Consider the following 113,326-nt stretch of genomic DNA (forward strand, 5'->3'; position numbering starts at 1 on the left):
CGCGCGTCAACCCGGCTCATTCGTTCCCCGCTGCACCACCCACGCCAACGGCAACGTCACCAACAACACCCCCGCCAATACCGTCACGGCCACCGGTACGCCCAGCGTATCCCCCACCCCGCCAAACACCACCGGCGCCAGCGCACCGCCACCAATCGTGCCGGTGTAGAACACCGCAAATGCCTGCTCCCGCTTACCTCCACCCGCCAGGTCAGGCACGGCGCCGTACAACACCGACGACGTGCCATTGAGCACCAGTCCCAGCAGCGGCAACATCACCATCAGCGCGGTCAGCGGCACATACACCGCAGCGACGATCAGCAAGGCCGTGCTGCTTTCCGTCAGCCACACCGCCCTCATCATGCCGATGCGCGCGCCCAGGTAGCCGCACAATAACTTGCCGAACGCGCCACCAATAAACAGCAGGGTCAGGGCCAGGCCAATACCGGCAGTGCCCGCCCCTTTGGCTTGCAGCAAAAACGGCAGGAAGGTGAGAAAACCCATGCGCACGGCGCTGTCGAGAGTGCCAGTGAGGATCAATGCGCGCAGACCGCTGACAGAGCCGACTCCGGTAGAGGACTTGGTTTTTTGGGTCGCCACCGAGGCGTCCGGCTGGCTGGGAATCAACCACCACAACAGCCCCGCCGCCGCCAACCCCAACAACCCGAGAAGCGTAGCACTGGCGCGCCAACTGATGACCGTGAGCAACAAGCCGACCAGACCGGGAACCAGGGTCTTGCCAATGTCACCGGCGAAGTTGTACTGGGACAAAGCCTGCTTGATGCCGCCACCGTCCTCGTAAGCATCGCTGATCATCGAGGATGCCAGCGGGTGTTGCGTGCTTGCCCCCAAGCCGCCCAGCAAAAGCGCCAGCAGTAACATCACCAGTCCAGTGGCTTGACCCACCACTAGATAAGCCGCACCGGCGAGCGCGGTTCCGCCAACCAGCAGCGGTACACGGCCCCAGCGTTTTGCCGCGCGGCTGGCCATAAGCTGGAATACGGCCATCATTCCTGAATAGGCCCCGCGCAGAAGTCCAACCTGGGCGTAGGACAGCGCGAACTGCGTCTGCCAGATCGGCAGCAGCACGTAGATGACGTCGGTAAGGCCATCATGCACGGCGTGGGCGCTGCAGCCAGCGATCAGCGTGCGGCGACGGGTTGACGAGGCGGGGGCGGGCACGGCGACTGTGTCGTTCATGGTGTCGGGATCAGTTCAGGTTTAGGGGGCTTCCAGCCGGTCAGGGCGATCAGCAAGGTCAGTATTTGGAAGGTGATAATCAGCACCACACACCCGGCCCAGCCCCAGCGCTCCCAGATCAACGCCGGGACAATCGCACCACAACTGCCACCCAGGTAATAGCACGTGAGGTACACGCCCACGGCGCCGGCCTTGTTGTCGCGGGCGGTAGCGGCGGTGAAGGCGTTGGCCGCCGCCTGGGCGAGAAACACACCGGTGGAACTGAGGGCCAAGCCCACCACGATGCACCACAACGAGGGCACCAGTGTCAGCGCTGAGCCGCTGATGCCGAGCACCGCGGCCACGCTCAGCAGTTCAGCGTGAGGTCGGGATTTGCTGAGGCGTCCGGCGATAGGAATCACGATGAGTGCCAGCAAGAACACCATGTAAAGCGTGCCCAACGCCGCAGGCCCGAGGTTGAATGGCGGTAATCCCAGGTACAAACCTGCGTAGGTAAACGCTGCAACTTGAGAGAACAACACGCAAAAACCGACAGCGTAGGCTGCCAGCAAGGGCTTGCGAAAAACGGCCGAGAATGAGGACTGAACCCTCACCGAGCGCACACGACTGACAGGCAACAGGAATTGAATAAACCCACCCACCATCAGGCTCAGCACTGCCAGCAATTCAAAGGCTCCGCGCCAGCCTACGTATTCAGTCATCACCCCTGTGACAAAGCGCCCGGCGAACCCACCCAGCACCGTACCCGCCACATACAGGCTGGTGACCTCCGTTACCGTGCCGCCGCTCCAGCGGTCGCCGATATAGGCCACGCTGGTGGCAAACACCACCGGGATCAACATGCCTTCGACAAATCGCCACACCAGCACTTCGGCAAAGCTGTCGGCATAGGCGGTCATCAAGGCCGGCACCGCCAGCAGCAAGGCCGCCACGCTGATCACCGTGCGTTGCTCGAAACGCCCGGTCAGCCGGCTGACAAACGGCGCAGTGATCGCCACGGCCAGCGTCGTTACGGTGATGCTCCACCCCGCTGCCTTGGCGCTGATGTGAAACTGCGCGGCAAACGTCTGGAGAATGCTCTGGGTGGCATACAGGTTGAGAAACGCCGCGCAGCCACACAGGAACAGGGCAAGACGGGCACAATGCAGGCGCGGTTTCATGAAACCTCTCGTTTTATTTTGTGAGGTCTTTATAGAATGGCCGGCGGGTCCTGAACCAATACCGATTTCGGACCGATCAATACCCAAGGACCAGGATGCTCGACCTACGCAAGCTGCGTTACTTTCTGACGGTCGCTGAAGAACTGCACTTCGGCCGCGCCGCCATTCGCCTGCACCTGGCACAGCCGCCGCTGACGCGGCAGATCTCGGCGCTGGAAACGGAGTTGGGCTTCAAGCTGTTTGATCGCACCAGCCGCAGCGTCACCCTCACCGCCCAGGGCCGATCGTTCCTGCCCTACGCACGCAGCGTGCTGGAGCAGGTGGAATTGGCGCAGGTCATCGCCGGGAAGCTGGCGGCGGGCACTGCGGGGCAACTGGCACTGGGGTATGTCAGCTCGATCGCCCTGTCGGATTTGTTCAGCCAGGCGATCCAGGCATTTTCCCAGCGGTTTCCCGATGTGCAGTTGACCCTGGTGGAATGCGCCTCCGGCAGCCTGGGCGCGCACGTTGCGGACGGGCGGCTGGATATCGGGCTCAGTCGCCTGCTGCCACAGGGCGAAGAGGTGCATGCGCTGTCCCTGGGCGAAGAGCGCTTGGTGGCCGCCGTTTCCAGCGACAGCCCGCTGGCCCGTCAACCCAGCGTCAACCTGGCGCAGCTGAGTGCCTACCCGTTGATTTTATTCCCAGCCGATTATGGCTCGGGGCTCAACCAGTCCATCGAACAGCTTTACCGCCACCACGGCCAGCCATTACGCCCAGGCCCGACCGGGCGTCAGATCACATCGATCATTGCGCTGGTGGCGGCCGGGCAAGGGGTGGCGTTGGTGCCGGCGTGTACGCAGAGCCTGATGAATAAAGGCGTGACGTACCGGCCGTTGGTGGAGGGGGATGCGTGTGCGCAATTGTTGGTGCTGACCCGGGCTGAAACAAAAAGTGTGCTAGTTGATGAGTTCCTCGCCGTCATTGCACAGATCGATGAATAGGTACTGCACGACCCGGAAGAAAAAAGCCGTTTGGGGTTCCTGGCGTCGGCAGCGCTGAAAGTGCTTCAGCAGGAACATTGATTAAGCCTATCCCTACAGGAATAAGAATATTCGCCTATCACTATGGGATACGCCTACCCCAAAAACAGGACAACCCAGAATGCTCCCGCGCGGACAAAAAACGTCGAGGCTGGTCTTTAGAAAAGTCCTGGGGCTGGTGCTGATCATTCCACTGCTGGCCCCACTGATACCCTTGCCCCCCATAGGTCTCGGACGCCTTGTATCAATAGCGACCGTTGCCGGGTCCATCTATGGCGCGTGGTACGCAAGGCAGCATGCCAGTCGAGGTCTGACAATCGGCGCGACCATCATCGCTCTACTCAACCTTGGCTCACTGGTCGCATTGTCGACGCCCTCGATAGTCTGGTTTATCTTCCAGGTCTCCTGGGTCTATGGGTCGGGCAATTGGATTCACTGGCGTTTTTAGCCGCGTGGAACTCCATCGCAAGAAACAGGGTTCCCCCACGGTTTACAACACGGACAGTGACGCCATACAGCGTCAAGGATCAGGCCCATGCCCTACGAATACAAACTCATGCCCTCCCCCGTCGGCCAACTGACCCTGGTGGCGCGCAACGGCAAACTCGGCGCCATCCTGTGGGAAACCGAGCGCGCCAACCGTGTGCGTTTGGGTGAATTGCGCGAGGCCAATGACAGCCCGGTGCTGCTGGAAACCGAACGCCAGTTGCAGGAATACTTCGCCGGTACGCGCAACCAGTTCGAGCTGGAGTTGGACTTTTCCGGCACCGACTTCCAGAAGCGGGTCTGGCAGGCACTGCTGACGATTCCTTTCGGCGAGACCCGCAGTTACAGCCAGATCGCACAGCAGATCGGCAACCCGAAAGCCGTGCGCGCGGTGGGCGCCGCCAATGGGCGTAACCCGATATCGATCATTGCACCGTGCCACCGGGTAATCGGCGCGTCGGGTGGGTTGACCGGGTTTGCCGGGGGGCTGGAAGCCAAGCAGTATTTGCTCGCACTGGAGGGCACGGGCCAAGCGGAGTTGGCCTTCTGAGGTAGCCGACGACAAAAACGTACAACTTTGTTCACCCAGCCAAATGTAAAAAGAAATTTCAAAGATTCCCTGCGGTCCATTATTTCATCACCTCTTCCAAAGGAAAAACGGTCATGAAGTTCTCCGCAGTCTCCCAATCCCTGTCCCGTTGGGCAGGCAGCCCACGCACGTTCTACGCGGCGGTGGCGTTGATCCTGGCGTGGAGCCTGAGCGGGCCGTATTTCCACTACAACGACACGTGGCAGCTGATCATCAATACCTCGACCACCATCATCACCTTCCTGATGGTGTTCCTGATCCAGAACACGCAGAACCGCGACAACGACATCCTGCATATCAAGATTGATGAGCTGCTGCGCGTGTCCAAGGATGCACAGAATGCCGTGCTGAGCCTGGACGGGCTCGACCGTAAAGAACTCGAGAAACTGCGCAAGGAATACCGCAGCATCGGTGCGACGGGGAGCGTCAGCCTCAACAGCAGTTGCGGCGAGCACGCCGACGATGCTGCGCAGATCAAGACCGATTTGAACCAGGCATGAAAAAACGGCGGTTGGAGAAGCACCAACCGCCGTTTTTCAGTTCAGGTGACAGGCTCAACCGTCGCCTTGATGACCCTTGCCGTAGGTCGATGCCAATGCACGGGCTTTCTGCAGACGCTCTTCCAACTTGGGCAGCGTCTCATCCACCAGGGCTTTTATTTCTGGCACATCCGACGCTGCACCTTCCTTTTTGAACAGGGCGATGGCGTCCTCGTTTTCCTTGACCTGTTGCGCCGTGTAGGCCGCATCAAAGGAGTCGCCGTCCTTGAGTTCGGGCATCAGGGTTTCGGCTTTGTCGACGATCTTCTCGCGCGGCGCGACAGGCAGGTCGAGCTTCTTGGCGATGGCCGCCAGGTGCTGGTTGGCCAGGGTGCGCTCGTTGATCACCTCGATGGTGTAGTCCTTGATTTCCTGGGACGAGGTCTTAGCGTGGGCCATGCGACTGGTTTCGATATCGGCCATGCCTTTGGCCGAAGCCTGCTCGATGAATTCAGCAGGCGACTGGGCGAAAGCATTGCTGGCGCCGAGGCCCAGCAGCATCGCGAAACTGGCGGTGCGTAACCGGATAGCCATGCGGCTCATGATGGGTTCCTCCAGGGTAAAAATAGGTGCGGGGGAACACACCCCGCCCTCAATTCGAATTTTCAGGGCGGCAAAGGTTTAGAAAAAACTCGCCAGTGCGACGAACGGTCATCATCAAATCAGGCGGGTTTGCTGCCAAACAGGCCTGGCAATGCATGCGCTAGAGCGTTGATGGCGAAACCGATAAACATCACGCCGCAGAGTCTGGTAATCAGGATTTCATGGCGTTGATACACCGTGCGCACCCGTTGGGCACCGACCACACCGATCAGGATCGCGTAGGCCAGCAGCCCGCCGACAAAGCTCAGGAAGATCAGCGACGGTAGCATCGACCAAGTCAGCAACTCGGCACGGCTGGACAGCAACGCCGTGAATGTCGCCACCGCCACCGGGTACGCCTTGGGGTTGGTCAGGCCGAACACGATGCCATGCCAGAACGGATGCCGTGCAGCCCCTTGAGGCGCATCGCTGCTGCGGCGCTGGGTTCGGATCGCGCGCCAGCCAAGCCAGAACAAATACAGGCCACTGAGCACACCAAGCACATCAAACGCACTGCTGCCCACTTCCCGCGCGCCAACGATGGCGATCAGCGCTGTCGAGCACCACACCACGTCTCCCAGCAGGTGCCCGCACAGGAACCCTGCGCCGGCACGCCGGCCACGGGCGGCGCCGATGCCGAACACGGCCAACACCCCCGGCCCCGGCGTAATACCGTAGATAAAACCTGAAGCAAGCACGGCGAGCAGCAAGGATGGGGTCATGGGCGTGACTCAGACAGAGGGTTGAACAGTGAAGGGATTCTGCACGTTCCCGTGCTACGGGTAAAACTTCATTCCGGCATAGGGATTGGCGCGACACGCTTGCAACCGCGAGGCCAGGTCGCCGACATGGGCTTCGAGCTTGTGGCCGTCCGGGTCGAGAAAATAGAACGAGGCACCTTCACTGCGGTTGTCGCGCCACTCCTGCACATCGCCCGCACGCAGGCGTGCCACCAGTGCGCTGAAATCATCTGCAGCCACTGTGAACGCGTAATGGGTGTAGTCGGCCGCCGGCTGCGCAGTGCGCAATGGATCGAGCGACAAACATAACCACAGGCCCGGCAGCGAGAGGTAGGCGCCGGCGTCCCAGGTGGCGTCAAGTTGAAGTTGCAACAGTTGATGATAGAAGCGGACGCTGCGATCCAAATCGGTGACAGCGAGGGTGAGGTGGTTGAAGCCAGAAAGCATGGTGTTGTTTTCCTGTCAGCGGTGGCCTTTGGACAATACACCCTGCACCTGCCCAATTAACCACTGCAACCCCGAATCCCCTCCCCGGCGTGCATGCCACGCCAATTCAAACGCAAACGATGGAATATGAAAGGGCGGCGGTACGGCCAGCAAGTGCTGGTGATCAATATTCAGCAAGCCACGTGTCGAGACGGTGAGGATCAGGTCGGTGCCTTGGATCAACTGCGGCGCTACGCCCCAGTGCGGCAGGCTGATTGCTACGTGTCGACGTTCACGAATCGCCGTCAGTGCCCGCTCGATTTCCGGTGTGCCGCTGCCACGCATTTCCAACAAGACATGGGGCCGTGACAGGTAGGTGGACAGATCCAATGTGCCACTTGGCGACAGGCTGTTGCGGTCCACCAAGCAGATGTAGTGCTCGTCGAACAACGGCGTAGTACGCAGTTCTGCGGGCATGTCGGGGAAGACCCCCGCCGCCAGGTCAAGGTCGCCATTGAGCACACCTTCCACCATGCCTTCACGGCTGGCCTGGATAATTTGCAGATCGATACCTGGCGCTTCACCGCGCAGCATCCGCACCAGGTCGGGTAGGAAAATCGCCGCACTGTAGTCAGACATCGCCACACGAAACCTGCGTTTGGCCGACGCCGGGTCAAAGCGATTTGGCGCCAACAGGGCCTGCACCTGCGCCAGGGCCTCAGCCAGTGGCGCGGCCAACTCCAGCGCGCGAGCCGTCGGCACCAGGCTACCGCCCTGGCGCATCAGCAGCGGGTCACCCAGCAGGTCACGCAAACGCGCCAGCGCATGGCTGACCGCCGGCTGGCTCAGGTGCAAACGCTCGGCGGCACGGGTGACGTGTTGCTCGGTGAGCAAGGCGTCGAGGATCACCAGCAGGTTGAGGTCGATGCGGCGCAGATCATTCATCAGCTGCATGCTCGGCATAAGAACTTGGAATTTAAATTTGCGCGACGAATAGCCTAGAGTCCAGCAAAACCTCTGGGAGAGTGGACATGACGACGTTGCATTGGGTGGGCCTGTTGGCGCTGGCGGTCGTCGCCGGGGCGGTGGTGCCGTTTCAAAGTGCGATCAACGCCAACCTCGGGCGCGGGCTCGGCCATCCGTTGTGGGCCACCCTGGCGTCACTGCTGGTGAGCATCATCGTGTTGCTGCCAGTGATTCTGGCCATGCGCTTGCCATTGCCAAGCCTGGCGTTTATCAGCCAGACGCCGTTGTGGATGTGGGCCGGCGGCGCGTTTGGCGTGTGCTTTATTTCCCTGGCGTTGATGCTGCTCCCCAAACTGGGCGCGTCGGGGTTTATCGCGCTGGCCATGGCCGGGCAGATTCTGGCCTCGTTGGTGCTGGATCACTTCGGCCTGTTCGGCCTGGTGGAGCGCCAACTGACAACGCCCCGTGTACTGGGGGCGTTGTTGTTGATGGGCGGGGTGGCGTTGATTCAGTTCAGCGCCACACCGGTCAGAGCGTTGGCCACCGCTGGCTGATCAGCCTTTATCGAGCGTACGCAGTTTTTGCGGCAGGCCCCACAGCAGCAGCGCCGCCGCCAACAGCGCGCACACGCCGATCACATACAGCGCCGGGGTGGTGCTGCCGGTGAGGTCCTTGATGCGTCCCACCATCACCGGGCTGACAATGCCACCGAACTGTCCGAGGGTATTGATCACCGCAATACCGCCCGCGGCGCCTGCCCCGGCGCCGGCCAGCAACTTGGGTGGCAGGGTCCAGAAGGTCGGGATCGAGGCGATGATGCCCGCGCCCAGCATGCCCAGGGCAATAATCAGAAAGGTCGTGTGGTCGGCGAAAATGCCGGCACTGAAGAAGCCCACTGCCCCCAGCACCACCAGGCCGCAGACAAACTTGCGCCGCTCGCCGGTGGCATCCGACAGCCGCCCGATCACCACCATGCTGATCGCGCCGCACACATAAGGAATCGCCGTGAGCAGGCCGATCATCACCGGGCTCTGGGTACCGGCGCTGCGGATCAATTGCGGCGCCCAGAAGTTGAGGCCGTAGGACGCCACCTGGATCAGGAAGTAGATGAAGCCGAGCATCAGGAACCCAGGAATGCGGATTGCTGACAGCAGCGAGCCCCCGTGCTGGTTCGGCTCATGCTTGGCGATGCGACTGGCCAGCAAGGTTTTCTCCGCGGGTGTCAGCCAATGGGCATCTTCGATGCGGTCCTTGAGCAGCGTCAGCACCAGGAAGCCCAGGCCGATGCACGGCAAGCCGCCGAGCAGGAACAGCCAATGCCAGCCGCGCATCTGCAAGACGCCGTCGAGGTGGTCCAGCACCAAGCCGGAGAACGGTGCGCCCACCAGGCCGGCAAAGGCCGACGCCAGGAACAGCATCGACGTGATGCGCCCACGGAAGTGCTGCGGGAACCACAACGTCAGGTAATACAGCACGCCGGGCGCAAAACCTGCCTCCATTGCGCCGATCAGGAAGCGCAGCACATAGAACTGCCATTCTGCCGTGACAAACACCATGGCCGCCGTCGCCAGCCCCCACGACATCATGATCCGCGCAATCCAGCGCCGCGCGCCGACCTTGTACAGCATCATGTTGCTTGGCACTTCGAAGATCACGTATCCCACCACGAACAACCCGGCGCCCAGGCCATAGGCGGTGTCGCTCAGGCTAAGGTCCGCTTGCAACTGGAACTTGGCAAAGCTGATGTTGATACGGTCAAAAAACGCGAACAGGTAGCACACCATGATCAGTGGCATCAGGCGCCAGGCGACCTTGCTGACCAGGGCTTTTTCGGCATCGATTTCAGCAGCCGGGCGCGCGCCGGCCTCCAACGTATTAGTGCTCATGGTTTCTCTCCAGCGGGCTGCTCACAGGCGCCCGATTGTTTTTGTTGTCTGGTGCGGTGCTACAGCGTGGCGATGTAGGCCGGCGGCGGATGCAGGTCGCCATTGCGCCCGGCCTTGGCCACCTGGCCAGGCAGTTCATGGCCCAACAGGGCAGGCAGACGGCGGGACATGTGCAGCAGGTGCGGCAGGTCGATGCCGGTGTGAATCCCGACCTCTTCGCACAGGTTGACCAAATCTTCAGTGCAGATATTGCCCGACGCCCCCGGTGCGAACGGGCAGCCGCCCAAACCGCCGAGCGCCGCGTCAAATCGACGGGCACCGGCCTCATAAGCGGCCAGCACGTTGCATAAACCCAGGCCGCGGGTGTTGTGAAAATGCAGGGTCAGGTCGCTGGCGGATACGCGCTGCAACACGCGCTTGACCAGGCGTTCCACTTGGCGTGGATTGGCCATGCCCGTGGTGTCGGCCAGGCTGACGCCCTGGATGCCCAGTTCAAGGTAAGCGTCAACGAATTGCAGCACGCGGTCTTCATCGATCTTGCCTTCAAACGGGCAACCGAACGTGGTGGCGATGCTGCCGTTGAGCCTCACAGGGTGGTCGGCGGCAACGCTGACGATCTCGCCAAACGCCGCCAACGACGCTTCACAGCGCATGCGCATATTGGCCAGGTTGTGGGTCTGGCTGGCGGACATCACCAGGTTCAGCTCATCGGCACGGGATTCGATGGCACGCAGGGCGCCCTTGAGATTGGGGATCAGTGCGACATAGATAACACCCGGCTTGCGTTGGATGCCCTGGAACACTTGCTCGCCATCACGCAATGCCGGAATGGCCTTGGGCGAGACGAACGAACCGGCTTCGATCCGTGAAAAACCGGCCAGGGAAAGCTGGTCGATCAAGGCGATCTTGTCCGCCGTTGCGACCCAGGTCGGCTCGATTTGCAGGCCGTCACGCGGGGACACTTCCTGCACGATCAGCGGGTCTGAATAGTCGGTGATCATTGCACCACTCCCGAGGTTTTCAGGCGTTGGATATCGGCGCCGGCCAGGCCCAGGCTGCCAAGAATTTCGTCGGTGTGTTGCCCCAGGGACGGGCCCTGCCAGTTCACGCCGCCAGGGGTGTCCGAGAGTTTGGGCACGATGCCGGGCATCTTCACCGACACACCGCCAGGCAACTCGGCATTGAGCAACATGTCACGCGCCTGGTAGTGCGGGTCACTGACGATATCCGCGACGGAGTAGATGCGCCCCGCCGGTACCTCTGCGGCTTCAAGCGCGCCGAGCACGTGATCGATGGGCAGGCTGCTGGTCCAGTGGGTGATCGCGGCGTCGAGCAGACCGCTTTGCGCGGCGCGCCCATCGTTGTGGGCAAACTCGGGCGCTTCGGCCAGGTCGGCGCGGCCAATGGTGTGCATCAGGCGTTTGTAGATCGGGTCGCTGTTGCCGGCGATCACCACATAGGCTCCGTCGGCTGTCAGGTAGGTGTTGGAGGGCGCAATGCCCGGCAAGGCGCCGCCGCTGCGTTCGCGCACATGGCCGAGCATGTCGTATTCCGGCACCAGGCTTTCCATCAGGTTGAACACGCTCTCGGCCAGCGACACATCGACAATCTGCCCGTCGCCCTGCCCCGTCTTGACCCGCAGCAGCGACATCAGCGCGCCGATCACACCGTGCAACGACGCCAGGGAATCCCCCAGGCTCACGCCGACCCGCGCCGGTGGCGAGTTGGGGTTGCCAGTGGTGTAGCGGATACCGCCCATGGCCTCGCCGATGGCACCAAAGCCAGGACGGTCGCGATACGGGCCGGTCTGGCCGTAACCGGAGATGCGCACCAACGTCAGCTTGGGGTTGAGAGCGTGCAGCACGTCCCAGCCGAGGCCGAGTTTTTCCAGGCCGCCGGGGCGCAGGTTTTCAATCAGCACGTCGGCGTCACCGAGCAATTGCTTGATCAGGTCCAGGCCTTCGGGCGACTTGAGATCCAGCGCCAGGGACTTTTTGTTACGCGATTGCAGGTACCACCACAGCGACGTGCCTTCGTGCAGCTTTCGCCATTTGCGAAGCGGGTCACCTTGGCCCATGGCCTCGATCTTGATCACCTCGGCGCCAAACTCGCCCATCAACCGGGCGGCGAACGGCGCGGCAATCAGGGTGCCGATCTCGATCACCTTGATACCGCTCAAAGGAGCCGTCATGGGGTGTACCTCTTATTCTTGGAATGTGACGCCAAGACTAGAGGGCAGGTGCAGGATAAATCCAACCGTCAGTTGGCAAGGAGCGTTCGCCAAACGCGAACACATTTGTACGAATCGGCTGACGGTCGATGAGTCCCTTGCGTGCTGCGGCGATTAAAGATCGCCATCGCCGGCAAGCCGGGCGCCTACAGGGGACCGCTGAGGTAGTCGAACAGCAGACGACTGACCGGGGACAACTGCGTCTTATCGCGCACCACCAGGATCAGACTACGGTCCGACCAGTCGTCCGTCAGCGGTACGGCATGCAGGCCCAGTGCGCGACCAAACAACTCGTAGGCCTTTTGTGGCAGGATCCCAATGCCCATGTTGGCCTGGACCATCCGGCACATGGCGTCGAACCCCGGCACATGAATGCGCAGGCGCAGCATCTTGCCCGCCTCGCGCGCGGCCGCATGGGTGCGCATATTGATGGAGCTGGCGGCGTGCAGGCCGACGTAATCGCTGTCGAGGGTTTCACTGAACGCCAGGGTTTCACGCTCTGCCAACGGGTGATCCGCCGGCATCAGCACCACCAGTTTGTCGCGTCGATACGTCACGCTGGGCAGGCCTTTGATGTCGGTGTCACTGGAACAAATCCCAAGGTCCGCCACGCCATCCAACACACCTTGAACCACACCTTTGCTGGGACGTTCTTCCAGGTCGGTTTTCACTTCGGGGTGCAGTTCGGAAAAGCCCCGCAGGTCTTCCGGAAGAAACTGAATAATTGCCGAAAGATTGGCCAGCATTCGCACATAGCCGCGCACACCATGGCTGTGTTCGCCCAGTTCCAGGCCCATCTTCTCGACGTTGAACAGCATCTGCCGCGCATGGTGCAGCAGGGTTTCACCGGCTGCCGTCAGGTCCATGCCCTTGGCGCGGCGCACGAACAGGCTGACGCCCAGCACCTGCTCCAGCTCCATCAAGCGCTTGCTGGCAGCCGACACTGCAATGGCCTCACGGTTGGCAGCACGGGTGAGCGTGCCTTCCTCGAACACCGCCACAAACAACTGCAGCGTGATCAGGTCCAAGCGACGCACCAGACTCTTGTGCAACATCAGCGCCGCTCGCTGGCCAGCCGATTGATCTCGGCCTGCTCCACCACCGGCTGCGGCGCACCCTGGCTGGCAGCCTGCAACATCGCCCGGCCTACGGTCTCGGTGCTCACCACCCAGCCTGGTTTCAGCCGCCGCACAAACGACAGCAATGGCCCGAGTACCGAATAAAACGACTGATACAACGGCGTCTTCGACCGCACGCCATGCAACGGCTGGATCACCCCAGGCCGAAACAGATACACCGCCTTGAACGGCAGGCGCAGCAAGGCATTCTCGGTCTTGCCCTTGACCCGCGCCCACATCGATTTACCCGCCTCGGAACTGTCCGTCCCGGCGCCTGAGACGTAGATAAAAGTCATCTGCGGATTAAGCCGCGCCAGGGTACTGGCAGCGACCAGCGTCAGGTCATAGGTGAGGTGGGTGTACTTGACTTCATTCATCCCCGCCGATGAAACACCGAGGCAAAAGAAACACGCGTCAAAGCCTTGCAACAGGTTTTCCAGAGGCTGGAAATCCAGCATATCGCCGTGCAACACCTGGTGCAGCTTGCCGTGCTCCTGGGTCAAGGGCGTGCGGCCAACGGCGACGACTTCCTGAACGTCAGCGGCCAACAGGCACTCACGCAGGACACCCTGGCCGACCATGCCGGTGGCGCCGAATAACAGAACTCTCATAGGGGGGACCTCAGCGGCAAGCCGCAAGCTTCAAGCTCAAGTTGAACGCATCCAGCTTGTAGCTTACCGCTTGCAGCTTAAGGCTGCCCCTATCAAAACGCGTTGCGAAAGATCTCCTCGATCTGCCGCTGATCCGCCCGCCGAGGGTTGGTCAGGCCGCAGGCATCTTTCAGCGCGTTGGTCGCCAGTAAAGGAATGTCCTGCAACTTGGCGCCCAGTTCGCGCAATCCGGCGGGGATTTCGACGTCGTGGGCCAGGCTGCGAATGGCGGTGATGGCGGCCTGGGCACCCTCTTCGTCGGTGATGCCCTTGATATCGGCGCCCAGCGCACGGCCCACATCGCTCAGGCGTTTGGCGCAGACGCTGGCGTTGAAGCTTTGCACATGGGGCAGCAACACTGCGTTGCACACGCCGTGGGGCAGGTCGTAGAAACCGCCCAGTTGGTGGGCCATGGCGTGCACGAAGCCCAGGGACGCATTGTTGAAGGCCATGCCGGCGAGGAACTGCGCGTAGGCCATGTTTTCCCGGGCGGCCTTGTCGCTGCCGTCGCGGACCGCCAGGCGCAGGTTCGCGCTGATCAGTTCGATGGCCTTGATGGCGCAGGCGTCGGTGATCGGATTGGCGGCGGTGGACACGTAGGCTTCGATGGCATGGGTCAACGCGTCCATGCCGGTGGCGGCTGTCAGGCCCTTGGGCATGCCGACCATCAGCGCCGGGTCGTTGACCGACAGCAGCGGCGTGACGTTGCGGTCGACGATGGCCATTTTCACGTGGCGGGTGTCGTCGGTGATGATGCAGAAGCGAGTCATCTCGCTGGCGGTGCCGGCGGTGGTGTTGATGGCCACCAGCGGCAGTTGCGGTTTGCTCGATTGGTCGACGCCTTCGTAGTCGCCGATATGCCCGCCGTTGGTGGCGCACAGGGCGATGCCCTTGGCGCAGTCATGGGGCGAACCGCCGCCCAGGGACACCACAAAATCGCAGGCGCTCTGCTGCAGTAGCGCCAGGCCGTTCTCGACGTTTTCCACGTTGGGGTTGGGCTTGGCGCCGTCGTAGATCACCGAGTCAATGTCCTGCATCGCCAGTTTCTCGGCGATCATGCTCGCGACGCCCGCCTTGGCCAGGCCGGCGTCGGTGACGATCAGTGCTTTGCGAAAGCCATAGTTGCGGATGGCGGTCATCGCTTCGTCGAGGCAGTCGGTGCCCATGATATTGACGGCGGGGATAAAAAAGGTGCTGCTCATGGCGAATCCTCAGAGGCTTTATGCCTACAGCATCAACCTGCGCCAGCCGCCGTATCTTGATCAGGATCAACGCCAACCCGTGATAAAGTCACCGTCCAGCCGATTTCGAGTAGACCCGCCGCAATGAAGGATTTCCAGGATAGTGACGCCCACCTTGAAGACTGGAGCGCCCTGCGCGCTGCCCACGACTTCAGCGGGATTCTGATCGGCAACGGCGCAAGCCGCACGATTTGGGAAGACTTCGCCTACGACTCACTGTTCGAAAACGCCCGCACCGTCGAAGAAAAGCCCCTGAGCCAATCCGAGCTCAGCGTGTTCGACGCCTTGCAAACCCGCAGCTTCGAGCAGGCGCTGGGCGCGTTGAAGACCACCAGCCGGGTCAACAAGGCCCTGGCGGTCAGCTCGGCGGCGCCGCGCAATCGTTACTACGCGATCAAGGAAGCGTTGATCAACACCATCCACGCCGTGCATATCCCGTGGCGCCTGGTGCAACCGTCGACGCTGGCGACGATCAACAGCGAGCTGGCGAACTACCCCACGGTGTTCACCACCAATTACGATTTGCTGAACTACTGGGCGATCCTGCACGCCCCCGGCATCGACGATTTGTTCCGCAGCGCCGACGCCAGCTTCGACCTGCGCAATACCCGTACCGACGCCACGCGCATCTTGTACTTGCACGGCGGCCTGCACCTGGTGCGTAACCTCGACGGTACCGCGCGCAAGTTGCCGACCACTGACAGCACCTTGCTCAGCAGTTTCGCGATCAACAACACTATCAAGACCCTGGACGACGTACCGCTGTTTGTCAGCGAGGGCAAGGTGGAAGAGAAGCTCAAGACTATCCGCAGTTCGGATTACCTGTCGTTCTGCTATGAGCAGTTGCTGAGCCATGAGGGGGCGTTGTGCCTGTTCGGGCACGAACTGGGACCGCAGGATAAACACCTGGTGGACGCGATTCGCCAAGCCAATGTGACGACGCTGGCGATCTCGGTTTCGGGGCGCAGCGATGGGTTTATTCGTCAGCAGAAGCGGCGGTATTCGGAGTTGTTTGAGGGGGCTGGGGTGGCGCTGAAGTTCTTCGCGGCGCGTACGCACCCATTGGGCAATCCAGCGCTGTCAGTGCCTGTCGAACGCTGATTTTATGGGCGACGTCGATCCAATGTGGGAGCTGGCTTGCCTGCGATACAGGCACCTCGGTCTGTCAGCTGAACCGAGGTGATGCTATCGCAGGCAAGCCAGCTCCTACATTGAGTGTGTTCGCAACACACGCGCGACATCATTCTTCCGAGCTGTGCACCACAACCAGCAATTGCGCCTGCACCGGCCCCACCGAGCGCAACCGATGAGGCTTCTGCGCATTGAAGTGCAGCGCATCGCCCCGCTCCAGGATCACGCGCTCGTTCATGAAGTCCACTTCCACCTGGCCTTCATGCACGAACAGAAACTCTTCGCCCAGGTGCTCCTTGAAGGTCTTGTCGGTGAACTCCGCCGGCGGGTAGATGATGAACGGCAGCAGGCTGCGTTCGCTGACCTGATGGGCCAGCACCGCATAACCCGGTGAGGTGTCCGGCCGCTCATGGCTGCGCACCAGGCTGTAGCTGTCGAGGCTGACGCTGTCTTCGCTGAACAACTCCTCGACCTTCACGTTCAACGCCTTGGCCAGTTTGAGCGCGGCGGCAATCGACGGCGTGTTGAGCCCGCGCTCGACCTTGGACAGGTAACTCTTGGTCATCCCGGACTTTTCGGCCAGGGCCTCCAAGGTGACGCCAAGTTTTTTTCTCAATAATTTCAAACGGATAGACATGCGCTGCGGTTAATCCATGCAGTAAGCGATGAGCTGTGCTTGCCAATGACACAAAGTGTCATATAGCATCATTAGTGTCATTTGCAGCTACCGAGGGCACCCGATATGGCCAAGACATTAGCACTCCCGAAAGACCAACTGGTCAAGCAAGCACTGACCCAGATGCAAAACACCCTGGCGGATAATACGTGGACCGACCGGCAAAAGCTGGCGTTGACTTGCCGCATCCTCTTCGAAAACGGTCACGACTCCGGCCTGGCCGGGCAGATCACCGCGCGCGGGCCGGAACAGGGCACCTATTACACGCAGCAACTGGGCCTGGGTTTTGATGAGATCACCGCCAGCAACCTGTTGCTGGTGAACGAGGATCTTGAAGTGCTGGAGGGCCATGGCATCCCCAACCCGGCCAACCGTTTCCACAGCTGGGTATACCGTGGGCGGCCGGATGTGAATTGCATCATCCACACCCACCCCACGCACATCGCCGCGCTGTCGATGCTGGAAGTGCCGCTGCAGGTGTCCCATATGGACCTCTGCCCGCTGTACGAAGACTGCGCCTTCCTGGAGGCCTGGCCGGGTGTGCCGGTGGGCAATGAAGAAGGTGAAATCATCACCACGGCACTGGGCGACAAACGCGCGATCCTGCTCTCGCACCACGGCCAGCTGTCCACCGGGGCGAGCATCGAGGAAGCCTGTGTGATCGCGCAGTTGATCGAGCGCGCGGCCAAGTTGCAGTTGCTCGCGATGGCAGCCGGCACCATCAAGCCAATCCTGCCGGAACTGGGGCGCGAGGCCCATGACTGGATCTCACGGCCCAAGCGCCATGGCGCCGCGTTCAACTACTACGCCCGGCAGAACCTGCGTCAACACGCCGATTGCCTGAACTGACTAGCCCTTTTCTGACCGGAGACTTCCCATGTCCAGCCCAACCATTCACGGCATCATCGGCTACACCATCACCCCGTTCAGCGCCGACGGCCAACGCGTTGACCTCGACGCCCTCGGCCGCTCCATCGACCGCCTGATTGACGGCGGCGTACACGCCATCGCGCCACTGGGCAGCACCGGTGAAGGTGCGTACTTGAGCGACGCCGAGTGGGATGAAGTCAGCGCCTTCAGCCTGGCGAAAATCGCCCGGCGCGTACCGACCATCGTCAGCGTCTCGGACCTGACCACCGCCAAAGCCGTGCGCCGCGCCCGTTACGCCGAGGCCAATGGCGCCGATGCGGTGATGGTGCTGCCGGCGTCCTACTGGAAACTCAGCGAAGCGGAGATCCTCGCCCACTACGCCGCGATCGGCGACAGCATCGGCGTGCCGATCATGCTCTACAACAACCCGGCCACCAGCGGCACGGACATGTCGGTGGATTTGATCCTGCGCATCCTCAAGCAGGTGGCCAACGTGACCATGGTCAAGGAAAGCACCGGGGATATCCAACGCATGCACCAGTTGCATCGCCACAGCGATGTGCCGTTCTACAACGGTTGCAACCCGCTGGCGCTGGAAGCCTTCGCGGCAGGCGCCAAGGGCTGGTGCACGGCAGCACCGAACCTGATCCCAGAGCTGAACCTGGCGTTGTATGAGGCGGTCTTGGCCAATGATCTGACCAAGGCGCGAGAGCTGTTTTACCGCCAGTTGCCCTTGCTGGAATTCATCCTCAAGGGTGGCTTGCCCGCGACGATCAAGGCCGGGCTGCGTCTGACCGGTCTGGAAGTGGGTGATCCACGTTTGCCAGTGTTCCCGTTGGGTGACGTGGGGATCGAACAACTGAAAGCACTACTGCGCTAACCCACGATCCCCTGTGGGAGCGGGCTTGCCCGCGAATGCAGTGTGCCAGCACCGGATAAATCGACTGACACACCGCTTTCGCGAGCAAGCCCGCTCCCACATTTTTTGCGGTGTACATCCGTAAAATAGAGACAAATGACAATGGTTCTCGATACCATTCACGACTTTCTCCAAGTCGTGCTTCGTCAAGAAGGATATCCATGTCTCGTCCCAAGCCCGACCCGTTGTCGGCCGATGCCTTTCGCGGGTTCTATACAGATATCCTGTATTTCCTGCGCAAACGCACGGACAACGCCAGCGACGCGGCGGACATGACCCAGGATGTCTTTACTCAGTGGCTGGACTACCGCGACCGGGCCAAGGTCGAGCAGCCACGGGCGTTTCTGTTCCAGATGGCGCGCAACCTGCTGCGTGATCACTGGCGCAAACAGAAGGTACGGCAGACCGCCCACTTTGACCCCGCCGAAATGGACGCCGAGCCGGTCACCGACGAGCAAAACGATCCCATGGCCGCCGCTCAACGCTTGCAACGCCTGGAACAGTTGAAAGAAGTCCTTGCTGAACTCTCGCCCCGCAGGCGAGAAGCCCTTATGCTGCACCGCTTCGAAGGCTTGAGCCAGGCGCAGATCGCCGAGCGCATGGGCATTTCGACCAGCATGGTGGAAAAGCACATCGCGTTTGCCCTGCTGCACTGCAAGCGACGCCTTCAACACGAACCCGGCACGGAGCAGCCAGAATGAACCGCCTGAGCGACACCGACGCCCTGGACATCGAAGACCGTGACGCCATTGATGCCCAAGCCGCCAGTTGGTTTGCCCGCAACCGCAATGACGCGGGGCGCGCCGACCGCAAGGCTTTTGCTGCCTGGCAAGCCGAGCCCGCCCATGCCCGCGCCTATGCCGAATTCGAACAACTGTGGGCAGACCTCGCCCAGTTGCAGCAACTGAACAAACCCGTGGCGCTGCCCCAGCGCAAACCGTCGGTATGGCGCCCTGCCCTGGCCGTGGCCGCCGCCCTGCTGTGCGCGGTGCTGGCCACTCATATAGGCGCGCCGCGCGAGCTTTATCACACTCAGGTAGCGGCCCATGCCAAAGGCATGCGCACCCTGGACCTGCCCGATGGCAGCACCTTATACGTGAATGCCAACACCCGCGTGCGGGTCGATTTCAGCGCGTACCAGCGCATCGTGCACCTGGACAAGGGCCAGGTGTACATCGAAGTGGCCGCCGACAAGGAGCGGCCGCTGTTCGTGCAAGCAGGCGAAGCCCGTGTGCGCGTGGTCGGCACTGGCTTCGATGTACGCCGCAGCCAGCAACAACTGGTGGTCACCGTCGCCCATGGGCAGGTCGCCTTCGAGCCGGATGCAAAAAGCCCCGTGAGCCTGTTGGGTGCACAGCAACGCGCGATCTACAGCTATGCCAAGGGCACGTTGCAGCAGCAAACCCTCACCGCTGAAGAAGTCGCCGACTGGCGCAGTGGACACTTGTCGTTTCGCAACCGCGAACTGGCCAGCCTGATCGATGAATTGAGCCTGTACCGCCCCCAGGCACCGCTGCAGGTCAGCAGCGCCGTGGCCCACCTGAAGGTCTCGGGCAATCTGGATGTGAATGATCCCGACGCCCTGCTCAACGCCTTGCCCGCCCTGTTGCCGGTAAAAACCGTGGCGTCGGCCGATGGCATCATGAGGATCGAACCGAGCAAATAATCCGACTGAATTCTTATTTGAGAATATTTTGCATTCGCAGGTGTGGATTTTTTTCCCTACCCCGTCTTCCTCCGGTCTGTACCTGATACGCACACCTTTTTGGCCATTTGGCCGCACCGGGGGATTTCATGTTTCGCGCGCCTTGCCACGCTTCGCACCTGTTTCTTCGACCGACGCTCATTGCCACTTGCCTGGCGTTCAGCCTCACTGCCCAAGCCGAGACATTCAAGCTGCCCGCCCAGGCACTGGCCACGTCCCTGAGCCAGGTGGCGCAACAGGCACAGATCCAACTGCTGTTCGACGAAGAGCTGCTCAAGAACGTGCATGCCCCTGCGCTCAATGGTGACTTCACACCAGAAGTGGCGATTCGTACCCTGCTGAAAAACGGCGAGTTCACCCTGATCAAGGTTGGCAGCACCTATGTGGTAAGACCCGAAGAGGCCAAGACCACCAATAGCGGCGTTGTTCAACTGGATGCACTGAGCGTGATCGGCACCGGTAACCAGGTCGACTCCATCTCCGTGGGCCGCTCCACCCTGAGCCAAGCGGACATCGACCGCTACCAGCCCGATAACATTCCTTCGCTGTTGCAGACCCTGCCCGGGGTATCGATGGGCGGCTCACCCAAGCCGGGCGGCCAGACCATGAACATCCGCGGCATGGGCGATGCAGAAGATGTGCCGATGACCGTGGATGGCGCGGCCAAAAGCGGTTTCGAGCGTTATCAACAAGGCACCATCTTCATTGAGCCCGAGTTGATCAAAAGCATTGAGGTGGAGAAAGGCCCTTACTCGCCATTTACCGGTAACGGCGGTTTTGGCGGCACGGTCAACATGATCACCAAGGACGCACCCGACCTGCTCAAGAACGGGCAAAATGCCGGGGCGATGGTCAAATACGGCTACGCCAGCAACACCCACGAGCAGGTCTACACCGGCGCCGTGTATGGCCGCACCGACGACGGCCGCATGGATGGCCTGGTCTACCTGACCAAGCGCGACGGCGACGACCTCAAGCTGGCCGACACTCCGCCCGACCCGCGCAACCAATACCCGATCAACCCCAAACGCTTGCCCAACAGCGCGCAGGATGTCGAAGGCCAACTGTTCAAGTTCAACGCGTATTTCACCGACGAACACAGCATGGGCCTGTCTTACTCACGCGCCCAAAGCCAACGTATGACGCCGTTCTCGGCAAAGTCCTATCCATCACCCCCGACACAATCGGCCATCGACCGCTACGGCTACGCCACGGCCGTATCACGCTTCTTGGCCGACCGCGACACGGTGGACACCACCTGGTCGAGCAAGTACGAATACCACCCACTGAACAACCCGCTGATCGACCTGAAGCTGAGCTACTCGGAGTCCAATACCGACCAGACCGATGAGCGCGCCGAGAATGCCGTCATTAGCCTGGCTACCGGTGGACGCAAGATGGATACCTCCTACAAAGACCGCATCCTCGAACTGCGCAATACCAGCCTGCTGACCACCGGCGCGTTGGAACACGCGGTGACCACGGGCGTGCAGATCCGCAAGCACAAGCGTGAAACCGAAAGCTGGATGCCGGGTGCAACCTACAACACCGCCAGATACAACTATGGACACTTCCAGCCGTATTTCATGCCCCACGGCAAGGTCGATAGCAACGCGTTCTACATCCAGGACGCGATTACCCTGGGCGACGTGACCATCACGCCGTCCCTGCGTTACGACCACGTGCGCAACCGCGGCGAAGCCAACGATGCGCCGTACTACAGCAACCCGGACCCAAAAGTGGGCCACGACTACAGCGACCGTACCTACACCGGTTGGTCGCCACGCCTCGCTGCGTTCTGGAACGTGACCCCGGATGTGGCGTTCTTCGCCAGTTGGAACCGCACGTGGCGTGCGCCGGTGATCGATGAACAGTACGAAGTCCAGGGCGCTATCAGCACCCGCAGCGCCACCAGCCTGAACCTCGACCCTGAGCGCATTACGGCGATTACCGCGGGCAACGTCACCAACTTCTCGGGGCTCTTCACCCGTGAAGACAACTTGCAGTTACGCACCACGTTGTTTCACAACCGCATCGAAGACGAAATCATGAAGGCCACCGGCATTGGCTGCGAACGGCAACTGACAGTACCGGGCAGTATCGATTCGGTATGCAGTGACGCGGCATCCAGGACCAACTATCGCAATGTGGGTGGCATGACCATCAAGGGCTTCGAGCTGGAAAGCTACTACGACTCGACCTACCTGTTCGGTTCCCTGACTTACTCCTGGGCCACAGGCAAGCGCGACAACCCCTACACCAATCCCTGGGCGACCAACCTGCACGTATGGGCGCGGGATATCCCACCGGCAAAATGGGTGGTGGTGCTGGGTACCAAGATCCCGAGCTGGGACGCGCAGGTGGGCTGGCAGGGCCAGTTCGTACGCAAGACCGATCGCGTGCCCACCGATGTTTACGCGGGCGGTTTGAACTCCAGCATCGGCGACTTTATCTACGACCAGACGGAAAACGCCAGCTACGACACACAAGGCCTGTTCGCCAATTGGAAACCCCAGCAGGCCGGTCTCAAGGGCACCGAGATCAACTTCACCGTCGACAACCTCTTCAACCGCTTCTACCAACCTGCACTCAGCGGTGAAGGTGTCTACAGCCAAGGCCGCAACGCCAAGATCAGCATCACGCGCTTCTTCTGAAAAATCTGTACGGATAAATCCGCACCCAGCTGTAGGCCCGCAATCGGCGGGGGATGTGGCTAGATGGGCTTCCCTTGAAGCCCTCTAGATTTCGGTTCTTCCCCATGAGCTCGCGCGAAAACACCGGTATGGCCCTCGGCCTGCTGGGCGTCGTCATCTTCAGCCTGACCCTGCCCTTCACCCGTATCGTGGTGCAGGAAATCCACCCGTTGCTGAACGGCCTGGGCCGTGCGCTGTTCGCGGCGATTCCGGCAGCGGCGCTGTTACTGTGGCGCCGCGAGCGCTGGCCCACCTGGCGCCAGGTGCGCGGGCTGTGCCTGGTGATCGCGGGGGTGATTCTCGGCTTCCCGGTGCTGTCGGCCTGGGCCATGCAAACGTTGCCGGCGTCCCATGGCGCGCTGGTCAACGGCCTGCAACCGCTGTGCGTGGCGCTGTATGCGGCGTGGCTGTCCCATGAGCGGCCGTCAAAAGCCTTCTGGGCCTGCGCGGCGCTGGGCAGTGCGTTGGTGTTGAGCTATGCGCTGATCACCGGGGCCGGCAGCATCCAGGCAGGTGACTTGCTAATGCTGGGTGCGATTGCCGTCGGCGGCCTGGGCTATGCCGAAGGGGGTCGCCTGGCCAAGGAAATGGGCGGCTGGCAGGTGATCTGCTGGGCGTTGGTGCTGTCAACGCCGGTGCTGATCGGCCCGGTGTGGTACCTGGCGGCGCAGCATCAGGGCGCGGTGTCGATGCGTGCGTGGTGGGCGTTTGGCTATGTGTCGCTGTTCTCGCAGTTCCTGGGCTTCTTTGCCTGGTACGCCGGGTTGGCCATGGGCGGGATCGCGCGGGTCAGCCAGATCCAGCTGTTGCAGATCTTCTTCACCATCGCGTTTTCGGCGTTGTTCTTTGGTGAACACATCGAGCCGATCACCTGGCTGTTTGCGTGTGGGGTGATCGTGACGGTGATGCTGGGGCGCAAGACGACGGTGCAGCCAGCCCCCATCATCAAGGCTGGCTCAGTCTGATGTGGGAGCTGGCTTGCCTGCGATGGCGGTGGTGACTGACACACCGCTATCGCAGGCAAGCCAGCTCCCACAGAGGACCGTGTTCACTTCAATTCAGGTAGCCATCCGCGCGCAGCAGGGTTTCCAGGCAGTGTTCGGTGATGTGGTAGAACGCTTTCAGCTCCTGGATTTTCTCCAGCAACTGCGCGTTGTCCAACGGCTCGGCGCGCTTCACGGCAAGAATCATCTTGTTCTTGTTGGTGTGCTCCAGCGAGATGAATTCGAACACCTTGGTTTCATAGCCACAGGCTTCGAGGAACAGCGCACGCAAACTGTCGGTGACCATTTCCGCCTGCTGGCCCAGGTGCAGGCCGTATTGCAGCATGGGCTTGAGCAGCACCGGGCTCTGGATTTGCAGGCGGATCTGCTTGTGGCAGCAAGGCGAGCACATGATGATCGATGCGCCGGAGCGGATGCCGGTGTGGATGGCGTAGTCAGTGGCAACGTCGCAGGCATGCAGGGCGATCATCACGTCCAGCTCGCTGGGCGCCACGCTGCGCACATCGCCACACTTGAACACCAGCCCAGGGTGTTCCAGGCGCGCGGCGGCGGTGTTGCACAGGGTCACCATGTCTTCACGCAATTCGACGCCCGTCACCTCGCCCTCGGCCTTGAGGGTGTTGCGCAGGTAGTCGTGAATCGCAAACGTCAGGTAGCCCTTGCCCGAGCCGAAGTCGGCAACGCGCACCGGCTGGTCCAGCTTCAAGGGGGACGAGGTCAGCGCGTGGCTGAACACTTCGATGAACTTGTTGATCTGCTTCCACTTGCGCGACATCGACGGGATCAGCGCCTGCTTGGCGTCGGTGACGCCCAGGTCGGCGAGGAACGGCCGGCTGAGGTCAAGGAAGCGGTTCTTCTCGCGGTTATGCTCGGCCGACGGCGCTTCGCGCAATTGCTGCGGTTTACTTTTGAACAGTGAGCTTTTGTTTTTCTTGCTGTATTCCAACTGGGCTTCGTCGGTCAGTGACAGCAGGTGAGCGTTCTTGAACCGCGCCGGCAGCAGCTCGGCAATCGCCGCAACAGCGTCGGCCACTGGCAAATTCTTGGTGATATCGCGGGTCTTGTAGCGGTAGACAAAGGACAGGCACGCCTGCTCCTTGACCGTTACCGGCTTGATGATCAGCCGCTGCAGGTCAGCCTCGTCACCGACGTATTTGGCCAGCACCAGCTTGATAAAGGCATTCTGCGCGAGGCTTGCACTGAGCAGTTCAATGAACTGGGCGTGATGATCCGGTTGAGCAGTGACAGACATGAACAAAAACGCCTCGGGCAGGGAATGCCGGGCATTTTAGGGGGGATGGGGCGTCAGGGCACGGAGTTATTTGATCAACGGTCAATCAGCAGCCCCCTCAAATGTGAACACTGGATGATGTGGTGTCCACAAAGGGGCTGGGTGTTGCCTGGATTATTCGAGTACGACCAAGCGATTCGGTAGTTCATTACGGGTTTGGGTCACCGGCACATGCACCTTGAGCAACTCGCCACAGGCTTCAATGCAGCTGATAAACCCCGCCAGTGTCTCGCCCTGCTTCACCTGCTGGGTAAACGCCGTGACGATCGAATCCCAACTGCTGTCATCCAGATGCTTGGAGATGCCGTCATCCACCAGGATCTCCACGTACCGCTCGGCCTCGCTGACAAAAATCAGCACGCCGGTGCTGCCCAGCGTGTGGTGCAGGTTCTGCTCCAGGAATTGACGGCGCGCCAGGTTCGACGCGCGCCAATGCCGTACCGAGCGCGGGATCAGGCGGGTGGTGACCTTGGGCAAACGGAACACCAGGCACAACACGATGAACGTCGCCCATTGCGCCAGCAGCAAGGTGTACATGGTCAGGTAGCCCGACAGGTAATGCACCACACCCGGCACCACCAGCGCGATCAGGCTGGCCCACAGCAGCGGGATGTAGGCGTAGTCATCGGCGCGGGCGGCCAGTACGGTCACCAGTTCCGCGTCGGTGGTTTTTTCCACCCGGGCGATCGCCTCCGCGACTTGGCGCTGCTCGTGTTCAGTCAGTAATGCCATGGTTGTAATTGCTCTCTAATTATTGTCATCACCAGCCGCCTGAAGCTCCACCGCCGCCGAAGCCGCCACCGCCGCCCCGGAAACCACCGCCACCTCCCCCGCCGCCACCGCCGCGTCCGCTGCTGCTGAGAATCGCCAGCAGGATCGCGCCCACCGGCAGCCCCAGACGATTGCACAGCCACAACACGCCGATCAGCAGGATAAACAAGCCGATGGAAAACCCCGGATTATCCTTGGCAAAGTTGGCGTCCGCCACATGCGCCGGCACGGCCAGTGGTTCGCCGCCCACCACTTGCACCATCGCCGCCACACCGTCGCTGATGCCCTGGCTGAAATTGCCGGCCTTGAACTTGGGTGCAATCACCTGGTTGATGATCACCCACGACTGCGCATCGGTGAGCACCCCTTCCAGGCCATAGCCGACTTCGATGCGCAATTTGCGCTCATCGCGCGCGACGATCAACAGCGCACCGTTGTCCTTGCCCTTCTGGCCGATGCCCCACTGGCGGCCCAACTGATAACCGAAGTCCTCAATGGGCACGCCCTGCAGGTCAGGCACAGTGACCACCACGATCTGGTCACCGGAGGTCTGCTTCAGCGCCTGCAACTGCTGTGTCAGTTGCTGGCGCGTGGTGGGGTCGATCATCTCGGCGGTATCCACCACCCGCCCGGTCAGCGCCGGGAAGGTCAGCGCCGCCTGGGCCATGCCCACGCAGGCCAACAGCCACAGCGCCAGGCCTATCCGTAATAAACGCATCGACACCTCAGTGCAGCTTTATTTGAACTTCACTTGCGGCGCTTTATCGGCGTCGGCACTGGTGGCCTCAAACGTGGCGCGGATCGGCAGGTCGCTGTACATCACGCTGTGCCACAGGCGGCCCGGGAAGGTGCGGATTTCGGTGTTGTAGGCCTGCACCGCCTGGATAAAGTCGCGGCGCGCCACGGCGATACGGTTTTCGGTGCCTTCAAGCTGGGATTGCAGGGCCAGGAAGTTCTGGTTGGCTTTCAGGTCCGGGTAGCGCTCGGACACCACCATCAAACGGCTGAGTGCGCCGCTCAAGCCATCCTGGGCTTGCTGGAACTGCTTGAGTTTTTCCGGATTGTCGAGGGTGCTGGCATCCACCTGGATCGAGGTGGCCTTGGCCCGCGCTTCGATGACGGCGGTCAGGGTGTCCTGTTCATGGGCGGCATAGCCCTTCACCACTTCCACCAGGTTGGGGATCAGGTCGGCCCGGCGCTGGTACTGGTTCTGCACCTGGCCCCAGGCGGCCTTGGCCTGTTCGTCCAGGGTCGGGATGTTGTTGATGCCACAACCGCTCAGCACCGTGCCGATCAATAGCAAAACCGCGGCTTTCAAGCCCCAGCGGTAACCTTGTGCTGCTTGCATGGTGTTTCTCCTGCCCAATCTTGATGGAATGTGACGACTCACCCTATACACCACGCGCTTGGGGCATAATCCGCCACCACTGGCATGCATTGAGCCAATCAGCTACAAAGATGCCCAGCGCGAAAAAGAGTTCAGAGTGTGCTGCATTTATCTGAACAACACCCGAACAACAATAGACGCTCCCCACATTTTGGCCGCCAGCGTTCCCTGGATGCTGTGCAGTGAGCCGAAAAAGGATATTCATGAAAAAGCTGTGTTTGCTCGGCCTTGTTGCCACTCTGGCCAGTCACCCCGTATGGGCAGAAACAAAGCCTGCTGCGCTTAAAGACAAGGACGCCTTCGTCAGCGACCTGCTCAAGCAGATGACCCTGGATGAAAAGATCGGCCAATTGCGCCTGATCAGCATCGGCCCCGAGATGCCCCGCGAGCTGATCCGCAAGGAAATCGCCGCCGGCCGCATCGGCGGCACGTTCAACTCCATCACCCGCCCGGAAAACCGTCCGATGCAGGACGCGGCCATGCGCAGCCGCTTGAAGATCCCGATGTTCTTCGCCTACGACGTGATCCACGGCCACCGCACGATTTTCCCGATCAGCCTGGCCCTGGCGTCCAGCTGGGACATGGAAGCCATCGGCCGCTCCGGGCGCATCGCCGCCCAGGAAGCCGCCGCCGACAGCCTCGACATCACCTTCGCGCCGATGGTCGACATCTCCCGTGACCCACGCTGGGGCCGCACCTCCGAAGGGTTCGGTGAGGACACCTACCTGGTCTCGCGTATCGCCGAAGTAATGGTCAAGGCCTTCCAGGGCGTAAGCCCCGCGAATGCCGACAGCATCATGGCCAGCGTCAAGCACTTCGCCCTGTATGGCGCGGTGGAAGGCGGCCGTGACTACAACGTGGTCGACATGAGCCCGGTCAAGATGTACCAGGACTACCTGCCGCCATACCACGCGGCGATCAAGGCCGGCTCCGGCGGCGTGATGGTGGCGCTGAACTCGATCAACGGCGTGCCCGCCACCGCCAACACCTGGCTGATGAACGACCTGCTGCGCAAGGACTGGGGCTTCAAGGGCCTGGCCGTGAGCGACCATGGCGCGATCTTCGAGCTGATCAAGCACGGCGTGGCCAAGGACGGGCGTGAAGCCGCCAAGCTGGCGATCAAGGCCGGCATCGACATGAGCATGAACGACTCGCTCTACGGCAAGGAGCTGCCGGGGCTGCTCAAGTCCGGTGAAATCGAGCAGAGCGACATCGACAACGCCGTGCGCGAAGTGCTCGGCGCCAAGTACGACATGGGCCTGTTCAAGGACCCGTACCTGCGCATCGGCAAGGCTGAGGACGACCCGGCCGACACCTACGCCGAAAGCCGCCTGCACCGCGCCGATGCGCGCGACATCGCGCGCCGCAGCCTGGTATTGCTGAAAAACCAGAACAACACCCTGCCACTGAAAAAATCCGCCACCATCGCCCTGGTCGGCCCGCTGGCCAAGGCGCCGATCGACATCATGGGCAGTTGGGCCGCCGCCGGTAAGCCGGAGCAGTCAGTCACCCTGCTCGACGGTTTGAACGCGGTGATCGGCGAGAAGGGCAAGATCATCTATGCCCGTGGCGCCAACATCACCAACGACAAGGCCGTGGTCGACTACCTGAACTTCCTCAACTTCGATGCACCGGAAGTGGTGGATGACACCCGCCCTGCCCAAGTGATGATCGACGAGGCGGTCAAGGCTGCCAAGGATGCCGACGTGGTGGTCGCCGCCGTGGGCGAGTCCCGTGGCATGTCCCACGAATCTTCCAGCCGCACCGACCTGAACATCCCGCAGAGCCAGCGTGACCTGATCAAGGCCCTGAAAGCCACCGGCAAGCCGCTGGTATTGGTGCTGATGAATGGCCGTCCCCTGTCGATTCTCGAAGAGACCCAACAGGCCGATGCGATCCTGGAAACCTGGTTCGCCGGCACCGAAGGCGGCAATGCCATCGCCGACGTGCTGTTTGGTGACTACAACCCTTCAGGCAAGCTGCCGATCACCTTCCCACGTTCGGTGGGGCAGATTCCGACCTACTACAACCACCTGACCATCGGCCGGCCGTTCACGCCGGGCAAGCCGGGCAACTACACCTCGCAGTACTTCGATGACACCACCGGCCCCCTGTTTCCGTTCGGGTATGGCTTGAGCTACACCACGTTCGGCCTGTCGGACATGGCGCTGTCGTCCACCACACTGAACAAGACCGGTAAGCTCGACGCCAGTGTCACCGTGACCAACACCGGCAAGGTGGACGGCGAAACCGTGGTGCAGTTGTATATCCAGGACGTGGCCGGTTCGATGATCCGCCCGATCAAGGAGCTGAAGAATTTCCAGAAGGTCATGCTCAAAGCCGGTGAAGAGCGCACCCTGCACTTCACCATTACCGAGGAAGACTTGAAGTTCTACAACACCCAACTCAAGTTCGCCGCGGAACCGGGTGAGTTCAATGTGCAGATCGGACTGGACTCCCAGGACGTGCAGCAACAAACCTTCGAACTGCTCTGAGCTAAAGCTGTAAACACAGTCCATGTGGGAGCTGGCTGGCCTGCGATAGCGGTGGAAAATTCACCACTGCTCTCGCAGCATAGGTATCAACACAACGTTGCCCCCCAACACCAACCACGATGCGAAGCGAGCCGCTCTTGCTCTTGCTCTTGCTCTTGATCCTGCTTTTGATCTCAGGCGCCCCGTCAAACACGCTGGCCGGAATTCGACAGGGATTTGGGGGGTAAACCGGCAGGGATGCCGGTTTAGCCGCCCCGCGCCATGGATGGCGCGTGGCGGCGGCCCCCCAAATACCTGTCGGATTACGGGCACACCGAGCCTAGGCGAGGTGCCGAGTGTTGGGGCAAGAGCGTTTTGCTTACTTTTGCGCTTTTCAAAAGTGAGCCGCCGTAAGGGCGGAACCATTAGCAGACGTTACCTAAATAACGGATATGTACCTGGTCTGATCCAACATTCTGGTCGGCTGTCAGGCCGCCTTCGCGAGCAAGCCCGCTCCCACATTTGGATCGCGGGGCAACAGTTGTAGAGTGGTCGGCTGTCAGGCCGCTTTCGCAGGCAAGCCAGCTCCCACATTTGGATCGCGGGGCGACAGTTAGTTTGTGGTCGGCTTTCAGGCCGCTTTCGCAGGCAAGCCAGCTCCCACATTTTTGGATCGCGGGGGGACAGTTAGATTGTGGTCGGTTGTGAGGCCGCTTTCGCAGGCAAGCCAACTCCCACATTGGATTAGCGGCGCTCTCGCTAACCCCGTCGGTCGAGCAAATTCACCACCAACCGATCAATCCACCCCCACACCCGCTGCTTCACCCGCCGCCACAACGGCCGCGACTTCCAAGCCTCCAGGCTCACCGCCTGGCTCTGCTCGAAATCCCGCTCGAAACTGCCCTCCACCGCCCGCGTCAGCTCAGGGTCCAGCGCTTCCAGGTTGGCTTCCAGGTTAAAGCGCAAATTCCAGTGGTCGAAGTTGCACGAGCCGATGCTCACCCAGTCGTCCACCAGCACCATTTTCAAGTGCAGAAAGCACGGCTGGTATTCAAAGATCTGCACACCCGCGCGCAGCAAGCGCGGGTAATAACGGTGCCCGGCATACCGCACGGACGGGTGATCGGTACGCGGGCCGGTAAGCAGCAAGCGCACATCGACGCCGCGCCCGGCGGCACGGCGCAAGGCACGGCGCACGCTCCAGGTCGGCAGGAAGTACGGAGTAGCCAGCCAGATACGCTGCTGGCTGCTGTTCAAGGCGCGGATCAGCGATTGCAGGATATCCCGGTGCTGGCGGGCATCGGCATAGGCCACGCGACCCAGGCCTGGGCCGGTGGCCGGCACCTTGGGTAAACGCGGCAAACCGAAATGAGTGGCGGGCTTCCACTCACGGCGCGCGGCATTGGCGTGCCATTGGCGGTCGAACAGCGCCTGCCAATCCAGCACCAACGGGCCACTGATCTGCACCATCACTTCATGCCAGTCGGCGGTGTCTTGCCCCGGCGTCCAGAACTCATCTGTTACACCCGTGCCGCCGACCACTGCGATTTCCTGGTCGATCAGCAACAGCTTGCGATGGTCGCGATACAAGTTGCGCATCCAGCGGCGCCAACTCAGGCGATTGTAGAACCGCAACTCCACGCCGGCGTCGGTCAGGCGTTTGCGCAGCCCGAGGGTAAACGCCAGGCTGCCGTAATCATCGAACAGGCAACGCACCCGCACACCCCGCTCGGCGGCCTGTACCAGGGCCTTCACCATGGCTTCGGCGCAGGCGCCGGCCTCGACCAGGTACAACTCCAGGTCAACCTGGTGTTCCGCCCGGGCAATGCCCACCAGCATCTGCGGGAAAAAGTTCGGCCCGTCGATCAACAACTCGAAACGGTTGGCGCTGCGCCACGGGAACACCGCGCCGCTCACGTCAGCGCGCCGTAAAAATCAGCACCGCACCCACCGGCACCGACAGGCTGATCGACTTGAGCCCCGCCGCCTTACGCAGCGCCGCCACACCCGGCGCCAGGTCAAAGTCCTCGGCATGCACCACCAGCGGTTCTAGGGTTACCACTTGGAAACGCCGGTCATCCAGGCGTGTCGCCAGCAGTTCGGCGCTGTAGGTCTGGGTCTTGCCGTGCAGGGTCACGGATACTGGCAGGCGCAACTCCAACTGCGCGCCAGGCGCCAGGTCGTTGATAGGTTGCAGATTGATCTGCGCGTTGATCAGCGCATTGGGGAACGTCTTGATCTCGAACAGTTGATTGCGCATACGCTCATCGCGAAGCGGTATGCCGCTGTTGACCGACTCCAGCTCCACCTCCAGTTGCGCCGCGCCCTTGCTGTCGACCTTGCCGTGCAGCACCAGGAAGCGATGGACTTCAGCGATCTCGGTGTTTTTGGTGGTGACGAACGACAGGCGCGAGGACTCGTTGTCCAGGTACCAATCGGCGTGGGCAGGCACAGCGGCGCAGGTCAACAGTGTGAAAGCCAGTGGTTTGACATTGAACATAAAGACTCATGAGGCAAAAAACCTGCACGAACCTTAACTGCGCCGTGTGCCGGGCGCAATGGAATGGGTCGGTGGCGTGTCAAGGATTGAGGCGACAACCCTGGCGGTCGCCTAGCCACCGTGCACTGTGCGTACGCCCCAACCCGCTCGCCGTCACTTCACTGCGCTCCGGGTTGTCGCTGAACGCGCTGGTCGGCACGTACTGCTTCACATACCCCCGGCAATATTCGGCCGGGTTGTTCGCCACGTACCGGCACGAGCAGTACTCCTTGGCGGTGTAGGCCGCGATGATGTCGGGGAAGGCTTGCAAGTTGACGCGCTCATGCCAGATCCACCCCAGCAGGGCGAGCAACAGCAGCAGAAACAGGCTGGTAAACGGACGACGACGGATCATGGCTGCACCGCCGCCAGCACGCGTTTGAGCAGTTCGTTATGGCGATAGCTGCCGTCGCGGTCATCGCCGTAGCGCACGATCACCAAGTGTTCGTCGGGCATCACATAAAGCGCCTGGCCCCAGTGGCCGAGGGCGGCGAAGGTGTCGGCGGGGGCATCGGGCCAGGGACGTGATGCGCCTTGATTGAGCCACCAATGGCCACCGGGGACGGCTTCGTCCTGGCCGGTTTTGTATTTATCGAACGGCTGGCGATTGAAGGCGATCCAGTCTTTGGGCAGCAGTTGTTGATCACCCCAGCGACCATTGCGCGCCATCAGCAGGCCGACACGCGCCAGGTCGCGGGCAGTGAGGTAGGCGTAGGAAGACGCGACGAAGGTTTCATCGGCGTCGGTCTCCCAGGTGGCATTACGAATGCCCAAGGGTTTGAACAGCGCATCCCACGGGTAACTCATATAAGCCTTGTGGCCGAGCATGCCTTTGAGGGCAGCGGACAACAGGTTGGTGTCGCCGCTGGAGTAGCGAAAGACCTGGCCCGGGGCGCTGGCCGCCGCGGTGTCTGCGGCAAAGTCGGCCATATCGGCGCGGCCGCGGGTGTAGAGCATTGCCACCACCGAGGATTTCAACGGCGCGTATTCGTAGTCTTCCTGCCAGTCGAGGCCCGAGGCCCAGTGCAGCAAGTCGGCCATGGTCACGTTGGGGTGCTGCTTCATCGGTGGATAGAAACGCGCCACCGGGTCGCTGAGTTTGAAACGGTTATCGCCGTAGGCCACGCCCAATACGGTGGCCATCAGGCTTTTACTGATGGACCAGGTGAGGTGCGGCGTGCTGGCGGTGGTGGGCGCTGCATAGCGTTCGTAGATGACCTCACCCTCACGGATCACCAGCAACGCGTCGGTGCGAATGCCTTGGCGGGTGGCGTCGTCGCGCGCCGGGAACGCGTAGGCGTCCAACGCATCGACAGCAGGGCCCGTGAGCGTTGTGCCCTTGGCCCATTCCTTATCGGGCCAGGTTTCGGCGTGAGCGGCAACGGTGACAAACAGCAGGGCAACACACAACAGGCCTCTGACCATGGACGCAAACTCAAGGGGGCATTCAAGCCCGCGAGCCTAGCCGAGGGTGATGACAGATTTACGACAGGGATGGCTGTCATCCAAGCGTCACCATAACTTCATGGAGATGACACCGAGGCTACATAGCCTGACTTTGGACAACAAAGTCGACCGGCCGAAATCGTGGCCGGCACTCGGAGACTCGCCATGACTCAGATCGCCCGCATCAGCGACACCGGCAATGAACGCCGTCTGCAAGCCGAACGCCTGGTTGGCGCGCAGGCGTTGCAGGAAGCCCAGGCCCTGCGGTTCAACGTGTTCAGCGGCGAGTTCAACGCCAAGCTGAAAGGCGCTGAGCTGGGCCTGGACATGGATGACTATGATGTTCACTGCAGCCACATCGGCGTGCGGGATTTGAACAGCGGTCGACTCGTCGCCACCACCCGTTTGCTCGACCACCAGGCGGCCAGCACCCTGGGCCGGTTCTACAGCGAAGAAGAATTCAGCCTGCATGGCCTGCTGCACTTGCAGGGCCCGATCCTGGAGATCGGCCGCACGTGCGTCGACCCGGCCTACCGCAACGGCGGCACCATCGCCGTGTTGTGGGGCGAATTGGCCGAAGTGCTCAACCAGGGCGGCTACAGCTACCTGATGGGCTGCGCAAGCATCCCGATGCACGACGGCGGCATCCAGGCCCACGCGATCATGCAGCGCCTGCGCGAACGCTACCTGTGCAACGAACACCTGCGCGCCGAACCGAAAAAACCACTGCCGGCGCTGGACCTGCCGTCCAACGTGATTGCCGAAATGCCGCCGCTGCTCAAGGCCTACATGCGCCTGGGTGCGAAGATCTGCGGCGAACCGTGCTGGGATGAAGATTTCCAGGTGGCCGACGTATTCATCCTGCTCAAGCGCGATGATTTGTGCCCGCGTTATGCCCGCCACTTCAAGGCGGCCATGTAATGAGCCGCTTGCGCGTGTACGGGCGCATTGCCCGGGTACTGTTGGTGGTGGCGCTGGGCCTGAGCATGGCCAGTGTGTTTGGTGTGTTCGAGCGCCTGGGCATCGCCAACTCGATGGTGCGGCGCCAGCGTTGGTCACGCTTCTTCATGGCGCGACTGACCCACGCCCTGCCCTTTCGCGTGACGGTGCACGGTGAGTTGCCGCAAACCCCGATGCTGTGGGTGAGCAATCACGTGTCGTGGACCGACATACCGCTGCTGGGCATGGTCACACCGCTGTCGTTCCTGTCCAAGGCCGAAGTGCGCACCTGGCCGGTGGCGGGCTGGTTGGCGGCCAAGGCCGGTAGCCTGTTCATTCGCCGGGGATCGGGTGACAGCCAGCTGATCCGCAAACAGATGACGCGCCATTTGGAGCAACAGCACCCGCTGCTGATGTTCCCGGAAGGCACCACCACCGACGGGCGCAGCCTGCGCACCTTCCACGGTCGCTTGCTGGCCAGTGCGATCGATGCGCAGGTGTCGCTGCAGCCGGTGGCGATCCGTTATCTGCGTGACGGCCAAGTAGACCCGCTGGCGCCTTTTATTGGCGACGATGATTTGCTCTCGCACCTGATGCGCTTGTTCGCCAACGACCAGGGCGATGTGGAAATCCACGTGCTCACGCCGATTGCCTGCGCCGGGCAAGAACGCGCGGCGCTGGCGTATCAGGCGCAGCAGGCGGTGCAGAGGGCGTTGTTTGGGCCGTTGCCGGAAGCAGAAGAAGTTGATGCACGGCCGGCATTCGCCGCTTGAATTAAGTGAACACCGATCAAAATGTGGGAGCTGGCTTGCCTGCGATAACGGTGGGTCAGCAATACATGTATCAACTGGCAGGCTGCAATCGCAGGCAAGCCAGCTCCCACATTCAGACCTCGGTAGTCAGTTGAGCTTGGGCAAATTTTTGCAGTTCTGGATAGAACAGCCGGAAGTCTTCGCTTAGCGGCTCATAAAGTTGACGCAACTCCTGCATCGCAAACCCCAACGCCTCCGGCTGTGTCAGTCGCCGCGAAATCCCCCGCAGCACCTGCTCCATCACCGCAAATTCTCGATACGAGCCCAACCAATCATCCGCTGCCATATAGGGCGCAATCTGCGCCAGTCGCCCGGGCAATTGCGGCTCAGCCGCCAGCACCCGGTACACCTGCGACGTGAAGCGCTCCAGCGGTTGGTCGGCATAGAGCGTCCAGTCCCGTGCCAGGCAGTGGTCGAAGAACACATCCAGGACGATCCCGGCATACCGCCGGCGAGTCAGGCTAAAGCGCGACAACGCCGCATCGACCAACGGATGGCTGTCGGTAAAACGGTCAATCGAGCGATGCAACTGGATAGCCGCTTCGATTTGCGGGCTGAACTGGCCCTGCAGGCGGCCTTTGACGAAGTCGCCATACAGGCTGCCCAGCAGTTGCGCAGGAAGTTGGCCGCCCAGGTGCAGATGTGCGAGATAATTCATGGCGCGCAGTCTATCACTGCCCTTAACGTATCGTTATAACCCGATATACCGATTGAGCCTAGGCTCAGATCAAAATCATATTGGTATATCGGGATAGACCGATTTAAAGTTCGCCTCATCGCGATATAACGCTTTACGAAACCGAGCACCTGCCATGTCCATCGACCTCGACGAAATAATAAAAGCCCTGGCACACCCAGTACGACGAGACATCCTCACCTGGCTGAAAGACCCGAAGGTGCAGTTCCCCGAGCAACTGCACAACCACGAATACGGCATCTGCGCCGGCCAGATCGATCAGCGCTGCGGCCTGTCACAGTCGACCGTATCGGCCCACCTGGCCACATTGCAACGGGCGGGGTTGATCAGCAGCCAGAAGGCTGGCCAATGGCACTTTTTCAAACGCAACGAGGACACCATCCAGTCCTTCCTCGCGGCGCTCATCACTGAACTCAGCGCTGACGACAACGCACCGCTGTAACAAGGAAACGCTAATGCCCCTCTCGCTACTCATACTGGCCCTCAGCGCCTTCGCCATCGGCACCACCGAGTTCGTCATCATGGGCTTGTTGCCCGATGTGGCGACGGACCTGGGCGTATCGATTCCCGGCGCTGGCTGGCTGGTCACCGGCTACGCCCTGGGCGTGGCCATCGGTGCCCCCTTCATGGCGCTGGCCACCGCCAAGCTGCCACGCAAGGCGGCCCTGGTAGCGTTGATGGGGATCTTCATTATCGGCAACCTGCTCTGTGCCCTGGCCAGTGACTACAACGTGCTGATGTTTGCCCGTGTCGTTACCGCACTGTGCCACGGTGCGTTCTTTGGTATTGGTTCGGTGGTCGCAGCCAACCTGGTGCCGGCCAACAAGCGTGCCTCCGCCGTGGCCCTGATGTTCACCGGCTTGACCCTGGCCAACGTGCTCGGTGTACCACTGGGTACCGCACTCGGCCAGGAAGCCGGCTGGCGCTCGACCTTCTGGGCAGTGACGGTGATTGGTGTGGTGGCGTTGATCGGCCTGATCCGCTTCCTGCCCGCCAAGCGTGATGAAGAGAAACTCGACATGCGTGCCGAACTGGCGGCCCTCAAGGGCGCCGGCATCTGGCTGTCGCTGACCATGACCGCATTGTTTGCCGCGTCCATGTTCACCCTCTTCACCTATGTCGCGCCGCTGCTCGGCGATGTCACAGGCGTGTCGCCCAAGGGCGTGACCTGGACCCTATTGCTGATCGGCCTGGGCCTCACTGTAGGCAACATTATCGGCGGCAAACTCGCGGACAAGCGCCTGGCGGCCACCCTGATCGGCGTGTTCATCAGCATGGCGGTGGTCTCCACGGCACTGACCTGGACCAGCATCGCTGTGATTCCGACTGAAATCACCCTGTTCCTGTGGGCCACCTCCTCGTTCGCCGCAGTGCCTGCGCTGCAGATCAACGTAGTGACCTTCGGGAAGGCCGCACCGAACCTGGTGTCCACCCTGAACATCGGCGCGTTCAACATCGGCAACGCCCTCGGAGCCTGGGTGGGCGGCAGTGTAATCGCCCACGGTTTCGGCCTGACCAGCGTGCCGTTGGCCGCAGCGGCCCTGGCGATTCTCGCGCTGGTGGTGACCCTGATTACTTTCCGTCAGAGCGGCGATGCCGACCTGGCCCCTGCGACCAACTGATCCACTTCAAAGACAAAGGTGCTTTCCCCATGACGACTATTTTCGATCCAATCAAACTGGGCGACCTGGAACTGTCGAACCGTATCATCATGGCGCCGCTGACCCGCTGCCGTGCCGATGCCGGTCGCGTACCCAACGCGCTGATGGCCGAGTACTACGTGCAACGCGCTTCCGCCGGGCTGATCCTCAGCGAAGCCACCTCCGTGACGCCACTGGGCGTAGGCTACCCGGACACCCCGGGCATCTGGTCCAACGATCAGGTGCGCGGCTGGGCCAACGTCACCAAGGCCGTGCATGGCGCGGGCGGCAAGATCTTCCTGCAACTGTGGCACGTGGGACGTATTTCCCATGAGTCGTACCTGAACGGCGAAACCCCGGTCGCACCGAGCGCGATCCAGCCCAAAGGCCACGTCAGCCTGGTTCGCCCACTGGCCGACTACCCGACCCCACGCGCACTGGAAACCGCTGAAATCGCCGACATCATCGACGCCTACCGCACCGGCGCCGAGAACGCCAAGGCCGCCGGTTTCGACGGCGTGGAAATCCATGGCGCCAACGGCTACCTGCTCGACCAGTTCCTGCAGAGCAGCACCAACAAGCGCACTGACCAGTACGGCGGCTCCCTGGAAAACCGTGCACGCCTGCTGCTGGAAGTGACCGACGCCGCCATCGAAGTCTGGGGTGCTGGCCGCGTGGGTGTGCACCTCGCACCGCGCGCCGACTCCCATGACATGGGCGACGACAACCTGGCGGAGACCTTCACCTACGTCGCCAGTGAATTGGGCAAGCGTGGCATCGCGTTTATCTGCTCCCGTGAGAAAGAAGGCGCCGACAGCCTCGGTCCACAACTCAAGAAGGCTTTCGGTGGCACCTACATCGCCAACGAACGCTTCACCAAGGACAGCGCCAACGCCTGGCTGGCCGAAGGTAAAGCCGATGCCGTGGCCTGGGGTGTGCCGTTCATTGCCAACCCGGATTTGCCAGCGCGCTTGAAGGCTGATGCGCCGCTCAACGAAGCACGTCCAGACACCTTCTATAGCAAAGGCCCGGTCGGCTACATCGATTACCCGACGCTGGCGCTGTAATGTAACGTGCTGAAACGAGAAAGCCCCGGCTCGCAGGAACCGGGGCTTTTTCATGGGGCCAGGAAACACTCCTTCACAGCCCTGCAACAAAATCGCTACAAAATACTTAGTCGGCTACCTATCAACCGCCCGCCAGCCCGTATATAAAGTCACCCCACCCATCAGGCAAAAGGACGATTGACGGTCCTTGGGCTTTACTGTTGACACAACCTGATGCAATTACGCATTTTGTCTTAATTGCGCAGGCTTGGGCTCCAGCGCAGCATGTCCAGCCCGGCATCCACCCAGCGCTCGGCCTCCTGATGCAGTTGGAAGCTGTCGGGCACCAGGAGCCACTGGCCGATCAGACCGTTGATGTAGGCGTGGATGCACACTGCGCCACGGGCAGTGTCGAGATTTTCCGGAAGTTGCCCGCGATGGACCGCGTTACGCAATGTCAGGCCGATGCGCAGGTTGCACTCCAGGCTGTGGGTCTGACGCTGGCGGCGCATGTCGCACATTTCATCGGTGAATTCGCACTTATGGAACAAGATCTCGTTGATGCGCCGGGTTTTCGGGTCCAGGGCTACTTGATGAAACAAATGAATCAACAGCTTGCGCATGCAGCCCAGCGGGTCGAGTTCATCCTCGCTTTCACTGGCCCTGGCCAGTTCATCCAGCGGCTCATGCAGGGTGTCGAGCAGCGCCTGCAGCAAATCGGACTTGTTGCTGAAATGCCAATAGATAGCACCCCGCGTCACACCGGCCAGTGCGGCGATATCCGCCAGCGTGGTCCGCGCAACGCCGCGCTCGTAAAAGGCCTGCTCGGCGGCTTCGAGAATCTGGCTGCGCGTTTCCTGAGCTTCCTCTTTGGTGCGACGAACCATGGCAGTAAAACCTCAATCAGGGTACTTGGGACTATCGGTAACGCAGATTTAATAGGCGGTAACGATGATCTGAATAATTGTGGGACGGCACCGTCATGGGCACCGAACGTACTAAAATCGAGGCTTTGGGCGTTGCTTTGTCAACATTCCGCGAAGCCTGTCAAGAGTTTACAAACAACCATGAACGTAAGTATATTGCGTAGCAAGCTACTTATCTACTCACAGCTTGTTTTTTACCCTTCCACACTTCTTGTGCGCACCCTGCGCGCCTGACCCGAGGATCTTCATGCAACTTAAGCCAGCTGTTACCGCTCTGGTCACTGCCGTCGCCCTGGCATCGCTGCTCAGCGGATGTAAAAAGGAAGAAGCGGCTCCGCCCGCTCAAACCCCTCAGGTCGGCGTGGTCACCATTCAACCGCAAGCCTATACCCTGACCACCGAGCTGCCAGGCCGCACCACCGCCTACCGCATCGCGGAAGTTCGCCCACAGGTCAACGGCATCATCCTCAAGCGCCTGTTCAAGGAAGGCGCGGACGTGAAGGAAGGGCAACAGCTCTACCAGATCGACCCGTCGGTGTATGAAGCCACCCTGAAAAGCGCACAGGCCAGCCTGACCCAGACCAAGTCCATCACCGACCGCTACAAGCAGCTGGTCGATGAGCAGGCCGTGAGCCGCCAGGAATACGACACCGCTGTCGCCAACCGCATGACCGCGGAAGCAAACGTTCAAACGGCCCAGATCAACGTGCGCTACACCAAGGTGTACGCGCCGATCTCCGGGCGTATCGGCCGTTCTTCGGTGACCGAAGGCGCGCTGGTCAGCAATGGCCAGGCCGACTCCATGGCCGTCATCCAGCAACTGGACCCGATCTACGTCGACGTCACGCAGTCTTCGGCCGAAATGCTGAAACTGCGCCGTGACCTGGAAAGCGGCCAACTGGAAAAAGCCGGCGCCAATGCCGCCAAGGTCAAGCTGACCCTGGAAGACGGCAGCGACTACGGCCAGGACGGCAAGCTGGAGTTCTCCGAAGTGTCGGTTGACCAGACCACCGGTTCCGTGACCCTGCGCGCCGTGTTCCCCAACCCTGACCACACCCTGCTGCCGGGCATGTTCGTACACGCCCAACTGCAAGCTGGCGTCAACAGCAAGGCCATCCTGGCACCGCAGCAAGGCGTGACCCGTGATATCAAAGGTATCCCGACCGCCATGGTGGTGAACAAGGACAACAAGGTCGAGCAGCGTCAACTGGTGGCCAACCGCACTGCGGGCGCCTACTGGCTGGTGGAAAAAGGCCTGAACGCCGGTGACCGCGTGATCACTGAAGGCCTGCAATTCATCAAGCCGGGCATCGAAGTCAAGGTCAAGGACGCCGACAACGCCAAGCCTGCCGGTTCTGCTCCAGCTCCTGCTGCCGCTGCTGGCCAGGGGGAGTAACCCATGTCGAAATTTTTTATCGACCGTCCCATTTTCGCCTGGGTAATTGCCCTGGTGATCATGCTGGTCGGGGCACTGTCGATCCTGAAGTTGCCCATCAACCAATACCCGGCCATTGCGCCAACCGCCATCGACATCCAGGTGACCTACCCAGGCGCGTCCGCACAAACCGTGCAGGACACCGTGGTGCAGGTGATCGAGCAACAGCTCAACGGTATCGACAACCTGCGTTATGTCGCCTCGGACAGTAACTCCGACGGCAGCATGACCATCACCGCGACGTTCAACCAGGGTACCAACCCGGACATCGCCCAGGTTCAGGTGCAGAACAAGCTGAACCTGGCGACCCCACTGCTGCCGCAAGAAGTGCAGCAGCAGGGTATCCGCGTGACCAAGTCGGTGAAGAACTTCCTGATGGTGATCGGTCTGGTGTCGGAAGACGGCAGCATGACCAAGGACGACTTGTCCAACTACATCGTGTCCAACATCCAGGACCCGATCTCGCGTACCGCGGGCGTCGGTGACTTCCAGGTGTTCGGTTCGCAGTACGCCATGCGTATCTGGCTCGACCCGGCCAAACTGAACAACTACCAGTTGACCCCGGTAGACGTCAGCACCGCGATCTCGGCCCAAAACGTACAGGTGGCCACCGGTCAATTGGGCGGTTTGCCTGCCCTGCCCGGCACCCAGCTGAACGCGACCATCATCGGCAAGACCCGCCTGCAGACTGCCGAAGAGTTCGGCAAGATCCTCATGAAGGTGAATGCCGACGGCTCGCAAGTGCGCCTGCGTGACATCGCCCGCATCGAACTGGGCGGCCAGAACTACAGCATCAGTGCACAGTTCAACGGCAAGCCCGCTTCCGGCATGGCGATCAAGCTGGCATCGGGCGCCAACGCCCTGGACACCGCCAAGGCCATCCGTGCCACCGTGGCGTCCCTGGAACCGTTCTTCCCACCAGGCATGAAGGCGGTGGTGCCGTATGACACCACGCCAGTGGTGACCGAATCGATCTCCGGTGTAGTCCACACCCTGGTCGAGGCGATCGTGCTGGTATTCCTGGTGATGTTCCTGTTCCTGCAGAACTTCCGCGCCACCATCATCACCACCATGACGGTACCGGTGGTATTGCTGGGTACCTTCGGGATCCTGGCCGCGTTCGGCTTCACCATCAACACCCTGACCATGTTCGGCATGATCCTGGCCATCGGCTTGCTGGTGGACGATGCCATCGTGGTGGTGGAAAACGTCGAGCGGGTCATGGCCGAGGAACACCTGTCGCCGAAAGAAGCGACAGTGAAATCCATGGGCCAGATCCAGGGCGCCCTGGTAGGTATTGCCCTGGTCCTGTCGGCGGTACTGCTGCCGATGGCGTTCTTCGGCGGCTCTACGGGTGTGATCTACAAACAGTTCTCCATCACCATCGTTTCGGCCATGGCGTTGTCGGTACTGGTTGCCCTGATCTTTACACCGGCCTTGTGCGCCACCATGCTCAAGCCGATCGACCCGGAAAAGCACGGCCAACCCAAGCGTGGTTTCTTCGGCTGGTTCAACCGCACCTTCGACCGTGGCGTACTGAGCTACGAGCGCGGCGTGGGCAACATGATCAAGCACAAGTTTCCTGCATTCTTCGTGTACCTGATCATCTTCGCCGGCATGATCTGGCTGTTCACCCGCATTCCAAGCGCGTTCCTGCCAGAAGAAGACCAGGGCGTGATCTTCGCCCAGGTGCAGACCCCGGTCGGCTCTTCGGCTGAACGTACGCAGAAAGTCATCGACGACATGCGCGCCTTCCTGCTCCACGACAAGGAAGGCGAGCCAGGCGAAGGCAAGGCTGTGAAGTCGGTATTTACCGTAAACGGCTTTAACTTCGCCGGCCGTGGCCAGAGTTCGGGCCTGGCATTCGTGATGCTCAAGCCGTGGGATGAACGCGATTCGTCCATGTCGGTATTCGAGGTTGCCAAGCGTGCCCAGGGTTACTTCTTCGGGGCCTTCAAGGACGCCATGGTATTTGCCATCGTGCCGCCTTCGGTTCTGGAATTGGGTAACGCCACCGGTTTCGACGTGTTCCTGCAAGACCAGGGCGGTGTCGGCCACGAAAAACTGATGGAAGCGCGCAACCAGTTCCTCGGTGCGGCAGCGCAAAGCAAAATCCTGGCCGGTGTGCGTCCCAACGGCGTGAACGATGAGCCGCAGTACGAGCTCACCGTCGATGACGAGAAGGCCAGTGCCCAAGGTATTTCGCTGTCGAGCATCAACCAGACCCTGTCGATTGCCCTGGGTGGCAGCTACGTCAACGACTTCATCGACCGTGGTCGAGTGAAGAAGGTGTACGTGCAAGGCGAGGCCGCTGGCCGCATGTCCCCGGAAGACCTGGACAAGTGGTACGTGCGCAGCGACTCCGGGAAGATGGTGCCGATGTCGGCCATCTCCTCGGGCAAGTGGATCTTCGGTTCGCCGAAACTCTCGCGCTACAACGGTGTAGCGGCGATGGAAATCCTCGGTACCCCGGCTCCGGGCTACAGTACCGGTGACGCCATGGCCGAAGTCGAACGTATCGCCAAGGAACTGCCGGCGGGCGTGGGTTACGCCTGGACGGGCCTGTCGTACGAAGAACGTCTGTCCGGCTCCCAGGCGCCTGCGTTGTACGCCCTGTCGCTGCTGGTAGTGTTCCTGTGCCTCGCGGCCCTGTACGAAAGCTGGTCGATCCCGATCGCGGTGGTACTGGTCGTGCCGCTGGGCGTGGTGGGTGCGTTGATCGCCACCAGCATGCGCGGGCTCTCCAACGACGTGTTCTTCCAGGTGGGCCTCTTGGTGACGGTGGGCCTGGCGGCGAAAAACGCCATTCTGATCGTGGAGTTCGCCAAAGAGCTTCACGAACAGGGCAAAGGCATCGTCGAGGCGGCCATCGAGGCGTCGCGGATGCGTCTGCGGCCGATCATCATGACCTCCATGGCGTTCATCCTCGGCGTACTGCCGCTGGCGATCTCCTCGGGCGCCGGCTCAGGCAGCCAGCACGCGATCGGTACCGGCGTAATTGGCGGTATGATCACGGCCACTGTCCTGGCGATCTTCTGGGTGCCATTGTTCTTCGCAACCGTATCCGCTGCTGGCGAACGTAAAAAGACTGACACTACTGAAACTCCTAAAGAGGCTGGCCAATGAGCAAGTCGCTACTTTCCCTAGCCGTCACGGCATTCGTGCTCAGTGGCTGCTCGCTGATACCTGACTATCAGCGCCCCGAAGCGCCGGTGGCCGCGCAGTTCCCGCAGGGGCCGGCGTATTCGTCGGCCCAGGCGCCGAACCAGGCCGCTGCCGAGCAGGGCTGGAAGCAGTTTTTCCATGACCCTGCCCTGCAACAGCTGATCCAGACCGCGCTGATGAACAACCGTGACCTGCGCGTTGCGGCCCTGAACATCGACGCGTATGCCGCGCAGTACCGCATCCAGCGTGCCGACCTGTTCCCGGCCGTGTCGGCCAATGGCAGCGGCAGCCGCCAGCGTGTGCCGGCCCGTGCCTCGCAGACCGGCGAAGCGAACATCACCAGCCAATACTCGGCCACCCTCGGGATCAGCTCCTATGAGTTGGACCTGTTCGGTCGCGTGCGCAGCCTGAGTGAAGAAGCGCTGCAGAAGTACTTCGCCACTGAAGAAGCACGCCGCAGTACCCAGATCAGCCTGGTGGCCAGCGTGGCCAATGCCTACCTGACCTGGCAGGCCGACAAGGAACTGCTCAAGCTGACCCAGGACACCCTGGGCGCGTTCGAGCAGAGCTTCAAGCTCACCTCGCGCAGCAACGAAGTCGGCGTGGCCTCGGCCCTCGACCTGAGCCAGGCGCGCACCTCGGTGGAAAACGCCCGCGTGCAACTGGCCCGGTATACCCGCCAGGTTGCCCAGGACGAAAACAGCCTGACCCTGCTGCTAGGCACCGGCCTGCCGGCGAATATCGCCAGCAAGCCGCTGTCGGATGACCTGCTCAGCGAAGTGCCGGCCGGCTTGCCGTCGGACCTGCTGCAACGTCGCCCCGACATCCTGCAGGCCGAGTACAACCTCAAGGCCGCCAACGCCAATATCGGCGCGGCCCGTGCAGCGTTCTTCCCGAGCATCAGCTTGACGGCCAACGCCGGCACCCTGAGCCCGGACCTCGGCGGCCTGTTCAAAGGCGGCTCGGGCACCTGGTCGTTCGCCCCGCAGATCAACATCCCGATCTTCAACGCCGGCAGCCTGCGCGCCAGCCTGGACTACTCGAAGATCCAGAAAGAGATCAACGTGGCGAACTACGAGAAGGCGATCCAGACCGGCTTCCAGGAAGTCTCCGACGGCCTCGCCGCGCGTGAAACCTACAAGCAGCAACTGGAGGCCCAGCGTGGCTTCGTCGCGGCCAACCAGGATTACTACCGCCTGGCCGAACGTCGCTACCGCATCGGTGTCGACAGCAACCTGACGTTCCTCGATGCCCAACGCCAGCTGTTCAGTGCCCAGCAATCGCTGATCACCGACCGCCTGGCGCAGCTGACCAGCGAGGTCAACCTGTACAAGGCCCTCGGCGGTGGCTGGAACGAGCAGACCGCGAAGAACGAGCCGTTGAAAGAAGAAGCACCGGCGTTGAAGTTGTTCTGATAGCGCTGTTGTAAACAAAAAACCGCTTCCCTCACCGGAAGCGGTTTTTTTATGCCTGCCTTTTAATACCACCGACACACCGCTATCCCCGGCAAGCCGTTTCCTATAAACCTGCGAGGCTTTACCACCTTGCTTTCTCTTCAACCTTTCAGGGTAAAATTGGTAACAGATTCTTACAGACCACAGAGGGAGCTTGTCGTAATGATCGTAGGAATCGACCTGGGAACCACCAACAGTCTCGCTGCAGTCTGGCGCGGTGACGCCGCCGAATTGGTGCCCAATGCCCTTGGCCAGTTGCTGACCCCCAGCGTGGTCGGGCTGGATGATCAAGGCCGTGTCCTGGTAGGCCAGGCTGCCAAAGAGCGCCTGCACACCCACCCGCACCTGACCACTTCGCTGTTCAAGCGCTTCATGGGCAGTGCCACCGAAGTGCGCCTGGGCGACCGCTCGTTCCGTCCGGAAGAACTCTCCGCGCTGGTGCTCAAAAGCCTGAAGGAAGACATCGAGCGCACGTACGGCCACACCGTTACCGAAGCCGTGATCAGCGTGCCCGCGTATTTCAGCGACGGCCAACGCAAGGCCACGCGCATTGCCGGCGAGCTGGCGGGGCTCAACGTTGAAAAACTGATCAACGAACCCACCGCTGCCGCCCTCGCCTACGGCCTGCATCAGCGCGACAAAGAAACCTCGTTCCTGGTCTTCGACCTCGGCGGCGGCACCTTTGACGTGTCGATCATCGAGCTGTTCGACGGTGTGATGGAAGTCCGCGCCAGCGCCGGCGACAACTTCCTTGGCGGCGAAGACTTCGACACCCTGTTGCTCGAACATTTCGTCGACAGCCAGCGCAACGCCCAAGGCTTCCCGCCCACCAGCAGCGTGCTGCAAGCCCTGCGCCGCGAAGCCGAACGGGTGCGCAAAGCCCTGGGCCAGGACGACAGTGCCGAATTCGCCCTGCGTGTCGACGGCCAGCAATGGGTGAAAACCATCACCCAGCAGGAACTGGCCAAGCTTTACACACCGCTGCTGGAACGCCTGCGCGCGCCGATTGAACGGGCCCTGCGTGATGCGCGGATTCGTGTCGGCGACCTGGATGAAATCCTGTTGGTGGGCGGTACCACGCGCATGCCGTTGGTACGCAAACTCGCCGCCGGTCTGTTTGGCCGCTTCCCGTCCATCAGCCTCGACCCGGACCAGGTGGTCGCCCATGGCGCCGCGATCCAGGCGGCCCTCAAGGCGCGCTCTGCGGCACTGGAAGAAGTGGTGCTGACCGATGTGTGCCCTTACACCCTCGGTATCGAAACCTCGAATCAGTACGGTGGCCATATCGAAAGCGGGCACTACCTGCCACTGATCGAACGCAACAGCAGCGTGCCGGTGAGCCGCGTCAAAAGCGTGGTCACCCTTCACGACGACCAGACCCGCGTACTGCTCAAGATCTACCAAGGCGAAAGCCGCCTGGTCAAAGACAACATCGAACTGGGCCAACTGGATATCCCGGTGCCCAAGCGCAAAGCCGGTGAAGTCTCGCTGGATGTGCGTTTCACCTACGACAACAACGGCCTGCTGGAAGCCCAGGTGAGCATCCCGCTGACTGGCGAGCAGCACTCGCTGGTGATCGAGAACAACCCAGGCGTGCTCAGCCCGGAGGAGATCCAGCAACGCCTGCAAGCCTTGGCGCAGTTGAAGGTTCATCCGCGCGACCAACAGGTCAACACTGTACTCACGGCGCGCCTCGAGCGCCTTTATCAGGAAAACCTCGGCGAACTGCGCGAGCAACTCGGGCATTGGGCCGCGCAGTTCCAGCAAGTGCTCGACACCCAGGACGAGCGCCGCATCCGTGAAGCCCGCAGCGAACTGACGCGTCAACTTGAGCAGCTCGACAACGGGTTCTGGCGCTGAGGAAACACGACATGGAGTGTTGGACCGTACTGCAACTGCCGGAAGACGCCGACGAGCGCACCATCAAGCGCACCTATGCGCGGCTGCTGAAAAGCTGCCGGCCGGATGACGATGCTGCCGGCTTCCAGCGACTGCGCGAAGCCTATGAAGAGGCGCTGGCCTACGCACGCTGGCGGGTTGACGCCGAAGAAGAGCAAGAGAGCGTCCAGGCGCCGGTGGCCGAAGCAGCCTACGGCAACCTGAATGACCTGGCCGAACTGATGAATATCAGCCAGGTCCGCCCTGCGCTTTTCGAGACGCCTGCACCCGACCCGGCCCAGGCGCTGCTCGACGGCCTCAACGCGCACAACCTCGACCACCGCTGGGCCCAGGCCCTGCAACAGGGCTGTACCGATGCATTCCAGGCCGGCCTGTTGCGTCATTGCTTCGAAGCGCCGGGCGAGCGCAGCGCCATCGCCCGTTGGGCGGTGCAACACCTGGAATGGCTGACGCCCTGGCAACAGGTGGCCATGACACCATGGCAGCACGAAGCGCTGACCGGCGAGCTGCTGCAGGACTACCGCCGCACCCTACAGGAACGGCTGGAGCAAAAGGCCGAGCGCGAGTTCATCACCCAGCTCACGCACTACAACAACCAGCCGTGGCTGCGGGTGTTCGACCTGCAACAGCAGTGGCAACGCATCATCCTGCACCTGCTCCACGACACCACCTGGAGCGTGCCGTTGTTCGAGCGGGTGTGCCAGGCGTTCGGCTGGGACGACCAGAAAGGCGTGTTCCCGGAGCCGGCGTGGATGTGGCGCGAACTGGTGTCGCGCTGTGAGCAGGAAAGCTTCTACACCCACTTGCAGGAGAAGGCCCAGGACCCGCGGCGCACCTCAGCCGATGCCCTGGCGGCGCGCCTGTTACTGACGCCCATGACCGCCACCCAACACAAACGCATGATCGACGGGTTTGGCGAAAACGAGTGGAATGCCTGCCAGCACTTGGCCGAAACCCTGACCTGGCGCTACCCGCAACTGGTCGAGCGCTTGCCTCGGGCCGACCTGTTCTTCTGGCGCAAATACGTACCCCGGCCGATTTACACCCAGGTGTTCATCCGACTGTGGGCCCTTTTCGCCCTGGGGCTTGGCCTGAGTATCGCCCACGACAAACCCGACCGGATGGATGGGATGTCGCTGGTGATTTTCATGCTGATGGCGTTTGTGCCAGCGGCCATTGGCTTTCGCGTCACTCAACTGTGGGCCTCAATGAGCTCTACCTACCGGGTGGTGGATGTGTGGCTGAGCGAGTACCTGATCCCCAAGCGGCTCAACCCCAACGACTACTGGCTGGTGATTCGCCACGGCGTGCCACAGTTGGTCATGCTGGGAGCCTGCGGCTTGATGCTTGGCGTGCTGGGCATGGTCACCTACGCCGGCATGGTCCTGATCAACCTCCTGCACAAAAAACGCATCGGTCACATGAGCGTTAAATTCAGCCAAGGCTACCCGTGGCTGAATGGCTTGCACTGGGCCTTCTGGAGCCCGTTGCAAGCGGTGTTCCTGGTGGTGATGGTGGCGCTGATCGTGGCTGCGCAGCACTACTTGCCGCAAGTGCCCTGGACCCACTTCGACCTGCCCAAGCGCTAACCCCTCATGCCGGGCCCGAGCGCCCGGCAACTTGCGTTCGATCATCGCCCACAACCCGCTCTCCCCCACTTTCATCGCCCCCGCACCGCCGCGCACCATGGCCGCCACCTGCATAAACCCAATAACAACAGGTCCGACACCATGAGCACTTTCCACCCGCGCCGGCTGCTGCTGGCTACCGCTGTCGCCAGCCTTGCCCTCCCCGTTGTCGCCGAGGAACACGGCTTTCTCGAAGACGCCAGCGCCAACCTCAACCTGCGCAATTTCTTCTTCAACCGCAATTACACCAACCCCACCAAGGCCCAAGGTGGCGCGCAGGAGTGGACGCAGAGTTTCATCCTCGACGCCAAGTCTGGCTTTACCCAGGGCACGGTGGGGTTTGGCGTGGATGTGCTGGGGTTGTATTCGTTGAAACTGGATGGCGGACGCGGCACCGGCGGCACCCAGCTGTTGCCGCTGGACCATGACGGCCGCCCTGCGGATGAATTCGGGCGGCTGGGGGTGGCGTTCAAGGCGCGCATTTCCAAGACCGAAGTGAAGGTCGGCGAATGGATGCCGGTGCTGCCGATCCTGCGCTCGGACGATGGCCGCTCCCTGCCGCAGACCTTGCGCGGCGGGCAGATCACCTCCAAGGAAATCGACGGCCTGACCCTCTATGGCGGCCAGTTCCGCGCCAACAGCCCGCGTGACGACAGCAGCATGAGCGACATGTCGATGTTCGGTAAAACCGCGTTCACCTCCGACCGCTTCAACTTCCAGGGCGTCGAGTATGCGTTCAACGACAAGCGCACCCAGATCGGCCTATGGAATGCCCAGCTCAAGGACATCTACAGCCAGCAGTTCGTCAACCTGATCCACAGCCAGCCCATCGGCGCCTGGACCCTGGGTGCCAACCTCGGCTTTTTCTACGGCAAAGACGACGGCAGCGCCCGCGCTGGCAACCTGGACAATAAAACCTGGTCCGGCCTGTTCTCCGCCAAATACGGCGGCAACACCTTCTACGTCGGCCTGCAAAAGCTCACCGGCAACAGCGCCTGGATGCGCGTCAACGGCACCAGCGGCGGCACCCTGGCCAACGACAGCTACAACAGCAGCTACGACAATGCCCAGGAAAAATCCTGGCAAGTGCGCCACGACTACAACTTCGCCGCCCTCGGCGTGCCCGGCCTGACCCTGATGAACCGCTACATCAGCGGCAGCAACGTGCACACCGGCACCCTCACCGACGGCAAGGAATGGGGCCGCGAAACCGAACTGGGCTATACCGTGCAAAGCGGCGTGGCCAAAAACCTCAATGTGCGCCTGCGTAACTCCAGCATGCGCCGCGACTACAGCAACAATGAGTTCGACGAAAACCGGTTGATCGTCAGTTACCCGATAAGCCTGCTGTAAACCATCATTGACCTTGCTGTATGGTGCGCGCCTGCCGCTGCTGAGCTGAATCAGCAGCGGCTTTCATTCGAGCCCGCGCACACCATGAAATCCTTCGCTTATGCGTCCGCCCTCCTAGCCCTGGTCCTGAGCCTCAGCGGCTGCATCGGCGCGCCCATTGCCCTCACGCCGCAAACCGAGCAACGCCTGCAAGCCCAGGCGCCGATCCGCTTCCTGCTGACCTTCGATGACGGCCCGAGCGCGTCGGGCTACAACAACCCGAGCCGGTCGGTGATCGCCGACCTGGCGCAGAACCCGGTGCTGCCGGGGATCAAGGCGGTGTTCTTCTTGCAGACCGAAGCAGCCCGTTCCGGCGGCAGCGCAAGGGGCCGCAAGACCATGCAGCGCGAGTATGCGGCCGGTCACATCCTGGCCTTCCACACGGCCACGGGGTTTCACACCAACCACCGCTGGCTGAACGATGCCGAACTGGAAAGCACCCTCAGCCAAGGCGCCGCCGATATTGCCGCGATCACAGGCGCGCCGCCGGTGCTGGTGCGCCCGCCGTTCTGGAATTACGACCGCCGTACCTTCGCCGCTTACCAGCGCCATGGCATGCACGTATTACTGACGGACCTGAGCGCCAATGACGGCAAGATCTGGGGCTTCAACGGCAGCCCGCGCCGCCGAGCCAATTTATACCGGCAACTGTCGGTGGTGCGCGAGCGCATTGCGTTGGGTGAGTTGCCGACAGTGGACGGGGTGATACCGGTGGTGGTGACCTTCCACGACATCAACCGCTACACCGCGCGGCATATGCAGGAGTACTTGCAGATCCTGCTGGACAGCGCCCGGATCAACGGCATGAAGACTGCCGCCGAGCCCTTCTACACCAACACCGCCCAGCTACAGCGCGCGGCGTTGGCGCGTACGGTCAAGGAGGTGAGTGAAGAGGTGCATCTGCCAGGCGTGTGGAATTGGGTGTGGGACGCCGACTCCCACTGATTTTTGAAACCCTGTAAAGATTAACTGTGGGAGCGGGCTTGCTCGCGAATGCGATGTGTCAGTCAGCACAGGTATTAACTGAACCACCGCATTCGCGAGCAAGCCCGCTCCCACATTTTGACTGTATTTCAACTCAGTCAGCCTGGCGCGACTCGATACCCAGCTCATCCCACACCGATTCCGCCAGGTGAAACGTCGCATTCGCCGCCGGGATCCCGCAGTAGATCGCGCTCTGCATCAGCACTTCCTTGATCTCGGCGCGGGTCACGCCATTGCTGGCGGCGGCGCGCAGGTGCAGCTTGAGTTCTTCGCTGCGGTTCATGCCGATGAGCATGGCGATGGTGATCAGGCTGCGGGTATGCCGTGGCAGGCCGGGACGGGTCCAGATATCACCCCAGGCGTGGCGGGTGATCATTTCCTGGAACTCGCTGTTGAACTCGGTCAGGGCATTGAGGCTGCGGTCGACATGGGCATCGCCCAGCACTTCGCGGCGCACCTGCAGGCCCTCGGCATAACGTTGTTTCTCGTCCAAAACAAATTCTCCGTATTCAAATCGATTACTTGTGGTGAGCGGGCTTGTCCCGCGCTGGGCTGCGCAGCGGTCCTTAAACCTGATAACTCCGGGCTCATCTGAAAAGGTGTGTTGCCTTTATTGGGGATGCTTCGTGCCTCAGCGCGGGGCAAGCCCGCTCACTACAATGAGCGCCCTCGCAACAGGTTTAGTGCGCCAGCAGGAATTCCAGCACACGGTCACTGAACGCCGCGCCCGCCTGTACGTTCGACAGGTGCGCCGCATAGAACTCGGCGTACTCGGCACCCTGCACATGGTTTTGGATAAAGTGACCGCCGGCCGGCGGTGTGACGGCATCTTCAGTGCCGGCAACGATCAGGGTCGGGACTTTGATTGAAGCCAGTTGCTCACGGAAATCCGCATCACGCACCGCCGCGCAGTTGGCGGCGTAACCTTCAGGCGAGGTCGCTGCGAGCATGTCGGTGATCTGCTTGGCCTGGTGTGGGTTGGCCGCCGCGAAATCAGCGGTGAACCAGCGCGCAATCGATGCGTCGCGCAGCGCGACCATCGCTGCCGCGCCATCACGCAGCACCATCTCGATGCGCGGGTTCCACACTTCGGGCGTGCCGATCTTGGCGGCGGTGTTGCACACCACCAGGCGCTGCAGGCGCTCGCCGGCGTTGATGCCCAGCCATTGGCCGATCAGGCCGCCCATGGACAAGCCGCAGAAATGTGCACGTTGAATATCCAGCGCATCCAGCAACGCGATCACATCGCGACCCAGTTGCTCGATGCTGTAAGGACCCGCCGTGACCAGAGACTTGCCATGGCCACGGGTATCAAAACGCAGCACGCGCAAATGTTGGGTAAAGGCCGGGATCTGGATGTCCCACATATGCAGGTCGGTGCCCAATGAATTTGACAGCACCAGCACGGGCGCATCCACGGGCCCATCCAATTGGTAATGCAGTTCGCCATCGGCGAGGTGTAAAAATGCCACGGTGGTCTCCTCAAGCAAAGTGTTCGGCTACAGCGCGGGTGACCCAGGTTTGCGCCAGGCCCAGGTAATGGGCCGGGTCGAGCAGGCGGTCCAATTCGGCCGCTGACAGCTCGGCAGTGATCTGCGGTTCATCCGCCAGTACCGCACGCAAGTGCCGCCCCTCGGCGACAGCACGCTTGCAGCATTGCTCCAGCAGGTGGTGTGCCGTTTCCCGGCCCAGTCGCTGGGCGAGCACGATGCTCACGGCTTCAGCCAACACCAGGCCCTGGGTCAGGTCGAGGTTTTGCGCCATGCGCTGCGGGTCGACTTCCAAGCCTTCGCTGACCAGCAAAGCCTGTTGCAGTGCACCCGACACCAGGCGACAGATCTCCGGCAAGGTTTCCCATTCGGCATGCCACAGGCCCAGGCTGCGCTCGTGTTCCTGGGGCATGGCGCTGAACATCGTCGCCACCAGGCCCGGCACACGGGTGGCCGTGCTGATCAGCACGGCTGCGCCCACCGGGTTGCGTTTGTGCGGCATGGTGGAAGAACCGCCCTTGCCCGGCGCCGAAGGTTCGAAAACTTCCGCCGCTTCGGTCTGCATCAACAGGCTGATATCGCGGCCCAATTTACCCAGGCTGCCAGCGATCAAACCGAGCACGCTGGCGAGTTCGACCAGGCGATCGCGCTGGGTGTGCCAGGGTTGCTCGGGCAGGCTCAGTTGCAACTCCGCTGCCAGCGCCTGGGCCACGGGCATTGCCTGCTCGCCAAGCGCTGCCAGGGTGCCGGACGCACCGCCGAATTGCAGCACCAGCAGGCGCGGCTTCAGCTCTGCCAGGCGCTGGCGACTGCGGGTCACGGCCCCCAGCCAACCGGCGATTTTCATCCCCAGGGTGACCGGCGTCGCATGCTGCAGCCAGGTCCGCCCCGCCAGGGGCACACTGGCATAACGCTGGGCCTGGCTGGCGAGAATGTCGCCCAAGCGCGCCAGGTCCGTTTCGATCAATGCAACCGCTCGCCGCAGTTGCAGCACCAGGCCGGTGTCCATCACATCCTGACTGGTCGCGCCCAGATGCACGTAGCGCTCGGCCCCGGCATCTTCACTGGCAATCAACTTGCCCAGCGCCTTCACCAACGGAATCGCCGAATTCCCCGCCGTGGCAATCGCCACGCCCAGGGCATCCACGTCGTACAGCGACGCCAGGCATGCCTGGGCGATGGGTGCGACAGCCGCCTGGGGAATCAAGCCGACCTGGGCCTGGGCCCGGGCCAACCCGGCTTCAAAATCCAACATGCCCTGCAAGCGTCCCTGGTCGCAGAACACCTCGGCCATGCTGTCCGCCGTGAAGTAAGCGTCGAACAATTGATTGCTCGTGCGCAGTGTCATAACCCTTCCCTTACAAATCGTGGTGCAAGTACGCCGCCTGTTTCGGCAAGCGCAAGCTGAACAGGAAGGCCACCGCCATCATGGCGGTGACGTACCAATAGAAAGTGTTTTCCATGCCCATGGACTTCAGGCCCAGGGCCACGTATTCCGCCGAACCCCCGAAGATCGCGTTGGCCACCGCATACGCCAGGCCAACGCCCAGGGCGCGCACTTGCGGCGGGAACATTTCGGCTTTCACCAGGCCGCTGATCGAGGTGTAGAAACTCACGATGGCCAGGGCCAGGGTGATCAGCACAAAGGCCAGGAACGGGCTGCTGACGGTTTTCAGGCTGAGCAGGATCGGCACCGTGCACAGGGTGCCCAGCGCGCCGAACCACAGCATCGAGTTACGACGGCCGATCTTGTCGGCCAGCATGCCGAACAGCGGCTGCATGCACATGTAGAGGAACAGCGCGCCGGTCATGATGTAGCTGGCGGTCTTGGCGTGCATCCCGGCGGTGTTCACCAGGTATTTCTGCATGTAGGTGGTAAAGGTGTAGAAAATCAGCGAGCCACCGGCGGTGTAGCCGAGCACGGTGATAAACGCCGCCTTGTGGTCACGGAACAACGCGGCGATGCTGCCGGCGTCCTTGTCCTGGCGGGTTTCCTTGCTGGTGGTTTCCTTGAGGGTGCGACGCAGCAGCAGCGAGATCACTGCCGCAATGGCGCCGATCACGAACGGAATCCGCCAGCCCCAGGCGCGCAATTCTTCTTCGGTGAGAATCTGTTGCAGGATCACCACGACCAGCACTGCCAGCAGTTGCCCGCCGATCAGGGTCACGTACTGGAACGACGCGAAGAAACCGCGCTGGCCCTTGAGCGCGACTTCACTCATGTAGGTCGCGGTGGTGCCGTATTCGCCCCCCACCGACAGGCCCTGGAACAAGCGCGCGACCAGCAGCAACGCCGGCGCCCAGGCGCCGATGTCCTTGTACGTCGGGAGGAAGGCGATGACCAGGGAGCCGGCACACATCATCAGCACCGAGATCATCATCGAATTCTTGCGGCCATGTTTATCGGCCACCCGGCCAAACAGCCAGCCGCCGATAGGACGCATCAGGAAACCGGCAGCGAACACACCGGCAGTGTTGAGCAGTTGGACCGTGGGGTCGTCCGACGGGAAAAACGCCGGCGCAAAGTAGATGGCGCAGAAGGCATAGACGTAAAAGTCGAACCATTCGACGAGGTTGCCGGAGGAGGCCCCGACGATCGCAAAAATCCGTTTGCTGCGTTCTTCTCCGGTGTAGTGACTCGTTGTTGTTGTCATGATTTTTCACTCAGTGGGAACGTATGTAGCCTAGACATACTTTGCAACAAGCTCGTTCCGCAACAAGACTTTTAGGTATGTCGGGCCTGTGAGGGCCTCTTCGCGGGCAAGCCCGCTCCCACAGTTGACCGCATTCCAGAGTTGAAACTCGATCGAATGTGGGAGCGGGCTTGCCCGCGAATGCTCTCAAGCCAACTCAATAATCAAAGAACACTGTTTCCCGGTCTGTGCCCTGCAAAATCACATTCCACTGATGCACACCCTCTGCATCCTGCTTGGCAATCAAGGTTTCGCGCCGATCTGCCGGCACACACGCCAACAACGGGTCGTCCCCATTCAACGCCTCACCGTCAAAGTAAATCCGCGTCAGCAAGTGCTTCACCAAGCCCCTGGCAAACACCAGCACCACCAGGTGTGGCGCCTGGGTGGTGCCTTTCAGGCCCGGCACAGCGCCCGGCTTGATGGTGGTAAAGCGAAACCGCCCTTCGGCGTCCACCGGCACCCGGCCGAAGCCTTCGAAGTTCGGGTCCAGCGCTTTGTCCTGCTCATCTTCGGGATGGTCGTACTTGCCGGCGGCGTTGGCCTGCCAGACTTCGAGCATGGCGTCATTGACGACATCGCCGTTGCCATCCACCACCTGCCCGCTGATCGCCACACGCTCGCCAAGGGTGGCGGCCACGGTGAGGTCTTCGCGGTTCAGCCAGGTCAGGCCGATGTGGTAGTACGGCCCGACGGTGTGGGACGTGGTCGCGTTGAATGTCATCTCATTTCTCCATCGGCGTGGCGTCGCGGCCGCGCAGGACGATGTCCCAGCGGTAGCCGAGGGCATAGGAAGGGATGGTTTTTTCCAGGTCGAAGCTGGCGATCAAACGTTGCTTGGCCGAAGTGTCCGGCACGCAGTTATAGATCGGGTCGTATTCCAGCAGCGGGTCGCCGGGGAAATACATCTGCGTCACCAAGCGCGTCAGCACACTCGGGCCGAACAGCGAAAAGTGGATATGCGCCGGGCGCCACGCGTTGTGGTGGTTGCCCCACGGGTAGGCGCCGGGCTTGATGGTCTGGAACTGGTACCAGCCATCGGCGTCGGTGACGGTGCGGCCGGTGCCGGTGAAGTTCGGGTCCAACGGTGCGTCGTGCACGTCGCGCTTGTGGTTGTAGCGGCCGGCGGCGTTGGCTTGCCAGATCTCGACAAGGATGCCCGGCACCGGCAGGCCGTTTTCGTCGAGCACACGGCCGTGGATGATGATGCGTTCGCCCTGGGGCTCGCCTTCATGCTGGGCGGTGAGGTCGTTGTCCTTCTCATTGACACGCTCGGCGCCGATAGTCGGGCCGGTGATTTCCGACAAGGAATGGGGCAGGAACACCAGGGGCTGCGACGGCGAACGCAGGTTCGTCGACTGGTAGGCCGGGTGCAGGTAATCAGGTTGAGTGCCCGCTTGCGGGCGCCGGTATCCGGGCTTGTCACTCATGGAGCAATCCTCTCTTATTTGATGCGTTCAATCGCCAGGGCCAGGCCTTGGCCAACACCGACACACATGGTCGCCAGGCCTTTGCGGCCACCGGTTTTTTCGAGTTGGTGCAGGGCCGTCAGCACCAACCGCGCGCCACTCATGCCCAGCGGGTGGCCGAGGGCGATAGCGCCGCCGTTCGGGTTGACCTGGGGCGCGTCGTCGGCAATGCCCAGTTCACGCAGCACGGCCAGGCCTTGGCTGGCGAACGCCTCGTTGAGTTCGATCACATCAAAGTCAGTGACCGCCAAGCCAAGGCGCTCGACCAGCTTACGCACCGCTGGCACCGGGCCGATGCCCATCACGCGCGGTGCGACACCGGCGCTGGCCATGCCCAATACGCGGGCGCGGGCGGTCAGGCCATGTTTCTTGACCGCTTCGGCGGAGGCCAGGATCAGCGCCGCCGCACCGTCGTTCACGCCCGAGGCGTTGCCAGCGGTGACGGTTTTGTCCGGGCCGTTGACCGGTTTTAGCTTGGCCAGGGCTTCCAGGGTGGTGTCACGTGGATGCTCGTCGTGCTCCACCACGGTTTCGCCTTTTTTATGCGCAACCCGCACCGGCACGATCTCTTCGGCGAAAAAGCCGGCGGCCTGGGCCGCAGCGGTGCGTTGCTGGCTGCGCAGGGCGAAGGCGTCTTGGTCGGCGCGGGACACCTTGTAGTCGTCGGCAACGTTGTCGGCGGTCTGCGGCATCGCATCCACGCCGTACTGCGCTTTCATCAGCGGGTTGATAAAACGCCAGCCGATGGTGGTGTCTTCCAGCTTCATGTTGCGTGAGAACGCTGCGTCGGCCTTGCCCATCACGAACGGCGCGCGGGACATCGACTCGACGCCACCGGCGATCGCCAGCTCCATTTCGCCGCTGGCAATCGCGCGGAAGGCCGTGCCGATCGCGTCCATGCCCGAGGCGCACAAGCGGTTGAGGGTTACACCCGGAATGCTTTCCGGCAGGCCCGCCAGCAACAGCGCCATGCGCGCCACGTTGCGGTTGTCTTCGCCGGCCTGGTTGGCGCAGCCGAGGAACACTTCATCGACAGCCTGCCAGTCCACAGACGGGTTACGTTCAATCAGGGCCTTGATCGGCAGCGCCGCCAAATCATCGGCACGCACGGTGGACAGGCCACCGCCGAAACGGCCGATGGGGGTACGAATGGCATCACAGATAAATACGTCGCGCATCAGGCTTCTCCCGGCGCTTGGCCATGGGCGGCCGCGGTGCGTGCTTCAAGGTCACGCAGGGCGGTCAGCTCTACTTCAGTCGGTTCGGCGGTGGTGTCGACCTGGTCGGCAAAACGAATCGCCCAACCGGTGGCCGCCACCACTTGCTCACGGGTCACGCCAGGGTGCAGCGCGGTGACCACGAATTCATGGGTGCCCGCTTCCGGTTCCATAATGCACAGGTCGGTAATGATCCCTACAGGCCCCGCGCCCGGCAGACCCAGGCGTTTGCGCGAGTCGCCGCCTTCGCCGTGGCCGACCGAGGTGATGAAGTCCAGTTTGTCGACAAACGAACGCGCCGACTGCTTGAGGATGATCAGCACGCTCTTGGCCGAGCCAGCAATTTCCGGCGCCCCACCGGCACCCGGCAGGCGCACTTTGGGCTGGTGGTAGTCACCGACCACGGTGGTGTTGATGTTGCCGAAGCGATCGACCTGGGCCGCGCCGAGAAAGCCCACATCGATGCGCCCGCCTTGCAGCCAATAGCGAAAGATCTCACCGGTCGGTACGACGGTGTCGGCGGTTTCCGCCAGTTCACCATCACCGATGGACAGCGGCAGTACCGACGGTTTGGCGCCAATCGGGCCGGACTCGTAGATCAGCACCACATCCGGCGACGAGGTCAGGCGCGCCAGGTTGGCCGCCTTGGACGGCAGGCCGATGCCGACGAAACACACGGAGCCATTCTTGAGGCGACGCGCGGCGGCGACGGTCATCATTTCATTGGTCGAGTAAGCCATTACTTGGCCTCCTGCGCGGTGGCCAGCTTGGCCTGGAATTCGGTGAAGTCGGCAGTACCGTGGATGTATTCGTTGATCCAGGCGGTAAAGGTCTCACGGTCGCGGGCGATCGGGTCCCACGCCTGGTAGAAGCGATTGTCACGCTCGTTGTAGCCGTGAGCGTAGGACGGATGCGCGCCACCGGGAACATGGCACACCGCAGTCAGGGCCCAGGTCGGCAGCACGCAACTGTTCATGGGCGCGTTGAGGTCGTCGACGATTTCCTCGACGGTGACGATGCAGCGCTTGGCCGCCAGGGCCGCTTCCTTCTGCACGCCAAGGATGCCCCACAGCAACACGTTGCCCTTGCGGTCGGCTTTTTGTGCGTGGATCACGCTGACATCCGGACGCACCGAGGGCACCGCCGCCAGCACTTCACCGGTGAACGGGCAGGTCACGGTCTTGATCAGTGGGTTGACCTTGGGCAGGTCGGAACCGGCGTAGGCACGCAGCACCGCAAAAGGCAGGCCCGATGCACCGGCGACATAGGCATTGGCCAGGTCGGCGTGGCTGTGCTCTTCAATTTCCAGCGGTTGCGGCCATTGCTTCTCGACCGCGTCACGCAGGCGATGCAGGGAGCCCACACCTGGGTTGCCGCCCCAGGAGAAAATCAACTTGCGGGCGCAGCCAGCACCGATCAACTGGTCGTAGATCAGGTCAGGCGTCATACGCACCAGCGTCAGGTCTTTCTTGCCCTGACGAATGATTTCATGACCCGCTGCCGTAGGGATCAGATGGGTGAAGCCTTCCAGCGCGACGGTATCGCCGTCGTTCACGAATTGCTTCACCGCGTCACGCAGCGCGAGGATTTCAGCCATGGGGTTGGGGCTCCCGGTGTTGATCGAAAAAGGCGCTGAGGTGGCGCCGAAGTGCTTGAAGATTAAGCCGGGGAAATGGGCCGAACAATCCGATAATCGACTCAGCGTTCGATTATCGAACGGATTGTTGCCTGGCTAATAATCTGGAGGAACGCGGTCAATGTGGGAGCTGGCTTGCCTGCGATGGCATCGCCGCAGTGTCACTTGCCTAACGAGTCGCCTGCATCGCAGGCAAGCCGGCTCCCACCGGAAAAGCGGCCATGATCAGGTAGCATCGGCGTGGCTGACCATTCCTTTGATAACGACAGCGGCCGTGGCCAACGCGGCGGGGATCACCAGGGCGGTGAGCACCTGCTCGAAGTTCCAGCCCAGGCCGAGCAAAGTCGCGCCCATCCATGCCCCCAGAATCGCGCCGAAGCGGCCGATACCCAGCATCCACGACACGCCCGTGGCGCGGCCTTGGGTCGGGTAGAAGCGTGCGGCCAGGGACGGCATCGCCGATTGCGCACCGTTGACGCACATCCCGGCCATCAGCACCAGGGTGGCAAGCAAGGTGATATTGCCCAGGCTCTGCCCTACTGCATAGGCAAACACCCCGGCCAGCAGGTAGAACGTGCCGATGACCTTGTGGGGGTTGAAGCGGTCCATGGCCCACCCCACGCCCACCGCGCTCAACACGCCGCCGAACTGGAACAGCGCGCCGATGAACGCCGCTTGTTCCATGCTGGCGCCGCTGTCGCGCATCAGGGTCGGCAACCAGCTGGTGAGCAGGTACACGATCACCAAACCCATGAAATAGGTGAGCCACAGCAGCAAGGTGCCGGCGCTGTAGGTGCCGGAGAAGATCACCGCAAACACGTTGCGCGCCTTGACGGTTTTCTGCTCGGGGACGCTGAAATGGCTGGCCTGGGCAACGATAGAGGGCTCGATGGGGGACAAGGTTTTGCGCACCTTGTCGGTCCCCCGGTTACGCACCACCAGGTAACGCGCCGATTCCGGCAGCCACACCAACAACACCAACGCCAGGATCAACGGCAGGATGCCGCCGATGAGTAGCAGGCTGTGCCAGCCGAACGCCGGGATCAGCTTGGCCGAGATAAACCCGCCCCCGGCCATGCCCAGGTTGAAGCCGCAGAACATGCTGGTCACCAGCAGCGACTTATGGCGTTCGGGGGTGTACTCCGACAGCAGCGTTGTCGCATTCGGCATGCCCGCGCCCAGACCCAGCCCGGTGAGGAAGCGCAGCACCAGCAGTTGGTCGACGTTGCTGCTGTAGGCCGAGGCCAGGCTGAACGCGCCAAACACCAGCACCGCGCCCACCAGCACCACTTTGCGACCGAAACGATCCGCCAGGGGGCCAGAACCCAGCGCGCCGAAGACCATGCCGATCAACGCGGCGCTCATCACCGGGCCGAGGCTGGCGCGGTCGATGCCCCAGTCCTGGGACAGCGCAGGCGCGATGAAGCCCATGGCGGCGGTGTCGAGGCCATCGAGGAACACGATCAGGAAACACAGGATCACCACGCGCCACTGGTAGCGTGACAGTGGCTGGGTGTTGATGAAGGACTGGACGTCCAACGTAGTACCGACAGAGGGCTGATTCATTATTTTTATTTCCACACCGATGGCGGGCTGACGACCTGGGGTCGTCGTTATTATTGAGCGGCGCTCAAAGCGCTGCCGCACATTAATAAGCCAGGGGAAACAGCGTCAATTGACCAAACCGGGATCTGTGCGGTCACCGAACAGCTTAGGCAAACAGCTGCGCGCTCAACTCGCGGCTGGCGCTGAGCATGCTCGGCAGGAAGCGTTGTTCCAGCTCGCCGCGGCTGACCCGGCCGGCGTGGGTGCTGACGTTCAACGCAGCCAGCACCTGGCCGGAGGCGTCATAGACCGGCACGGCAATGGAACGCAGGCCCTGTTCGAGCTCCTGGTCGACGATGCACCAGCCCTGCTGACGCACTTGTTGCAGGCATTCGAACAGCGCCTCGGGCGTGGTCAGGGTGCGGCTGGTCTTGGTTTGCAGGTCGGCATGGTCGAGGTAATCCTGCAGCGAGGCGTCGTCCAGCGCCGCGAGCAGGATGCGGCCCATGGAGGTGCAATAGGCCGGCAGCCGGCCACCCACCGACAGGTCCACGGAAATCAGGCGCTGAGTGGTGGCCGAACGGGCGATGTAGAGAATGTCGTCGCCTTCGAGGGTGGCCATGTTGCAGGCTTCGTGGAGTTGCTCGCTCATGCGGTCCAGATATGGCTGGGCCGACACCGCCAGCGGCGTCGACGACAGGTAGGCGTGGCCCAGGGTCAAGACTTTGGGCAACAGCGAATAGGTCCGCCCGTCGGTGGTGGCGTAGCCCAGCTTGATCAAGGTGTGCAGGCAACGGCGCACGGCGGCGCGGGGGATTTCGGTACGGTGGCTGATCTGCGCGATGGTGAGGTGGCGCTTGCGCTCCTGAAACGCCTGCACCACGGCCAGGCCACGGGCCAGGGAGGTCATGAAGTCCGGATCACCGGTAAACGCCTGGATGCGCTTGGCCGGCGAAGCAACGATCGGCGGCGCCACTGACGCGAAGGAATTGCGCAATTGATCGTTCATGTCGGGATCCTTTCTCTTATTGTCAACCGCAGGGAGGTTTGGCTGCTATTACAAGCCGCGTCAGCCGGGATGCACAAGGCAGGGCCAACAACATTGTGCGATTATCGGACGATCAATCGATTATCGCAATTTGCCGGCGGACAGCCATGGCCGGGGTGCAGGGCTGTTTGAAATTAAGCGGTGCTTAATAACCTCCGAAGTTGCGTGAATTTATGACGCCAATATTTGCGCAGGTACCCAAGGGGCCGTGTAACAAAACGCTCACACAAAGTTGATGGTTTTTAACTTTATGCTGATAGTGTTATTCAAATGCGCCGCTATAATGCACTCTATGCGCAGGTCCGCCCGGTTGCATGATCGGAACCGGAGCTCGCCAGGCACTGCACGGGCCGTGCAGTGTCGATTGCAACTACCTGCCCCGAATGACTGCACTCAACAAGTGCCGCCCTTGCCTATTCCGAAGTTGGACGTTTCTACGGATCAACTTGGGACACCCCGAGGGCGCATTCCGGCATAACGCTGCAACGTATTTACTCTCAACTCAATTAGGTAACAATGTGACGAAAGATGAACTGCGCGCGGAACTTGAGCGCCAGGAGCAACGTTACAAGGACGTTTACGGCGGGGAAGTCACCACCTACGCCGCCCAGCCTGAACCTGAACGCAAACCATGGCGTAAACGAGCCAGCCTGCTCGACCAGGCATTTGCCCAGGAAATCCAAAAGATTGAACAGGAACTCAAAACCGAAGAGCCATAAGCAATTCGGTCTGAGCCTCAAGGTTTGGCCTCGGCTGCTGGCACATCGCTAGCAGCCGGCCACCTTGCATACCACTGCCGTCTGTAAAATTTCATACAAATGTTTCAGGGATGACGATTTTGTGACAATCCCCCGCCCTAGCCCCCCTGCGCTTTATAAATCAAAGACTTGCCAGAGCCCCGAAAACCCTGGGATGCACGCCTTTTCCCGGTTTTTTTTCAGGGAAGATTGTTACCGATGAGCAGCTAGTGCATCGATTACTGAGGTTTTCTGGCATAATCGCGCCCCCTTACGACCGGGTCAGAAAACCTTCATGATCGATTTATTCAGCGGACTGGATGCTTGGGTTCTCGTGAGCCTGTTGCTCGCCCTGGCCTTTGTCCTCGCCTTCGAGTTCATCAATGGCTTTCATGACACCGCTAACGCGGTGGCCACAGTCATCTATACCAAAGCCATGCCGCCACACCTGGCCGTGTTCTTCTCCGGGGTGTTCAACTTCCTCGGCGTGTTGCTCGGGGGTGTCGGTGTCGCCTACGCCATCGTGCACTTGCTGCCGGTGGAGTTGCTGATCAATGTGAACACCGGCCATGGCCTGGCGATGGTCTTCTCTTTATTGGCAGCGGCGATCACCTGGAACCTGGGCACCTGGTACTTCGGTATCCCGGCCTCCAGTTCCCACACCCTGATCGGTTCGATCCTCGGTGTCGGCCTGGCCAATGCCCTGATCAACGACATCCCCCTGGCTGACGGTGTGAACTGGCAGAAAGCGGTGGATATCGGCGCCTCCCTGGTGTTCTCGCCGATGGCCGGCTTCCTGGTCGCAGCCCTGGTGCTGATCGGCCTGAAGTGGTGGCGCCCGCTGTCGAAGATGCACAAGACCCCGGACCAGCGCCGCAAGCTCGATGACAAGAAGCACCCGCCATTCTGGAACCGCCTGGTCCTGGTGATCTCCGCCATGGCCGTGAGCTTCGTGCACGGCTCCAACGACGGCCAGAAGGGTATCGGCCTGATCATGCTGGTGCTGATCGGTATCGTGCCGGCACAGTTCGTACTCGACTTGGGCAGCACCACTTACCAGATCGAACGTACTCGCGATGCGACCGTGCATTTGAGCCAGTTCTACCAGCGCAACAACGCCACGCTTGGCGAGTTCCTGGCCCTGGGCAAAAGCGTGAAGGACGATCTGCCAGGCAAGTTCCAGTGCAACCCGCAGCAGACCGAGCCGACCATCAACGCGCTGGTCGACACGTTGAAGGGCGTGTCCGACTATCACTCGCTGAGCGCCGACCAGCGCATTGAAGTGCGTCGCTATCTGCTCTGCCTGGACGACACCGCGAAGAAAGTCGGCAAGCTGCCAGGCCTGGATGCCCGTGAGAAGTCCGACCTCGACAAGCTGCGCAAAGACCTGACCGCCACCACAGAATATGCACCGTTCTGGGTAATCCTCGCCGTTGCACTGGCCTTGGGCCTAGGCACCATGGTGGGCTGGAAGCGTGTGGTTCTGACCATCGGCGAGAAGATCGGCAAGCAGGGCATGACCTATGCCCAGGGCATGTCGGCGCAGATCACCACCGCAACCATGATTGGCTTCGCCAACATCTTTGCGCTGCCGGTATCCACCACCCACGTACTGTCGTCGGGTGTGGCCGGTACCATGGTCGCAAACAAAAGCGGCCTGCAAGGCGGCACCGTGAAGACCATCCTAATGGCCTGGGTGCTGACCCTGCCCGCCACCGTGGCCCTGTCGGCCGGGTTGTTCTGGCTGGCGTCCAAGGCGCTGGGTAGCTGATAACCCGGCGGTAATAAAAAAGGTGCGATCCGCGAGGGTCGCACCTTTTTTTATGTTCGTATTTCTGTAGGCGCTGGCTTGGCGGCGAAGGGCCTAAAGGCGCCAGACTTTTCCAGACATATCGCTTGATCGTTAACGACCATCGCCGGCAAGCCGGCTCCTACAAGTCATCGTGTTAATTCAAGGCAAAAAAAAAGGGCGACCGAAGTCGCCCAAAATGCCTTGCGTGCCCATGTAATCCGGAAAGACTTACGGTTTTTTACGCTTGTTCGCGTCTTTCCAGATAAAAAATCCAAACCCTACAAAAAACATCACCATGAGGCTTACAGTCAGCACTCCGGCAAACACCACATTATCGAAAAACATGACCGGCCTCCTGCACTTGCCCTGTTGCGATAGGGCTAAGTTAATGGAGAAGGCGGATTGGAAAATTGACGGGGATCAATGTCGCCCGCGACGGGGCGTAAAGAAGGGCAATAACTGACCTGCATCAATGGATGCAGGCTGTTTCAACGCTTTTTTGGCTTGTTCTTCGGTTTTTTCTTCACTTTGCCCAGTGGCATGGCCTGTTCGAATGCCTGGCGCACTTCATTCAGGCGCTTGTCATTGAGGTCATGCACGCGCTTGGCACGTTCGGCATTCAGGTCGATCAGCTTGTCGTCTTCACTCATGGCTTGGCTTACGTCGTGGAGGGAATGGCTCAATAATGCGGCCTCCCCCGCCCGACGGCAAATCAACCGGCGACAAAAGGCAGGCCATCGCCCAAAATCGGCACTTTCCACCCAAATCAGGAGGCGCACCCGGTGGCACTGCACAACGACCTTCCGCCGCTGCTGGCCCTGCGTGCCTTCGAGGCCGTCGCGCGGCATCTGAGTTTTATCAAGGCGGCGAACGAGTTGTCGGTTACCCAAAGTGCCCTCAGTCATCAGGTGCAGAAACTAGAGCAGCACCTGGGTAAACCGCTGTTTATCCGACGCACCCGCGCCATCGATCTGACTACCGACGGCCAACAGTACTACGACGAAATCCGCCCAGCACTCGACGCCATCGCCGCCGCCACTCGCGCCCAGAGAACGGCACCCAGCACCACCGTGCTGCGCGTCGGCCTGTTGGCCTCCTTCGCCACCCTGTGGCTGGCGCCACGCCTGGCCGCCTTTCTAAACCGTTATCCGCATATCCAGGTGGAGTTGTTGCCGGCGATCCAACTGGCCAACGTCGCTGGCGCCGAAGTTGACCTGGCCATCCGCTACGGCAAGGGCGACTGGCCCGACGTGCAGGCCACGCGATTGATGCCGGAAGTCATCTCCCCGGTGTGCAGCCCGACGTTCAAGGCCCTGCATGACAGCCCGCTGCTGATGGCGACATCGCACCGGCCATTTGAATGGACCGATTGGTCCGAGCACTACCAGGTCGACCTCACCCGCAACCCCCGCGTAATGCTGCACGACTACAACATCGTGGTCGAAGCCGCCGTGGCCGGCCAAGGCATTGCCATGGGCCGTCATCGCCTGATCGAGCGTCGGCTGCAGGACGGCAGCCTGGTGGAAGCCTTTGATTGGCCGCCCTATCACAGCGACATCGGCTATTGGCTCATTGCCCCCCAAGGCGCTACCAGCGAAGCCGCTGCGTGTTTCAGCCAATGGCTGAAGGAGGCCTGCGCCGACGCGTGAGTTTTTTCGATACGTCGCGTGAGATCTATCCGTTTGTCGCCCATCGCCACACCTCACATGCTGGAACCTCCTGAACAGAGAGGTTTCATCATGAGCGACTCCCTCCGCCAACGCGTGCAAGCCCTGGGCCTCACACTGCCCACACCCAGCCAGCCGATTGCCAACTACATCAACCATGTCGTGAGCCAGCACCACCTGTTCGTGTCCGGGCAAATCCCCCTGGTGGATGGCAAACCGGCTTATGTCGGTCGGCTGGGCGAGTCCATCAGCGATGACGAAGGCGCACACGCGGCAGAGCTGGCCGCCCTGGGCTTGCTCGGGCAGTTGAGCGATGCCCTCGGAGATGACCTGTCGCGCCTGGTGCGTACCGTGCGCCTGGGGGTGTTTATCGCCAGCAGCGGCGACTTCAAGCAACAAAGCGTGGTCGCCAACGGTGCCTCCAACCTGCTGGTCAACGCCCTCGGCGAGAAGGGCCGGCACGTGCGCACCGCCGTGGGCGTCTCCAGCTTGCCCGCCGGTGTGGCCGTGGAGGTTGATGCACTGTTCGAGCTGCGCCCGTGAGCCCGCTCGACGTCCAGCAGTTACGGGATGAAACGCCTGGCTGCCAGTCCGGCATCGTGCACTTCAACCCAGCCGGCGCCTCCCTGCCCAGCCAGGCGACTCTCGACGCGATCATCGAGCAACTGCAGCGGGAGGCCCGCGACGGCCCGATGGAGGCCGGCGAACATGGCGCAGTGCTGATGGAAAAAGCCCGTCGTGCCGCCGCGCAACTGCTTAACGCCCCCGCCTCATCCATCGCATTTGCCAGCAGTGGCTCGACCGCCTGGAGCATGGCATTCCAGGCCTTGGGGCCCTGGCAGCCGGGCGATCGCATTCTCGTGGGCCGCCACGAATGGGGGGGCAACCTGGCCAGCATGGACCTGGCGGTGCAAGCCGGGGCCCGGATAGAAGTCATCCCCTGTGATGAAAGCGGCGCCGTGTGCCCGCTGGCGCTGGAGTCGATGATCAATGCCAGGGTGAAGTTGATCGACCTCACTTGGCTCCCGGCCAATGGCGGGCTGATCAACCCTGCCCAAGCCATTGGCGACGTGGCCAGGCGTCACGCCATCCCCTTCTTCATCGACGCCGGACAAGCCGTGGGCCAAGTGCCGGTGGATGTGCAAGCGCTGCAGTGCGATGTGCTCAAGTCGGCGGGGCGCAAACACCTGCGTGGGCCGCGTGGCACGGCGCTGCTCTATGTGCGACCAGACTTTCTTGAGCGGTTGAACCCTGCCCAGCGTGACGTGTTTTCGGCGCCGTGGACGGCTCAAGGCTTTGACCTGCGCAATGATGCACGGCGCTTTGAAACCAGCGAAACATCCTTCGCCTTGCTGGCGGGGCTGGGCAATGCGCTGCAGGAGATGAATCGACTGGGCATCGAGCGCGTCTGGGAGAGGGTTTCGCATACCAGCGCGCAAATCCGCGAAGCGTTGCAAGGGACTGAGGGCATTACCCTGCACGACCTGGGGACTCGTCAATCCGGCTTGATCGCCTTCAACCTGGCTGGTTGGGATGCCTTTGAACTCAAGCGGCGCCTGGGGTTGAAGCGCATTAACATCGGGGCCAACGGTGTCGCGTACACGCCGCTGGACATGCAGGCGCGGGGCCTGGAAAGCGTGGCGCGGATTTCAGTCAGCCCGCTCAACAACGAGCACGATATCGAGTTGCTGATAGCCGCCCTACGGGAATTGCGCGACTAAACCTCGACGTCCACCCACAGGCCCTGGCGCGGCGCGTCTTCGATCAACGGCACCACCGGCACGGTGTTGTCGGCGTTGAGCAGGTCCCCCGGAATGGCCAGGTGCTGCTCCGGGTCTTCGTCGGCCTCGCGCCGGCGTTTCTGCTGTTCCTGCTGACGCCGTTGTTCTTCACGCAGCAAAAAGGTCGAGGTCTCGGCATCGCCCTTTTTCAAGTCGATCGTGCTCTCGTTGGAGCCCGGCTGAACGGGTACCACGGGCGGGATATCCGGCTTCTGGCGCACCGGATCGAGTTGTGACGTCACCGGCACAACGCTGACGGGCAACATGGGTGGCAGCATAATGATTATTCTCCTGATCAACAGGCTTTCGGCGGGTTGCAGGGCGACTTGAGTACAGGCTCGCCAACCTGTGACCCAGTCGACACTCGCAAGTGCCCGCCACCCGTCGATTCGGCCTCCGATACGCCGCGCCAAGGGAGTAGTTTTTCTCAGAGTCCTTGGGCGTGGGGGCTTGTTCCGTTAAGATAGTCGGCTTTTTCACGGCGGGAGTCAGGCAGCATGGCGCAGCAGTATCAACCGGGGCAACGCTGGATTAGTGACAGCGAAGCAGAGCTGGGGTTAGGCACCGTTCTGGCACAGGACGGCCGCTTGTTGACCGTGCTCTATCCGGCCACTGGCGACACCCGCCAGTATGCGCTACGGAATGCGCCCCTCACTCGCGTGAGGTTTTCGCCGGGCGACTCCATCACCCATTTCGAAGGCTGGAAAATGACCGTGCAGGAAGTCGACGACGTCGATGGCCTGCTGGTGTACCACGGCCTCAATGGGCAGAACGAGCAGGTCACCCTGCCGGAAACCCAACTCTCCAACTTCATCCAGTTCCGCCTGGCCAGCGACCGTCTTTTCGCCGGCCAGATCGACCCGCTGGCCTGGTTCTCGCTGCGCTACCACACCCTGGAACACACCAGCCGCCAGTTGCAGTCCTCGCTCTGGGGCCTGGGTGGCGTGCGTGCGCAACCTATTGCTCACCAACTGCACATCGCCCGCGAAGTCGCTGACCGTATCGCGCCACGGGTTTTGCTGGCCGACGAAGTGGGCCTGGGTAAAACCATCGAAGCCGGCCTGGTGATCCATCGTCAGCTGCTGTCGGGCCGCGCCAACCGCGTGCTGATCCTGGTCCCGGAAAACCTGCAGCACCAATGGCTGGTGGAAATGCGCCGCCGCTTCAACCTGCAGGTTGCGCTGTTCGACGAAGAACGCTTTATCGAAAGCGATGCCACCAACCCGTTCGAAGACACCCAGTTGGCGCTGGTCGCACTGGAGTGGCTGGTGGACGACGAGAAGGCCCAGGACGCATTGTTCGCTGCGGGCTGGGACCTGCTGGTGGTCGACGAAGCTCACCACCTGGTGTGGCACGAAGACAAGGCCAGCCCCGAGTACTCGCTGGTTGAACAACTGGCCGAAGTGATCCCGGGCGTGCTGCTGCTTACCGCCACCCCGGAACAATTGGGCCAGGACAGCCACTTCGCGCGCCTGCGCCTGCTCGACCCGAACCGCTTCCACGACCTCGCCGCCTTCCGCGCCGAAAGCGAGAACTATCGCCCGGTCGCCGAAGCCGTGCAGGAACTGCTGGACAAGGGGCGCCTCTCCCCTACGGCGCACAAGACCATCCAGGGTTTCCTCGGCAACGAAGGTGAAGCGCTGCTCACCGCCGTCAACGATGGCGACACCGAAGCCAGCGCACGCCTGGTGCGTGAGTTGCTCGACCGCCACGGCACTGGCCGCGTGCTGTTCCGCAACACCCGCGCCGCGGTGCAAGGCTTCCCGGAGCGCAAACTGCACGCCTACCCGTTGCCGAACCCGGACGAGTACCTGGAGTTGCCGCTGGGCGAACACGCCGAGCTGTACCCGGAAGTCAGCTTCCAGTCGCAGCCGGACGTCGAAGAAGAAAACCGCTGGTGGCGCTTCGACCCACGGGTGGAGTGGCTGATCGACCAGTTGAAAATGCTCAAGCGCACCAAGGTCCTGGTGATCTGTGCCCACGCCGAAACCGCCATGGACCTGGAAGACGCCCTGCGCGTGCGCTCCGGCATTCCGGCCACGGTATTCCACGAGGGCATGAACATCCTCGAGCGTGACCGCGCCGCCGCCTACTTCGCCGATGAAGAGTTTGGCGCCCAGGTGCTGATCTGCTCGGAAATCGGCAGTGAAGGCCGCAACTTCCAGTTCTCCCACCACTTGGTGCTGTTCGACCTGCCGTCCCACCCCGACCTGCTGGAACAGCGGATCGGCCGTCTGGACCGGATCGGCCAGAAACACGTGATCGAACTGCACGTGCCGTACCTGGAAACCAGCCCGCAAGAGCGCCTGTTCCAGTGGTACCACGAAGCGCTGAACGCCTTCCTCAACACCTGCCCGACCGGCAACGCCTTGCAGCACCAGTTCGGCCCACGCCTGCTGCCGCTGCTGGAAAATGCCGATGACGGCGAGTGGCAAGCCCTGATCGACGAGGCCCGTGCCGAGCGCGAGCGTCTCGAAGAAGAGCTGCACACTGGTCGCGACCGCCTGCTGGAACTCAACTCCGGCGGCGCGGGTGAAGGTGATGCGCTGGTCGAGGACATCCTGGAGCAAGACGACCAGTTCGCCCTGCCGATCTACATGGAAACCCTGTTCGACGCGTTCGGCATCGACAGCGAAGATCATTCGGAAAACGCGCTGATCCTCAAGCCCAGCGAAAAAATGCTCGACGCCAGCTTCCCCCTGGGCGACGACGAAGGTGTGACCATCACCTACGACCGCAACCAGGCGCTGTCGCGCGAAGACATGCAGTTCATCACCTGGGAACACCCGATGGTGCAGGGCGGCATGGACCTGGTGCTGTCCGGTTCGATGGGCAACACCGCCGTGGCACTGATCAAGAACAAGGCGCTGAAGCCGGGCACGGTGTTGCTGGAACTGCTCTACGTGAGTGAAGTGGTGGCCCCGCGTTCGCTGCAACTGGGTCGCTACCTGCCACCGGCCGCCCTGCGCTGCCTGTTGGATGCCAATGGCAACGACCTGTCCAGCCGCGTGTCGTTTGAAACCCTCAACGACCAGCTGGAAAGCGTGCCACGCGCCAGCGCCAACAAGTTCATCCAGGCCCAGCGCGATCAGCTGACGCCACGGATCAACGCCGGTGAAGAGAAGATCACCCCGCGCCACGCCGAGCGTGTGGCCGAGGCCAAGCGTCGCCTGGCGGCGGACACCGACGAAGAACTGGCGCGCCTGACCGCGTTGCAAGCGGTCAACCCGACCGTGCGTGACAGCGAGCTGGTTGCCCTGCGCACCCAACGTGAGCAAGGCTTGGCCATGCTGGACAAGGCGGCGCTGCGACTGGAAGCGATTCGGGTGTTGGTGGCGGGTTGATCACCGCCCTGCTCCGCCAATAAAGAAGGCCCGCGCAATGCGGGCCTTTTTTTTGCCTTGAAGGCCCTTTCGCAGGCAAGCCAGCTCCCACATTTGAATGTATTCACAAATCAAAATGTGGGAGCTGGCTTGCCTGCGAAGGCGGCACCTCGGTCTCAAGCCGTCGCCGCGGACGCCGGCACCTCAACCACCCCCAACCCATCCTTCATCCGCTGGGCATCGCGCACAAAACTGCGCGACGCCTGGAACAGAAACAGCATGGTCAGGAACAACGCCACCGGAATCAGGTACATGGCGTCATGCAACCCCACCGCCTTGTAAGCCTCGGTCATCTGCTCCGCCCCCGCCGCATACATCGCCGAGTGGGCAAAGTGATCGGACAGGCCCCCGACAACGATCGGCCCCATGCCGCCGCCCAGCAAATACAGCCCGGCAAAAAACAGCGCCATTGCCGTGGCCCGCAGGCGCGGTTCGACCACGTCCTGGATCGCCGTGTACACGCAGGTGTAGAAGTTATAGGCGAACAGCCAACCCACACTGAACAGCGCCACGAATACGCCGATCTCGATGCGCCCTGCGTGCAACGCCCAGGCTGTGGTCACGGTGGAGATGACCAAGCTGAACGCGGCGAACAACAGCCGGCCGTTGGCGACACGCTGGTGGATCTTGTCGGCGATCCAGCCACCCAGGGTCAGGCCGACCAGGCCGGTGATCCCCACGATAACCCCGGTGGCGACCGCCGCTTCTTGCAACGGCATCAGGAAGTAACGCTGCAACATCGGCACCAGGAACGAGTTACACGCGTACGTGGCGAAGTTGAAGCACAGCCCGGCCAACACCAGCCACAAGAAGGTCGGCACCGCCAGTACGCGGCGGATCGGGCGGTCGACGCGTTCCTGGGAGACTTGCACGGTTTCTGCTGCACCGCGCTTGGGTTCCTTGATGTAGAACATGAACACCGCGAGGATCAGCCCCGGCACCGCCGCGATAAAGAACGGTGCGCGCCAGCTGTCGAACGCCTTGACCATCCAGCCGATGGTGAAGAATGCCAGCAACAGCCCCAACGGCAGGCCCAGCATGAAAATTCCCATGGCCCGCGCGCGGCGGTGCGCCGGGAACAGGTCGCCAATCAGCGAATTCGCGGCCGGCGCATAGCTGGCTTCGCCGATGCCAATGCCCATGCGCACCAGCAGAAACGTCCAGAAACTGCCGACCATACCGTTGACCGCCGTCAGCCCGCTCCAGGCGAACAGGCCCCAGCCCATGAGTTTGCTGCGCGAGCCGGTATCGGCCAGGCGCCCGAGCGGCAACCCCGCAATGGCGTAGACGATGGTGAAGGCGGTGCCGATGATGCCGAGCTGAAAGTCGCTCAGGTGCCATTCCATGCGGATTGGCTCGATGATAATCGCGGGAATGGTGCGATCGAAGAAATTGAACAGGTTGGCGAGGAACAGCAGGAACAGAATGCGCCAGGCATTCGCCGCTTGGGTCGAGTTCTGCATGGGTCCGTCTCTTTTATTGTTATGAGAGCTGCGATGCCCGATGCATCCTGCCCGGTACCTGCAACATAGTCAGGCAGGGCCCGGTTGTCTGTAATGATTCGTAAAGCTGATAGGGCATGATTTCGCCCGAAAGCACGGGACTTTGCCTACAAAAATATAAGTGCGCGCCCCCCTTCCCAACGGCCATGGCACGGATAGAATGGCAAGCCTTCCGTAGCATCCCCCCTTACTTTTTCTTATCGATGACGCCCATGTCCGAAGCCAGTCCGTGTCTGAATTGCGGTGCCTGCTGTTCACACTTTCGTGTGTCTTTCTTCTGGGGAGAGTGCGCCTCGTCGGGGGGCACGGTGCCCGATGACCTGGTGGTACAGATCAACCCCACCCGCGTGGCAATGATCGGCACCGACCAGAAACCCGCGCGCTGCTGCAGCCTTGAGGGTGAAGTGGGCCAAGGCACTCGCTGCACGATCTACGAACAGCGCTCAAGTGTGTGCCGCGAATTCGAGTCCTCGTGGTACCAGGGCGTGCACAACGTCGATTGCGATGCCGCGCGGGCAGCGTTTGGCTTGGCGCCGCTGGAACCACCGTTCGAGCTGGAACTGCCTATCAGCGCTTAGCACCAAACGCTATGGACGGCATGCCAAAATCGTAGAAAAGCAAAGTGCCATTACTTACTGGCGAATTCTCCTACGCGTCTACACTGGTCGTAATAGGTCATCGCCTTGTGCAGTGACGTGACACTATGACGGGACATGCTATGGAATGGCTGGGTCTTCACTTTTTCACCGCGCTTCCAGAGAGCGGGCACCTACTTCTCAATTGCAGTCATAACCCCTTCCTGGTGCTGCTGGCGTATCTGGTTGCATGCGCGGCAGGCTTTGGCACGCTGGACATGGCTGAACGTGTCGGTCATGTCGAGGACCCTACCGCGCGTCGCCACTGGCGCTGGCTGGGTGCCGGCTGCCTGGCCGGTGGAATCTGGTCCACCCACTTCATCAGCATGCTGGCCTTCCAGGCGCCCATCACGATTCACTACGAACTCTTGATGACCTTCGCGTCCTTGCTGATCGCCTTGATCGCGTCGCTGATCGCCATGCAAACCCTTAGTCACTCTGCCTTGCGCTTTCACCAGTATTTGCTGGCGTCAGTCTGGATGGGGATCGGCATTGCCTTGATGCACTACGTGGGTATGTCGGCCATGCGGTCCCAGGCCCAGATGTATTTCGACTCGGGACTCTTCCTGGCCTCGGTGGGCATCGCCATGGGCGCCAGCCTGGCTGCATTGCTGCTGTCGAGTTACCTGCGCACCGGCTCAGGCGTGTTTCATCAATTGCTCAAGTATGCCGCGAGCCTGGTCCTGGGCGCGGGGATCCTGAGCATGCATTTTACTGGCATGGCCGCCATGCAATTGATCGTCCCCACTGGCGCTGACCTCTCGTTGCCGGTGGACAACAACCCCATCCAGCTGGGACTGTCGGTGGCGGTCATCACGCTGCTGGTGATCGGCAGCAGCATCAGCGCCGCCCTGGCCGACAAAAAGCTGCAACACAAGGAACGCGACCTGCGCCGGGTCAATGCCCTGCTCAGCGAACTCGACCAGGCCCGCGCTTCATTGCAACAGGTCGCTCATTACGACGCCCTTACCAGCCTGCTCAATCGCCGGGGTTTCAACCAGATCTTTGCGGAGAAACTCGCCGAAAAAACCGCCTCTCACGGCATGATGGCGGTGATCTTCCTCGATATCGACCACTTCAAGCGCATCAACGACAGCCTCGGTCATGACGCCGGTGACCAATTGCTCACCGTGCTGGCCGGGCATATCAAGGGTTCGGTGCGCAGCCACGCCGATGTGGTGGCACGGTTTGGCGGTGATGAGTTCTGCATCCTGATCAGCATCCACCACCGCGACGAAGCCCGGCACCTGGCCCAACGCATCATGCAGCAGATGAAAGAACCCATCGAGCTGGCCGGCCGACGCATGGTGATGACCACCAGCATCGGCATCAGCCTGTTCCCCGATGACGGCCTGACCTGTGAAGAACTGCTGAAAACCGCCGACCTGGCGCTGTACCAGTCCAAGGATACCGGGCGCAACAGCCTGAACTTCTTCAGTTCCAACCTGAAGACCCGCGCCTTCCTTGAACTGCAATTGGAAGAAGAATTACGCGGCGCCCTGCGCACGCGCAATCAACTGGTCTTGTTCTACCAACCGATCTTTGACCTGAAACTGGGCAAGGTCACGCGGCTGGAAGCCCTGGTGCGCTGGCAACACCCACAGCATGGGTTGCTGGCCCCGGACCGCTTTATCGGCATCGCCGAAAGCAACGGACTGATCGCCGAACTGGACCACTGGGTATTGCGCCAAGCCTGTCATGACCTGAGCCTGCTGTCTGACCGTGGCTACACCGACCTGACCATGTCGGTGAACTGCTCGGCCCTGAACCTGGCCCGTGATGAGCTGGCGGATGAAATCGAAGATGCGCTGCGCTTCAGCGGGATCGGCGCCAACCGCCTGGAGCTGGAGGTCACTGAAAATGCGCTGATGGGCAATATCAGCAGCACCCTGGCGTTGCTGCGGCAAATCCGTGCGCTGGGCGTATCGCTGGCGATCGACGACTTCGGCACCGGCTATTCGTCCCTCGCCTACCTCAAGCGCCTGCCACTCAACACGTTGAAGATCGACCGTTCATTTATCCAGGACATTCCCAAATCCACCGCCGACATCGAGATCGTCCAGGCGATTATCGGCATGGCCCACACCCTGCACTTGCAGGTGGTCACCGAAGGCGTGGAAACCCAGGCCCAATTCGAACTGCTGCTCAAACATGGCTGCGATTACGTCCAGGGTTACCTGCTGAGCCCGGCGGTACCGGCGAGCGACATCATCGGGGTCATGCAAGGCGTCAACACGCGCAACCCGCTTTACCCGCACAGCCAGGCGAGCAACAAGGACAACAGCGCACCTAAAGCCCCCTCCCCCACACTCGGTGGCTCCACGTCCATCGTCAGGCCAATTCGCTGACGCCGAATCTTTGGCATTTCGCCATCATTCGCCTAAAGAACGCCGACAAACGGCCGATTCATCGGAGTCCGGCCAGGTTTTCCCCGAAAACACTAGGGTTAAACCCACTCGCCCAGGACAAGGACGCACTGTAAAGTCGCGAACTCCCATTTCGTGATGGCTATTTGATATTTTCAGCCATCCGCCCAGGCACATGGCGCACAATGACTTCTAAAAATAATTCTGCCACCGTGGTATCCGACGTGTTGCTCCCAGCTCCTGCGGACAAACCCTCAGGTTCAAAGTCATTGAGCACCGCCCGCCCGCTGGCCACCCAGCAATACCTGTACTTCACCGAAACCAATACCGACCGCATCCTCGACAACCTCGACGGCCTGCGCGACATGGTGTTCCCACGTCCGCCTCATTTGGAAGGTGACAGCGATCCGCGCAACGAGCAGGAATTTCCCTCGGTGTGCCTGATCGGCCTGGGCCGTTGCGGTTCGAACATCGCGCTGGATGTGGCGGAGCTGGTGTACAACGCGCGCAAGTTCTACCTGAACGAATTCAGCAACGAAGACAAGTCGCCAGACAAGGGCTACAGCCCCGCCCAGTGGATCCGCAACAACCTGCGCCTGGGCAGCGGTAAGGCCAGTAAACCGGTGTTCCTGGTGGAACCGCTGGTGATGCTCGGCGACCTGGACAAAGACATCGCCGGGCGCATCCGTTTCTCGCGCAAGGGCGAGAAAAGCGGTTTCCTGCGCGACTACAGCAAGATGAAAATCATGGACCTGTCGGAAGTCCATGCCGGCGGCGCCGGTAACGCGCCGATCCTCGGCCAGTACCTGGCCAAGATCATTCTCAATAAAGACACCCAGCGTTTTTCCAGCCCCGACTGGAAGATGATCCACTCGTACCTGATCGACTCCTGCGGCATCAAGGCCAACCAGTCGCGCCTGTACTTCTCGATCTTCAGCGCCGGTGGCGGTACCGGTTCGGGCATGGCCTCGGAATTCGGCCTGGCCCAGCAGCACTCGTACATGAACAAGACGTTCGACACCAAACCCGCTGACGAGCACGACAGCAAGAGCGGCCACGCCTTTGTGTTCGAGCCAATCTTCACCAGCGGCATCTGCGTGCTGCCGAACATCTCCGACCACCGCAGCGAAATGTCCGAGGCGCTGCACATCAATGCCGGGCGGCTACTGTGCAAGTACCTGTCGGAAGAATGGGATTTCTCATACAACTTCGCCAATGAAGACAGCAGCGAAGCCAGCGTGAAGGGGCGGATCCGGCCGTGGAACGCGATGATGCTGATCTCCAACGACATCATGCGTTACGCCGAAGAAAGCGATGACGGCAATATCCAGAACATTGACGTCAATGCTATGGAAAAACACGCCAACCAGTACATTTCCCAGCAGATCTTCAACATCCTCACGGCCCAGGCCGTGACCACTGACTACGACCAGAACTACTTCCGTCGCGCCGGTATCGACATCGGCGAAACCATCCGCCTGGATGCCAACGACCTGTTCATGAGCCTGGCCGGCCCGGTGGCGATTGCCTACGCCGAGTCCGTGGTCCCGGAAACGCCGGCACCGTCGAATGACAAATTCAAGGTCTTCGAAAAAGAGCCACAGCGCCTGAACATCGACGACCTGTTCTTCCGCTCCATCGACCTGCCGCACTTCAACAAGGTCACCCAGGCCATCGAAGGCATCAGCCTGCTGCCCATCGAATCCAAGCGTTACAAGGCCTCCCTGGAGCAGTACAAGAACTCCGGCTACGACGCCGCCGCGCTGCATGACCTGCACTTCTTCAAGAACTGCTCGTCGGTGGTGTCGATCGTGTCGTTGCCCAAGGACTACAAGCTGTCCTACATGGACCTGAACCGGCTCAAGACCCACCTCAACAGCCTGTTCCCCAACACCACCCTCAAGCGCTACGCCCTGGTGATCGGCGCCTCGGCCAACCTGTCGCTGACCACCCTGATCGCGAAAAGCCCGTGCCTGTCGGATGACTTCCTCACGTTAATCGTGGCCTTTATCAAACGCTGCTTTGCGCGCAACCCGTACCGCTTCGATGACACCCTGGACAACTCGATCCTGGACTTCATCATCCACGAGGACTTTGACGAAGACCGTATCGACGAGTTACTCAACGAATTCGAGAACCCGGCGAAGATCCTTGATACCAACTGGTACGCGATCAAGCCGATGTATGAGAAGAAGTACCGCGAGTTGATCAACGACAAAGAGAAGTTTGTGTCGATCAATGACATTCGCCTGTCACGGGATTGCGTGAAGAAATCGATCAAGTACCTGCGTGAGATCTACCGCCACCGGATTGGCAAGACCAAGGTTATCTCCTTGAACAACCATACCGGCAAGACGGCTTAGACCGAGGCGCGCCCATCGCAGGCAAGCCAGCTCCCACACTTGGAATGCATTTCAAATGTGGGAGCTGGTTTGCCTGCGATGACGGTCTGTATTGCAAAAAAATGTATAGCCTTGCCACACCACGAAACAATTCTGCAGCCGTTTAGCCGCCCGCCCAACTGTTCCCGTGACGCGCACGTCACCCTCGGCTGTGACCTTTCTCTACGGCAAGATGCCATCACCGCCTCAGCGGTTACTCCGCTACACACTTACAGCGGCAAAAAAGACGCACCTTTTTCGTGCAGGCTTTTATTGCGCCGCCCTTTCCTGGATCAGAATCCACGGCGAAACCACCACCGCCCACAAGCTCGGATCGCGCTCCACCAGGTCCAGCGCCCGCGTCGCAGACACTTCGCCAAGGCTACCTGCGGCCAGCCAGGCAGCGACTTTGTCGCGGTTGTCCTCGGCCATGCCTTCGGCCGCTTCGATCAAATCCAGGCCAGCGTCGACCCACAATAGGGCACCCTTGGCAAAGAACGGCTCAAGCTCCTTCCAGGAAATTTCGGCGGTTTCACCGAGCAGCTTGGCATAGAGGGTGCTAGGTTCTTGCGTCATGGGAGTTCACCTTGGGGAAAAATCGGCGCAATCATAACGTCGTGTCCCCTGCGGAAAAACCCAGTTGCAAATGAGTCATCGATTGAAAGTGTCAGGAAAGCCAAGGATTGCCCGAAACTCTGGCATCACCCCGCCGCAATTCTGTCTTTTTCTTTCATTTAAGCGACACACCCGGGTTTTGCCCCCAGCAGCCAGCTTTTCAAGCGATCAACCGGCGCTCTACACTGTACCGGTACAGTTGCCAGGGCACTGCCGGGGGGATATCCGAGATATCTGATCCGGTTCTGCAGCTCACAAGGCCGCTAGAACTATAAAAAATACAACAGTAAGAGTGGAGCACTATGAATAAGGCTACTAAGCAGATTTCCAAACTGTTTGCCGCTATGGTCCTGGCTGGGGTTGCCGGCCATTCGTTCGCAGCCGACACCATCAAGATCGGCATCGCAGGCCCGAAAACCGGTCCCGTGACGCAATACGGCGACATGCAATTCATGGGTGCCAAGCAAGCCATCGCCGACATCAACGCCAAGGGCGGCGTCGACGGCAAAATGCTTGAAGCCAAGGAATACGACGACGCTTGCGATCCTAAACAAGCCGTTGCCGTCGCCAACAAAGTGGTCAACGACGGCGTCAAGTTCGTGGTCGGCCACCTGTGCTCCAGCTCCACTCAACCAGCCTCCGACATCTATGAAGACGAAGGCGTGATCATGATTACCCCGGCTGCCACCAGCCCGGAAATCACCGCACGTGGCTACAAGCTGATCTTCCGCACCATCGGCCTGGACAGCGCCCAAGGCCCGGCAGCCGGCAACTACATCGCCGACCACGTGAAGCCGAAAATCGTCGCTGTACTGCACGACAAACAGCAGTACGGTGAAGGCATCGCGACCGCCGTTAAACAGACCCTCGAGAAAAAAGGCACCAAGGTTGCCGTCTTCGAAGGCCTGAACGCCGGTGACAAAGACTTCTCCTCGATCATCCAGAAGCTCAAGCAAGCCAACGTCGACTTCGTCTACTACGGCGGCTACCACCCTGAGCTGGGCCTGATCCTGCGCCAAGCCAAGGAAAAAGGCCTGAACGCCAAGTTCATGGGCCCAGAGGGTGTCGGCAACGACTCCATCTCGCAAATCGCCCAGGGCGCTTCCGAAGGCCTGCTGGTGACCCTGCCTAAATCCTTCGACACCGACCCGGCCAACAAAGCCATCGTTGAAGAGTTCGCCAAGAACAAACAGGACCCGACCGGTCCGTTCGTGTTCCCAGCCTACTCGGCCATTGAAGTGATCGCCGGCGGTATTACCGCTGCGAAGAGCGAAGACACCGCCAAAGTGGCAGCCGCCATCCACGCGGGCACCTTCAAGACCCCTACCGGCGACCTGAGCTTCGACGCCAAGGGCGACCTGAAGGACTTCAAATTTGTGGTCTACGAATGGCACTTCGGTAAACCAAAAACCGAAGTTTCCCCTCAGTAAGCCAGGCGTTACTGGTCCAACAAGCCCACTGTGAGAGCAGTGGGCTTTGTTTTACGAGGTTTATGGGCCTGACACCCGCGATCCGGGCGCTGGCTCACCTGAAAATCTTAAAACCGTCACCAGCGGTTCGCTGGCAAACGCTTTGTGCAAATGTGCTCATAGAACACAGCACAAGGCCGGAACATGACTCCACCAGTGAAATGCGTATCGGGTTTTTAGGAGCGTTGTAATGCCTGAGATCTATCATTTTTTCCAACAGCTGGTTAATGGCCTGACCATTGGCAGCACCTATGCCTTGATAGCCATTGGCTACACAATGGTTTACGGCATCATTGGAATGATTAACTTCGCCCATGGCGAGGTGTACATGATTGGTTCCTACGTGGCCTTTATCGCCCTTGCCGGGTTGGCCATGATGGGTATCCACTCCCTGCCGCTGTTGATGACCGCTGCGTTCCTTGCGTCGATCGTCGTGACCAGTGCCTATGGCTACAGTATCGAGCGGGTTGCCTACCGTCCCTTGCGTGGCAGCAACCGTTTGATCCCGCTGATTTCCGCGATCGGCATGTCGATTTTCCTGCAGAACACCGTATTGCTGTCCCAGGACTCCAAGGATAAATCCATCCCCAACCTGATCCCGGGGAGCTTCTCCTTTGGCCCGGGCGGTGCGGAAGAGGTCCTGATTTCCTACATGCAGATCCTGGTTTTCGTCGTCACCCTGGTGGCGATGCTGGGCCTGACCCTGTTCATCTCCCGCTCCCGTCTGGGGCGCGCCTGCCGGGCCTGCGCCGAAGACATCAAGATGGCCAACCTGCTGGGCATCAACACCAACAACATCATCGCCCTGACCTTCGTAATCGGCGCCGCACTGGCAGCCGTCGCGGCGGTGCTGCTGAGCATGCAGTACGGCGTGATCAACCCCAACGCCGGATTCCTGGTGGGCCTCAAGGCCTTTACCGCGGCGGTATTGGGCGGCATCGGCAGTATCCCGGGCGCCATGCTCGGTGGCCTGGTGCTGGGTGTGGCTGAAGCCTTTGGTGCCGATATCTTCGGCGACCAGTACAAGGACGTCGTGGCGTTCGGCCTGTTGGTTCTGGTGCTGTTGTTCCGTCCGACCGGCATCCTGGGCCGTCCGGAGGTTGAGAAAGTATGAGCAGATATCTTAAATCGGCGTTTTTCAGCGCGCTGTTGGTTTGGGCGGTTGCGTTCCCCGTACTCGGCCTCAAGCTGAGCATTGTCGGCATCAACCTGGAAGTGCATGGCACCGGTCCCGTGACCCTGACCATCATCGCCCTGTGCTCGGTGCTGATGTTCCTGCGCGTGCTGTTCACCCAGCAGGTCGGTGCCCTGTTCAAGGGCAATCGTGGGCCGTTGGTGTCGCCAAAGGTCAGCCAATTCCTGACCCTGCCACGCACCCAGCGCTACATCATCATTGCCCTGATCATCGCCGCATTGATCTGGCCGTTCTTCGGCTCGCGCGGCGCGGTCGACATCGCCACCCTGATCCTGATCTACGTGTTGCTGGGCCTGGGCCTGAACATCGTGGTCGGCCTGGCCGGCCTGCTCGACCTGGGTTACGTGGGCTTCTACGCCGTGGGTGCCTACACCTACGCACTGCTCTCGCATTACCTGGGTTGGAGCTTCTGGATCTGCCTGCCACTGGCGGGTATGGCGGCGGCCACGTTCGGCTTCTTGCTGGGCTTCCCGGTGCTGCGCCTGCGCGGTGACTACCTGGCGATCGTGACCCTGGGCTTCGGTGAAATCATCCGTCTGTTCCTGCGCAACCTCACCGATATCACCGGCGGCCCCAACGGCATCAGCAGCATCCCCAAGCCGACGTTCTTCGGCCTGTCGTTCGACCGCACCGCCGCCGAGGGCATGCAGACGTTCCACGAATACTTCGGGATCGACTACAACCCGGTGAGCAAAGTGGTGTTCCTGTACCTGGTGGCGCTGCTGCTGGCACTGGCGGCTCTGTTCGTGATCAACCGCCTGCTGCGCATGCCCATCGGCCGCGCGTGGGAAGCGCTGCGCGAAGATGAGATCGCCTGCCGCGCACTTGGCCTGAACCCGACCATCATCAAGCTCTCCGCCTTTACCCTGGGTGCTGCGTTCGCCGGTTTCGCCGGCAGCTTCTTCGCCGCGCGCCAAGGCCTGGTGACCCCCGAGTCGTTCACCTTCATCGAGTCGGCGATCATCCTCGCCATCGTCGTATTGGGTGGCATGGGCTCGCAACTGGGCGTGATCCTGGCCGCGATCGTGATGATCCTGCTGCCGGAAATGATGCGTGAGTTCAGCGAATACCGCATGTTGATGTTCGGCGCCATGATGGTGCTGATGATGATCTGGCGCCCGCAAGGCCTGCTGCCCATGCAACGTCCACACATGGAGCTGCGCAAATGAGCCGCGAGATCCTGAAAGTCGAAAACTTGAGCATGCGCTTCGGCGGCTTGCTGGCGGTCAACGGCGTAGCCCTGACCGTGAAAGAAAAACAGGTGGTTGCGCTGATCGGCCCCAACGGCGCCGGCAAGACCACCGTATTTAACTGCCTCACCGGTTTCTACAAGCCGAGCGGTGGCAGCATCCTGCTGGACGGCCAGCCGATCCAGGGCCTGGCCGGTCACGAGATCGCCCGCAAGGGCGTGGTGCGGACCTTCCAGAACGTGCGGCTGTTCAAGGACATGACGGCGGTCGAGAACCTGCTGATCGCCCAGCACCGTCACTTGAACACCAACTTCTTCGCCGGCCTGTTCAAGACCCCCGCGTTCCGCAAAAGCGAGCGCGAGGCCATGGAGTACGCGGCGTACTGGCTGGACAAGGTCAACCTCACCGAGTTTGCCAACCGCCCTGCCGGCACCCTGGCGTATGGTCAGCAACGTCGCCTGGAAATCGCCCGCTGCATGATGACCCGCCCGCGGATCCTCATGCTCGACGAGCCGGCCGCCGGCCTGAACCCCAAGGAAACCGAAGACCTCAAGGCGCTGATCAGCGTGTTGCGTGAAGAAAACAACGCCACGGTGTTGTTGATCGAACACGACATGAAACTGGTCATGAGCATTTCCGATCACATCGTGGTGATCAACCAGGGCACGCCTTTGGCCGACGGGACGCCGGAGCAGATCCGCGACAATCCTGAAGTGATCAAAGCCTATTTGGGGGAAGCGTAAAATGCTGCAATTCGAAAACGTTTCCACTTTCTACGGCAAGATCCAGGCCCTGCACAGCGTCAACGTGGAAGTGCGCCAGGGTGAGATCGTCACGCTGATCGGCGCCAACGGTGCCGGCAAATCGACCTTGCTGATGACCCTGTGCGGTTCGCCGCAGGCCCACAGCGGCAGCATCCGCTACATGGGTGAAGAGCTGGTGGGCCAGCAGTCGTCGCAGATCATGCGCAAGAGCATCGCGGTGGTGCCGGAAGGCCGTCGTGTGTTCTCACGCCTGACCGTGGAAGAGAACCTGGCCATGGGCGGGTTCTTCACCGACAAGGGCGATTACCAGGAGCAGATGGACAAGGTGTTGCACCTGTTCCCTCGGCTCAAGGAACGCTTCAGCCAGCGCGGCGGCACCATGTCCGGCGGCGAGCAGCAAATGCTCGCCATCGGTCGTGCGCTGATGAGCAAGCCCAAGCTGTTGCTGCTGGACGAACCTTCACTGGGCCTGGCGCCGATCATCATCCAGCAGATCTTCGACATCATCGAACAGCTGCGCAAGGACGGTGTGACGGTGTTCCTCGTTGAGCAGAACGCCAACCAGGCCTTGAAGATTGCTGACCGCGCCTATGTGCTGGAAAACGGCCGGGTGGTGATGCAAGGAACTGGCGAACAGTTGCTGACCGATCCGAAGGTGCGTGAGGCATATCTGGGCGGCTAAGGTTCTATTGCTGAAGGAACCGGCTTGAACAATGTGGGAGCGGGCTTGCTCGCGAATGCGGTGGATCAGTCAACGATGCAGTGACTGACATACCGTATTCGCGAGCAAGCCCGCTCCCACATTTGTTTTGTGTGAAGCGAAATTTTTAATTTTTTTGAAGCCGGTGTAACGAATTCCATCCCCCCCTCTCTAGTGGTACAAGCAGGCATTCAAGCCCGCCAACTCAACCCACTGCTGGAGATGCACCATGACTACCAAACTGTCCGCCGCTACCCTCGTCCTGGCCCTTGGTTCCGCCTTGAGCCTGTCCGCCCTGACCACCACCGCCCACGCTGCTGACGACATGCAGAAATGCTTCGGCGTCGCTGAAGCCGGCAAGAACGATTGCGCCGCGGGCGCCGGCACCTCCTGCGCCGGTACCTCGAAAACCAAAGACCAGGCCAACGCCTGGAAACTGGTCCCCGCCGGCACCTGCCTCAAGACCCCAAGCTCCACCTCGCCGACCGGCTTCGGCCAGGAAGCTGCCTTCACCGCCAAGTCCTGATCCCTCGCAAAACCTGAGTACTGATGATGACTCTTTCATCCCTGCAAGCCATCTCCCAGGCTCAGGCGCCCGGCCTCCCGCGCCGGGTCGGGCTGGGGCTCAAGCATGAGCACTTCGTTGAAGTGCTCGAGACCTCGCCCGCTATCGGTTTTTTTGAAGTGCACGCCGAAAACTACATGGTGGCCGGCGGCCCGTTTCATCATTACCTGGGGTTGATCCGCGAACAGTACCCGCTGTCATTGCACGGCGTGGGCCTGTCCATCGGCGGCGAAGGCCGGCTGGATATGGAGCACCTGGCGCGGTTGGCCACGCTGATCGAACGCTATCAACCCCACTCTTTTTCCGAACACCTGGCCTGGTCGAGCCACGGCCCGGTGTTCCTCAATGACCTGCTGCCCCTGGCCTATGACAGCGCCACCCTGCAACGGGTGTGCGAACACATCGACCAGGTACAGAGCACCCTCAAGCGGCCGATGCTGTTGGAGAATCCGTCGACCTACCTGCAATTCCAACGCTCCACCCTGGACGAGACGGACTTCATCAGCGAAATCATCCGTCGTACCGGCTGCGGCTTGTTGTTGGACGTGAACAACGTCTACGTGTCCTGCATCAACCATCAGCGCGATCCAACGTCCTACCTCGAAGGCCTGCCGTTGCACGCCGTCGGTGAGATTCACCTGGCTGGATTTGCTGAAGACACTGACAACCTCGGTGATCGCTTGCTGATCGACGACCACGGTGCGCCGATTGATAACGCCGTGTGGCAGCTGTACGAAAAAGTACTGGCTCAAGTCGGCCCGATGCCAACCCTGATCGAACGTGACAACCAACTGCCGGCATTCAGCGTACTGCTGGCCGAGGCTCAACAGGCCGAAAGGCATCTGGCGCAGGTAAGCCCATGAGCCTTCACGACGACTTCTCTGCAGCCTTGCTGACACCGGAACAAGCCTGCCCCGATGGCCTGTTCAGCAGCAATGGTGCCGACCCGGCCAGCCGTTTCGCGGTGTATCGCAACAATGTGCACAGCTCGTTGATCAACGCATTGGCGGCGGCTTACCCGGTCACACTGCAACTGGTGGGCGAGGCGTTTTTCCGCGCCATGGCGAGCCTGTATGTGCAGGCGCACCCGCCTATCAGCCCGGTGATGAGTGAGTACGGCGGCGCGCTCGCCGAGTTCATCCAAGGCTTTGAACCCGCGCAAAGCGTGCCCTACCTGGCGGACATCGCCCGGCTGGAGCGCTTGCGCGTCCGTGCCTATCACGCCGCCGATTGCCAGGCACTGGATCAGCAGGCCGTGCTCCTGGCGCTGCAGGGGCAAGCCGACCTGGGGACCCTGCGCCTGCACCTGCATCCGTCGCTGGCCACGCTCAATTCACCCTACGCGGTGGTGGCAGTGTGGGCTGCGCACCAGACCGAGGGCGGCTTGGCCACCCTGAACCCCTGGCATCCCCAGGGGGCGCTGGTGCTGCGCCAGGGGCTGGAGGTCAAGGTATTTGCCATCGACCCTGGCTCGGTGGCGTTCATCAACAGCCTGGCGCATGGCAACACATTGGGAACCGCCGTGGAGCATGCGCTGGAAGCATCCGCCGAATTTGACCTGCACCAATGCCTGACGCTGCTGATCAGCCACAACACCCTCACTCATTTGCACCTGGAACAAAAGGTATCGCCATGAACACTCGCCCCTCGTGCCTGATCAAACGGCTCATCGCGCTTTTCGAACAAATCCCCTACAGCCTGATCGCCTTTGTCGCGCGCTTTTCCATTGCCGCCGTGTTCTGGAAATCCGGGCAAACCAAAGTTGAAGGCTTTGCCGTTGATTTGATCAGCGGCACCTTCCAATTCGGCGAACCGAAACTGGCAGCCTCGACATTGCCGCTGTTTCGCAGCGAGTACCACGTGCCGTTGTTGTCGCCGGAAGTGGCGGCGCATATGGCTGCGTTTGCCGAGCATTTTTTCCCGGTGCTAATCCTCGTGGGCTTCGCCACGCGCTTTTCGGCCTTGGCCCTGATCGGAATGACCCTGGTGATTCAGCTGTTCGTCTACCCAGACGCCTACCCGACCCATGGCACCTGGATTGCGCTGCTGTTGCTGCTGGTGGCCAAAGGGCCAGGACGCCTGTCCATCGATCACCTGATCGCCCGTCGCTACGCCTAGAGCCGGTCGAGTGCCTCGCCGCTGCGCTTGAACCAATCCACCAAGTAGTCGGCCAACACCTGGGTGCGACGTGGCAGGCCGCCCTGATAGGGATGCACCAGGTACATCGGCATGCTCCGCGTCTGATAGTCACGCAGGAGCCAGCGCAAACGGCCGTCAGCCAATTCCGCCGGCAGCACGTAGGACGGCAGGCGCGCGATACCGGCGCCCACCAACGCGGCCTTTTTCAACAGGTTGTAGTGGTTGGAGGCGAACGTGCCGCTGACCCGCACCCGCAGCAATTCATGCTGCTGGTGGTACAGCCACTCCTCGCGGCCACTGTAGTGGCTGTTAAGCAAACAGGTATGCCCGGCCAGGTCGGCCGGCGTCTGGGGTTCGCCATGCTGCTCAAGGTAAGCCGGGCTGGCGCAGGTCATCTCATGCCAGGCCAGCAACGGCTTGGCCACCAGACGCTCGTTTTCGATCGCGCCTAAGCGCACCCCCAGGTCAAACCCGTCCCGCGCCAGGTCCCGGTAGCTGTTGTTAAGCTCCAGTTCGATCTGCACCTGGGGATATTGCTTGGAAAACTCCAGCAGTAAGCCGTCGAAGAAGGTTTCGCCCAGCGACACCGGAACGGTCATGCGCACCGGCCCTGCCAGATCATCCTTGAGCCGGGCCAATGCCTGACGGGCGCGATCCACCTGCACCACCAATGCCTGGGCCTGGGGCAGCAACGCCGCACCCGCGGCGGTCAGGCTGAGTTTGCGCGTGGTGCGGTGCAGCAACACCACGGCAAACCGCGCCTCCAACTGGCTGATACGCTTGGACAACTGCCCTTTGCTGCAGCCCAGTTGCTCGGCAGCCACGGTGAAACTGCCAGCGTCGATCAGCACGGCAAACGCCGCCAAGTCATCCATCTCGCTCATGGATTGTTTCCATTTGAAAACCAAAGGTTGCCTATTAGCGCGTTTATCCATCGGAAAAGCCACTCTAGACTGAACCCTCACTTACCCCTGGAGGAACAGCACCATGAAAATCCTATTGATTGGCGCCAGCGGCACCGTTGGCTCGGCGGTCAAGGCGGAACTGGCTCAGCGTCACGACGTGATCAGCATCGGCCGCAACAGCGGCGACTTCCAGGTGGATATCAGCGACAGCGCATCGATCCGCAAACTGTTCGAACAAACCGGCAGGTTCGATGCGCTGATCTGCGCAGCGGGCAGCGTCAACTTCGTGGCCTTGCCGGAAATGAACGAATCCGACTTCGAACTGGGCCTGCGCGACAAGCTGATGGGCCAGGTCAACCTGCTGTTGATCGGCCGCGACTACGCCAACGATGGCGCCTCGTTTACCTTCACCAGCGGCATTCTGAACCGCGACCCGATCCGCACCGGCGCCTCGGCTGCGCTGGTCAACGGCGCCATTGACGCCTTTGTGAAAGCGGCGGCGATCGAATTGCCACGCGGGCTGCGCGTCAACGCCGTGAGCCCGACTGTCCTGTTGGAAGCCATGGACAGCTATGCACCCTACTTCCGCGGCTACAAACCGGCTCCCGGCGCCGACGTGGCGTTGGCCTACGCCAAAAGCGTGGAAGGCCTGCAAACCGGTCAGACGTTTATCGTTGGCTGAACAGGTTGGGCTGTCAGAATAGACTGAAGCTGGCGAGCGGGGTTGTGATGCAGCGCCGGCCTGCGTAACGTGGCGGCACTTGTCTGGAGACCGATAATGCGTGCCGCCCATACCCTTGCTTTGTTTGCCTTGCTCCCCCTGTTCGCCGCCTGCCAGATGTTCGAAAGCGAGCCGGCCAAACCGTCTCTCGCCGGGCTGACCCGCATGCAGGGCGAACTCACGGCGGTCGGTGGCAAACTGCTGTTCCAACCGTGCAATGACCAACGCAACTACGTGGTCAACGACACCGGCGGCACCAGCATCCTGCAGGAGGCGGCCTCCCTGGCCGGCCAGCAAGGCGCGCTGTTCGCCGACCTGCGCGGCCAGTTCTCTGGGGTTGCCACGGGCACCCAGGGCAGTGTGGACCTGCAGCAACTCTATCGTGTCGAACGCTCGACCTCGGCCTGCGACGACCCGGACTTCAAGCGCATGATCCTGCGCGCCAACGGCCACAAGCCGGCCTGGGCGATGAACGTCACGGCCAAGGGCATGGTGCTGGAGCGCGAAGGCCAGCCACCGCTGGCGGTGCCGTATGTGGAAGAACAGATCGGTGACGGTCGCTTCAACCTGATGACCGAAGCCAACAACCAGCATGTCGAACTCTGGGTGGCCCCGCAGCGTTGCGTCGACCCGGTCAGCGGCAGCCTGCAGCACATGACCGCCGAGTTGCGCGTCAACGGCCAGGTGCAACGAGGTTGCGCCGCGTTTGGCGGTTCCCGCGACGACTGACTTGGCCCCGCGCTGTTTTAACATGACGGGAAACGGTCATTGGGGCTTATAATCGCCGGTTTGCAAAACAGCCGGCCTCTTTGCCCGCCGCCTACCGGATCCCGTCATGTTACGAATCACCGAACTCAAGCTGCCCATCGACCATCCCGAAGAAGACCTGCGGCCTGCCATCGTGCAGCGCCTGGGCATCGCCAGTGATGACCTGCTCGATTTCACCCTTTTCAAACGCAGCTACGATGCGCGCAAGAAATCCTCGGAGCTGTGCTTCATCTACACCATCGACTTGAGCGTCAAGGGCGAAGCCGCCCTGCTGCTCAAGTTCGCCGATGACCGCAACGTCAACCCGGCGCCGGATGTCAGCTACAAGGTCGTGGGCCAGGCACCACAGGGCCTCACAGAACGCCCGATCGTGGTCGGCTTCGGCCCCTGCGGGATCTTTGCCGGGTTGTTGCTCGCGCAGATGGGCTTCAAGCCGATCATCCTCGAGCGCGGCAAGGAAGTGCGCCAGCGCACCAAAGACACCTGGGGCCTGTGGCGCAAGAGCGTACTCAACCCTGAGTCCAACGTGCAGTTCGGTGAAGGCGGCGCCGGGACCTTTTCCGATGGCAAGCTGTACAGCCAGATCAAAGACCCGAAATTCCATGGCCGCAAAGTCTTGCACGAGTTCGTCAAGGCCGGTGCGCCGGAAGAAATCCTCTACGTCAGCAAACCGCATATCGGTACCTTCCGCCTCACCGGCGTGGTCGAAAACATGCGCGAGCAGATCATCGCCCTGGGCGGTGAAGTGCGCTTCGAGCAACGGGTGACCGACGTATTGATCGAAGACGGCCAGTTGAACGGCGTGGTTGTCGATGGCGGCGAGCAGATCCTCTCCAAGCACGTGATCCTGGCCCTGGGCCACAGCGCCCGCGACACCTTCCGCATGCTCCACGGCCGTGGCGTGTACATGGAAGCCAAGCCGTTCTCGGTGGGTTTCCGTATCGAACACCCGCAATCCCTGATCGATGCCGCGCGCCTGGGCAAATACGCCGGGCACCCGAAACTCGGCGCCGCCGACTACAAGCTGGTGCACCACGCCAAGAACGGCCGTTCGGTCTACAGCTTCTGCATGTGCCCAGGCGGCACGGTGGTAGCGGCGACCTCCGAGCCCAATCGCGTGGTCACCAACGGCATGAGCCAGTACTCGCGTAACGAGCGCAATGCCAACTCCGGCATCGTGGTCGGCATCACCCCCGAGGTGGACTACCCCGGTGGCCCGCTGGCCGGTATCGAGTTGCAGGAACGCCTGGAATCCCACGCCTATATCCTCGGTGGCAGCAACTACGAGGCGCCGGCGCAGCTGGTGGGTGATTTCATCGCGGGCAAGCCGTCCACGGCCATCGGCAATGTGGAACCCTCCTACAAGCCAGGCGTGTCCCTGGGCGACCTGGCCCTGGCCTTGCCGGACTTCGCCATCGAAGCGATCCGTGAAGCACTGCCGGCCTTCGAGAAGCAGATCAAGGGCTACTCGCTGCACGACGCCGTGTTGACCGGTATCGAGACGCGCACCTCATCGCCGCTGCGGATTACCCGTAACGAATCGATGCAAAGCTTGAACGTAAAGGGCCTGTTCCCGGCCGGTGAAGGCGCGGGTTATGCCGGTGGGATTCTGTCCGCCGGTGTGGACGGGATTCGGATTGCCGAGGCGTTGGCGCGGGATATGTTGGGCCTCGAAGCCTGACACGTGCCCCTGTAGAAGCCCGGCTTGCCGGGCCCTACAGGTTAGATGTTGGCGCGCAGAATGCTGTCTGGCAACGCCTCGCCCCGCTCGACACTGGCCGCAACGGCCGCGATCAATCCATCCAGCGCATACCCCTGACCCGCCAACCAGGCCGGATCGTAATAGGTCGTGGCATACCGCTCTCCCCCATCACACAAGATCGCCACGATCGAGCCCGACTCCCCCGCCACTTTCATTTGCTGCGCCGCTACCAGGGCGCCAATCAGGTTGGTCCCGCTGGAACCGCCGACCCGTCGCCCCAGCCGCTCGGCGAGGTAATGCATGGCCGCCAGTGAGAGTGCGTCCGGCACTTTGACCATGGCATCAATCACCTTGGGCAAGAACGACGCTTCGACCCGTGGCCGGCCAATGCCTTCGATGCGCGAACCGCAGTCCAGGCGCAAACTCGCGTCGCCACTCTGATAGAAATCGAAAAACACCGAACGCTCGGCATCGGCACATAACACACGGGTGCAATGCTGGCGGTAGCGCACATAACGACCAAGGGTCGCGGTGGTGCCGCCGGTGCCGGGGCTGGAGATCAGCCAGCTCGGCTCCGGATGTTGCTCGAAGCGCATTTGCTGGAAGATCGACTCGGCAATGTTGTTGTTCGCCCGCCAGTCGGTGGCACGCTCGGCGTAGGTGAACTGGTCCATGAAGTGACCGCCGCTTTCCCGCGCCAGGCGCTCGGATTCGGCGTAGATCTGCGTCGGATCCTGTACCAGGTGGCTGTGACCGCCATAGAAGGCGATCTGTGCGATTTTTTCCTGGGAGGTGGTGGCTGGCATCACCGCAATAAACGGCAAACCCAACAGACGCGCAAAGTAGGCCTCGGAAATGGCCGTCGAGCCGCTGGACGCTTCGATCACCGGCGCACCCGGCTTGAGCCAACCATTGCACAGCGCGTAGAGGAACAGCGAGCGAGCCAACCGGTGCTTGAGGCTGCCGGTGGGGTGGCTGGACTCGTCCTTGAAATACAACTCGATACCCGGCAAACCTGGCAACGGCAAGGGGATCAGATGGGTGTCAGCGCTGCGCTGGAAGTCCGCTTCAATGATGCGAATGGCTTCGCGGGCCCAGGGACGGTGGTCGCTCATGAGGGAGTTCTCTAAGGATTTCAGCCCCAATCTTAGGATGTTTCCTACACTGCACACAGATACAGTGAAGACTCAATTGGACACACAATTGCTAGGCTTTGGCGCAACGCCATCCACCCTCATCTCTTATAACAAATAAGAATATAACTTTTGTTTTAACAACTAACGGTACGGGTTAGGGTACCCACCTATTGAACCTTGATTGGAGAGCATCCCTTGCCTCTGCGTAGCACTTTCACCCGTTTCTTCCAGCTGGAAGCCGCCAGTGGCCTGTTATTGATCGCCGCTGCCGCTTTGGCGCTGATCATCAACAATTCACCCTTGTCGCACCTCTACGGCGCGTTTCTTGACGTGCCGGTGGTGGCGCAGATCGGCGCATTGAAAATCGCCAAGCCGGCCCTGCTGTGGATCAACGACGGCCTGATGGCCCTGTTCTTTCTGCTGATCGGCCTGGAGGTCAAGCGCGAGTTGCTCGACGGCCACCTGTCCAAGCCTTCGCAAGTGGTGCTGCCGGGTGCAGCCGCCATCGGCGGCATGGTGGTGCCGGCGCTGATCTACTGGGCAATCAACAAGGACTACCCCGCCGCGCTTTCCGGCTGGGCGATTCCCATGGCCACCGACATTGCCTTCGCCCTGGGCGTGCTGGCCCTGCTGGGCAAGCGTGTACCGGTGTCGCTGAAGCTGTTCCTGATGACCCTGGCAATTATTGACGACCTGGGCGCGATCATCGTGATCGCCGTGTTCTATTCCGCCGACCTGTCCGGTGCTGCCTTGGCGGGCGCAGGTGCCTGCCTGGTTGCCTTGATCGCAATGAACCGCCTGGGTGTGATCAAGCTCGGGCCGTACCTGATCATCGGACTGATCCTGTGGGTGTGCGTACTCAAGAGCGGTGTCCACGCCACGCTCGCCGGTGTGACCCTGGCCTTCTGTATCCCGATGCGCACCAAGAACGCCGAGCCATCGCCGCTGTTGACGCTGGAACATGCCCTGCACCCGTGGGTGGCCTACGGCATCCTGCCGTTGTTCGCCTTCGCCAACGCCGGCGTGTCCCTGACCGGTGTCAGCCTGGAAAGCTTCACCCACCATGTACCGATGGGCATCGCCGCCGGCCTGCTGATCGGCAAGACCGTCGGCGTGTTCGGCCTCACCTGGCTGGCCATCAAGGCTGGCCTCGCCACCCTGCCCAGCGGCGCGAACTGGGGCCAGGTGTTTGGCGTAGCGATCCTGTGCGGCATTGGCTTCACCATGAGCCTGTTTGTCGGCTCCCTGGCGTTTGTGCCGGGTGCCAGTGAGTTTGCTGGTGAAGACCGGATGGGGATTCTGACGGGATCGATTCTGGCGGCGTTCATTGGTTATGCGGTGACGGCGATGGCGAGTCGTAAGAAAATCTGACCTTATTTGCAGGCGCCGGCCATTTCAAGCCGGCGTCTGATTTCCCCGTTCACTCAGCATATCTACCCTTCTCAGACTCCCCCTACATCCCCCCTTCTTGACTTGGCCTAACGTCGTCTTCCGGCTTTTATGCCGGACGTCGTTATACAACAAGCCAGGAGGGCACAATGGCAAACAAAAAGGACGTATACCAAGTTTGGCGATGTTACGGGACTGGCACCGGTGGATACCGACGTCTGGAGCCCATGAACGAAGCCGAATTGGCGGGCCGGGCAGTGAGCCAGCAACAAGCTCAGAGGGAAGTAATCGACCGGCAGATAGCAGAAGAAGCACGCTTTCTGGTTAAGCCGCTACCCCCTCAGGTACCTAAGGAAGGTTGCGTATTTGCTAAGTCCTGCAATTTACCGGACGCAATCATCGATTATCACGAACCGACCGGTTATGTGCCTCTTGATAGGTTAAGAGACTATGCCGAATACGCACTGCTGGGTGGGATAGAAGCAGACAGTTCCGGTCGGCTGAGATTGGGAATGATCGGTGGCAGTCCTCTGCCGGCAGGATTTGGAGGGCTATCGCTTGGTGGCGTCGCCACGGCTGGCAGCGTGGGCACAGTCGCCACAGCGAGTGTCAGCACGGTGGGCACCGCCTTTTTGGCAGGCATAGTTGCACTCGTATGGCCCTCCAATCTCGGCGACAGCGCGCTTTACAGCGAAGATCAATTGCGCTCCATGGCCAGGGCGCGTACGCGGGTACGCTTGCATATCGAGCAACGCGATGACGGTACGCTCAAGGGATACGCTTTCTATACGGGAAAGAACCACGACTGGGAAATGGTCGATGTGGTGCAGTTTCAGATACGGCATGCGCACTACGTTGCCGACTTGGGTGATGGGGTTGAGCTGATCTGGACGCCTGCTACCGACCCCGCCAGTACACTCGGCATACCTGCATTGGAAGCGGCGCCATCGACGCCGCACATATGGGTATATCCGCCCACCGAGCAAGCCGCCGATATAATTGTCGACCCGATTTATCCACCTGAGTACAGGGATTTCATCCTGGTATTTCCGGCGGATTCAGGGGTCAGGCCGCTGTATATCGTCGTTAGCTGGAAGTATGAGGACGCGCCCTATCACAGCAAAAAGGGGAATTCAGTTAAAAGTAAACGCCCTGAAAATGGGCTGGATTCGCTTAATGAATCGATAGAGGTGAATCCGCCGAATTCGCGACGACGTATAGCGATTGATCCGCATACAAATGAGTTTGTAGTGATAGATCGTACTGCTGAAGGTGCCTATCACGCCCACGTAAGACCTTGGAGCGGCTTACGACAAGAAATGAAAAACGCCTTGATCAGAGCTGGGAAAACCAACCGCAAAGGCAAAATCCTGGGAGATACAAAATGACAATGCGATACCACGACCCATCACTGGAACACGATGAAGCAGTACGCTATCTAGCAACATCAGATGTCAGCAAAGTGACGGAGGCATTGATTTCGATTGGGCTTGATGAACCGAATGGCGACTGGGCAGAACATACCTGTCTCCAATTTATCGAACACCCTGACGACGAGATTTCAGCGGCAGCAATCGTAGCTATTGGACACATCGCACGTCGATTCGGGGCATTAGATATGACAAAGGTCACGCCGGCGTTGGAACAGGCAAGACGCAGGTCGCCGTCTCTGTCGGCTGCGGTGAATGACGCAATGGATGACATAGAAATGTTCACCTGAAGCCCAACCCCTTCGGATTCTGTCGCCGCGTCCTATGAGTATGCGAGCCGAGCGTAAAATCTGGTCCGCAATAAAACCGCCCTGCTAAGGCGGTTTTTTATTGCCGGCGTTTTTGTATGTAACCCGCCCGCCACCGGCTAGACGCCCGCCCCTAAAACCAAAAACCCCAACCGGTCACCCGGTTGGGGTTTTGTGTTTCCAACGCCGACGTTTAGCGAGTAACGCGGCTGGTGCCATCGACGGTCATGATGCGTACGCGGTCGCCGATGCGGAAGATTTCATTCTCCTGCACGGCCTGCACGTAGGCGCGCATGCTGCCGTCGTCTTCGCGAACGGTGATTTCCACACCCTGGGTGCGGGTCAGGCCTTCTTCGGTGGCCGAACCCAGCAGGCCACCAGCGACGGCGCCGATCACGGCGGTCACGATGCTGCCACGGCCGCCGCCGATAGCGCTGCCGCCAACGCCGCCGATGACGGCGCCAGCCGCGCCGCCGATTGGGGTCTTGGTACCTTCGATTTTCACCGGACGCAGGGATTCAATGGTACCCATGCGCACGGTCTGTACACGACGCGCTTCGTCACGGGAGTACGAGTCGCCGGTCAGACTCGAGGCGCAGCCACCCAGCAGCAACGACAGGGTGGTAAAGCAGGCAACCAGTAAAACGGACTTACGCATAGCATCAACTCCAAAGGACAGGTGTTCATTAAACGCTGCGGCTTGACGCCTGTCACGGCAAGCCCCGCAGAAAATTGCTTTCATTCAGCCTTAGTACAGACTGCCCGCACCAGAAAACTCGACGAACGGTAGCTCTTCTCTCGTAGCCAGGTCCCTCATGGATTACTTCATCATTGTAGTCACAACCCTTGCCGGCCTGTATTTCCACGGCTGGTTGTACCTGCGCATCCGGCGCTGGATCGACCGTGACCTGGCACTGTCCCTGGCGGGCGATGATCCGCACAAGCGTGCCTTCATGCTCACGCAACTGGAGCAGGCCCGTGCGTTGAAGATCAAACGGTCTGAGTTGCCGGACTGGCTGAAGAATGCGGCGCAACAGTACACGCCCGGAGTCTCTGTTCAAGAGACTTCGGGGTGATGGGCAACATTCAAGCGAAGTGACGAAAGGTGCAGCTCAGGGCGCCAGACGCTCGCGCGTCCACTGCGAATCTTGCAGGCGGTAGTTGAGGCGGTCATGCAGGCGGCTGGCGCGGCCTTGCCAGAACTCGATGCGCTCGGGCAACAGGCGATAGCCACCCCAGTGCTCCGGGCAGTCGGGCTGGGTATCAGTGAAGCGCTGCTCGGTAGCCTTGAGCAGGTCCTGCAGCTCTTCGCGGTCACGAATGACTTGGCTCTGCGGAGAGGCCCAGGCCCCCAGGCGGCTGCCCAGCGGGCGGACCTGGTAATAAGCGTCCGACTCCTCGGGCGTGACCTTGACCACCCGACCTTCAATGCGCACCTGGCGCTCGAGGGTCGGCCAGAAGAAGGTCATGGCTGCGAACGGCCGCGCCGCCAGCTGTTGACCCTTGGCACTCTGATAGTTGGTAAAGAAGGTAAAGCCCTGCGCATCCAAGCCCTTGAGCAACAGGATGCGGCAGTGCGGGCGACCGTCCTGGTCGACGGTGGCCAGGGTCATGGCGTTGGCCTCCACCGGTGGCTGCTCGGTTTTCACCGCGTCGGCAAACCACTGGTGAAACAAGGCAAACGGCTCGCTCGGGGCCTGGGCCTCGCTCAAGCCATCCCGTGTGTAGTCACGGCGCATATCGGCCAGTGCCTGGGTCATGCGGCTTTATCCTTCTGGTTCAGCAGATCAGTTTTTCGCCTGGTCATTCGCCGGCGCAGCGGCCTTGGCCTTGGCTGGAGCCGGTTTTTTCGCAGCGGGCTTGGCCGGGGCTTTTTTGGCCGCAGGCTTGGCTGCCGCTTTTTTCGCGGCTGGCGCCTTTTTAGCCGGTGCCTTGGCGGCCGGGGCCGGGGCTGGAACGTCCTGCACTGCAACCATTTCGGCGACAGGCGGGGTTTTGCCCGACTGGTACTTGCTCAGCAGCGCCAGCATGGTGGTGCGCTGGGTGAACATGATTTCCATGCGACGGTTCAGGGCACGGCCCTGGTTGCTGTCGTTGGCCGCTCGTGGCATCAGGTCGCCCATGCCGCGCAGCATCAGACGGTCTTGCTTCAAGCCGCTGAGGCTGAAGATCGAGGCGATGGATTGCGCGCGTTCCTTGGTCAACGCCTGGCTGGCCGGGGCGGTGCCGGTGGCATCGACGTGGCCGAGTACCAGTACGGCGGTCTTCGGATCGGCTTCAACGGCCTTGGCCACGCGGGTGAACGGGCCGAGGGTGACGGGCAGCAACATGGCCGGGCGTTTCGGGTTGTAGGAACCGTCGACCGGGGCGATCACCACCAGCACGTTGTCACGACGCTCGAGTTGCAGGTTGCTGTCCTTGATGGCAGCACGCAGGCGCGGCTCATAGTCGTCCAACCAGGCTTGGGTGATTTTCGGATCGGGCATCGGCACGTTGGTCACGTCGACCTTGGCCAATGGCTTGGGCTTGCTTTCGAACGGCCACCACCAGTGGGTTTCGGTGTCGGTCTTGGCAACCGTAGGGGCAGGTTCTGCGGCCTTGAGGTCGGCTTTCAGGTCGGCCTTGGCATCGGCAGCCTTTTCGTCGGCGGTCTTGGAAGAGAATGGCCACCAGCTGGAGCCGGTGTCAGCCTTGGCGGCTGGAGCCGGGGCTGGCGCAGCAGCCGCAGCGGCTACCGGTACGGCAGGCTTGGCGCCGGCAGCTGGCTTGGCGTCAGGCTTGGCCTCTGATTTGGCCTCTGGCTTGGCGTCGGCTTGGGTCACTGCGTCCTTGGTCGCGGCCTTATCAGATCCAAATGACCACCAATGCCCACCCTCGGCATCATTTTGTGGAGTTTGTGCGCAGCCGGTAATAGTGAGGCATAGCGCCAGTGCCAAGGACTTGTTCGATAACATGAGATATCCACAAAATGAGAAAAGAAACGGGGGTCTGGATGACCCGTTAAACAGACGCTTACAGAACATTAAAGTTACATCATTTCGTTCAGCGCCTTCTTATAGTTGCCTTTGTAACAAAAAAACGTGAAACAGCAAGGGGTTTACAGACAACCGGCCAATATTCCGACCAACTTCTGTGCCCGTGGGTCCATAAGTACATAAGGCCCCAATGTATTAGTCACGAAACCAAATGCTACATCGTGCTCAGGGTCAGCAAACCCCACCGAGCCACCGGCGCCAGGATGCCCGAATGCACGCGGGCCAAGGCCGAACGTGGCGTTGGGCAGCTGCGGCTGGTCCAACATGCAGCCCAGGCCAAAACGGGTGTGTGTCAATAATGTTTTATCCGGCCCGATACTGTGTTCGCGGGTCAATTGTTCGAGCATGTCGGCTTCAAGCAAACTACCGTCCAGTAATCCACTATAAAAACCCGCCAGGCTGCGCGCATTACCGTGACCATTCGCCGCTGGCTGCTGCATACGGCGCCATTCAGGTTTATTAGTGCTGGTCAGAATAGACGGTGGATTGGCAAATGCACGCGTGGTCATGGCCGCCGGTTCACGCATCATTACTTGCAGTAAACGTTGTGCGGCTTCATCGCCCATATTGCCTTTGCTGCGCGCTATATGTGCAACGCGGTAAAACTCTTCATCCGCCAGCCCCACGTGGAAGTCCAGCCCCAATGGCCGCGCCACCCGCGCGACAATGGACTCTCCCGGCCCGCGACCATCGGCACGCCGCAGCAATTCACCGACCAGCCAGCCGTAGGTGATGGCCTCGTAGCCGTGGCCTTGGCCCGGCGTCCACCACGGGGCTTCGGCGGCCAAGGTATCGACCATCAGTTGCCAGTCGTAGAGAGCCTCGGTGGGCAGCATTTCGCGGATCGCCGGCAACCCGGCCTGGTGGCAGAGCAACTGGCGCAGGGTGATGGCCTCTTTCCCGGCGGCAGCAAATTCAGGCCAGTAGTGGGCGACCGGCGCATCGAGTTGCAATTTGCCTTCGGCCACCAATTGCAGGGCCGTGACCGCCGTAAAGGTCTTGGTGCAGGAAAACAGGTTGACGATGGTGTCGCTGTGCCAGGCCTCGGCCCCGTCCTTGTCGGCGGTGCCGGCCCACAGGTCGACGACGGTTTCGCCACCGATCTGGATGCAAAGCCCGGCACCACGCTCCTGTGGGTCATCGAACAACGCGGCGAAGGCTTCACGTACCGCTTCGAACTGGAGTTCGTAATGACCCTGAATCTGCACCTGAGCGCCCTCGAAAAACATCGAAAAAAGTGGCCGACATTGTTCCAGCCCTTGTAGGTTTTGTGAACCCGTCAGCACTCAATCAATGACCATTTCCGGAGTGCCCGCCCGCGTGCCCGGCGCCCTGCCCCGGGCCTTTGCCCTCATGCCCGGCCCGGCCACCCTCGCTTTCACGCGCGGCGCCTGCCGCCTTGGCCTTTTCCGCTTCCTTGCCCAGTTGGTCGACCGCCGCCAGGTTGCTTTTGCGCACGCTCTCGACAAAGCCCTGGAACGGGATGTCAGTAATGCCCACCAAGCCAAAATGGCCGTTCTCACCGTCCAGTAGGCGTCCGGTCACCGGTTGGTCCAGGTACTGGAACCAGTGCACGCCGACAATCGACGGCTCGGCCATGGCCTGCTTGAGGAAATTGCCGTAGGCCACGCCACGGTCGTCTTCCTTGGCCAGTTGGGTCACGCCACCCCAAAACGGCCCACGGTCGGCCGAGCCGAAGTTGAATTCGGTGATCAGTACCGGCTTGTCCAACGCCCGCAAGGCGGCGAAGTCGTAACCGTCCTGGGGTTTGAGGGTGTACATGTTGAAACTCAACACATCGCAGTACTGCGCACAGGAGGCCACGGCTTCCGGCGTGCTGACCGCATAACGGCCGCCCAACAGCAGTTGGTTGGGGGCATGCCATTTCAGCGAGTCGGAGATGGTCTTGAAGTAGGCATCGGCGAAGGTCTTCTGGAAGTATTTAAAGTCAGCTTCGATTTCCGGGTGCTCGGCGTTGGGCATAGGCGGTTCGAAGCCCGGGTCTTCCATCAGCTCCCAGCCCTTCAAATCGATGCCCCAGGCTTTCGACAAACCTTCTTCGTTACGGTATTTGTCGCGCAACTGCTTGAGAAACGCGCGCTTGGCCGGTACATCGGTGGTCATGCGCAAGGTGCCGTAGGCCAGGGCGTAGCGGGACTTGGGATCATCACCAGGGCCGGCCCAAGCCAGCTCGTTGTCGGCAAAAAAGCCGATCAACCACGGGTCATCACGGTGATCGCGGGCAGCAATCGCCACGGCGCGCTCGGTGGCCATGGCGAAGCGGGGGTCGAACGGGTCGGGCATGCCGCCCCACCAGTCGGTGCCGGTGCTGATGCTGGCGTAGTCGCCGACAATCGACAGCGGCAAGGTGTAGGGCACGCGGTCGGCGGTGGCCAGATCATCATCGCTCCAGTTGCCGACGGTGTTGAAACCCCACGCCTGCAAGCGGTCGAGGGTGTGGGTCACCCAGCGCTTCTGGTCAAACCCGTCACCGCCATACGTGCGCTGCAGGTTGGCGCCGTAAAAGTCATACCAACGCCCGGCAGCAAAGCTGCGCCCTTCGCCCGCGCCGTTGCCGGTGCGGTTGTCGCTGCTGCCGTAGTACTTGTCGAAAGGCTCGCCACCCTTGGGCAACGCCGCGAACATCCATTCTCGGCCTGCCACATAGGTCTGGCTGTTGTCCGGGGCCACGGTATTGACGCCCAGTGAGTAGAACGGGTGCCCCTCCGGCGTCACCAGGTACCAGCGCCCGTCGCGCTTCTCGGTGCGGAAAAACCCGCTGGCGTCGAAGGCCGGGCCTTTGTTCCAGCCGCCATATTGGTCCAGCGCGGATTTGTCCCGCGTGGCCAGCCAGCCCTGGAGCTGCTGTTGCTCCTTGGCGGCGGCGGCCTTGAGTTGTTCGTCGCTGCTGACTTTTTCCGGCCAGCGCGCTCGCGTGGATTGACCGTAGGCGTCCACCAACTCGCTATAGGCCGCCTTAATCACCGGTTCGCTGTCCTGCACGCCAAAGCGCTCCAGCAGGATGCTCTGGGCGGCGTTGGGCTTGATCATCGACAAGGTCACCGAAACCACCTGGCTGCGGTCGATTTCGCCGGCGCTGCTGGCCAGTAACACGCGCTGGCCGTCCACGGTGATCGGCATCGGCGGGCCGGCCTTCATGCCCTGGCTCAGCGGCGAGTTGGCCTGCAGCGGCACCAGCAGGGTCTGGGCCGGACCGGCAGGCAGGTCAACGCGGCTGACCAGGGTACGGCCATCACTGCTCTGCACCTTGACGTAGAGCGTCAGCGCCCAGTCCATCGCACTCTGGATGCGCAGGCTCACGGCGCCCGACTGGGACCAGTCCCAGGCACCGGTTTGCGGGCTGAGAACCAGGCTCGGCTCGGCAGCCGGGTTGAACGTAATGCGGCGCAGCACCTCGCCTTCGGGGGTTTGTTCGGCGTTGTATTGCGGCAGGCTGGCGTCCTGGGTCGCCACCTTGACCACATCGGCAGGCCGGACGAAGTTGAACAGGGTCTGTTGCCCGGCAGGCGCGGCCATCAAGGGCGCGGCGAGCAGCAAGGCAAAAAGGGCGGGCAGCGTGCGAATCATACGAACAAGGTTCTCCCAGACGGCCGATGAGTGGCCTGATGACATAATTGAGATAGACCACGAAGTGGGCGTGTTCGCCCACGGTGGCTTAAGAAATTTCGCGCCTGAACGGCGGCAAGGCATTGAGGATAGCCTTGCCATAGCGTTGGGTGACCAAACGACGGTCGAGCAAGGTGATGGTGCCCCGGTCCTCTTCGGTACGCAGCAAGCGACCGCAGGCCTGGACCAGCTTCAAGGAAGCATCCGGCACCGAGATTTCCATGAACGGGTTACCACCCCGTGCCTCGATCCATTCGGCCAAGGCCGCCTCGACCGGATCGTCCGGCACCGAGAACGGAATCTTGGCGATCACCACATGCTCACAGTAGGCGCCGGGCAAGTCCACGCCTTCGGCAAAACTCGCCAGGCCGAACAGTACGCTGGAGTCCCCACCATCGACGCGCGCCTTGTGTTTGTTCAGGGTTTCCTGCTTGGAGAGGTTGCCCTGGATAAACACCTGCTTGCGCCAGTCACGGTCGAGGCCGTCGAACACGTCCTGCATCTGTTTGCGTGACGAGAACAGCACCAGCGTACCGCGTGAACCTTCTACCAGTTCCGGCAGGTCACGGATGATTGCGGCGGTGTGGGCCGCCGCATCCCGTGGGTCGGCCTTGAGGTCCGGCACCCGCAGCACACCCGCGTCGGCATGATGGAACGGGCTCGGCACCACTGCAGTGACGGCCTTTTTCGGCAGGCCGGCACGCATGCGGAAGCGGTCGAAAGTACCCAGGGCGGTCAATGTGGCCGAGGTTACCAGGCAGCCGTAGGCCACGTTCCACAGGTTGCGTCGTAGCATTTCGGCGGCCAGGATCGGGCTGGCGTTGACCTCGATATCGAACAACGCACCGCTTTCCGACAGGGTCAGCCAGCGCGCCATGGGCGGGTTGTCTTCCGGGTCTTCGACGGTGAAGGCGGTCCACAACTCCCAATTGCCCTGGGAGCGCGACAGCAGGCTGCCGAACAGCGGGTACCATTCCTCGGCCTGGTTGCTGGCGATGCCGATGTTGACCTCGCCGTCCATGCCTTCCTTGAGCAAATCGGTGAGACGGGTGAAGAGGTCGGTCAGGCGTGAAAAGCCCTTCTTCAGCTCGATGCCCATTTCGCGCATGTGCTCGGGGATCAGCCCGCCGACAAAACGGTGACGGGGCCGCTCACGGCCCTCGACGTCTTCGCCGGGCTTGAAGTCGGCCACCTGTTCGCAGGCGCTGAACATGAATTGCTGCTGGGTCTTGATCTCCCGCGCCAGTTCCGGCACCTGTTCGATCAGCTTGCCAAGGTCGCCGGGCAGCGGATGCTGGGCCAGCAACTTGGTGAGGTTCTTCGCGGTGGTTTCCAGCCAGTCGGCGGTGGAGCGCAGCCGCGTGTAGTGAGCAAAGTGGCCGATGGCCTTGTCGGGAAGGTGGTGCCCTTCGTCGAAGACATAGAGGGTGTCACGCGGATCCGGCAATACCGCACCGCCGCCCAGGGCCAGGTCGGCCAGGACCATGTCGTGGTTGGTAACGATCACATCGACCTTGCCCATGCCTTCACGGGCCTTGTAGAAGGCGCATTGGCCGAAGTTGGGGCAATGGCGGTTGGTGCACTGGCTGTGGTCGGTGGTCAAACGCGCCCAGTCGGCGTCTTCGAGAGCGGTGGGCCAGCTGTCGCGGTCACCGTCCCATTTATTGCCGGCCAGTTTCTCGATCATGCTGGTGAACAGCTTCTGGCTGGCCTCATCGACCTCGATCTTGAAGCCTTCTTCTTCGAACAGTTGGGCCGTCGCGGTTTGCGCGTGGCCTTCCTGCAGCAATACGTCGAGCTTGGACAGGCACATGTAGCGCCCACGGCCCTTGGCCAGGGCGAAGGTAAAATTCAGGCCACTGTTGCGCATCAGGTCAGGCAGGTCTTTGTAGACAATCTGCTCCTGCAGGGCGACGGTGGCGGTGGCGATCACCAGGCGCTTGCCGGCGGCCTTGGCGGTGGGGATTGCGGCCAGGCTGTAGGCCACGGTCTTGCCGGTACCGGTGCCGGCCTCGACAGCCACGACCGCGGGTTCACCCTCGCGGCGACCCTCGTCGTCGGTGTCGATATCCCCGAGGACCTTGGCCACTTCGGCGATCATCAGGCGTTGGCCGTAGCGCGGTTTCAAGCTCTTGGCTTCGAGAAAACGCGAATAGGCGCCCTGGATCGTGGTTTTGAGTTCAGTGCTGATCATGGATAGTCGGGCGCAAAAAACGCTGGATAAATTTTCAGTGGTTCGGATCGGCCGCTATCATACCCCGCTAATTAATCCCGCGCAGAACGGAGTACCACAATGACCGCGTTTAGCCTCGCTTACACCCTGCATGTATTGGCCGCCCTGATCTGGGTCGGCGGTATGTTTTTCGCCTGGATGATCCTGCGCCCCGCCGCTGTGGCGGCACTTGAAGGCCCTGCCCGACTCAAGCTGTGGGCGAATGTGTTTCAACGTTTTTTTGTATGGGTGTGGGTGGCGGTGGCGGTTTTGCCGATCAGCGGCATCGGCCTGCTGCAGTTGCGCTTCAGCGGGTTTGAGACGGCGCCCCGTTATGTGCAGGTGATGATGGGCTTGTATCTGGTGATGACGGCGTTGTTTATCCGTATCCAGGCGTTGAAATTCCCGGAATTGCGCACGGCGGTGGCGGCGGAGGATTGGCCGGCGGGTGCTGCGGTGCTGGGGCAGATCCGCAAATTGGTGGGGATCAATCTGATCGTGGGGTTGGTGGTGGTGGCGATTGCTTCGGCTCGGCCGATGTTCTAAGGGTGTTCTTTAGGGCCTCTTCGCGGGCAAGCCCGCTCCCACAGTTGACCGAGTTCCAACATGAGAATGCGGTCGAATGTGCGAGCGGGCTTGCCCGCGAAGACGTCAGCCCAAACGGCTCACAGCCGCTGAATGGTCACAGTGCCCGCAGGCCCAGCCGGCCCCGGCTGCCCTTCCAACCCCGGGCGGCCCTTCTCTCCACCGTCGGCGCGGTACACCAGGCAGCCCTTCGACTGCCCGCCTTTACCAGGCTTGCCCGCCGTACCGGCCAAACCGCCCGCACCGCCATCGACCCAGACTTTGATCTGCTGCGCCGGGAAGTCCTGCGGCAACTCGACCCGTACCTGCGCACCCGCCGCGCCTGGCAAGCCATCGCCGCCGTTATCACCATTGGCACCACGACCGGCTGAGCCCCAGGTGCAGCCCGGATCCTCGCCGTTGGCGCCATCGAGCCCGGCATAACCTTGGGCACCGGCGCCGCCACGGGCGTCCACCGAGAGTTCTTCTGCTGCCAGCGAATTGATGCGCAAGGTCAGGTCACGCCCAGCCTTGGCGGGTTTTTCATGGGTGCCGGGAGCGCCGCGTGAGGTGATCTGGCTGCCGTGATCCAACTGCGCATGACGCACCTGCAATTGCAGGGCGGTGTTACCGGGAACGATGGCGATGCGCGCGTCGCGGCCCAGGTGCAGTTCGTCCACAGTGACTTGGCTGATGGTAGCCGGAATCAGCAACGTACCGTAGTCCGCCACGTCCAGGCGCTCCAGTTGCAACACACTGGTGCTGCTGGGCAGGCGCATCAATGAGTTGGTTTCAACACTGACGCTCTGGGCCAGGGCAACGGGGCTGACCAACAGGGCCAACAATAAAACCTTACGCATCATGGAGCTCCCCTGAATTTTTCAAAAAACATTTCTAGTTTTTCTTTGGACGCACAGTAACGACTTCCACAGGCGCTTTGCCAGTGAAGGATCAAAAAAGTTAATAAAGGAGGAGGATTGGCAGCAATGCCCCTGTGGATCCCACAGGGGCAAGGGCCGTCAGCGGTTAATCTGGATTTCCGTGCGGCGGTTCAAGGCGCGGCCTTCAGCGGTTTTGTTGTCGGCTACGGGGTGGCTCTCGCCCGCACCGGTCACCGATACAAAATTGCTGCGCGGTACACCGGCGCCGATCAAGTAATCGGTCACCGAGTGGGCGCGTTTTTCCGAGAGTTTCTGGTTGTAGGCGTCTTTGCCGACGCTGTCGGTATGGCCACTGACCCGCAGTTGGGCGGTCGGGGCTTCCTGTTTCAAGCGTGTGGCAACGGTATCGAGCTTGGTTTTGTCCGCCGCCGTCAACTGGGCCGAATCGAACTGGAAGTGCACATCACGGATCACGATGGTTTCTTCCTTGACCACCACGACCTCCTCAACCACCGCTGGAGGCGCTACGGGTGGGCAGCCATCGGCATCGACTTGCACACCCTTCGGCGTGCCCGGGCACTTGTCGCGGCTGTCCGGCACGCCATCGCCATCTTCGTCGCCATCGCCGTGTACCCAGCAATAGGCGCCAGCCATGCCGCCCACCAGCAACGCGCCATAGCCTGCGTAGGCCGAGCTTTCAGTGGCACCGATCGCCGCACCGGTCACGCCGCCAACAGCGGCGCAGGTGGGCCAATCGGTTTTTTGCAAACCTGCGCAACCTGTCAATACTCCGGTTAGCAGAACCAAGGGTAGAGCTGTCCGCATGATGCTCATCTGATTTCTCCTGAGGGGATCGGCGGGGGCCGATGGGTGCAGTAAAGACGGCTCTTTTCATCTGCGCCACTACGCCGCGCCCCTGTATTCATTGAGGATCGTCGTGTTTGTCGGACTTTTCGCAGCCACCCGCTCTAGGCCCGCACGCTCAGCCGCGCTAGTCTCTACGGTCTTGATGTGAGGATCTCTGATGACCGCCGGTATTTCTGCCCGTACCCCCCAGCAAGCGCTGGCCGCCTTGCTCGACCTGCACCAGCCCAAACGCCTGTTGCTGTTGGGCGCCAGCCAGTTCCCGGCGCTGGAGGCTTTTCAAAAAGCCCATCCGGATACCCAGGTGTCCGTCGCGGCACCGGGCGCGTTGCCTACAGAGCTTGCCGCACAGCGATTTGACCTGGCGCTGGTGGTGGACTGCCTGGAGCACCTGTCAAAACCGCAAGGCCTGACCCTGCTTGGCGGCATCCGTAACCTGAATGCCAGCCGCATTGCGGTGTTGGTGGACCTGGGCGCCTGCGACTGGAAAGACACCGACTTCTTCTCCCTGGCCCTGCAGGCCGGCGAGCGTTTCCAGCGTGACGAGCAGGTTCTGACGCTGTTTACCTACGATCTGCTTGACTATAAGCAAGTGCCGGACTGGCTCAACGCCCGCTTCTGGGCCAACCCGGAAAACTTTGGAAAGTATTGGTGGTAACCCGATGAGTACATCCATTTGCCCCTGCGGCAGTGGCAACCTGCTGGATGCCTGCTGCGGCCATTATCACGCCGGGCACCCGGCGCCCTGCGCTACCGCGTTGATGCGCTCGCGCTACAGCGCCTACGTCTTGGGCCTGGTGGACTACCTGGTCGCCACCACCCTGCCCGCCCAACAACCGGGCCTGGACCGCAACGCCATCGCCGCCTGGAGTGCCCAGAGCACCTGGCTCGGCCTTGAGGTGGAAAGCTCGGAGGTGTTCGGCGGCCAGCCGGAACACGCGTTCGTGACCTTCACCGCGCGCTGGCATGACAGCAACGGTGAACATAGCCACCGCGAGCAGTCGTCTTTCGTACAGAATGACGGGCGCTGGTACTTCATCGACCCGACGGTGGAGGTGAAGGCCGGACGCAACGATGCCTGCCTGTGCGGCAGTGGGCAGAAATTCAAGAAGTGCTGTTCCAGCTACCTCTAACCACCACAGGACTCACGCCATGCTCCGGATGTACAGCTTGATGCTGGCGTTGACCCTTGGCCTCACCGGTTGCGCGTCGTGGTTCGAAGACGATTCGCCGCCGCCTCATGTCTCCCTGGTGAAAGTCGAGGTGGTGCGCGCCAAGCTGCTGGAGCAGAAGTTCAAGCTGTACTTTCGCGTGGACAACCGCAACGACGACGACCTGACCGTGCGCGGCCTGATCTACAAAGTCAGCCTGGGCGACTTTGTGCTGACCGAGGGGGAGTCCAACGAATGGCTGACCGTACCGCCGCGCAGTCATAAATTTTTCCGGGTGTCGGTGCGCACCAACCTCTGGCCGCAGATCCGTGATGTGGTGCAGATGTTGAAAAAACCCGACCAGCCTGTGCCGTATCGCCTGGAAGGTGAGCTGAAAACCGGATTATTCATCGGTTATGACGTGCAGGTGAACCACAATGGCGAGATAATCCCCGGCGATTTTATTCCGGAGCGACATCGATGACTCAGCAACCCCATGTCCATGGTCCTGACTGCAACCACGATCACGATCACCATGATCACGACCACGGCCATGTCCACGGCCCAAACTGCGGCCACGCTCACCAGGAGCCGGTGCGCAATGCCTTGAAGGACGTGGGTCGCAATGATCCTTGCCCGTGCGGCAGCGAGAAGAAATTCAAGAAGTGCCACGGGGCCTGATGCCCCAACCTGTGGCGGGCTTGTTGTGGTGAGCGGGCTTGTCCCGCGCGGGGCTGCGAAGCAGCCCTAAAAACTGACAACGCGTTGTATCTGTAATACTGCCGCGGCCTTAATGGGGCCGCTGCGCAGCGCAGCCCAGCGCAGAACAAGCCCGCTCACTACATACCCTCCCTGCGCGAGCCTCAGGATCTGCGTTGGAACTGCAACTCCACTTCCAGCCCGCCTCCCTCCCGATTACGCAAACTCAACCGCCCGTCATGCGCCTTGGCGATGGTGTGAGCGATGCTCAAACCCAAGCCATACCCGCCGGTCTCGGCGTTGCGTGAACCCTCCACGCGGTAGAACGGCTCCATCACTTGTTCGAGTTGCTCCTGGGGAATCCCCGGGCCACGGTCGCTGATGACAATCTTCAAGCTGTCCGCCTGATCGTCGATGCGCACCACCACGTCGGTGCCATAACGCAGCGCATTTTCCAGCAGGTTCTGCACACAGCGCTTGAGGCTGCGGGCATACCCCGGCAATGGCTGTTTCGCACGCCCCTCGATCCGTACGTGTTCACCCACATCTTCCGCATCCGCCTGCAAGCTTTGCAGCAAGGCGTTGATGTCGATGTTTTGCCGTGACTCGTTGATTTCGCCGCTGCTGACAAAATCCAGCGTACTGGAGACCATATGCTCCATTTCCTCCAGGTCGCTGCGAAAACGCTCCTTGGTGCGATTGTCCTCAAGCATCTCGGTGCGCAGGCGCAGGCGTGTGATGGGTGAGCGCAGGTCGTGGGAAATGGCCGCAAGGAACCGCGTGCGCTCGGCAATGTTGGCGATCAGCCGCTGTTGCATTGCATTGAAGGCTTGGGCTGCGCGGCGCACTTCGGTGGGGCCGTCCACTGACAACGGCGGGCGCTGGATATCCCGGCCCAAGGCCTCGGCCGCCTTAGCCAGTGCATTGAGCGGGCGGATGGCCAGGCGTACGGCGACCAGGGCAATCACCACCAGCACCAGCACCCGCAACAGATAAATGCGCATGACGTAGTCGAACAACAGGTCCAGCGGCGAAGTGCTGGTCCAGCCCTGTTCCTCGCTGGCATCCACCTGCAACCAGCGGCCGTCGGGCAGGCGCAGGTCGATCAGGAATTGCCCCACCACCGGCTTGGAGCCGAGCAAGGTCGACAGCCCGGCGGTGTGCCCATCGCCATCCACCAGGGACAGGCGCAACAAGATCAGGGTGTGGGCGTACCCGGTTTTTTCCGACAGCACTTTCTTGATCAGCCGTTCGGTGGGCCGGTCGCTGTCCTTGAGGGTGCTGGGTGTATTGCTGGCTTGGTCGCTGAGGGTCAGGCGGAAGGTCGGCGTGTCGAGCAGCTTGATCAGCAGGTCAGCCTGTTGCGGGTCGCTGTGCACCAGCCGCACCACGTCGGCCAGGCGCGTGGCGATCAACCGCGCGGGGATTTCCAGCACCTGCCCATGGCGCCGGTCGTACCAGATGCTGCTGGTCAGCGCCTGCGCCGCAAGCATGCCGCTGACCAGGATCAGCACCAACCGCCCGAACAGCGAACGCGGCAGCAGTCTCACGATTCCAGCACCACGTCGTCGGCGGTGAGCATGTAGCCTTCGTTGCGCACGGTCTTGATCAGACCCGCCGGCAGTTGCGAGCGCAGGCGACTGACACACACATCGATGGAACGGTCGAACGGCGTGCTGTCCTTGTCGAACACGTGATTGAGCAGAAAATCGCGGCTCAGCGGGCGATTGGGGTGCTGCAACAGCAGGCGCAACACGCGGTAATCCGAATTGCCGAGGCTGACCACCACGCCCTCCGGCGAGAGCAATTGCCGCGCACGCGTGTCGAGCTGCCAGCCGGCGAAACGAATACTTGGCGCTTCATCCAGGCGTGCGCGGTCGGGAAAGCTCTGCACCCGACGCAGCACCACCTTGATGCGCACCAGCAGCTCACGCGGGTCAAACGGTTTGGGCAGGTAGTCGTCGGCGCCGATTTCCAGGCCGACGATGCGGTCGATCAACGAGCCTTTTGCCGTGAGCATCACCACCGGCGTGTTTGAGTTCACCCGCAGTTCGCGGCACAGGCTCAGGCCGTCTTCGCCGGGCAGCATCAGGTCGAGGACGATCAGGTCGATGACATTCAGCGCCAGGCGCCGGCGCATTTCCTTGCCGTCGGCCGCAGTGGAGACCTGGAAGCCGGCATCGCTCAGGTAGTCGCAGAGCAGCTGGCGGATTTGCGGGTCGTCATCAACGATCAGCAGGTGGTCTTGCTTGGCCATGGGCAGTCAATCCAAAAAACAATGAAACGCAGCAAATAGCCGAAAGTTCAGCCAGCAGCACGCGCAAATGTAATGGAATGTTGTAGGAAACCATAATCACGCATCAGCGATACAAACCTGGGGTATGGCAGGCGAAATCGCTCTTTAGACTACCGAACCTAAATGAGAGTAATTGTAATTTAGACTCGGAAGTTGCCCATGTCATTGCCCACACCTCGCAGCCACACGCTGCACACCACCCTGGCACCGATGTTCGGCCTGCTGGCTGCCGGCAGCGTTGCCCCGGTTGCCTTGGCGGATGCGCCAACGGCCACGTCCAACGACTCGGTGCTGAGCCTGCCGGAAATCAAGGTCGATGGCGAAGCCACTTCCACCTTCAAAGTGGACCGGGTGACCTCGGCGAAAATCAGCCAGCCGCTGCTGGACGCGCCGCAAAGCGTGACCATCGTGCCGCAGCAGGTGCTCAAAGAGCAGAACGCGCAGACCTTGCAGGAAGTGTTGCGCAACGTGCCAGGCATTACCTTTATGTCGGGTGAGGGCAACCTGGGCTGGGGCGACCTGTTTTCGATTCGCGGATTTTCTTCCGAGCAGAGCCTGACCGTCGACGGCGTGCGCGATGCGGGCATGTCGACGCGCACCGATACGTTCAACCTGCAACAGGCGGAAGTGTTCAAGGGCACCGGGTCCATCGAGTCCGGGGTGTCTGCCGTGGGTGGCAGTGTCAACCTGGTCAGCAAGGAAGCGCACCTGGGCGATGCCAACAAAGTCTCGGCCGGGATCGGCACCGACAGCTACCGCCGCCTCACGGCCGACCTCAATAAACAGCTGAACGACACCACCGCCGTGCGCATCAACCTGATGAAGCACTACAACCAGGTGGCCGAGCGCGACGACGTGGACTATGACCGCTGGGGCATCGCCACCTCGTTCGGCTTCGGCCTGGGCACCGATACGCGGTTCTTCGTCGACACCTTCTATCAGAAAGACACCAATACCCCGGACGGCGGCGTGCCGATCCAGCGTGGGACAAATGGCGACCGCATGCCGGGCGTGAAACGCTCCAACTGGTACGGCGACTCCAGCCTCTATACCCAAGAAAACAAAACCACCTCGCTCACGGCACGCTTCGAGCATGACTTCGACTGGAACGACGCCAACCTGCGCAACCAGACGCGTTGGGAACGCAGCGACAACTTCGCCGTGCTCTCCCCCGCGCGCTTCTTCGCTGCCAACGCCAATGGCCAGAAGACCTGCACCGGCACGCGCTGTGCGGCCCTGGGCTACACCGGTGTAGGTCCTATCAGCCAAGTACCGGGCAGCACGGTGAATGCCTACACCGACTACGTGAATAACAGCAACACCGCCTACGGCATCCTGCGCGGCAGCGACTTCGGCCTGTCCAAGCGCTACACCATCCTCGACAACCAGACCGACTTCAATTTCAACCTCACCACCGGCAGCCTGCAGCACGCGGTGGTCAGCGGCCTTGAGTTCTATCACGAGACCTACGGCGGGCTGAAACGCAACGCCAAAGTGCCGGCTGGCGACATGCTCTTCGACATGAACGACCCCAGCCACAGCTTCGCCAGTACCTACGTGACCAAAGGCGAAGGCGACCCGCGCTCGGTGATCGACAACGCCGGTCTCTACCTGGGCGACACGATCACCCTCAACGAGCAGTGGCAAGTGCTGGGGTCGCTGCGCTACGACAACTGGCGTGCGCAAACCCGCCAGCGCGGCCAGGCCACGATCAGCAGCACCGACGGTGCCGTCAGCGGTCGGGTCGGCGCGGTGTTCAAGCCGTTGCCCAACGGCAGCCTCTATGTGTCCTACAGCGAGGCGGCGCAGCCGTCGGCGTTGGGTGCGTCGACCAACAACCAGATCTACGGCGCAGCGAGCACCAGCAACTACAGCCCGGCCAAATCGAAGACCTACGAACT

The 113,326-nt window shown here is 61.3% G+C and carries 106 protein-coding genes and 1 pseudogene (1 of these 107 cut by a window edge); 56 read left to right on the forward strand and 51 right to left on the reverse strand.

Annotated elements, in window-relative coordinates:
• Nucleotides 1–6: 6 nt before the first annotated feature.
• Nucleotides 7–1,200 carry an MFS transporter gene (locus tag KHP07_RS01310; protein WP_214496466.1) on the reverse strand — a complete coding sequence of 398 codons (1,194 nt, stop codon included), beginning with the start codon at nucleotides 1,198–1,200 and terminating at the stop codon, nucleotides 7–9.
• Nucleotides 1,197–2,360 (reverse strand): MFS transporter, encoded by a 1,164-nt coding sequence (locus KHP07_RS01315; protein ID WP_214496467.1) that lies wholly within the window; start codon nucleotides 2,358–2,360, stop codon nucleotides 1,197–1,199. The genes KHP07_RS01310 and KHP07_RS01315 overlap by 4 nt, the downstream gene beginning before the upstream one ends.
• A gap of 95 nt (nucleotides 2,361–2,455) precedes the next feature.
• On the opposite strand from KHP07_RS01315, the gene KHP07_RS01320 reads away from it, so the two are divergent.
• The 4 genes and pseudogenes from KHP07_RS01320 (at nucleotide 2,456) to KHP07_RS01330 (ending at nucleotide 4,957) form a co-directional block, all read left to right on the forward strand.
• Nucleotides 2,456–3,343, forward strand: coding sequence for a LysR family transcriptional regulator (locus KHP07_RS01320; RefSeq protein WP_214496468.1), 888 nt, complete (start codon nucleotides 2,456–2,458; stop codon nucleotides 3,341–3,343).
• Nucleotides 3,344–3,424 (forward strand): annotated as a pseudogene (locus KHP07_RS29775) (type II toxin-antitoxin system HicB family antitoxin); the annotation flags it as partial.
• Nucleotides 3,425–3,917: 493 nt separating this feature from the next.
• The gene (locus KHP07_RS01325; RefSeq protein WP_099492519.1) at nucleotides 3,918–4,418 is read left to right on the forward strand and encodes a methylated-DNA--[protein]-cysteine S-methyltransferase; all 501 of its coding nucleotides are present in this window, start codon (nucleotides 3,918–3,920) and stop codon (nucleotides 4,416–4,418) included.
• Between the two features lie 113 nt (nucleotides 4,419–4,531).
• A complete protein-coding gene (locus tag KHP07_RS01330) occupies nucleotides 4,532–4,957 on the forward strand; it encodes a low affinity iron permease family protein (protein ID WP_078047317.1) in 426 nt (141 codons plus the stop codon).
• Nucleotides 4,958–5,011: 54 nt separating this feature from the next.
• Here KHP07_RS01330 and KHP07_RS01335 read toward each other — a convergent pair whose 3' ends face one another.
• The 4 genes from KHP07_RS01335 to KHP07_RS01350 all read right to left on the reverse strand — a co-directional run bounded on the left by KHP07_RS01335 (nucleotide 5,012) and on the right by KHP07_RS01350 (nucleotide 7,698).
• Nucleotides 5,012–5,539 (reverse strand): DUF4142 domain-containing protein, encoded by a 528-nt coding sequence (locus tag KHP07_RS01335; protein ID WP_005785958.1) that lies wholly within the window; start codon nucleotides 5,537–5,539, stop codon nucleotides 5,012–5,014.
• Nucleotides 5,540–5,658: 119 nt separating this feature from the next.
• Nucleotides 5,659–6,300 (reverse strand): LysE family translocator, encoded by a 642-nt coding sequence (locus KHP07_RS01340; RefSeq protein WP_099492518.1) that lies wholly within the window; start codon nucleotides 6,298–6,300, stop codon nucleotides 5,659–5,661.
• A gap of 54 nt (nucleotides 6,301–6,354) precedes the next feature.
• The gene (gene fos / locus KHP07_RS01345) at nucleotides 6,355–6,765 is read right to left on the reverse strand and encodes a fosfomycin resistance glutathione transferase (RefSeq protein ID WP_214496469.1); all 411 of its coding nucleotides are present in this window, start codon (nucleotides 6,763–6,765) and stop codon (nucleotides 6,355–6,357) included.
• 15 nt (nucleotides 6,766–6,780) lie between these two features.
• Nucleotides 6,781–7,698, reverse strand: coding sequence for a LysR family transcriptional regulator (locus KHP07_RS01350; RefSeq protein ID WP_250883408.1), 918 nt, complete (start codon nucleotides 7,696–7,698; stop codon nucleotides 6,781–6,783).
• A gap of 77 nt (nucleotides 7,699–7,775) precedes the next feature.
• On the opposite strand from KHP07_RS01350, the gene KHP07_RS01355 reads away from it, so the two are divergent.
• Nucleotides 7,776–8,264: a DMT family transporter gene (locus KHP07_RS01355; protein WP_214496471.1), complete on the forward strand. Its 489-nt coding sequence runs from the start codon at nucleotides 7,776–7,778 to the stop codon at nucleotides 8,262–8,264.
• On the opposite strand, the gene KHP07_RS01360 is transcribed toward KHP07_RS01355, so the two are convergent.
• From KHP07_RS01360 to yiaY, 6 genes are all read right to left on the reverse strand, one after another.
• A complete protein-coding gene (locus KHP07_RS01360; protein ID WP_214496472.1) occupies nucleotides 8,265–9,596 on the reverse strand; it encodes an MFS transporter in 1,332 nt (443 codons plus the stop codon).
• Nucleotides 9,597–9,655: 59 nt separating this feature from the next.
• Nucleotides 9,656–10,597, reverse strand: coding sequence for a hydroxymethylglutaryl-CoA lyase (locus KHP07_RS01365; protein ID WP_214496473.1), 942 nt, complete (start codon nucleotides 10,595–10,597; stop codon nucleotides 9,656–9,658).
• Complete coding sequence (locus KHP07_RS01370; protein WP_099492514.1) at nucleotides 10,594–11,787, reverse strand: CaiB/BaiF CoA transferase family protein; 1,194 nt, start codon at nucleotides 11,785–11,787, stop codon at nucleotides 10,594–10,596. Before KHP07_RS01370 ends, KHP07_RS01365 begins: the two co-directional genes overlap by 4 nt.
• A gap of 185 nt (nucleotides 11,788–11,972) precedes the next feature.
• A complete protein-coding gene (locus tag KHP07_RS01375) occupies nucleotides 11,973–12,881 on the reverse strand; it encodes a LysR family transcriptional regulator (protein WP_099492513.1) in 909 nt (302 codons plus the stop codon).
• Nucleotides 12,881–13,555 carry an NAD(P)H-binding protein gene (locus tag KHP07_RS01380; protein ID WP_078047308.1) on the reverse strand — a complete coding sequence of 225 codons (675 nt, stop codon included), beginning with the start codon at nucleotides 13,553–13,555 and terminating at the stop codon, nucleotides 12,881–12,883. Before KHP07_RS01380 ends, KHP07_RS01375 begins: the two co-directional genes overlap by 1 nt.
• Before the next feature lie 92 nt (nucleotides 13,556–13,647).
• On the reverse strand, nucleotides 13,648–14,796 hold the full coding sequence (yiaY, locus tag KHP07_RS01385; protein WP_078047307.1) for an L-threonine dehydrogenase: 1,149 nt from the start codon (nucleotides 14,794–14,796) through the stop codon (nucleotides 13,648–13,650).
• 123 nt (nucleotides 14,797–14,919) lie between these two features.
• Between yiaY and KHP07_RS01390 the strand changes: the two genes are divergently transcribed.
• The gene (locus KHP07_RS01390; protein WP_099492510.1) at nucleotides 14,920–15,936 is read left to right on the forward strand and encodes a DUF4917 family protein; all 1,017 of its coding nucleotides are present in this window, start codon (nucleotides 14,920–14,922) and stop codon (nucleotides 15,934–15,936) included.
• A gap of 139 nt (nucleotides 15,937–16,075) precedes the next feature.
• Here KHP07_RS01390 and KHP07_RS01395 read toward each other — a convergent pair whose 3' ends face one another.
• On the reverse strand, nucleotides 16,076–16,603 hold the full coding sequence (locus tag KHP07_RS01395; protein ID WP_099492509.1) for a helix-turn-helix domain-containing protein: 528 nt from the start codon (nucleotides 16,601–16,603) through the stop codon (nucleotides 16,076–16,078).
• 105 nt (nucleotides 16,604–16,708) lie between these two features.
• On the opposite strand from KHP07_RS01395, the gene KHP07_RS01400 reads away from it, so the two are divergent.
• From KHP07_RS01400 to KHP07_RS01425, 6 genes are all read left to right on the forward strand, one after another.
• A complete protein-coding gene (locus KHP07_RS01400; protein ID WP_078047304.1) occupies nucleotides 16,709–17,491 on the forward strand; it encodes an aldolase in 783 nt (260 codons plus the stop codon).
• Nucleotides 17,492–17,519: 28 nt separating this feature from the next.
• A complete protein-coding gene (locus KHP07_RS01405; protein WP_078047303.1) occupies nucleotides 17,520–18,392 on the forward strand; it encodes a dihydrodipicolinate synthase family protein in 873 nt (290 codons plus the stop codon).
• A 200-nt stretch (nucleotides 18,393–18,592) separates the two neighbouring features.
• Complete coding sequence (locus KHP07_RS01410) at nucleotides 18,593–19,132, forward strand: RNA polymerase sigma factor (protein ID WP_078047302.1); 540 nt, start codon at nucleotides 18,593–18,595, stop codon at nucleotides 19,130–19,132.
• Nucleotides 19,129–20,097 (forward strand): FecR family protein, encoded by a 969-nt coding sequence (locus tag KHP07_RS01415; RefSeq protein WP_214496474.1) that lies wholly within the window; start codon nucleotides 19,129–19,131, stop codon nucleotides 20,095–20,097. The genes KHP07_RS01410 and KHP07_RS01415 overlap by 4 nt, the downstream gene beginning before the upstream one ends.
• A gap of 128 nt (nucleotides 20,098–20,225) precedes the next feature.
• Nucleotides 20,226–22,790, forward strand: coding sequence for a TonB-dependent receptor (locus tag KHP07_RS01420; protein WP_214496475.1), 2,565 nt, complete (start codon nucleotides 20,226–20,228; stop codon nucleotides 22,788–22,790).
• 104 nt (nucleotides 22,791–22,894) lie between these two features.
• Entirely contained in the window at nucleotides 22,895–23,794 is a 900-nt protein-coding gene (locus tag KHP07_RS01425; protein ID WP_028619299.1) for a DMT family transporter, read from the forward strand.
• 88 nt (nucleotides 23,795–23,882) lie between these two features.
• Here KHP07_RS01425 and KHP07_RS01430 read toward each other — a convergent pair whose 3' ends face one another.
• The 4 genes from KHP07_RS01430 to KHP07_RS01445 form a co-directional block, all read right to left on the reverse strand.
• Nucleotides 23,883–25,085: a class I SAM-dependent methyltransferase gene (locus KHP07_RS01430; RefSeq protein ID WP_214496476.1), complete on the reverse strand. Its 1,203-nt coding sequence runs from the start codon at nucleotides 25,083–25,085 to the stop codon at nucleotides 23,883–23,885.
• 153 nt (nucleotides 25,086–25,238) lie between these two features.
• Nucleotides 25,239–25,856, reverse strand: coding sequence for a TPM domain-containing protein (locus tag KHP07_RS01435; RefSeq protein WP_078047298.1), 618 nt, complete (start codon nucleotides 25,854–25,856; stop codon nucleotides 25,239–25,241).
• Nucleotides 25,857–25,884: 28 nt separating this feature from the next.
• The gene (locus KHP07_RS29650) at nucleotides 25,885–26,613 is read right to left on the reverse strand and encodes a TPM domain-containing protein (protein WP_214496477.1); all 729 of its coding nucleotides are present in this window, start codon (nucleotides 26,611–26,613) and stop codon (nucleotides 25,885–25,887) included.
• 18 nt (nucleotides 26,614–26,631) lie between these two features.
• On the reverse strand, nucleotides 26,632–27,243 hold the full coding sequence (locus KHP07_RS01445) for a LemA family protein (RefSeq protein WP_025855347.1): 612 nt from the start codon (nucleotides 27,241–27,243) through the stop codon (nucleotides 26,632–26,634).
• Nucleotides 27,244–27,485: 242 nt separating this feature from the next.
• On the opposite strand from KHP07_RS01445, the gene bglX reads away from it, so the two are divergent.
• On the forward strand, nucleotides 27,486–29,777 hold the full coding sequence (gene bglX, locus KHP07_RS01450; RefSeq protein ID WP_100491338.1) for a beta-glucosidase BglX: 2,292 nt from the start codon (nucleotides 27,486–27,488) through the stop codon (nucleotides 29,775–29,777).
• 738 nt (nucleotides 29,778–30,515) lie between these two features.
• On the opposite strand, the gene KHP07_RS01455 is transcribed toward bglX, so the two are convergent.
• The 4 genes from KHP07_RS01455 to KHP07_RS01470 form a co-directional block, all read right to left on the reverse strand.
• Nucleotides 30,516–31,673 (reverse strand): phospholipase D-like domain-containing protein, encoded by a 1,158-nt coding sequence (locus tag KHP07_RS01455; RefSeq protein WP_214496478.1) that lies wholly within the window; start codon nucleotides 31,671–31,673, stop codon nucleotides 30,516–30,518.
• Between the two features lies 1 nt (nucleotide 31,674).
• Complete coding sequence (locus KHP07_RS01460; RefSeq protein ID WP_078047294.1) at nucleotides 31,675–32,256, reverse strand: YceI family protein; 582 nt, start codon at nucleotides 32,254–32,256, stop codon at nucleotides 31,675–31,677.
• Nucleotides 32,257–32,335: 79 nt separating this feature from the next.
• A complete protein-coding gene (locus KHP07_RS01465; RefSeq protein WP_078047293.1) occupies nucleotides 32,336–32,650 on the reverse strand; it encodes an amidase in 315 nt (104 codons plus the stop codon).
• Nucleotides 32,647–33,720, reverse strand: coding sequence for a serine hydrolase domain-containing protein (locus KHP07_RS01470; protein ID WP_214496479.1), 1,074 nt, complete (start codon nucleotides 33,718–33,720; stop codon nucleotides 32,647–32,649). The genes KHP07_RS01465 and KHP07_RS01470 overlap by 4 nt, the downstream gene beginning before the upstream one ends.
• A gap of 186 nt (nucleotides 33,721–33,906) precedes the next feature.
• Here KHP07_RS01470 and olsB point away from each other — a divergent pair, with 186 nt between their 5' ends.
• The gene (olsB, locus tag KHP07_RS01475) at nucleotides 33,907–34,662 is read left to right on the forward strand and encodes an L-ornithine N(alpha)-acyltransferase (RefSeq protein ID WP_214496480.1); all 756 of its coding nucleotides are present in this window, start codon (nucleotides 33,907–33,909) and stop codon (nucleotides 34,660–34,662) included.
• A complete protein-coding gene (locus KHP07_RS01480) occupies nucleotides 34,662–35,453 on the forward strand; it encodes a lysophospholipid acyltransferase family protein (protein ID WP_078047291.1) in 792 nt (263 codons plus the stop codon). The genes olsB and KHP07_RS01480 overlap by 1 nt, the downstream gene beginning before the upstream one ends.
• A 112-nt stretch (nucleotides 35,454–35,565) precedes the next feature.
• Here the strand turns inward: KHP07_RS01480 and KHP07_RS01485 are convergent, their stop codons facing one another.
• Nucleotides 35,566–36,150 (reverse strand): acyl carrier protein phosphodiesterase, encoded by a 585-nt coding sequence (locus KHP07_RS01485; RefSeq protein ID WP_099493783.1) that lies wholly within the window; start codon nucleotides 36,148–36,150, stop codon nucleotides 35,566–35,568.
• A 154-nt stretch (nucleotides 36,151–36,304) separates the two neighbouring features.
• Here KHP07_RS01485 and KHP07_RS01490 point away from each other — a divergent pair, with 154 nt between their 5' ends.
• Genes KHP07_RS01490 through KHP07_RS01500 form a run of 3 tightly spaced genes read left to right on the forward strand, consistent with a single transcriptional unit; the run spans nucleotide 36,305 to nucleotide 38,896 of the window.
• Nucleotides 36,305–36,631, forward strand: a complete 327-nt coding sequence (locus KHP07_RS01490) for an ArsR/SmtB family transcription factor (protein WP_214496481.1) — start codon at nucleotides 36,305–36,307, stop codon at nucleotides 36,629–36,631.
• Between the two features lie 13 nt (nucleotides 36,632–36,644).
• Nucleotides 36,645–37,811, forward strand: a complete 1,167-nt coding sequence (locus KHP07_RS01495) for an MFS transporter (RefSeq protein WP_214496482.1) — start codon at nucleotides 36,645–36,647, stop codon at nucleotides 37,809–37,811.
• A gap of 29 nt (nucleotides 37,812–37,840) precedes the next feature.
• Nucleotides 37,841–38,896, forward strand: a complete 1,056-nt coding sequence (locus KHP07_RS01500; protein WP_078047287.1) for an alkene reductase — start codon at nucleotides 37,841–37,843, stop codon at nucleotides 38,894–38,896.
• A gap of 233 nt (nucleotides 38,897–39,129) precedes the next feature.
• Here the strand turns inward: KHP07_RS01500 and KHP07_RS01505 are convergent, their stop codons facing one another.
• A complete protein-coding gene (locus KHP07_RS01505) occupies nucleotides 39,130–39,762 on the reverse strand; it encodes a TetR family transcriptional regulator (RefSeq protein ID WP_078047286.1) in 633 nt (210 codons plus the stop codon).
• Between the two features lie 286 nt (nucleotides 39,763–40,048).
• On the opposite strand from KHP07_RS01505, the gene KHP07_RS01510 reads away from it, so the two are divergent.
• The 7 genes from KHP07_RS01510 (at nucleotide 40,049) to KHP07_RS01540 (ending at nucleotide 51,719) form a co-directional block, all read left to right on the forward strand.
• Nucleotides 40,049–41,197, forward strand: a complete 1,149-nt coding sequence (locus KHP07_RS01510) for an efflux RND transporter periplasmic adaptor subunit (protein ID WP_078047285.1) — start codon at nucleotides 40,049–40,051, stop codon at nucleotides 41,195–41,197.
• Nucleotides 41,198–41,200: 3 nt separating this feature from the next.
• Nucleotides 41,201–44,362, forward strand: a complete 3,162-nt coding sequence (locus tag KHP07_RS01515) for an efflux RND transporter permease subunit (RefSeq protein ID WP_078047284.1) — start codon at nucleotides 41,201–41,203, stop codon at nucleotides 44,360–44,362.
• Nucleotides 44,359–45,816, forward strand: coding sequence for an AdeC/AdeK/OprM family multidrug efflux complex outer membrane factor (gene adeC, locus KHP07_RS01520; RefSeq protein ID WP_214496483.1), 1,458 nt, complete (start codon nucleotides 44,359–44,361; stop codon nucleotides 45,814–45,816). Before KHP07_RS01515 ends, adeC begins: the two co-directional genes overlap by 4 nt.
• Nucleotides 45,817–46,017: 201 nt before the next feature.
• A complete protein-coding gene (locus KHP07_RS01525; RefSeq protein ID WP_078047282.1) occupies nucleotides 46,018–47,715 on the forward strand; it encodes a molecular chaperone HscC in 1,698 nt (565 codons plus the stop codon).
• 11 nt (nucleotides 47,716–47,726) lie between these two features.
• The gene (locus KHP07_RS01530; protein ID WP_214496484.1) at nucleotides 47,727–49,343 is read left to right on the forward strand and encodes a J domain-containing protein; all 1,617 of its coding nucleotides are present in this window, start codon (nucleotides 47,727–47,729) and stop codon (nucleotides 49,341–49,343) included.
• 141 nt (nucleotides 49,344–49,484) lie between these two features.
• Complete coding sequence (locus KHP07_RS01535) at nucleotides 49,485–50,735, forward strand: OprD family porin (protein WP_214496485.1); 1,251 nt, start codon at nucleotides 49,485–49,487, stop codon at nucleotides 50,733–50,735.
• An 84-nt stretch (nucleotides 50,736–50,819) separates the two neighbouring features.
• Nucleotides 50,820–51,719: a polysaccharide deacetylase family protein gene (locus KHP07_RS01540; RefSeq protein WP_214496486.1), complete on the forward strand. Its 900-nt coding sequence runs from the start codon at nucleotides 50,820–50,822 to the stop codon at nucleotides 51,717–51,719.
• Nucleotides 51,720–51,852: 133 nt separating this feature from the next.
• On the opposite strand, the gene pcaC is transcribed toward KHP07_RS01540, so the two are convergent.
• The 11 genes from pcaC to pcaR form a co-directional block, all read right to left on the reverse strand.
• Nucleotides 51,853–52,251 (reverse strand): 4-carboxymuconolactone decarboxylase, encoded by a 399-nt coding sequence (pcaC, locus tag KHP07_RS01545; RefSeq protein ID WP_068935540.1) that lies wholly within the window; start codon nucleotides 52,249–52,251, stop codon nucleotides 51,853–51,855.
• A 187-nt stretch (nucleotides 52,252–52,438) separates the two neighbouring features.
• Nucleotides 52,439–53,230, reverse strand: coding sequence for a 3-oxoadipate enol-lactonase (gene pcaD, locus KHP07_RS01550; RefSeq protein ID WP_214496487.1), 792 nt, complete (start codon nucleotides 53,228–53,230; stop codon nucleotides 52,439–52,441).
• A gap of 10 nt (nucleotides 53,231–53,240) precedes the next feature.
• Entirely contained in the window at nucleotides 53,241–54,596 is a 1,356-nt protein-coding gene (locus KHP07_RS01555) for a 3-carboxy-cis,cis-muconate cycloisomerase (protein WP_214496488.1), read from the reverse strand.
• A 10-nt stretch (nucleotides 54,597–54,606) separates the two neighbouring features.
• The gene (locus tag KHP07_RS01560) at nucleotides 54,607–55,902 is read right to left on the reverse strand and encodes an MFS family transporter (RefSeq protein WP_078047277.1); all 1,296 of its coding nucleotides are present in this window, start codon (nucleotides 55,900–55,902) and stop codon (nucleotides 54,607–54,609) included.
• Between the two features lie 196 nt (nucleotides 55,903–56,098).
• Nucleotides 56,099–56,665, reverse strand: coding sequence for a protocatechuate 3,4-dioxygenase subunit alpha (gene pcaG / locus KHP07_RS01565; protein ID WP_214496489.1), 567 nt, complete (start codon nucleotides 56,663–56,665; stop codon nucleotides 56,099–56,101).
• A 1-nt stretch (nucleotide 56,666) separates the two neighbouring features.
• Nucleotides 56,667–57,371 (reverse strand): protocatechuate 3,4-dioxygenase subunit beta, encoded by a 705-nt coding sequence (pcaH, locus tag KHP07_RS01570; protein ID WP_078047275.1) that lies wholly within the window; start codon nucleotides 57,369–57,371, stop codon nucleotides 56,667–56,669.
• Between the two features lie 14 nt (nucleotides 57,372–57,385).
• Complete coding sequence (gene pcaF, locus KHP07_RS01575; RefSeq protein ID WP_214496699.1) at nucleotides 57,386–58,591, reverse strand: 3-oxoadipyl-CoA thiolase; 1,206 nt, start codon at nucleotides 58,589–58,591, stop codon at nucleotides 57,386–57,388.
• The gene (locus tag KHP07_RS01580; protein ID WP_025855318.1) at nucleotides 58,588–59,367 is read right to left on the reverse strand and encodes a CoA-transferase subunit beta; all 780 of its coding nucleotides are present in this window, start codon (nucleotides 59,365–59,367) and stop codon (nucleotides 58,588–58,590) included. The genes pcaF and KHP07_RS01580 overlap by 4 nt, the downstream gene beginning before the upstream one ends.
• On the reverse strand, nucleotides 59,367–60,224 hold the full coding sequence (locus tag KHP07_RS01585) for a CoA transferase subunit A (RefSeq protein ID WP_214496490.1): 858 nt from the start codon (nucleotides 60,222–60,224) through the stop codon (nucleotides 59,367–59,369). Before KHP07_RS01585 ends, KHP07_RS01580 begins: the two co-directional genes overlap by 1 nt.
• Nucleotides 60,225–60,488: 264 nt before the next feature.
• The gene (gene pcaK / locus KHP07_RS01590; RefSeq protein ID WP_078047272.1) at nucleotides 60,489–61,829 is read right to left on the reverse strand and encodes a 4-hydroxybenzoate transporter PcaK; all 1,341 of its coding nucleotides are present in this window, start codon (nucleotides 61,827–61,829) and stop codon (nucleotides 60,489–60,491) included.
• 145 nt (nucleotides 61,830–61,974) lie between these two features.
• A complete protein-coding gene (pcaR, locus tag KHP07_RS01595) occupies nucleotides 61,975–62,817 on the reverse strand; it encodes a pca regulon transcriptional regulator PcaR (RefSeq protein ID WP_078047270.1) in 843 nt (280 codons plus the stop codon).
• A gap of 557 nt (nucleotides 62,818–63,374) precedes the next feature.
• On the opposite strand from pcaR, the gene KHP07_RS01600 reads away from it, so the two are divergent.
• On the forward strand, nucleotides 63,375–63,575 hold the full coding sequence (locus KHP07_RS01600; protein WP_003189295.1) for a hypothetical protein: 201 nt from the start codon (nucleotides 63,375–63,377) through the stop codon (nucleotides 63,573–63,575).
• A 313-nt stretch (nucleotides 63,576–63,888) separates the two neighbouring features.
• Nucleotides 63,889–65,364: an inorganic phosphate transporter gene (locus tag KHP07_RS01605; protein WP_099493772.1), complete on the forward strand. Its 1,476-nt coding sequence runs from the start codon at nucleotides 63,889–63,891 to the stop codon at nucleotides 65,362–65,364.
• Nucleotides 65,365–65,613: 249 nt separating this feature from the next.
• Here KHP07_RS01605 and ccoM read toward each other — a convergent pair whose 3' ends face one another.
• Nucleotides 65,614–65,730, reverse strand: a complete 117-nt coding sequence (gene ccoM / locus KHP07_RS29655) for a cytochrome c oxidase subunit CcoM (protein WP_275957920.1) — start codon at nucleotides 65,728–65,730, stop codon at nucleotides 65,614–65,616.
• A 143-nt stretch (nucleotides 65,731–65,873) separates the two neighbouring features.
• Nucleotides 65,874–66,068: a hypothetical protein gene (locus tag KHP07_RS01610; protein ID WP_141537463.1), complete on the reverse strand. Its 195-nt coding sequence runs from the start codon at nucleotides 66,066–66,068 to the stop codon at nucleotides 65,874–65,876.
• 99 nt (nucleotides 66,069–66,167) lie between these two features.
• On the opposite strand from KHP07_RS01610, the gene KHP07_RS01615 reads away from it, so the two are divergent.
• The 3 genes from KHP07_RS01615 (at nucleotide 66,168) to KHP07_RS01625 (ending at nucleotide 68,773) form a co-directional block, all read left to right on the forward strand.
• Nucleotides 66,168–67,034, forward strand: coding sequence for a LysR substrate-binding domain-containing protein (locus KHP07_RS01615; protein ID WP_078047268.1), 867 nt, complete (start codon nucleotides 66,168–66,170; stop codon nucleotides 67,032–67,034).
• Between the two features lie 90 nt (nucleotides 67,035–67,124).
• On the forward strand, nucleotides 67,125–67,595 hold the full coding sequence (locus KHP07_RS01620; RefSeq protein ID WP_078047267.1) for a RidA family protein: 471 nt from the start codon (nucleotides 67,125–67,127) through the stop codon (nucleotides 67,593–67,595).
• The gene (locus tag KHP07_RS01625; protein ID WP_214496491.1) at nucleotides 67,592–68,773 is read left to right on the forward strand and encodes an aminotransferase class V-fold PLP-dependent enzyme; all 1,182 of its coding nucleotides are present in this window, start codon (nucleotides 67,592–67,594) and stop codon (nucleotides 68,771–68,773) included. The genes KHP07_RS01620 and KHP07_RS01625 overlap by 4 nt, the downstream gene beginning before the upstream one ends.
• On the opposite strand, the gene KHP07_RS01630 is transcribed toward KHP07_RS01625, so the two are convergent.
• The gene (locus tag KHP07_RS01630; protein ID WP_078047265.1) at nucleotides 68,770–69,111 is read right to left on the reverse strand and encodes an aspartate-semialdehyde dehydrogenase; all 342 of its coding nucleotides are present in this window, start codon (nucleotides 69,109–69,111) and stop codon (nucleotides 68,770–68,772) included. The genes KHP07_RS01625 and KHP07_RS01630 overlap by 4 nt on opposite strands.
• Nucleotides 69,112–69,330: 219 nt before the next feature.
• Here KHP07_RS01630 and rapA point away from each other — a divergent pair, with 219 nt between their 5' ends.
• Nucleotides 69,331–72,177 carry an RNA polymerase-associated protein RapA gene (rapA, locus tag KHP07_RS01635; protein WP_078047264.1) on the forward strand — a complete coding sequence of 949 codons (2,847 nt, stop codon included), beginning with the start codon at nucleotides 69,331–69,333 and terminating at the stop codon, nucleotides 72,175–72,177.
• Nucleotides 72,178–72,332: 155 nt separating this feature from the next.
• Here rapA and KHP07_RS01640 read toward each other — a convergent pair whose 3' ends face one another.
• Complete coding sequence (locus KHP07_RS01640) at nucleotides 72,333–73,679, reverse strand: spinster family MFS transporter (protein WP_078047263.1); 1,347 nt, start codon at nucleotides 73,677–73,679, stop codon at nucleotides 72,333–72,335.
• Nucleotides 73,680–73,930: 251 nt separating this feature from the next.
• On the opposite strand from KHP07_RS01640, the gene KHP07_RS01645 reads away from it, so the two are divergent.
• The 3 genes from KHP07_RS01645 (at nucleotide 73,931) to KHP07_RS01655 (ending at nucleotide 79,082) form a co-directional block, all read left to right on the forward strand.
• The gene (locus KHP07_RS01645) at nucleotides 73,931–74,296 is read left to right on the forward strand and encodes a YkgJ family cysteine cluster protein (protein WP_214496492.1); all 366 of its coding nucleotides are present in this window, start codon (nucleotides 73,931–73,933) and stop codon (nucleotides 74,294–74,296) included.
• Nucleotides 74,297–74,436: 140 nt separating this feature from the next.
• Nucleotides 74,437–76,701 (forward strand): putative bifunctional diguanylate cyclase/phosphodiesterase, encoded by a 2,265-nt coding sequence (locus KHP07_RS01650; protein ID WP_214496493.1) that lies wholly within the window; start codon nucleotides 74,437–74,439, stop codon nucleotides 76,699–76,701.
• Between the two features lie 203 nt (nucleotides 76,702–76,904).
• A complete protein-coding gene (locus KHP07_RS01655; protein ID WP_099493769.1) occupies nucleotides 76,905–79,082 on the forward strand; it encodes a hypothetical protein in 2,178 nt (725 codons plus the stop codon).
• 288 nt (nucleotides 79,083–79,370) lie between these two features.
• On the opposite strand, the gene KHP07_RS01660 is transcribed toward KHP07_RS01655, so the two are convergent.
• Complete coding sequence (locus tag KHP07_RS01660) at nucleotides 79,371–79,676, reverse strand: DUF2288 domain-containing protein (protein ID WP_016970387.1); 306 nt, start codon at nucleotides 79,674–79,676, stop codon at nucleotides 79,371–79,373.
• Between the two features lie 341 nt (nucleotides 79,677–80,017).
• Between KHP07_RS01660 and KHP07_RS01665 the strand changes: the two genes are divergently transcribed.
• The 9 genes from KHP07_RS01665 (at nucleotide 80,018) to KHP07_RS01705 (ending at nucleotide 87,716) form a co-directional block, all read left to right on the forward strand.
• Nucleotides 80,018–81,145: a branched-chain amino acid ABC transporter substrate-binding protein gene (locus tag KHP07_RS01665; RefSeq protein WP_028619258.1), complete on the forward strand. Its 1,128-nt coding sequence runs from the start codon at nucleotides 80,018–80,020 to the stop codon at nucleotides 81,143–81,145.
• Nucleotides 81,146–81,374: 229 nt separating this feature from the next.
• Nucleotides 81,375–82,298: a high-affinity branched-chain amino acid ABC transporter permease LivH gene (livH, locus tag KHP07_RS01670; protein ID WP_003172375.1), complete on the forward strand. Its 924-nt coding sequence runs from the start codon at nucleotides 81,375–81,377 to the stop codon at nucleotides 82,296–82,298.
• Nucleotides 82,295–83,548, forward strand: a complete 1,254-nt coding sequence (locus KHP07_RS01675; protein WP_078047257.1) for a high-affinity branched-chain amino acid ABC transporter permease LivM — start codon at nucleotides 82,295–82,297, stop codon at nucleotides 83,546–83,548. The genes livH and KHP07_RS01675 overlap by 4 nt, the downstream gene beginning before the upstream one ends.
• Nucleotides 83,545–84,312 carry a high-affinity branched-chain amino acid ABC transporter ATP-binding protein LivG gene (gene livG / locus KHP07_RS01680; protein WP_005785832.1) on the forward strand — a complete coding sequence of 256 codons (768 nt, stop codon included), beginning with the start codon at nucleotides 83,545–83,547 and terminating at the stop codon, nucleotides 84,310–84,312. The genes KHP07_RS01675 and livG overlap by 4 nt, the downstream gene beginning before the upstream one ends.
• A 1-nt stretch (nucleotide 84,313) precedes the next feature.
• Nucleotides 84,314–85,015, forward strand: a complete 702-nt coding sequence (locus KHP07_RS01685; RefSeq protein ID WP_010212366.1) for an ABC transporter ATP-binding protein — start codon at nucleotides 84,314–84,316, stop codon at nucleotides 85,013–85,015.
• Nucleotides 85,016–85,262: 247 nt separating this feature from the next.
• Nucleotides 85,263–85,559, forward strand: a complete 297-nt coding sequence (locus tag KHP07_RS01690; protein WP_012722651.1) for a BufA1 family periplasmic bufferin-type metallophore — start codon at nucleotides 85,263–85,265, stop codon at nucleotides 85,557–85,559.
• A gap of 23 nt (nucleotides 85,560–85,582) precedes the next feature.
• Nucleotides 85,583–86,461, forward strand: a complete 879-nt coding sequence (bufB, locus tag KHP07_RS01695) for an MNIO family bufferin maturase (RefSeq protein ID WP_214496494.1) — start codon at nucleotides 85,583–85,585, stop codon at nucleotides 86,459–86,461.
• Entirely contained in the window at nucleotides 86,458–87,234 is a 777-nt protein-coding gene (locus KHP07_RS01700; RefSeq protein WP_078047255.1) for an HvfC/BufC N-terminal domain-containing protein, read from the forward strand. Before bufB ends, KHP07_RS01700 begins: the two co-directional genes overlap by 4 nt.
• Nucleotides 87,231–87,716: a DoxX family protein gene (locus tag KHP07_RS01705; protein WP_099493764.1), complete on the forward strand. Its 486-nt coding sequence runs from the start codon at nucleotides 87,231–87,233 to the stop codon at nucleotides 87,714–87,716. The genes KHP07_RS01700 and KHP07_RS01705 overlap by 4 nt, the downstream gene beginning before the upstream one ends.
• Here KHP07_RS01705 and KHP07_RS01710 read toward each other — a convergent pair.
• Complete coding sequence (locus tag KHP07_RS01710) at nucleotides 87,713–88,621, reverse strand: LysR family transcriptional regulator (RefSeq protein ID WP_078047253.1); 909 nt, start codon at nucleotides 88,619–88,621, stop codon at nucleotides 87,713–87,715. The genes KHP07_RS01705 and KHP07_RS01710 overlap by 4 nt on opposite strands.
• A gap of 103 nt (nucleotides 88,622–88,724) precedes the next feature.
• On the opposite strand from KHP07_RS01710, the gene KHP07_RS01715 reads away from it, so the two are divergent.
• From KHP07_RS01715 to KHP07_RS01725, 3 genes are all read left to right on the forward strand, one after another.
• Entirely contained in the window at nucleotides 88,725–89,324 is a 600-nt protein-coding gene (locus KHP07_RS01715) for a short chain dehydrogenase (protein ID WP_078047252.1), read from the forward strand.
• Nucleotides 89,325–89,420: 96 nt separating this feature from the next.
• The gene (locus tag KHP07_RS01720) at nucleotides 89,421–90,092 is read left to right on the forward strand and encodes a COG3650 family protein (protein ID WP_214496495.1); all 672 of its coding nucleotides are present in this window, start codon (nucleotides 89,421–89,423) and stop codon (nucleotides 90,090–90,092) included.
• Nucleotides 90,093–90,198: 106 nt separating this feature from the next.
• Nucleotides 90,199–91,812 carry an NAD(P)/FAD-dependent oxidoreductase gene (locus KHP07_RS01725; RefSeq protein WP_214496496.1) on the forward strand — a complete coding sequence of 538 codons (1,614 nt, stop codon included), beginning with the start codon at nucleotides 90,199–90,201 and terminating at the stop codon, nucleotides 91,810–91,812.
• A gap of 41 nt (nucleotides 91,813–91,853) precedes the next feature.
• Here KHP07_RS01725 and KHP07_RS01730 read toward each other — a convergent pair whose 3' ends face one another.
• Complete coding sequence (locus KHP07_RS01730) at nucleotides 91,854–92,948, reverse strand: PLP-dependent cysteine synthase family protein (protein ID WP_214496497.1); 1,095 nt, start codon at nucleotides 92,946–92,948, stop codon at nucleotides 91,854–91,856.
• Nucleotides 92,949–93,164: 216 nt separating this feature from the next.
• Between KHP07_RS01730 and nhaA the strand changes: the two genes are divergently transcribed.
• From nhaA to KHP07_RS01745, 3 genes are all read left to right on the forward strand, one after another.
• Nucleotides 93,165–94,340 carry a Na+/H+ antiporter NhaA gene (nhaA, locus tag KHP07_RS01735; protein WP_078047248.1) on the forward strand — a complete coding sequence of 392 codons (1,176 nt, stop codon included), beginning with the start codon at nucleotides 93,165–93,167 and terminating at the stop codon, nucleotides 94,338–94,340.
• 167 nt (nucleotides 94,341–94,507) lie between these two features.
• Complete coding sequence (locus tag KHP07_RS01740; RefSeq protein ID WP_078047247.1) at nucleotides 94,508–95,746, forward strand: S-type pyocin domain-containing protein; 1,239 nt, start codon at nucleotides 94,508–94,510, stop codon at nucleotides 95,744–95,746.
• Nucleotides 95,743–96,078 carry a hypothetical protein gene (locus tag KHP07_RS01745; RefSeq protein WP_078047246.1) on the forward strand — a complete coding sequence of 112 codons (336 nt, stop codon included), beginning with the start codon at nucleotides 95,743–95,745 and terminating at the stop codon, nucleotides 96,076–96,078. The genes KHP07_RS01740 and KHP07_RS01745 overlap by 4 nt, the downstream gene beginning before the upstream one ends.
• A 211-nt stretch (nucleotides 96,079–96,289) precedes the next feature.
• Here the strand turns inward: KHP07_RS01745 and KHP07_RS01750 are convergent, their stop codons facing one another.
• On the reverse strand, nucleotides 96,290–96,754 hold the full coding sequence (locus KHP07_RS01750) for an outer membrane lipoprotein (RefSeq protein ID WP_003189251.1): 465 nt from the start codon (nucleotides 96,752–96,754) through the stop codon (nucleotides 96,290–96,292).
• Nucleotides 96,755–96,911: 157 nt separating this feature from the next.
• On the opposite strand from KHP07_RS01750, the gene KHP07_RS01755 reads away from it, so the two are divergent.
• Nucleotides 96,912–97,172: a hypothetical protein gene (locus tag KHP07_RS01755; protein ID WP_078047245.1), complete on the forward strand. Its 261-nt coding sequence runs from the start codon at nucleotides 96,912–96,914 to the stop codon at nucleotides 97,170–97,172.
• 36 nt (nucleotides 97,173–97,208) lie between these two features.
• On the opposite strand, the gene pdxH is transcribed toward KHP07_RS01755, so the two are convergent.
• The 5 genes from pdxH to dinG all read right to left on the reverse strand — a co-directional run bounded on the left by pdxH (nucleotide 97,209) and on the right by dinG (nucleotide 104,952).
• The gene (gene pdxH / locus KHP07_RS01760) at nucleotides 97,209–97,856 is read right to left on the reverse strand and encodes a pyridoxamine 5'-phosphate oxidase (protein ID WP_214496498.1); all 648 of its coding nucleotides are present in this window, start codon (nucleotides 97,854–97,856) and stop codon (nucleotides 97,209–97,211) included.
• 27 nt (nucleotides 97,857–97,883) lie between these two features.
• The gene (locus KHP07_RS01765) at nucleotides 97,884–99,050 is read right to left on the reverse strand and encodes an OmpA family protein (protein ID WP_214496499.1); all 1,167 of its coding nucleotides are present in this window, start codon (nucleotides 99,048–99,050) and stop codon (nucleotides 97,884–97,886) included.
• Between the two features lie 143 nt (nucleotides 99,051–99,193).
• Nucleotides 99,194–100,339, reverse strand: coding sequence for a serine hydrolase domain-containing protein (locus KHP07_RS01770; RefSeq protein ID WP_078050877.1), 1,146 nt, complete (start codon nucleotides 100,337–100,339; stop codon nucleotides 99,194–99,196).
• Between the two features lie 82 nt (nucleotides 100,340–100,421).
• Nucleotides 100,422–102,719 carry a beta-galactosidase gene (locus tag KHP07_RS01775; RefSeq protein ID WP_214496500.1) on the reverse strand — a complete coding sequence of 766 codons (2,298 nt, stop codon included), beginning with the start codon at nucleotides 102,717–102,719 and terminating at the stop codon, nucleotides 100,422–100,424.
• 88 nt (nucleotides 102,720–102,807) lie between these two features.
• The gene (dinG, locus tag KHP07_RS01780; protein ID WP_010212383.1) at nucleotides 102,808–104,952 is read right to left on the reverse strand and encodes an ATP-dependent DNA helicase DinG; all 2,145 of its coding nucleotides are present in this window, start codon (nucleotides 104,950–104,952) and stop codon (nucleotides 102,808–102,810) included.
• A 99-nt stretch (nucleotides 104,953–105,051) separates the two neighbouring features.
• On the opposite strand from dinG, the gene KHP07_RS01785 reads away from it, so the two are divergent.
• On the forward strand, nucleotides 105,052–105,516 hold the full coding sequence (locus KHP07_RS01785; RefSeq protein WP_078047241.1) for a CopD family protein: 465 nt from the start codon (nucleotides 105,052–105,054) through the stop codon (nucleotides 105,514–105,516).
• A gap of 119 nt (nucleotides 105,517–105,635) precedes the next feature.
• Here the strand turns inward: KHP07_RS01785 and KHP07_RS01790 are convergent, their stop codons facing one another.
• On the reverse strand, nucleotides 105,636–106,394 hold the full coding sequence (locus tag KHP07_RS01790; RefSeq protein WP_078050876.1) for a collagen-like triple helix repeat-containing protein: 759 nt from the start codon (nucleotides 106,392–106,394) through the stop codon (nucleotides 105,636–105,638).
• Nucleotides 106,395–106,553: 159 nt separating this feature from the next.
• Nucleotides 106,554–107,249, reverse strand: coding sequence for a PA1041 family peptidoglycan-binding anchor lipoprotein (locus tag KHP07_RS01795; RefSeq protein WP_078047240.1), 696 nt, complete (start codon nucleotides 107,247–107,249; stop codon nucleotides 106,554–106,556).
• Nucleotides 107,250–107,439: 190 nt separating this feature from the next.
• On the opposite strand from KHP07_RS01795, the gene KHP07_RS01800 reads away from it, so the two are divergent.
• From KHP07_RS01800 to KHP07_RS01815, 4 genes are read left to right on the forward strand one after another with little or no spacing between them, the layout of a single operon-like run.
• Nucleotides 107,440–107,937 carry a DUF6231 family protein gene (locus tag KHP07_RS01800; RefSeq protein WP_010212387.1) on the forward strand — a complete coding sequence of 166 codons (498 nt, stop codon included), beginning with the start codon at nucleotides 107,440–107,442 and terminating at the stop codon, nucleotides 107,935–107,937.
• A 4-nt stretch (nucleotides 107,938–107,941) separates the two neighbouring features.
• Complete coding sequence (locus tag KHP07_RS01805) at nucleotides 107,942–108,412, forward strand: YchJ family protein (protein WP_028619236.1); 471 nt, start codon at nucleotides 107,942–107,944, stop codon at nucleotides 108,410–108,412.
• 19 nt (nucleotides 108,413–108,431) lie between these two features.
• Nucleotides 108,432–108,914, forward strand: coding sequence for an LEA/WHy family protein (locus KHP07_RS01810; protein WP_078047238.1), 483 nt, complete (start codon nucleotides 108,432–108,434; stop codon nucleotides 108,912–108,914).
• The gene (locus tag KHP07_RS01815; protein ID WP_003189235.1) at nucleotides 108,911–109,111 is read left to right on the forward strand and encodes an SEC-C metal-binding domain-containing protein; all 201 of its coding nucleotides are present in this window, start codon (nucleotides 108,911–108,913) and stop codon (nucleotides 109,109–109,111) included. The genes KHP07_RS01810 and KHP07_RS01815 overlap by 4 nt, the downstream gene beginning before the upstream one ends.
• Nucleotides 109,112–109,293: 182 nt before the next feature.
• On the opposite strand, the gene KHP07_RS01820 is transcribed toward KHP07_RS01815, so the two are convergent.
• Both KHP07_RS01820 and KHP07_RS01825 read right to left on the reverse strand, forming a co-directional pair.
• On the reverse strand, nucleotides 109,294–110,679 hold the full coding sequence (locus KHP07_RS01820) for an ATP-binding protein (protein WP_214496501.1): 1,386 nt from the start codon (nucleotides 110,677–110,679) through the stop codon (nucleotides 109,294–109,296).
• Nucleotides 110,676–111,386 carry a response regulator gene (locus KHP07_RS01825; protein WP_028619233.1) on the reverse strand — a complete coding sequence of 237 codons (711 nt, stop codon included), beginning with the start codon at nucleotides 111,384–111,386 and terminating at the stop codon, nucleotides 110,676–110,678. The genes KHP07_RS01820 and KHP07_RS01825 overlap by 4 nt, the downstream gene beginning before the upstream one ends.
• A gap of 198 nt (nucleotides 111,387–111,584) precedes the next feature.
• On the opposite strand from KHP07_RS01825, the gene KHP07_RS01830 reads away from it, so the two are divergent.
• Nucleotides 111,585–113,326 carry the 5' portion of a TonB-dependent receptor gene (locus KHP07_RS01830; RefSeq protein ID WP_214496502.1) on the forward strand. 640 nt of this gene lie beyond the right edge of the window, so 1,742 of the gene's 2,382 nt are visible here — the first part of the coding sequence; it begins with the start codon at nucleotides 111,585–111,587; the stop codon falls past the right edge of the window.

The organism is Pseudomonas sp. VS40, from assembly GCF_018587885.1.
GTDB lineage: Bacteria > Pseudomonadota > Gammaproteobacteria > Pseudomonadales > Pseudomonadaceae > Aquipseudomonas > Aquipseudomonas pergaminensis.

Bases quoted from the DNA above. Each gene is read 5' to 3' on its own strand.
- KHP07_RS01310 (WP_214496466.1), bottom strand. From the start codon at position 1,200: ATGAACGACACAGTCGCCGTGCCCGCCCCCGCCTCGTCAACCCGTCGC.
- KHP07_RS01315 (WP_214496467.1), bottom strand. From the start codon at position 2,360: ATGAAACCGCGCCTGCATTGTGCCCGTCTTGCCCTGTTCCTGTGTGGC.
- KHP07_RS01320 (WP_214496468.1), top strand. From the start codon at position 2,456: ATGCTCGACCTACGCAAGCTGCGTTACTTTCTGACGGTCGCTGAAGAA.
- KHP07_RS01325 (WP_099492519.1), top strand. From the start codon at position 3,918: ATGCCCTACGAATACAAACTCATGCCCTCCCCCGTCGGCCAACTGACC.
- KHP07_RS01330 (WP_078047317.1), top strand. From the start codon at position 4,532: ATGAAGTTCTCCGCAGTCTCCCAATCCCTGTCCCGTTGGGCAGGCAGC.
- KHP07_RS01335 (WP_005785958.1), bottom strand. From the start codon at position 5,539: ATGAGCCGCATGGCTATCCGGTTACGCACCGCCAGTTTCGCGATGCTG.
- KHP07_RS01340 (WP_099492518.1), bottom strand. From the start codon at position 6,300: ATGACCCCATCCTTGCTGCTCGCCGTGCTTGCTTCAGGTTTTATCTAC.
- fos (WP_214496469.1), bottom strand. From the start codon at position 6,765: ATGCTTTCTGGCTTCAACCACCTCACCCTCGCTGTCACCGATTTGGAT.
- KHP07_RS01350 (WP_250883408.1), bottom strand. From the start codon at position 7,698: ATGCAGCTGATGAATGATCTGCGCCGCATCGACCTCAACCTGCTGGTG.
- KHP07_RS01355 (WP_214496471.1), top strand. From the start codon at position 7,776: ATGACGACGTTGCATTGGGTGGGCCTGTTGGCGCTGGCGGTCGTCGCC.
- KHP07_RS01360 (WP_214496472.1), bottom strand. From the start codon at position 9,596: ATGAGCACTAATACGTTGGAGGCCGGCGCGCGCCCGGCTGCTGAAATC.
- KHP07_RS01365 (WP_214496473.1), bottom strand. From the start codon at position 10,597: ATGATCACCGACTATTCAGACCCGCTGATCGTGCAGGAAGTGTCCCCG.
- KHP07_RS01370 (WP_099492514.1), bottom strand. From the start codon at position 11,787: ATGACGGCTCCTTTGAGCGGTATCAAGGTGATCGAGATCGGCACCCTG.
- KHP07_RS01375 (WP_099492513.1), bottom strand. From the start codon at position 12,881: ATGTTGCACAAGAGTCTGGTGCGTCGCTTGGACCTGATCACGCTGCAG.
- KHP07_RS01380 (WP_078047308.1), bottom strand. From the start codon at position 13,555: ATGAGAGTTCTGTTATTCGGCGCCACCGGCATGGTCGGCCAGGGTGTC.
- yiaY (WP_078047307.1), bottom strand. From the start codon at position 14,796: ATGAGCAGCACCTTTTTTATCCCCGCCGTCAATATCATGGGCACCGAC.
- KHP07_RS01390 (WP_099492510.1), top strand. From the start codon at position 14,920: ATGAAGGATTTCCAGGATAGTGACGCCCACCTTGAAGACTGGAGCGCC.
- KHP07_RS01395 (WP_099492509.1), bottom strand. From the start codon at position 16,603: ATGTCTATCCGTTTGAAATTATTGAGAAAAAAACTTGGCGTCACCTTG.
- KHP07_RS01400 (WP_078047304.1), top strand. From the start codon at position 16,709: ATGGCCAAGACATTAGCACTCCCGAAAGACCAACTGGTCAAGCAAGCA.
- KHP07_RS01405 (WP_078047303.1), top strand. From the start codon at position 17,520: ATGTCCAGCCCAACCATTCACGGCATCATCGGCTACACCATCACCCCG.
- KHP07_RS01410 (WP_078047302.1), top strand. From the start codon at position 18,593: ATGTCTCGTCCCAAGCCCGACCCGTTGTCGGCCGATGCCTTTCGCGGG.
- KHP07_RS01415 (WP_214496474.1), top strand. From the start codon at position 19,129: ATGAACCGCCTGAGCGACACCGACGCCCTGGACATCGAAGACCGTGAC.
- KHP07_RS01420 (WP_214496475.1), top strand. From the start codon at position 20,226: ATGTTTCGCGCGCCTTGCCACGCTTCGCACCTGTTTCTTCGACCGACG.
- KHP07_RS01425 (WP_028619299.1), top strand. From the start codon at position 22,895: ATGAGCTCGCGCGAAAACACCGGTATGGCCCTCGGCCTGCTGGGCGTC.
- KHP07_RS01430 (WP_214496476.1), bottom strand. From the start codon at position 25,085: ATGTCTGTCACTGCTCAACCGGATCATCACGCCCAGTTCATTGAACTG.
- KHP07_RS01435 (WP_078047298.1), bottom strand. From the start codon at position 25,856: ATGGCATTACTGACTGAACACGAGCAGCGCCAAGTCGCGGAGGCGATC.
- KHP07_RS29650 (WP_214496477.1), bottom strand. From the start codon at position 26,613: ATGCGTTTATTACGGATAGGCCTGGCGCTGTGGCTGTTGGCCTGCGTG.
- KHP07_RS01445 (WP_025855347.1), bottom strand. From the start codon at position 27,243: ATGCAAGCAGCACAAGGTTACCGCTGGGGCTTGAAAGCCGCGGTTTTG.
- bglX (WP_100491338.1), top strand. From the start codon at position 27,486: ATGAAAAAGCTGTGTTTGCTCGGCCTTGTTGCCACTCTGGCCAGTCAC.
- KHP07_RS01460 (WP_078047294.1), bottom strand. From the start codon at position 32,256: ATGTTCAATGTCAAACCACTGGCTTTCACACTGTTGACCTGCGCCGCT.
- KHP07_RS01465 (WP_078047293.1), bottom strand. From the start codon at position 32,650: ATGATCCGTCGTCGTCCGTTTACCAGCCTGTTTCTGCTGCTGTTGCTC.
- KHP07_RS01470 (WP_214496479.1), bottom strand. From the start codon at position 33,720: ATGGTCAGAGGCCTGTTGTGTGTTGCCCTGCTGTTTGTCACCGTTGCC.
- olsB (WP_214496480.1), top strand. From the start codon at position 33,907: ATGACTCAGATCGCCCGCATCAGCGACACCGGCAATGAACGCCGTCTG.
- KHP07_RS01480 (WP_078047291.1), top strand. From the start codon at position 34,662: ATGAGCCGCTTGCGCGTGTACGGGCGCATTGCCCGGGTACTGTTGGTG.
- KHP07_RS01485 (WP_099493783.1), bottom strand. From the start codon at position 36,150: ATGAATTATCTCGCACATCTGCACCTGGGCGGCCAACTTCCTGCGCAA.
- KHP07_RS01490 (WP_214496481.1), top strand. From the start codon at position 36,305: ATGTCCATCGACCTCGACGAAATAATAAAAGCCCTGGCACACCCAGTA.
- KHP07_RS01495 (WP_214496482.1), top strand. From the start codon at position 36,645: ATGCCCCTCTCGCTACTCATACTGGCCCTCAGCGCCTTCGCCATCGGC.
- KHP07_RS01500 (WP_078047287.1), top strand. From the start codon at position 37,841: ATGACGACTATTTTCGATCCAATCAAACTGGGCGACCTGGAACTGTCG.
- KHP07_RS01505 (WP_078047286.1), bottom strand. From the start codon at position 39,762: ATGGTTCGTCGCACCAAAGAGGAAGCTCAGGAAACGCGCAGCCAGATT.
- KHP07_RS01510 (WP_078047285.1), top strand. From the start codon at position 40,049: ATGCAACTTAAGCCAGCTGTTACCGCTCTGGTCACTGCCGTCGCCCTG.
- KHP07_RS01515 (WP_078047284.1), top strand. From the start codon at position 41,201: ATGTCGAAATTTTTTATCGACCGTCCCATTTTCGCCTGGGTAATTGCC.
- adeC (WP_214496483.1), top strand. From the start codon at position 44,359: ATGAGCAAGTCGCTACTTTCCCTAGCCGTCACGGCATTCGTGCTCAGT.
- KHP07_RS01525 (WP_078047282.1), top strand. From the start codon at position 46,018: ATGATCGTAGGAATCGACCTGGGAACCACCAACAGTCTCGCTGCAGTC.
- KHP07_RS01530 (WP_214496484.1), top strand. From the start codon at position 47,727: ATGGAGTGTTGGACCGTACTGCAACTGCCGGAAGACGCCGACGAGCGC.
- KHP07_RS01535 (WP_214496485.1), top strand. From the start codon at position 49,485: ATGAGCACTTTCCACCCGCGCCGGCTGCTGCTGGCTACCGCTGTCGCC.
- KHP07_RS01540 (WP_214496486.1), top strand. From the start codon at position 50,820: ATGAAATCCTTCGCTTATGCGTCCGCCCTCCTAGCCCTGGTCCTGAGC.
- KHP07_RS01555 (WP_214496488.1), bottom strand. From the start codon at position 54,596: ATGACACTGCGCACGAGCAATCAATTGTTCGACGCTTACTTCACGGCG.
- KHP07_RS01560 (WP_078047277.1), bottom strand. From the start codon at position 55,902: ATGACAACAACAACGAGTCACTACACCGGAGAAGAACGCAGCAAACGG.
- pcaG (WP_214496489.1), bottom strand. From the start codon at position 56,665: ATGACATTCAACGCGACCACGTCCCACACCGTCGGGCCGTACTACCAC.
- pcaH (WP_078047275.1), bottom strand. From the start codon at position 57,371: ATGAGTGACAAGCCCGGATACCGGCGCCCGCAAGCGGGCACTCAACCT.
- KHP07_RS01580 (WP_025855318.1), bottom strand. From the start codon at position 59,367: ATGGCTTACTCGACCAATGAAATGATGACCGTCGCCGCCGCGCGTCGC.
- KHP07_RS01585 (WP_214496490.1), bottom strand. From the start codon at position 60,224: ATGGCTGAAATCCTCGCGCTGCGTGACGCGGTGAAGCAATTCGTGAAC.
- pcaK (WP_078047272.1), bottom strand. From the start codon at position 61,829: ATGAATCAGCCCTCTGTCGGTACTACGTTGGACGTCCAGTCCTTCATC.
- pcaR (WP_078047270.1), bottom strand. From the start codon at position 62,817: ATGAACGATCAATTGCGCAATTCCTTCGCGTCAGTGGCGCCGCCGATC.
- KHP07_RS01605 (WP_099493772.1), top strand. From the start codon at position 63,889: ATGATCGATTTATTCAGCGGACTGGATGCTTGGGTTCTCGTGAGCCTG.
- ccoM (WP_275957920.1), bottom strand. From the start codon at position 65,730: ATGTTTTTCGATAATGTGGTGTTTGCCGGAGTGCTGACTGTAAGCCTC.
- KHP07_RS01620 (WP_078047267.1), top strand. From the start codon at position 67,125: ATGAGCGACTCCCTCCGCCAACGCGTGCAAGCCCTGGGCCTCACACTG.
- KHP07_RS01630 (WP_078047265.1), bottom strand. From the start codon at position 69,111: ATGCTGCCACCCATGTTGCCCGTCAGCGTTGTGCCGGTGACGTCACAA.
- rapA (WP_078047264.1), top strand. From the start codon at position 69,331: ATGGCGCAGCAGTATCAACCGGGGCAACGCTGGATTAGTGACAGCGAA.
- KHP07_RS01640 (WP_078047263.1), bottom strand. From the start codon at position 73,679: ATGCAGAACTCGACCCAAGCGGCGAATGCCTGGCGCATTCTGTTCCTG.
- KHP07_RS01645 (WP_214496492.1), top strand. From the start codon at position 73,931: ATGTCCGAAGCCAGTCCGTGTCTGAATTGCGGTGCCTGCTGTTCACAC.
- KHP07_RS01650 (WP_214496493.1), top strand. From the start codon at position 74,437: ATGGAATGGCTGGGTCTTCACTTTTTCACCGCGCTTCCAGAGAGCGGG.
- KHP07_RS01655 (WP_099493769.1), top strand. From the start codon at position 76,905: ATGACTTCTAAAAATAATTCTGCCACCGTGGTATCCGACGTGTTGCTC.
- KHP07_RS01660 (WP_016970387.1), bottom strand. From the start codon at position 79,676: ATGACGCAAGAACCTAGCACCCTCTATGCCAAGCTGCTCGGTGAAACC.
- KHP07_RS01665 (WP_028619258.1), top strand. From the start codon at position 80,018: ATGAATAAGGCTACTAAGCAGATTTCCAAACTGTTTGCCGCTATGGTC.
- livH (WP_003172375.1), top strand. From the start codon at position 81,375: ATGCCTGAGATCTATCATTTTTTCCAACAGCTGGTTAATGGCCTGACC.
- KHP07_RS01675 (WP_078047257.1), top strand. From the start codon at position 82,295: ATGAGCAGATATCTTAAATCGGCGTTTTTCAGCGCGCTGTTGGTTTGG.
- livG (WP_005785832.1), top strand. From the start codon at position 83,545: ATGAGCCGCGAGATCCTGAAAGTCGAAAACTTGAGCATGCGCTTCGGC.
- KHP07_RS01685 (WP_010212366.1), top strand. From the start codon at position 84,314: ATGCTGCAATTCGAAAACGTTTCCACTTTCTACGGCAAGATCCAGGCC.
- KHP07_RS01690 (WP_012722651.1), top strand. From the start codon at position 85,263: ATGACTACCAAACTGTCCGCCGCTACCCTCGTCCTGGCCCTTGGTTCC.
- bufB (WP_214496494.1), top strand. From the start codon at position 85,583: ATGATGACTCTTTCATCCCTGCAAGCCATCTCCCAGGCTCAGGCGCCC.
- KHP07_RS01700 (WP_078047255.1), top strand. From the start codon at position 86,458: ATGAGCCTTCACGACGACTTCTCTGCAGCCTTGCTGACACCGGAACAA.
- KHP07_RS01705 (WP_099493764.1), top strand. From the start codon at position 87,231: ATGAACACTCGCCCCTCGTGCCTGATCAAACGGCTCATCGCGCTTTTC.
- KHP07_RS01710 (WP_078047253.1), bottom strand. From the start codon at position 88,621: ATGAGCGAGATGGATGACTTGGCGGCGTTTGCCGTGCTGATCGACGCT.
- KHP07_RS01715 (WP_078047252.1), top strand. From the start codon at position 88,725: ATGAAAATCCTATTGATTGGCGCCAGCGGCACCGTTGGCTCGGCGGTC.
- KHP07_RS01720 (WP_214496495.1), top strand. From the start codon at position 89,421: ATGCGTGCCGCCCATACCCTTGCTTTGTTTGCCTTGCTCCCCCTGTTC.
- KHP07_RS01725 (WP_214496496.1), top strand. From the start codon at position 90,199: ATGTTACGAATCACCGAACTCAAGCTGCCCATCGACCATCCCGAAGAA.
- KHP07_RS01730 (WP_214496497.1), bottom strand. From the start codon at position 92,948: ATGAGCGACCACCGTCCCTGGGCCCGCGAAGCCATTCGCATCATTGAA.
- KHP07_RS01740 (WP_078047247.1), top strand. From the start codon at position 94,508: ATGGCAAACAAAAAGGACGTATACCAAGTTTGGCGATGTTACGGGACT.
- KHP07_RS01745 (WP_078047246.1), top strand. From the start codon at position 95,743: ATGACAATGCGATACCACGACCCATCACTGGAACACGATGAAGCAGTA.
- KHP07_RS01750 (WP_003189251.1), bottom strand. From the start codon at position 96,754: ATGCGTAAGTCCGTTTTACTGGTTGCCTGCTTTACCACCCTGTCGTTG.
- KHP07_RS01755 (WP_078047245.1), top strand. From the start codon at position 96,912: ATGGATTACTTCATCATTGTAGTCACAACCCTTGCCGGCCTGTATTTC.
- pdxH (WP_214496498.1), bottom strand. From the start codon at position 97,856: ATGACCCAGGCACTGGCCGATATGCGCCGTGACTACACACGGGATGGC.
- KHP07_RS01765 (WP_214496499.1), bottom strand. From the start codon at position 99,050: ATGTTATCGAACAAGTCCTTGGCACTGGCGCTATGCCTCACTATTACC.
- KHP07_RS01775 (WP_214496500.1), bottom strand. From the start codon at position 102,719: ATGATTCGCACGCTGCCCGCCCTTTTTGCCTTGCTGCTCGCCGCGCCC.
- dinG (WP_010212383.1), bottom strand. From the start codon at position 104,952: ATGATCAGCACTGAACTCAAAACCACGATCCAGGGCGCCTATTCGCGT.
- KHP07_RS01785 (WP_078047241.1), top strand. From the start codon at position 105,052: ATGACCGCGTTTAGCCTCGCTTACACCCTGCATGTATTGGCCGCCCTG.
- KHP07_RS01790 (WP_078050876.1), bottom strand. From the start codon at position 106,394: ATGCGTAAGGTTTTATTGTTGGCCCTGTTGGTCAGCCCCGTTGCCCTG.
- KHP07_RS01795 (WP_078047240.1), bottom strand. From the start codon at position 107,249: ATGAGCATCATGCGGACAGCTCTACCCTTGGTTCTGCTAACCGGAGTA.
- KHP07_RS01800 (WP_010212387.1), top strand. From the start codon at position 107,440: ATGACCGCCGGTATTTCTGCCCGTACCCCCCAGCAAGCGCTGGCCGCC.
- KHP07_RS01805 (WP_028619236.1), top strand. From the start codon at position 107,942: ATGAGTACATCCATTTGCCCCTGCGGCAGTGGCAACCTGCTGGATGCC.
- KHP07_RS01810 (WP_078047238.1), top strand. From the start codon at position 108,432: ATGCTCCGGATGTACAGCTTGATGCTGGCGTTGACCCTTGGCCTCACC.
- KHP07_RS01815 (WP_003189235.1), top strand. From the start codon at position 108,911: ATGACTCAGCAACCCCATGTCCATGGTCCTGACTGCAACCACGATCAC.
- KHP07_RS01825 (WP_028619233.1), bottom strand. From the start codon at position 111,386: ATGGCCAAGCAAGACCACCTGCTGATCGTTGATGACGACCCGCAAATC.